General features: G+C 64.7%; 104 protein-coding genes (2 of these 104 cut by a window edge). 43 read left to right on the top strand and 61 right to left on the bottom strand.

What is annotated here, in order from left to right:
• The 5 genes from N826_RS15755 to N826_RS15735 form a co-directional block, all read right to left on the bottom strand.
• On the bottom strand, positions 1-600 hold the beginning of the coding sequence (locus tag N826_RS15755; RefSeq protein WP_052831363.1) for an HlyD family type I secretion periplasmic adaptor subunit. Its footprint begins 753 nt before the window's first position; only the first 600 of its 1,353 coding nucleotides appear in the window; its start codon is at positions 598-600; the stop codon falls past the left edge of the window.
• A 4-nt stretch (positions 601-604) separates the two neighbouring features.
• Positions 605-2,365 (bottom strand): type I secretion system permease/ATPase, encoded by a 1,761-nt coding sequence (locus tag N826_RS15750; RefSeq protein WP_244619583.1) that lies wholly within the window; start codon positions 2,363-2,365, stop codon positions 605-607.
• Positions 2,366-2,427: 62 nt separating this feature from the next.
• A complete protein-coding gene (locus N826_RS15745) occupies positions 2,428-3,810 on the bottom strand; it encodes a calcium-binding protein (protein WP_044430374.1) in 1,383 nt (460 codons plus the stop codon).
• A gap of 241 nt (positions 3,811-4,051) precedes the next feature.
• On the bottom strand, positions 4,052-4,762 hold the full coding sequence (locus N826_RS15740) for an anti-sigma factor (protein ID WP_044430463.1): 711 nt from the start codon (positions 4,760-4,762) through the stop codon (positions 4,052-4,054).
• An 8-nt stretch (positions 4,763-4,770) separates the two neighbouring features.
• Entirely contained in the window at positions 4,771-5,256 is a 486-nt protein-coding gene (locus N826_RS15735) for a sigma-70 family RNA polymerase sigma factor (RefSeq protein WP_211099298.1), read from the bottom strand.
• A gap of 259 nt (positions 5,257-5,515) precedes the next feature.
• Between N826_RS15735 and N826_RS15730 the strand changes: the two genes are divergently transcribed.
• A complete protein-coding gene (locus tag N826_RS15730; RefSeq protein ID WP_044430369.1) occupies positions 5,516-6,310 on the top strand; it encodes a DUF4394 domain-containing protein in 795 nt (264 codons plus the stop codon).
• 55 nt (positions 6,311-6,365) lie between these two features.
• Here the strand turns inward: N826_RS15730 and N826_RS40060 are convergent, their stop codons facing one another.
• The 16 genes from N826_RS40060 to N826_RS15650 all read right to left on the bottom strand — a co-directional run bounded on the left by N826_RS40060 (position 6,366) and on the right by N826_RS15650 (position 22,264).
• Entirely contained in the window at positions 6,366-6,863 is a 498-nt protein-coding gene (locus N826_RS40060; protein WP_169789358.1) for a PAS domain-containing protein, read from the bottom strand.
• Positions 6,864-7,191: 328 nt separating this feature from the next.
• Positions 7,192-8,502, bottom strand: a complete 1,311-nt coding sequence (locus tag N826_RS15720; RefSeq protein WP_044430366.1) for an aspartate aminotransferase family protein — start codon at positions 8,500-8,502, stop codon at positions 7,192-7,194.
• A 28-nt stretch (positions 8,503-8,530) separates the two neighbouring features.
• Positions 8,531-9,199, bottom strand: coding sequence for a cysteine hydrolase family protein (locus tag N826_RS15715; protein ID WP_044430363.1), 669 nt, complete (start codon positions 9,197-9,199; stop codon positions 8,531-8,533).
• Complete coding sequence (locus N826_RS15710) at positions 9,196-10,224, bottom strand: branched-chain amino acid ABC transporter permease (RefSeq protein WP_044430360.1); 1,029 nt, start codon at positions 10,222-10,224, stop codon at positions 9,196-9,198. The genes N826_RS15715 and N826_RS15710 overlap by 4 nt, the downstream gene beginning before the upstream one ends.
• Before the next feature lie 8 nt (positions 10,225-10,232).
• Positions 10,233-11,123, bottom strand: coding sequence for a branched-chain amino acid ABC transporter permease (locus N826_RS15705; RefSeq protein ID WP_044430358.1), 891 nt, complete (start codon positions 11,121-11,123; stop codon positions 10,233-10,235).
• Positions 11,124-11,127: 4 nt separating this feature from the next.
• A complete protein-coding gene (locus N826_RS15700) occupies positions 11,128-11,835 on the bottom strand; it encodes an ABC transporter ATP-binding protein (RefSeq protein WP_044430357.1) in 708 nt (235 codons plus the stop codon).
• On the bottom strand, positions 11,828-12,589 hold the full coding sequence (locus tag N826_RS15695) for an ABC transporter ATP-binding protein (protein WP_044430356.1): 762 nt from the start codon (positions 12,587-12,589) through the stop codon (positions 11,828-11,830). Before N826_RS15695 ends, N826_RS15700 begins: the two co-directional genes overlap by 8 nt.
• Entirely contained in the window at positions 12,589-13,752 is a 1,164-nt protein-coding gene (locus tag N826_RS15690; protein ID WP_211099297.1) for an ABC transporter substrate-binding protein, read from the bottom strand. Before N826_RS15690 ends, N826_RS15695 begins: the two co-directional genes overlap by 1 nt.
• A gap of 151 nt (positions 13,753-13,903) precedes the next feature.
• The gene (locus N826_RS15685) at positions 13,904-14,665 is read right to left on the bottom strand and encodes an N-formylglutamate amidohydrolase (RefSeq protein WP_044430352.1); all 762 of its coding nucleotides are present in this window, start codon (positions 14,663-14,665) and stop codon (positions 13,904-13,906) included.
• Complete coding sequence (locus N826_RS15680) at positions 14,665-15,978, bottom strand: type I glutamate--ammonia ligase (RefSeq protein WP_044430351.1); 1,314 nt, start codon at positions 15,976-15,978, stop codon at positions 14,665-14,667. The genes N826_RS15685 and N826_RS15680 overlap by 1 nt, the downstream gene beginning before the upstream one ends.
• Positions 15,975-16,631: a cysteine hydrolase family protein gene (locus tag N826_RS15675; protein ID WP_044430349.1), complete on the bottom strand. Its 657-nt coding sequence runs from the start codon at positions 16,629-16,631 to the stop codon at positions 15,975-15,977. Before N826_RS15675 ends, N826_RS15680 begins: the two co-directional genes overlap by 4 nt.
• Positions 16,632-16,691: 60 nt before the next feature.
• Entirely contained in the window at positions 16,692-17,582 is an 891-nt protein-coding gene (locus N826_RS15670; protein ID WP_211099296.1) for a MurR/RpiR family transcriptional regulator, read from the bottom strand.
• Positions 17,583-17,708: 126 nt separating this feature from the next.
• Complete coding sequence (locus tag N826_RS15665) at positions 17,709-19,520, bottom strand: histidine kinase famiy protein (RefSeq protein WP_084720783.1); 1,812 nt, start codon at positions 19,518-19,520, stop codon at positions 17,709-17,711.
• Between the two features lie 121 nt (positions 19,521-19,641).
• Positions 19,642-20,289, bottom strand: coding sequence for a sensor histidine kinase (locus N826_RS15660; RefSeq protein WP_044430347.1), 648 nt, complete (start codon positions 20,287-20,289; stop codon positions 19,642-19,644).
• A gap of 115 nt (positions 20,290-20,404) precedes the next feature.
• Positions 20,405-20,584 carry a CsbD family protein gene (locus tag N826_RS15655; RefSeq protein WP_044430345.1) on the bottom strand — a complete coding sequence of 60 codons (180 nt, stop codon included), beginning with the start codon at positions 20,582-20,584 and terminating at the stop codon, positions 20,405-20,407.
• A 177-nt stretch (positions 20,585-20,761) separates the two neighbouring features.
• Entirely contained in the window at positions 20,762-22,264 is a 1,503-nt protein-coding gene (locus tag N826_RS15650; protein WP_044430344.1) for a helix-turn-helix transcriptional regulator, read from the bottom strand.
• A 436-nt stretch (positions 22,265-22,700) separates the two neighbouring features.
• On the opposite strand from N826_RS15650, the gene N826_RS15640 reads away from it, so the two are divergent.
• Positions 22,701-23,039, top strand: a complete 339-nt coding sequence (locus N826_RS15640) for a hypothetical protein (protein WP_147040646.1) — start codon at positions 22,701-22,703, stop codon at positions 23,037-23,039.
• A 59-nt stretch (positions 23,040-23,098) separates the two neighbouring features.
• Entirely contained in the window at positions 23,099-24,172 is a 1,074-nt protein-coding gene (locus tag N826_RS15635) for a hypothetical protein (RefSeq protein ID WP_044430339.1), read from the top strand.
• Between the two features lie 234 nt (positions 24,173-24,406).
• Here N826_RS15635 and N826_RS45715 read toward each other — a convergent pair whose 3' ends face one another.
• Positions 24,407-24,541, bottom strand: coding sequence for a hypothetical protein (locus N826_RS45715; protein ID WP_280178464.1), 135 nt, complete (start codon positions 24,539-24,541; stop codon positions 24,407-24,409).
• 344 nt (positions 24,542-24,885) lie between these two features.
• Here N826_RS45715 and N826_RS15630 point away from each other — a divergent pair, with 344 nt between their 5' ends.
• The 5 genes from N826_RS15630 to N826_RS15610 all read left to right on the top strand — a co-directional run bounded on the left by N826_RS15630 (position 24,886) and on the right by N826_RS15610 (position 31,388).
• Entirely contained in the window at positions 24,886-25,437 is a 552-nt protein-coding gene (locus tag N826_RS15630) for an RNA polymerase sigma factor (protein WP_044430336.1), read from the top strand.
• 443 nt (positions 25,438-25,880) lie between these two features.
• The gene (locus tag N826_RS15625; RefSeq protein WP_052831357.1) at positions 25,881-27,062 is read left to right on the top strand and encodes a multicopper oxidase domain-containing protein; all 1,182 of its coding nucleotides are present in this window, start codon (positions 25,881-25,883) and stop codon (positions 27,060-27,062) included.
• Positions 27,063-27,184: 122 nt separating this feature from the next.
• A complete protein-coding gene (locus N826_RS40055; RefSeq protein ID WP_169789357.1) occupies positions 27,185-28,255 on the top strand; it encodes a multicopper oxidase domain-containing protein in 1,071 nt (356 codons plus the stop codon).
• A 15-nt stretch (positions 28,256-28,270) separates the two neighbouring features.
• Positions 28,271-29,164 (top strand): SCO family protein, encoded by an 894-nt coding sequence (locus tag N826_RS40050; RefSeq protein ID WP_052831352.1) that lies wholly within the window; start codon positions 28,271-28,273, stop codon positions 29,162-29,164.
• A gap of 58 nt (positions 29,165-29,222) precedes the next feature.
• Positions 29,223-31,388, top strand: a complete 2,166-nt coding sequence (locus N826_RS15610; RefSeq protein WP_052831350.1) for a cytochrome-c peroxidase — start codon at positions 29,223-29,225, stop codon at positions 31,386-31,388.
• Between the two features lie 70 nt (positions 31,389-31,458).
• Here the strand turns inward: N826_RS15610 and N826_RS15605 are convergent, their stop codons facing one another.
• Together N826_RS15605 and N826_RS15600 are read right to left on the bottom strand one after the other, a co-directional pair.
• A complete protein-coding gene (locus tag N826_RS15605; RefSeq protein ID WP_044430334.1) occupies positions 31,459-32,250 on the bottom strand; it encodes a 2-keto-4-pentenoate hydratase in 792 nt (263 codons plus the stop codon).
• 84 nt (positions 32,251-32,334) lie between these two features.
• A complete protein-coding gene (locus N826_RS15600) occupies positions 32,335-32,889 on the bottom strand; it encodes a TetR/AcrR family transcriptional regulator (protein ID WP_044430332.1) in 555 nt (184 codons plus the stop codon).
• Between the two features lie 338 nt (positions 32,890-33,227).
• Here N826_RS15600 and N826_RS15595 point away from each other — a divergent pair, with 338 nt between their 5' ends.
• The 3 genes from N826_RS15595 to N826_RS40045 are packed head-to-tail and all read left to right on the top strand — an operon-like array spanning position 33,228 to position 36,757.
• Positions 33,228-34,478 (top strand): paraquat-inducible protein A, encoded by a 1,251-nt coding sequence (locus N826_RS15595; RefSeq protein ID WP_044430329.1) that lies wholly within the window; start codon positions 33,228-33,230, stop codon positions 34,476-34,478.
• Positions 34,479-34,481: 3 nt separating this feature from the next.
• Complete coding sequence (locus N826_RS15590; protein WP_044430326.1) at positions 34,482-36,173, top strand: PqiB family protein; 1,692 nt, start codon at positions 34,482-34,484, stop codon at positions 36,171-36,173.
• A gap of 20 nt (positions 36,174-36,193) precedes the next feature.
• On the top strand, positions 36,194-36,757 hold the full coding sequence (locus N826_RS40045; RefSeq protein WP_052831346.1) for a PqiC family protein: 564 nt from the start codon (positions 36,194-36,196) through the stop codon (positions 36,755-36,757).
• A 24-nt stretch (positions 36,758-36,781) separates the two neighbouring features.
• Here the strand turns inward: N826_RS40045 and mnhG are convergent, their stop codons facing one another.
• From mnhG to N826_RS15550, 7 genes are all read right to left on the bottom strand, one after another.
• A complete protein-coding gene (gene mnhG, locus N826_RS15580; protein WP_044430324.1) occupies positions 36,782-37,159 on the bottom strand; it encodes a monovalent cation/H(+) antiporter subunit G in 378 nt (125 codons plus the stop codon).
• Positions 37,156-37,437, bottom strand: coding sequence for a K+/H+ antiporter subunit F (locus N826_RS15575; RefSeq protein ID WP_044430322.1), 282 nt, complete (start codon positions 37,435-37,437; stop codon positions 37,156-37,158). The genes mnhG and N826_RS15575 overlap by 4 nt, the downstream gene beginning before the upstream one ends.
• A 13-nt stretch (positions 37,438-37,450) precedes the next feature.
• Positions 37,451-37,939 (bottom strand): Na+/H+ antiporter subunit E, encoded by a 489-nt coding sequence (locus N826_RS15570; protein WP_044430321.1) that lies wholly within the window; start codon positions 37,937-37,939, stop codon positions 37,451-37,453.
• A complete protein-coding gene (locus tag N826_RS15565) occupies positions 37,936-39,570 on the bottom strand; it encodes a monovalent cation/H+ antiporter subunit D (protein WP_244619582.1) in 1,635 nt (544 codons plus the stop codon). Before N826_RS15565 ends, N826_RS15570 begins: the two co-directional genes overlap by 4 nt.
• Positions 39,567-39,911, bottom strand: coding sequence for a Na+/H+ antiporter subunit C (locus N826_RS15560; protein ID WP_044430319.1), 345 nt, complete (start codon positions 39,909-39,911; stop codon positions 39,567-39,569). The genes N826_RS15565 and N826_RS15560 overlap by 4 nt, the downstream gene beginning before the upstream one ends.
• Positions 39,911-42,871 carry a monovalent cation/H+ antiporter subunit A gene (locus N826_RS15555; RefSeq protein WP_044430316.1) on the bottom strand — a complete coding sequence of 987 codons (2,961 nt, stop codon included), beginning with the start codon at positions 42,869-42,871 and terminating at the stop codon, positions 39,911-39,913. The genes N826_RS15560 and N826_RS15555 overlap by 1 nt, the downstream gene beginning before the upstream one ends.
• Positions 42,872-42,987: 116 nt before the next feature.
• Positions 42,988-43,488 carry a PTS sugar transporter subunit IIA gene (locus tag N826_RS15550; RefSeq protein WP_044430314.1) on the bottom strand — a complete coding sequence of 167 codons (501 nt, stop codon included), beginning with the start codon at positions 43,486-43,488 and terminating at the stop codon, positions 42,988-42,990.
• Positions 43,489-43,704: 216 nt separating this feature from the next.
• Between N826_RS15550 and N826_RS15545 the strand changes: the two genes are divergently transcribed.
• From N826_RS15545 to N826_RS15530, 4 genes are all read left to right on the top strand, one after another.
• A complete protein-coding gene (locus tag N826_RS15545) occupies positions 43,705-43,944 on the top strand; it encodes a helix-turn-helix domain-containing protein (RefSeq protein WP_052831344.1) in 240 nt (79 codons plus the stop codon).
• A gap of 202 nt (positions 43,945-44,146) precedes the next feature.
• Complete coding sequence (locus tag N826_RS15540; protein WP_044430308.1) at positions 44,147-45,634, top strand: SulP family inorganic anion transporter; 1,488 nt, start codon at positions 44,147-44,149, stop codon at positions 45,632-45,634.
• A 148-nt stretch (positions 45,635-45,782) separates the two neighbouring features.
• A complete protein-coding gene (locus N826_RS15535) occupies positions 45,783-46,448 on the top strand; it encodes a MarC family protein (protein ID WP_044430305.1) in 666 nt (221 codons plus the stop codon).
• 82 nt (positions 46,449-46,530) lie between these two features.
• Positions 46,531-47,511 (top strand): MBL fold metallo-hydrolase, encoded by a 981-nt coding sequence (locus N826_RS15530; RefSeq protein ID WP_244619581.1) that lies wholly within the window; start codon positions 46,531-46,533, stop codon positions 47,509-47,511.
• A 173-nt stretch (positions 47,512-47,684) separates the two neighbouring features.
• On the opposite strand, the gene N826_RS15525 is transcribed toward N826_RS15530, so the two are convergent.
• Together N826_RS15525 and N826_RS15520 are read right to left on the bottom strand one after the other, a co-directional pair.
• Positions 47,685-48,395 carry a haloacid dehalogenase type II gene (locus tag N826_RS15525; RefSeq protein ID WP_084720779.1) on the bottom strand — a complete coding sequence of 237 codons (711 nt, stop codon included), beginning with the start codon at positions 48,393-48,395 and terminating at the stop codon, positions 47,685-47,687.
• A 233-nt stretch (positions 48,396-48,628) separates the two neighbouring features.
• On the bottom strand, positions 48,629-49,282 hold the full coding sequence (locus tag N826_RS15520; RefSeq protein ID WP_044430301.1) for a hydrolase: 654 nt from the start codon (positions 49,280-49,282) through the stop codon (positions 48,629-48,631).
• 154 nt (positions 49,283-49,436) lie between these two features.
• On the opposite strand from N826_RS15520, the gene N826_RS15515 reads away from it, so the two are divergent.
• The 3 genes from N826_RS15515 (at position 49,437) to N826_RS15505 (ending at position 52,826) form a co-directional block, all read left to right on the top strand.
• Entirely contained in the window at positions 49,437-50,333 is an 897-nt protein-coding gene (locus tag N826_RS15515; RefSeq protein ID WP_044430300.1) for a LysR family transcriptional regulator, read from the top strand.
• A 366-nt stretch (positions 50,334-50,699) separates the two neighbouring features.
• Complete coding sequence (locus tag N826_RS15510) at positions 50,700-51,035, top strand: hypothetical protein (RefSeq protein WP_044430297.1); 336 nt, start codon at positions 50,700-50,702, stop codon at positions 51,033-51,035.
• Positions 51,036-51,104: 69 nt separating this feature from the next.
• Positions 51,105-52,826 (top strand): dihydroxy-acid dehydratase, encoded by a 1,722-nt coding sequence (locus tag N826_RS15505; protein ID WP_044430294.1) that lies wholly within the window; start codon positions 51,105-51,107, stop codon positions 52,824-52,826.
• A 57-nt stretch (positions 52,827-52,883) separates the two neighbouring features.
• On the opposite strand, the gene N826_RS15500 is transcribed toward N826_RS15505, so the two are convergent.
• Positions 52,884-54,176, bottom strand: coding sequence for a serine hydrolase domain-containing protein (locus N826_RS15500; protein WP_211099295.1), 1,293 nt, complete (start codon positions 54,174-54,176; stop codon positions 52,884-52,886).
• A 261-nt stretch (positions 54,177-54,437) separates the two neighbouring features.
• Between N826_RS15500 and N826_RS15495 the strand changes: the two genes are divergently transcribed.
• From N826_RS15495 to N826_RS15475, 5 genes are read left to right on the top strand one after another with little or no spacing between them, the layout of a single operon-like run.
• Positions 54,438-55,277: a cytochrome c oxidase subunit II gene (locus N826_RS15495; protein ID WP_044430291.1), complete on the top strand. Its 840-nt coding sequence runs from the start codon at positions 54,438-54,440 to the stop codon at positions 55,275-55,277.
• 30 nt (positions 55,278-55,307) lie between these two features.
• On the top strand, positions 55,308-57,116 hold the full coding sequence (locus tag N826_RS15490; protein ID WP_044430288.1) for a cytochrome c oxidase subunit I: 1,809 nt from the start codon (positions 55,308-55,310) through the stop codon (positions 57,114-57,116).
• Complete coding sequence (locus N826_RS15485) at positions 57,113-57,772, top strand: cytochrome c oxidase subunit 3 (protein ID WP_044430285.1); 660 nt, start codon at positions 57,113-57,115, stop codon at positions 57,770-57,772. Before N826_RS15490 ends, N826_RS15485 begins: the two co-directional genes overlap by 4 nt.
• Positions 57,773-57,802: 30 nt before the next feature.
• Positions 57,803-58,501 (top strand): heme-copper oxidase subunit III family protein, encoded by a 699-nt coding sequence (locus N826_RS15480; RefSeq protein WP_044430282.1) that lies wholly within the window; start codon positions 57,803-57,805, stop codon positions 58,499-58,501.
• A gap of 9 nt (positions 58,502-58,510) precedes the next feature.
• Complete coding sequence (locus N826_RS15475; RefSeq protein ID WP_044430281.1) at positions 58,511-58,828, top strand: cytochrome C oxidase subunit IV family protein; 318 nt, start codon at positions 58,511-58,513, stop codon at positions 58,826-58,828.
• A 34-nt stretch (positions 58,829-58,862) separates the two neighbouring features.
• Here the strand turns inward: N826_RS15475 and N826_RS15470 are convergent, their stop codons facing one another.
• A complete protein-coding gene (locus N826_RS15470; RefSeq protein ID WP_147040643.1) occupies positions 58,863-59,993 on the bottom strand; it encodes a hypothetical protein in 1,131 nt (376 codons plus the stop codon).
• Between the two features lie 939 nt (positions 59,994-60,932).
• Between N826_RS15470 and N826_RS15465 the strand changes: the two genes are divergently transcribed.
• The 4 genes from N826_RS15465 to N826_RS15450 are packed head-to-tail and all read left to right on the top strand — an operon-like array spanning position 60,933 to position 63,311.
• On the top strand, positions 60,933-61,808 hold the full coding sequence (locus tag N826_RS15465; protein WP_169789356.1) for a helix-turn-helix domain-containing protein: 876 nt from the start codon (positions 60,933-60,935) through the stop codon (positions 61,806-61,808).
• On the top strand, positions 61,750-62,217 hold the full coding sequence (locus tag N826_RS15460; protein WP_044430277.1) for a hypothetical protein: 468 nt from the start codon (positions 61,750-61,752) through the stop codon (positions 62,215-62,217). The genes N826_RS15465 and N826_RS15460 overlap by 59 nt, the downstream gene beginning before the upstream one ends.
• Positions 62,218-62,230: 13 nt before the next feature.
• Complete coding sequence (locus N826_RS15455; protein WP_044430275.1) at positions 62,231-62,566, top strand: hypothetical protein; 336 nt, start codon at positions 62,231-62,233, stop codon at positions 62,564-62,566.
• Between the two features lie 46 nt (positions 62,567-62,612).
• Positions 62,613-63,311 (top strand): Crp/Fnr family transcriptional regulator, encoded by a 699-nt coding sequence (locus N826_RS15450; protein ID WP_052831374.1) that lies wholly within the window; start codon positions 62,613-62,615, stop codon positions 63,309-63,311.
• A 27-nt stretch (positions 63,312-63,338) separates the two neighbouring features.
• On the opposite strand, the gene N826_RS15445 is transcribed toward N826_RS15450, so the two are convergent.
• Positions 63,339-63,974: an NnrU family protein gene (locus tag N826_RS15445; RefSeq protein ID WP_044430273.1), complete on the bottom strand. Its 636-nt coding sequence runs from the start codon at positions 63,972-63,974 to the stop codon at positions 63,339-63,341.
• 167 nt (positions 63,975-64,141) lie between these two features.
• On the opposite strand from N826_RS15445, the gene N826_RS15440 reads away from it, so the two are divergent.
• Positions 64,142-65,560, top strand: coding sequence for an Nramp family divalent metal transporter (locus tag N826_RS15440; RefSeq protein ID WP_044430271.1), 1,419 nt, complete (start codon positions 64,142-64,144; stop codon positions 65,558-65,560).
• Positions 65,561-65,585: 25 nt separating this feature from the next.
• Here the strand turns inward: N826_RS15440 and N826_RS15435 are convergent, their stop codons facing one another.
• Genes N826_RS15435 through hutI form a run of 4 tightly spaced genes read right to left on the bottom strand, consistent with a single transcriptional unit; the run spans position 65,586 to position 70,172 of the window.
• Positions 65,586-66,446 (bottom strand): urea carboxylase-associated family protein, encoded by an 861-nt coding sequence (locus tag N826_RS15435; RefSeq protein ID WP_044430268.1) that lies wholly within the window; start codon positions 66,444-66,446, stop codon positions 65,586-65,588.
• Positions 66,447-66,460: 14 nt separating this feature from the next.
• Positions 66,461-68,155, bottom strand: coding sequence for a urocanate hydratase (gene hutU / locus N826_RS15430; RefSeq protein ID WP_044430266.1), 1,695 nt, complete (start codon positions 68,153-68,155; stop codon positions 66,461-66,463).
• Between the two features lie 53 nt (positions 68,156-68,208).
• Positions 68,209-69,012, bottom strand: coding sequence for an N-formylglutamate deformylase (gene hutG, locus N826_RS15425; RefSeq protein ID WP_044430265.1), 804 nt, complete (start codon positions 69,010-69,012; stop codon positions 68,209-68,211).
• Positions 69,012-70,172 (bottom strand): imidazolonepropionase, encoded by a 1,161-nt coding sequence (hutI, locus tag N826_RS15420; RefSeq protein WP_044430439.1) that lies wholly within the window; start codon positions 70,170-70,172, stop codon positions 69,012-69,014. Before hutI ends, hutG begins: the two co-directional genes overlap by 1 nt.
• A gap of 156 nt (positions 70,173-70,328) precedes the next feature.
• Here hutI and N826_RS15415 point away from each other — a divergent pair, with 156 nt between their 5' ends.
• Positions 70,329-71,684 (top strand): formimidoylglutamate deiminase, encoded by a 1,356-nt coding sequence (locus N826_RS15415; RefSeq protein ID WP_044430264.1) that lies wholly within the window; start codon positions 70,329-70,331, stop codon positions 71,682-71,684.
• A complete protein-coding gene (gene hutC / locus N826_RS15410; protein ID WP_044430262.1) occupies positions 71,681-72,424 on the top strand; it encodes a histidine utilization transcriptional repressor HutC in 744 nt (247 codons plus the stop codon). Before N826_RS15415 ends, hutC begins: the two co-directional genes overlap by 4 nt.
• 6 nt (positions 72,425-72,430) lie before the next feature.
• Here the strand turns inward: hutC and N826_RS15405 are convergent, their stop codons facing one another.
• From N826_RS15405 to N826_RS15390, 4 genes are all read right to left on the bottom strand, one after another.
• Positions 72,431-73,423 (bottom strand): alpha/beta fold hydrolase, encoded by a 993-nt coding sequence (locus N826_RS15405; protein WP_044430260.1) that lies wholly within the window; start codon positions 73,421-73,423, stop codon positions 72,431-72,433.
• Positions 73,424-73,549: 126 nt separating this feature from the next.
• Positions 73,550-74,359, bottom strand: a complete 810-nt coding sequence (locus N826_RS40040; RefSeq protein WP_052831340.1) for a YsnF/AvaK domain-containing protein — start codon at positions 74,357-74,359, stop codon at positions 73,550-73,552.
• 227 nt (positions 74,360-74,586) lie between these two features.
• Positions 74,587-75,063, bottom strand: coding sequence for an MbcA/ParS/Xre antitoxin family protein (locus N826_RS15395; RefSeq protein ID WP_044430436.1), 477 nt, complete (start codon positions 75,061-75,063; stop codon positions 74,587-74,589).
• A gap of 13 nt (positions 75,064-75,076) precedes the next feature.
• On the bottom strand, positions 75,077-75,733 hold the full coding sequence (locus N826_RS15390; protein ID WP_052831336.1) for a hypothetical protein: 657 nt from the start codon (positions 75,731-75,733) through the stop codon (positions 75,077-75,079).
• Between the two features lie 160 nt (positions 75,734-75,893).
• Here N826_RS15390 and N826_RS15385 point away from each other — a divergent pair, with 160 nt between their 5' ends.
• Both N826_RS15385 and N826_RS43060 read left to right on the top strand, forming a co-directional pair.
• Positions 75,894-76,721: an alpha/beta hydrolase gene (locus N826_RS15385; protein ID WP_044430259.1), complete on the top strand. Its 828-nt coding sequence runs from the start codon at positions 75,894-75,896 to the stop codon at positions 76,719-76,721.
• Positions 76,722-76,788: 67 nt separating this feature from the next.
• A complete protein-coding gene (locus tag N826_RS43060) occupies positions 76,789-76,977 on the top strand; it encodes a hypothetical protein (RefSeq protein ID WP_147040641.1) in 189 nt (62 codons plus the stop codon).
• A 51-nt stretch (positions 76,978-77,028) separates the two neighbouring features.
• Here the strand turns inward: N826_RS43060 and N826_RS15375 are convergent, their stop codons facing one another.
• The 9 genes from N826_RS15375 to N826_RS15335 all read right to left on the bottom strand — a co-directional run bounded on the left by N826_RS15375 (position 77,029) and on the right by N826_RS15335 (position 93,168).
• Positions 77,029-78,987, bottom strand: a complete 1,959-nt coding sequence (locus N826_RS15375) for a PHA/PHB synthase family protein (protein ID WP_211099294.1) — start codon at positions 78,985-78,987, stop codon at positions 77,029-77,031.
• Between the two features lie 107 nt (positions 78,988-79,094).
• Positions 79,095-79,817, bottom strand: a complete 723-nt coding sequence (gene phbB, locus N826_RS15370) for an acetoacetyl-CoA reductase (protein ID WP_044430255.1) — start codon at positions 79,815-79,817, stop codon at positions 79,095-79,097.
• A gap of 71 nt (positions 79,818-79,888) precedes the next feature.
• Complete coding sequence (locus N826_RS15365) at positions 79,889-81,289, bottom strand: NAD(P)/FAD-dependent oxidoreductase (RefSeq protein ID WP_084720775.1); 1,401 nt, start codon at positions 81,287-81,289, stop codon at positions 79,889-79,891.
• A gap of 19 nt (positions 81,290-81,308) precedes the next feature.
• The gene (locus N826_RS15360; protein ID WP_044430254.1) at positions 81,309-82,688 is read right to left on the bottom strand and encodes a dicarboxylate/amino acid:cation symporter; all 1,380 of its coding nucleotides are present in this window, start codon (positions 82,686-82,688) and stop codon (positions 81,309-81,311) included.
• A gap of 46 nt (positions 82,689-82,734) precedes the next feature.
• A complete protein-coding gene (locus N826_RS15355) occupies positions 82,735-85,035 on the bottom strand; it encodes an NADP-dependent malic enzyme (RefSeq protein ID WP_044430253.1) in 2,301 nt (766 codons plus the stop codon).
• Between the two features lie 160 nt (positions 85,036-85,195).
• A complete protein-coding gene (gene lpdA, locus N826_RS15350) occupies positions 85,196-87,277 on the bottom strand; it encodes a dihydrolipoyl dehydrogenase (protein WP_084720774.1) in 2,082 nt (693 codons plus the stop codon).
• Between the two features lie 37 nt (positions 87,278-87,314).
• Complete coding sequence (gene aceF, locus N826_RS15345) at positions 87,315-88,643, bottom strand: dihydrolipoyllysine-residue acetyltransferase (protein ID WP_211099293.1); 1,329 nt, start codon at positions 88,641-88,643, stop codon at positions 87,315-87,317.
• Between the two features lie 51 nt (positions 88,644-88,694).
• Entirely contained in the window at positions 88,695-91,358 is a 2,664-nt protein-coding gene (gene aceE / locus N826_RS15340) for a pyruvate dehydrogenase (acetyl-transferring), homodimeric type (RefSeq protein WP_044430251.1), read from the bottom strand.
• Positions 91,359-91,761: 403 nt separating this feature from the next.
• Entirely contained in the window at positions 91,762-93,168 is a 1,407-nt protein-coding gene (locus tag N826_RS15335; RefSeq protein ID WP_044430250.1) for an aminotransferase-like domain-containing protein, read from the bottom strand.
• Between the two features lie 492 nt (positions 93,169-93,660).
• Between N826_RS15335 and N826_RS15330 the strand changes: the two genes are divergently transcribed.
• The 10 genes from N826_RS15330 (at position 93,661) to N826_RS15285 (ending at position 102,037) form a co-directional block, all read left to right on the top strand.
• The gene (locus N826_RS15330; protein ID WP_044430248.1) at positions 93,661-94,143 is read left to right on the top strand and encodes an MSMEG_0572/Sll0783 family nitrogen starvation response protein; all 483 of its coding nucleotides are present in this window, start codon (positions 93,661-93,663) and stop codon (positions 94,141-94,143) included.
• Between the two features lie 86 nt (positions 94,144-94,229).
• Positions 94,230-95,246: a Nit6803 family nitrilase gene (locus N826_RS15325; protein WP_044430245.1), complete on the top strand. Its 1,017-nt coding sequence runs from the start codon at positions 94,230-94,232 to the stop codon at positions 95,244-95,246.
• Positions 95,212-96,351 (top strand): MSMEG_0568 family radical SAM protein, encoded by a 1,140-nt coding sequence (locus N826_RS15320; RefSeq protein WP_044430242.1) that lies wholly within the window; start codon positions 95,212-95,214, stop codon positions 96,349-96,351. Before N826_RS15325 ends, N826_RS15320 begins: the two co-directional genes overlap by 35 nt.
• On the top strand, positions 96,348-96,890 hold the full coding sequence (locus tag N826_RS15315; protein WP_044430240.1) for an MSMEG_0567/Sll0786 family nitrogen starvation N-acetyltransferase: 543 nt from the start codon (positions 96,348-96,350) through the stop codon (positions 96,888-96,890). Before N826_RS15320 ends, N826_RS15315 begins: the two co-directional genes overlap by 4 nt.
• A gap of 2 nt (positions 96,891-96,892) precedes the next feature.
• Positions 96,893-97,858 (top strand): sll0787 family AIR synthase-like protein, encoded by a 966-nt coding sequence (locus tag N826_RS15310; RefSeq protein WP_044430238.1) that lies wholly within the window; start codon positions 96,893-96,895, stop codon positions 97,856-97,858.
• On the top strand, positions 97,855-99,003 hold the full coding sequence (locus N826_RS15305; protein ID WP_084720773.1) for an MSMEG_0565 family glycosyltransferase: 1,149 nt from the start codon (positions 97,855-97,857) through the stop codon (positions 99,001-99,003). The genes N826_RS15310 and N826_RS15305 overlap by 4 nt, the downstream gene beginning before the upstream one ends.
• A complete protein-coding gene (locus N826_RS15300; RefSeq protein WP_044430236.1) occupies positions 98,996-99,283 on the top strand; it encodes an MSMEG_0570 family nitrogen starvation response protein in 288 nt (95 codons plus the stop codon). Before N826_RS15305 ends, N826_RS15300 begins: the two co-directional genes overlap by 8 nt.
• Positions 99,284-99,317: 34 nt before the next feature.
• Positions 99,318-100,631, top strand: a complete 1,314-nt coding sequence (locus tag N826_RS15295) for an MSMEG_0569 family flavin-dependent oxidoreductase (protein WP_044430234.1) — start codon at positions 99,318-99,320, stop codon at positions 100,629-100,631.
• A 10-nt stretch (positions 100,632-100,641) separates the two neighbouring features.
• Positions 100,642-101,526, top strand: coding sequence for a Pnap_2097 family protein (locus tag N826_RS15290; RefSeq protein ID WP_052831334.1), 885 nt, complete (start codon positions 100,642-100,644; stop codon positions 101,524-101,526).
• Positions 101,504-102,037, top strand: a complete 534-nt coding sequence (locus tag N826_RS15285) for a TRAFs-binding domain-containing protein (RefSeq protein ID WP_084720789.1) — start codon at positions 101,504-101,506, stop codon at positions 102,035-102,037. Before N826_RS15290 ends, N826_RS15285 begins: the two co-directional genes overlap by 23 nt.
• A 444-nt stretch (positions 102,038-102,481) precedes the next feature.
• Here N826_RS15285 and N826_RS15280 read toward each other — a convergent pair whose 3' ends face one another.
• The 8 genes from N826_RS15280 to N826_RS15245 all read right to left on the bottom strand — a co-directional run bounded on the left by N826_RS15280 (position 102,482) and on the right by N826_RS15245 (position 111,547).
• Entirely contained in the window at positions 102,482-102,670 is a 189-nt protein-coding gene (locus tag N826_RS15280; RefSeq protein ID WP_044430229.1) for a hypothetical protein, read from the bottom strand.
• Between the two features lie 84 nt (positions 102,671-102,754).
• Positions 102,755-103,408: a sugar transferase gene (locus N826_RS15275; RefSeq protein ID WP_044430226.1), complete on the bottom strand. Its 654-nt coding sequence runs from the start codon at positions 103,406-103,408 to the stop codon at positions 102,755-102,757.
• A gap of 107 nt (positions 103,409-103,515) precedes the next feature.
• Positions 103,516-105,054, bottom strand: coding sequence for an amidohydrolase family protein (locus tag N826_RS15270; protein WP_044430224.1), 1,539 nt, complete (start codon positions 105,052-105,054; stop codon positions 103,516-103,518).
• A 17-nt stretch (positions 105,055-105,071) separates the two neighbouring features.
• Positions 105,072-105,890, bottom strand: a complete 819-nt coding sequence (locus N826_RS15265; protein ID WP_044430221.1) for a carbon-nitrogen hydrolase family protein — start codon at positions 105,888-105,890, stop codon at positions 105,072-105,074.
• Positions 105,891-105,905: 15 nt separating this feature from the next.
• The gene (locus tag N826_RS15260; RefSeq protein ID WP_044430219.1) at positions 105,906-106,694 is read right to left on the bottom strand and encodes an ABC transporter ATP-binding protein; all 789 of its coding nucleotides are present in this window, start codon (positions 106,692-106,694) and stop codon (positions 105,906-105,908) included.
• Entirely contained in the window at positions 106,691-107,593 is a 903-nt protein-coding gene (locus tag N826_RS15255; RefSeq protein ID WP_211099292.1) for an ABC transporter permease, read from the bottom strand. Before N826_RS15255 ends, N826_RS15260 begins: the two co-directional genes overlap by 4 nt.
• A 52-nt stretch (positions 107,594-107,645) precedes the next feature.
• Positions 107,646-108,704, bottom strand: coding sequence for an ABC transporter substrate-binding protein (locus N826_RS15250; protein WP_044430215.1), 1,059 nt, complete (start codon positions 108,702-108,704; stop codon positions 107,646-107,648).
• A gap of 359 nt (positions 108,705-109,063) precedes the next feature.
• The gene (locus N826_RS15245) at positions 109,064-111,547 is read right to left on the bottom strand and encodes a PAS domain S-box protein (protein ID WP_052831330.1); all 2,484 of its coding nucleotides are present in this window, start codon (positions 111,545-111,547) and stop codon (positions 109,064-109,066) included.
• 1,216 nt (positions 111,548-112,763) lie between these two features.
• On the opposite strand from N826_RS15245, the gene N826_RS15240 reads away from it, so the two are divergent.
• Positions 112,764-115,343, top strand: partial view of a cadherin-like domain-containing protein gene (locus tag N826_RS15240; protein WP_044430213.1) — the 5' portion only. 2,433 nt of this gene lie beyond the right edge of the window; 2,580 of the gene's 5,013 nt are visible here — the first part of the coding sequence; it begins with the start codon at positions 112,764-112,766; its stop codon lies beyond the right edge, outside the window.

The following is a 115,343-nucleotide window of genomic DNA, read 5'->3' as shown; positions in this document are numbered from 1 at the left end:
ATCGACGCCCGCTTTCACCTGGGCGTTGAAGGCCTCGATCTGGGCGTTCAACTGGGCTATGCGCTGGTGCAGGACATCGGTTTCGCCTTGCAGGGCTTCACGCCCGCTGGCGAAGATACGTTGCTGCCCACGGACGATCTCACCGACCTTGCCGCTGGACATCCCTTCGCGCAGGAACTCCGGAAACGGTATGTCGTCATGGCCGTCGCGTTCGGCGATCAGCCTCGCCTGCTGTGCCGCGAGGGCGCTTTGCTGCGCCTTCAGCAGGTCGTACAGCGCCTTCGCTTCGAGATCGTCCAGCCTGAGCAGGACCTGACCCGCCGCGACATGGTCGCCTTCGCGGACCAGCAACTCGGCGATGATGCCGCCTTCCAGGTGCTGCACGGTCTTCCGCTCGGTCTCGACCCGAACGATGCCGGGAGCCATGGCGGCGCTCGACAGCGGAGCCAGCCCGGCCCAGGCGCCGAACCCGCCGAGGCACAGCACGATCGCCGTGGCTCCGGTCCGGAACAGGGACCCGACGGCGGGCCGGTCGGGGAGGCCGAAGGGATCGGACGGCCGGCCCGGCCGAGGATCGACGCTTTGCGAAAGGACGTTCATGTTCTTACTCCGCCGGCGTTGGCGTTGCGGCTTGGGGAATGGCGGAACGCGAACCGGCCGCCGCCTGCGCCCGTGCCGGCGATCCGGCCGCCACCGGCTGGACGTTGCGCCGGGTCAGCCGGTCCATGACTTCGGCGCGCGGGCCGAACATCTCGACCTGTCCCGCCACCAGCACGAGGACCTTGGTGACTTCCTGCAGCAGGCTGGGGCGGTGTCCGATCACGATGACGGTCGAGCCGCTGGCCTTCAGGGCCGCGATGGCCCGGTTCAGGGCTTCCTCGCCTTCGCCGTCGAGGCTGGCGTTCGGCTCGTCCAGGATGACCAGCCGGGGACGGCCGAACACCGCCCGGGCGAGTGCGATGCGCTGGCGCTGGCCGCCGGACAGCCGGACCCCGGCCTCGCCGATCTCCGTTTCGTAACCCTTTTCCAGCTTCAGGATCATGTCGTGGCAATTAGCCATGCGCGCCGCCGCGACGACATTCGCCGGGTCCGCTTCCTCCAGACGGGCGATGTTCTCCCGGATCGTGCCTGAGAACAGTTCGACGTCCTGGGGCAGATATCCGACATGCCGTCCGAGATCGGACTTCGGCCAGGAGAAGATATCGGCGCCGTCGAGCCTGACGATGCCGGTCTGCGGGCTCCTGACGCCGACCAGCAGCCGGGCCAGGGAGGATTTGCCGGCGGCGGAAGGACCGATGATGCAGACCGCCTCGCCCGGATCGGCCTTGAAGGAGACCGACTTCAGGATCAGGGGTTTCCCCTGAAGCCCGAAACAGACGCCCTCCACCGAAAGCCGCCCTTCCGGCGCCGGCAGGGGCATGGCCTCCGCCCTCAGCGGCGGGAGCGCCAGGAACGCGGCCAGACGCTTATAAGCCTCGCGGGCCTGGATCATCTGCTTCCAGGTTCCGATCGCCTGCTCGACCGGAGCCAGGGCGCGTCCCATGATGATCGAGCCGGCGATCATGGCGCCGCCGCTGACTTCCTGCCGGATCACCAGCCAGGCGCCGACGCCGAGGATTGCCGTCTGCACGAAGAGCCGGACGAACTTGGCGGCGCCTTGGATGGCGGCGGCCCGGTCGCTCGCGAGGGACTGCATGGAAAGCGCCCCGTGGCTCAATCCGGCCCAGCGCCGCAGGACAGCGTCCGTCAGGCCCATGGCGTCGATCGCCTCGGCATTGCGCAGGGCGCCGTCTACCGTGCGCATGCTCCGGGTCGCCGACCGGTTCGCTTCCCGCAGCGGCCGTCTGGCCGCGAGGTCGCTGGCCAGAGCGAGCAGGAACAGGATCACGGCGCCGGCCAGCGCCACGTGCCCCATCAAGGGGTGCAGCAGATAGACGACGGCGAGATAGACCGGAACCCAGGGAACGTCGAACAGCGTTGCGATGCCGGAGCCGAGGAACGTGCGGACGGCACCGAGATCCCGAAGGCTTTCGCCCTGGTAGTCGCGCTGGCTGAGACTGGCGTCGAGCGCCCGGCGGAAGGCGAACGGGCCGACACGCCTTTCCAGCCAGGTGGAGACCCGATCGAGCATGCGGCTGCGCAGGGTGTCGAGCAGACTGAGAAGCAGCAGTGCCAGGGCGGCGATGATCGTCAGGTACAACAGGGTTTCGATGCTTCCCGAGGACAGGACGCGGTCGTAGACCTGAAGCATGTAGACGGACGAGGTCAGCATCAGGACGTTCAGCACGGCGCTGAACAGCATCACTCCCGTCAAGGCGCGCCGGCACCGACTGAGAGCATCGGACAGAACATTATCTTGCGACACGGCGTTCCTCTTCCCAAAAAAGGAAGGTCCGTCCGCCGGCATGCAGCGGACGGACCAAGGCCTTAACCGAAGAAGTAGTCGGTCTGGACCGGTGCCCCGGCGTTCACCAGGGTGACCTGGAAGTCCTGGGCGCTGTCGCTGTTCGAATCCACGCCGATCACGGTGTCGGCGCCCATCGAGGTGCTTTGGACATCGTCGAAACCGATCCCGTAAGCGCTGAGATCGATCTTGTCGGTGCCCGAGACAAAATCGAGAATGGTGTCGTTGCCGGCGTCGCCGCTGAACACGAACACATCCTTGCCGGCGCCGCCGATGAACGAGTCGTTGCCCTCGCGGCCGTTCAGCCGGTCGTTGCCGGCGCCGCCGACCAGGAAGTCGTCGCCGAGGCCGCCGGTCAGGTGGTCGTCGCCCATGCCGGCGTTGATGTAGTAGGACTGCTCCTTACCGCTGTTGTCGAACTTGTCGTTCCCCTTGGTACCCAAGGTTACGACTTCGAACTGGTCTCCGCGCTGCACGCCGCTGACCAGATCGCGCACGTCGAAGGTAGCACCCGGCGTCATGCCGACGAAGCTGATGCCTTCGTCGTCGAAACGGCTGACTCCGCCGGTGAGGTTGCCCGCAGCGTCTTCGGCCTGCAACCGTACCGCAAGCCCGCCGTCCTGATTGGCCATCGTGCCGCTGTCACGGGCGCTGCCGTTGCCGACTTCGCTGCTCGTGAAGGTCAACCGGACCTGGGGAGCGGCAGGGGACATGACGTTGACGGTATCGGAACCCTTGCCGAGGTCGACCGTGTCGATGCCATCGGTGGCGACGTTGAAGATGGCAAGGTCGTCGCCCTTGCCGCCGACGATGGTGTCGTTGCCGGCACCGCCGATGAACGAGTCGTCGCCCTCACGCCCGTCCAGGCGGTCGTTGCCGGCGCCCCCGACCAGGAAGTCGTCGGCGCGGCCGCCGGTCACGTGATCGTGCCCCATGCCGGCATTGATGTAATAGGCCTTGTGGGAACCGCTCTCGTTGAACTTGTCGTTGCCCTTGGTTCCGAGCTTGACCACGTCGAACTCGTTGCCGCGCTCCACGCCGCTTACCAGGTCGCGGACGTCGAACGTGAACTTACCCTTGCTGACGAAGCTGATGCCTTCGTCGTCGAAACGGCTGACCGGTCCGACAAGCTCTCCCGACTTGTTTTCAGCCTGTGCCCGGACCGCGAGGCCGCCGTCCTGATTGGGCATCGTATTGCTGTCGCGCGGACTGCCGTTGCCGACTTCGCTGCTCGTAAAGGTCAGCCGGACTTCCGGGACGCCGCGTCCCGCACCGATCGAAACCGTGTCGTTACCGTCGCCCAGATCGCGCTGGACCGCTTTGTCGCGGGAGATGTCGAAGCGAAAATGGTCGTCTTTATCGTGACCCCGCCCCGGGCGGCTGACCTGATGACCGTAATTCGTCATGTTGAAATCTCCTGTTCGATGCGAGCGGCCGAGAGGGCCGCCGCGGATGATCGAAGGTGCGATCCCAAAGGACCCACATCTTGACTACCCAGCGGACGCACGAACGGATGCAGTGGCGGGCCGACTTTTTTTAACCAATCTTTTCGTCGTTGGAATCGGCACTGGGCAGGGGTGTCCAATCAGGAAATTAGCGCCTGACGCCTGCAAAAAGCCGATAAAGCCGTCACCGTGAAGGGACGGATCAGAATGTTTCCGCCGCATTTCCCTTATACAGGATCGGCCCCGTGGGACGTCCCGTGGGCGAACCGCCCGCCGGCTCCAGCGTGATCTCGAAGAACTGGTTGCTGGCGGGCGACGGCAGGTCGGACAGGTTCAACCGCACCGATCGGGCTTGGGAGAGCAGACCGATGGAGACGGGAGCGCTTTGCGGGGTCGGCAAGGTCCAGACCTGGAATACCTGTTCCGGCGGTATCGCGAACTCCTGCAACGGGACCAGCTTGACTTCCTGATCCTCGTAAATCTGGATAAGAGCGCCGGGACGCCTGTCGTCGGCCAGCAGCACGGCGACGAACAAGGGCTCTGCCGGCCGCGTCGCTACGGCGGTGACCAGCCCGGCGGTGAGCAGCATGGACGCCGCCAGTCCGCCCATCGCGCAACGTTTCCAGAAGTTCTGGTTCGCCGCCGCTTGGGGGGCATGACTGGGTAAGGCCGCCTCGGTGCGGGTATCGTCCGCTCCATCCAGCGATCGCTCGATGCGCTTCCAAAGCGCGTCGTCCGCCGTTTCCGGGTCAGCCGTCCGATCCAGGGCGCCCAACCGCCGGCGCCATGCCTCGACATCGCGCGCGAACGCCGGATCTTCCGCCACGAGGCGCTCGGCACGCTCGAGCACGTCGCCTTCCAGGGTGCCCATGGCGAACTCGGCCGCCAACAGATCCTGCTCTTCGGACTCCATGCGGCCGCTCATCCCAGACACTCTCTCAGGGCAAGCAGGCTGCGCCGGACCCAAGCCTTGGCGGTGCCGATCGGAACCCCCAGCCGGCCCGCCAGTTCGGCATGGGTGAAGCCATGGACATAGGCCAGCACAACAGATTGCCGGCGCGTCGGGCTGAGCGTCTCCAGGCAGCGGCGCAGGGACGTGCTGTGGGAAAGTTGCGAGATCACGGAATCCGGATCGACGGGATCGGCGCCGGCCAGCAGTGTCTCCATGTCGCCTTCGGTGTCGGAACGCGCCTCAAGGCGCGCCGCCGTGATCGCCCGGTTGCGGACGATCATATACATCCAGGCGCGACCCGACCCGGCTGCCGGGTTGAACGATCCGGCATGCCGCCAGATCCTGACGAAGGCGTCATGCACGATATCTTCGGGAAGGGCCGAATTGCGAAGGATGCGGCGCGCAACTCCCAGCATGGCGGGAGCTTCCGCTTCGTACAGTTCCCGCAACGCCAATCGATCTCCACCAGCACAGCGGACAAGAGCGGCCTCCACGTCGATGCCGCCGCTTGCAGAAACCTTGATTCCCCCCGGGACCAACTGATTGCCTTCCTGACACGTCTCGTTCGACCAGCCTCAATCTAGATGCCGCTCCGCGTTTCGCCAGACAAAAATTTCTTCAATCGGGCACGGGACGCTGCATCCGCCTAAGCAGGTGCTGGGTATAGCAGGTGTGACAACCCGTACTGACCGACATTCCTGCCGGAGACGAACGATGAAGATTTTCTCCCTTTTGACCGCCGTGTCGCTGATCGCCCTGCCCGGCGTTGCCAAAGCCGACACCGTCGCCGTCCTGATGGGCGGCGATACCCTGGCTCTCGTCGATACGGCCGCCTCGGCGGTCACCCGCACGATGACGATCCCGAATGCGGCCGGCCCGCTGGTCGGGATCGATGTCCGTCCGGCCGACGGTCAACTCTATGCGCTTTCGGCGAATGGCACCGTCCACGTGATCGATCTCGCGAGCGGTACCAGCACCGTGAAGTCGAAGCTGGACACGGCGCTTCCAAGCGCCGCCGGACTGGCCGTCGATTTCAATCCGGTCGCCGACCGGCTGCGCGTGATCGGGTCCGACGGAACGAACCTTCGGATCAATGTCGACGACGGCAAGGCGGTGACCGACGGCCGTCTGCGCTTCGCCGACGGAGACGCCCATTCCGGCAAGACGCCCCAGGTCGTCGCAGGCGCCTACACCAACTCCCACCGGCAGTCCAAGGAAACGGTGCTGTACGACATCGACGCCGCGAACGGCGCCCTGCTGAAGCAGTCGCCGCCCAACGACGGCGTCCTCAATACCGTCGGCGGAACCGGGCTGAAGGCTGTCGGAGGCTTCGACATCCAGTCGGACGGCGCCGGCGGCAATGTCGGCTGGCTGATGTCCGGCACCTCGCTTTACCGCATCGACCTGCTTACCGGCAAAACGACCGAGGCCAGCACCATCAAGGGTCTTACCGGCGAGATCCGTGACTTGGCGGTATTGATGCCGGCGCAGATGCCGGGACAGATGTAGGCACGGGACATCAGGGTGCCGGGCCGGCGTGAACCCGTCGGCCCGGCGGGTCGTTCTACTGGAAATCCTTGATGAGCCTTTGCGCTGCGGTGTGATAGCAGACGAAGGTAAAGATCTGATCGACCGTTTCGCCGTCGCCGGAAACCGGAAGATGAATTCCGGAAATGGCCTGGATCGTTTTGTCTCCGCCTATATAGGAAGGCGCGGTCAGCTTCGGCGCGCGGGTCTCCACGACGGTCCGGCGGTCATTCCAGACGACGCTGTCCGGACCCGTCCGGTTCAGCTCCGACAGGCGCAAGCCGGTATGATCGCGGCTGGATCGGGCGGTGATGCCGGTTCCTATCACCCTGTACCGGAAATCGAGCGGGTCCCTCAGGACGTCGACCAAGATGACCCAGGGCAACAGGCGGGGAATTTCCAGTACCGGGTCGAAGTCACGCCGCGCCGGCATCCGCCTTCCGCAAAGTTTGCCCTCCCAGTAGGCGAGAGCATCCTGCACGATTAGCGGCGCATCGCACGTCAGTCCCCAGTGGGAGGAAATGTCCTTGGACATCTTGATCTGTTCATTTTCCATATGCCGCCGGCGACGCAGACAACCGGATGCCGAAATGGTAAGCCACAATGCGGTTTCAGGATATACTGTTGCAGTAACGACGGTTGATTTTCTCAGAGTGTAAAAGTTTTTAAAGTATTTCGCATAAAAATGTTGGCATTAAACATTGACCGGTCCGGAGCGTTAAATGTCGGGCTGAAGAGGCCCGACCTACGTCAGCGTGCTTCTGCCAACATTTGGATTTGTAGGTCGGGCCTCTTCAGCCCGACATCTTTGCTGGAACCCACCGATCAATCTTAAAGGCCGCTGGTACCCTATCAAACAAGCATCACCAGCCGGCGAAGCCAGCTACCACATTGTCGGCGACCCGCCCGGCCTCGACGTCGGCAAGCGCCCGATCCAGTATCTCGATTGCAGTCGCGGCCTCTTCGGCACTGAGCAACAGCGACGGCGTCATTTCGAGAACGTTGGAGTTGATGCCGACATAGTAGAGCACGAGACCCAGTTCGAAGGCACGGTACACGACCTTGGCGGTTTCTCGTCGCGCCGGAGCCTTGGCGTCGCCAACCAGTTCGACGCCGACCGCCAGCCCACGGCCCCTGATGTCGCCGACCAGGGGATGCGATGACTTCAGCTCTTCCAGCAGAGTTGTCAGATGATGCCCGACGCGCGCCGCATGGGTGGCAAGGTCCTGGCGCTCGATCGTATCCAGCACGGCCAGCGCGGCGGAGGCGCAGACCGGATTGCCGTGAACTGTCTGGAACGAGAAGGCCGCCCTGTGATTCATGATCGCGGCAGGTCCAACGGCGGCCGAGATCGGCAGCCCGCCGCCCAATCCCTTGCCGAACACGATGATATCGGGCTCGATGCCGAGATGCTCGAAGGCGTGCAGACGACCGCTGCGCCCAAGCCCGACCTTCACCTCGTCCGAGACGACCAGGATGCCGTAACGATGGCACAGCGTCTCGACGCTCCGGAAGAAGTCCAGCGGCGGCACGATCATGCCACCGTCGGACTGAATCGGCTCCAGGAAGAAGGCCGCGACCTCCTCCGGCGGCACGGGACCGGCGAAAAGCTCATCGAGATGGGCCAGCGCCCTGGCGGATGCCTGTTCCGGACCGCCGTCCCGATAGGCATTCGGATAGGGCACCAGCGTCAGGCCGCCGGCCTTGGGCACTCCCTCCTGCGCCGGATGGCCGGAGATCGCCATCGAGCCGACCGTGCCGCCATGATAAGCGCCCTTGAACGCGATGATCCGGGGCCGGCCCGTCGCGGCGATCACTGCCCGCGCCACCGTTTCGTTGGCGTCCGAGCCGGAATGGCCCAGCCAGACGCGGCCCGCGGCCCGCTCTGGCACGATCGACAGCAGCCGCTCGGCGAGTTCCACCGCCGGCAGGTTGGCGCCGGAGAGATGGCTGGCGCCCGCCTGGTTGGACAGCGCCCGATCGACCGCCAACCGCACCGCCGGATGCGAGTGGCCGAGGCTTGCCGCTCCCCAGGAAGCGGAAAGGTCGAGCAGCCGGCGCCCCCCTTCGTCGAACAGGTACGATCCTTCTCCGCCCGTCACGGCCTGCGGAAAGAAGCGCAGGAACGACATGCTGGAGAGGGTGCGGGCATCGCGCTCGTAGAGACCGGTCATTGCGGCATCTCCCCTTCCCGTGATCCAGCTACTCGAAGAAGCCGAGCGCCTCGTCGAGCTGGACGACATGGCAGTAGATCATGTTGATGATCTCAAGCTCCCGCTTGTGCAGCTCCAGGGTCGCCGCGGCGCAGCAGTCGTCTACCACGACGACGCCGTAGCTCTCGTCGGCGAGGCTCCGCACGGTCGAGGAGATGCACTGGTCGGTGAAGATGCCGGACACGATGACGTCCTTGATGCCCATGTTGTGGAGCAGCAGGCGCAGGTTGGTCCCGGTCAGCGCGCTGTCGGTCGTCTTCATGACGACGATTTCGTCGCCCTGCGGCGCCAATTCCGGCACGATCTGGCCGTCCGGGCGGTCCTTGGGCAGCAGGAGATAGTTGAAGCCCGGCTTCTTCTGGCTGAGCGAACGGTCGCGGCCGTCGTTCTTCTGGCAGGCGATGCGGGCGAAGATCACCTCGACGCCGCGCTCCCGGCATTCCGCGATCAGTCGCTGGTTGTTGGGGATCACGGTGCCGCGCATGTGATCGAAGAACGGACGCCAGCGCTCGGTTTCCTCCGGCGTTTCCTTGTCTTCCAGGTAGGTGGTCTGGATATCCACGACCAGGAGCGCCGTCGTGTCCGGATCGAGCCGGATGTCGTCGGGCTCCTCGGCGGTGGCGTAATAGAAGGAGCGGTAGGCGGTCTTCCAGCTCATGTCGATCGTTCCCGTTTCGATAAGGCCCTGACGATGATGGCGCCGATCTCGCGCGACGGGAAAAGCCCGCCCGGACGTAGGATCAGGACCGCGATCATCGCCAGCGCAAGCACGACCTCGGTAAGGCCGATCACCTGCTCGCTGAAGATCTTGGCGCTGTTCAGGGAGCCCTCCAGCGACCGCAGCCCCTCGAAGGCTCCCGTCACGATGAAGGTGCCGACGACCGCGCCGGTCACCGTATTGGCGCCGCCGATCACCAGCATGCCCAGGATCACGAAGGTTTCGCGCAGGTAGAAGGCGTTGGGCGAGAAGGAGGTGATGAAGTGCCCCCAGAGCGCGCCGCCGATCCCGGCGAACAAGGCGGCCAGGACGAAGGCGCGCCAGCGCAGGTGCGGGATGTGGAGCCCTAGCGCGCCCGCCGCGACCTCGTCGTCGCGGCTCGCCCTCAGCAGGCGGCCCGTCCGCGATTCCTTGAACGCCAGCGCGCCGAGCAGGGCCGCTATCGCGACGCCGGCGGCCAGCGTCAGGTCGGTGGCGCGGGGCACGCCGAACAGCGTGCGCGGACCGTTGGTGACGTTGCTCCAGTTGGTCATGACGGTGTGCAGCACGACCAGCAGCGCGAAGGACGTGATGACGGCGGCGGCATCGGACAGCCGCATCAGCGGATAGGACAGCGCCGCCGCGACCGCCGCCGCGACCAGCCCGGCGATCGGAATCGCGAGATAGGGCGAGAGCTGCACGCCTTTGAACACGAGGTAGAGTTCCGGCAGGGCCATGCCCTTCATCTGGAGCGGGATCGTCAGGACGGCCGACGTATAGGCGCCAACCCCCATGAAGCCGATATGGGCGAAGGACAGGATGCCGGAGTTGCCCATGAAGACCTGAAGGCCCAGCACCAGGATCAGCGAGATGCACAGGTTGGTCGCGATGCGGTCGAACACACGGATGCCAAGCATCTCGGCGCAGGCGACCAGCAGGATGACGAAGCCGCCCAGGATGGCGGCGGTAAGGAGATGACGCGTCATGGGAGCCCTCACGTCCTCTGCCCGGTGGCGGGTCCCTTGAGAAGACCTTCCGGCCGCCACAGCAGGATCAGGATGACGAGGCCGAAGGTGAAGGCGTCGCGGAACTTCAGAAGCTCCTGGCTGAGCAGGTAGTTGAGCGAGGTATCGATCAGCGCCAGCAGGAAACCGCCGAGCACCGCCCCTTCCAGGCTGCGCATGCCGCCGATGACGGTGGCGATGAAGGCGACCAGCAGCGGTTCCGACCCGATGCCGGGCACGACCGACCCGATCCTGCCGATCCACAGGATGCCGACGACGCCGGCCAGCAGCCCGCTGATCGCGAAGGCGGACGAGATGATCAGGTTGGCGGGGATCCCGAGCATCCGGGCCATCGTGAAGTTGGTGGCCGCCGCCCGCATCGCGATGCCCAGCACGGTGCGCCGCATCGCCCAGGCGAACACCGCGAGAAGCACGACGGCTGCCGCTATCGTCACGAGATTGCGGACCGGCGTGATGACTCCGGCGATCTCCACCGTCTGTGAGAAGAGTGCGGGCAGCGGCACGTTGCGCGGCCGGGGCGAGATGAACAGGAGGGCCGCGTTCTGGAGCAGGGTCGAGAAGGCGAAGGAGGTGATCAGGACGGCGGTGATCGACTTGGCCCGGACTGGGCGGAACGCGATGTAGTCGGTCAGGACGCCGGTGACGACAGCCATCGCCACCGCGACGGCCGCCATGACCAGCCAGGGCAGGCCCGAGCCGCCCATCAGGAACAGCGTGTACCCGGTCACCATGATCAGTTCGCCATAGGCGAAGTTCACCAGCTTGAGGATGCCGTAGACGATGACCAGGCCCAGCGCCATCAGGGCATAGGCGCCCCCGAGGCTGAGCACGTCGATCGTGAACTGTAGAGCGAAGGTCAAGTCCTCATCCCCCGAGGTAGAGTGCGCCGAGGTCGGTCGTGGCGCCGATCTCGGCAGCGGAACCGGAGGCGGCGATCCGGCCGAGCCGCATGACATAGGCGCGGTCGGCGACAGCCAGCGCCTTGGCGGCGTTCTGTTCGACCAGCACGATGGTCAGGCCGGAGCGTTTCAGAACACCGATCATCTCGAAGATCTGATCGACGATGACGGGCGCCAGTCCCAGCGACGGCTCGTCGAGCAGCAGGATCCTGGGCCGAGACAGGATCGCCCGCGCGATGACCAGCATCTGCTGCTCGCCGCCGGACAGCGTCCCGGCCGGCTGGCCGTAGCGTTCGGCCAACCGGGGGAACAGGGCGAACATCTTCTCCCGGTCCTCCGCGACGCCGGCCCGGTCGGAGCGGCGGATATAGCTGCCCAGCGTCAGGTTCTCGGCGACGGTGAGGTCCGGGAAGACATCGCGCGTCTCGGTCACCGTCGCGACGCCGTTGCGGACCATCGCTTCCGGCGTCGCCGAGGTGACGTCCCTGCCGTCGAGCCGGATCGTCCCGGCTGCCGCCTTCAGGGCGCCGGCGATGCACATCAGGGTCGATGTCTTGCCGGCGCCGTTGGCGCCGAGCAGCGCCACCAGCTCGCCCTTCTCAGCCTTTAGAGAGATGCCGCGCACGGCGCGGATGGCGCCGTAGCGGACCTCTACGTCGGTCAGCTCAAGCATGGGCCGCCCCGATACCGGCTTCGGAGCCGAGATAGGCCTGGATCACGGCAGGATCTTTCCGGATGTCGGCGGCCTTGCCCTCCGCAATGGTCCGGCCGAAGGCCAGCACATGCAGCCGGTCGCATAGGCGCATGATCAGGCCCATGTCGTGGTCGATGATCAGGAGCCCCAGTCCCCGGCTGGCGGGCAGCGCCGACAGCTTGTGAAGCAGCGTTTCGGTTTCCGCCTCGTTCATGCCGGCGGCGGGCTCGTCCAGCATCAGGAAGGCCGGATCGGATGCCAGTGCCCGCGCGATCTCGACCCGCCGCTTGTCGCCGTAGCTGAGATTGCCGCCGAGATCGTCGGCGCGGGCACTCAGGCCGAACTCGTCCAGCAACGCTTCCGCCTTGGCCCTCGCCTTGCGGAGACCGTGGCCATGCGCCAGGGCGCCGGCCTCGACGTTCTCGATCACAGTCATGTTGTTGAACAGCCGGACGATCTGGAAGGAGCGCGACAAACCCAGCAGGGCGATATCGCGCGGCGCCAGACCGGAGAGCGGCCGGTCGCCCAGGACGACTTGGCCGCCGGCGAGCGGGACCTGACCGGTGATCGCGTTGATCAGCGTCGTCTTGCCCGATCCGTTGGGACCGATCAGCCCGACGATCTCTCCGGGGGACAACGTCAGGGAAACGCCGTCCAGAGCCCGGAGCCCGGAGAATTCGACCGCGACATCGACGACCCGAAGAGAAGCGCCCTTATCGGAAGGTCCCGTCATCAAGGAGCCGGAACGCTTTCGGGACGGCGCCAGCCGAGGAACTGCGGCTTGCCGCCCTTGAGTTCGAGCAGCACGGCCGCCTTGTCCGGCGCATGGCCTTCCTCGGCGGTGCCGTAGTCGAGGTCACCCGTGAGAAGCTTGAACTCGCCCTCCTCCAGCGCCTCGGCCACATCGGCACCGTCGGTCGAACCGGCCGCCTTGACCGCCTGGGCCAGCATCATGACGCTGTCCCAGCCCGTCGCGACGAAGGAGGTATCGGGGTCCTCGCCGAACATCTGCTTGTAGAGCCCGATGAACTTGGGCATGTCGGGATGCGCTTCCGGACCCATCCAGGTATGGGTGACGAAATAGACGTCGTTGCCCATCTGCTCGCCGAGGGCGGCATGCAGCGCCGGATCGTCGTAGGCGTCGCCGCCGAGCACCGGCGCGTCGTAGCCGACTTCCCGAAGCGCCCGGATGATGACGCCGATATCGGTGCCGTAGGACGACACGAAGATCACGTCGGGCTTCTTGCCGAGTGCCTTGAGCCGGGCGAGCTGGGCCGAAAAGTTGTTGTCGCCGTTGGTGTAGGTGTCCTCGAGCAGGACCTCGCCGCCATCGGCCTTGAACTGCGCCACGAAATACTTGGACAGCGACTTGGTATAGGCGATGAACTGGTCGGTGACGACATAGGCCGTCTTCCAGCCCTTTTCCTTGGCGAAATCGGCCGCGACCGCGCCCATCGTGGTGTTCCACATCGACAGCGTGAACTGCTTGTCGCCCAGCGTCCACGAACTGTAGAGCGGGTCGGAGGCGCAGGTCGAAAGACCGACGATGTCGGCAGCCTGCGCTTCGCGGCTGGCGGGGCTGCCGAAATCGAAGTCGCAGGGCGCCAGGATCATCTGGGCGCCCTGATCGACCAGTTCGACCGCGACGTTGCCGACGGTCACCGGGTCCGACTTGCCGTCGATGTTGATGAACTCGACCTGCTTGCCGAGCAGCCCGCCGTTGTCGTTCAGGTACTTGACCGCGACCTGCGCACCCTTGAAGCCGGGCGTGTCGAGCGGCGCCTGAAGGCCGGTCAGCGACAGCGCGCCGCCGATAACGATCTTGTCGTCGGCGGCCCTCGCCGACACTCCGGTCAGGAGAGCGGCTGCCGCAGCAGCTCCGATTAAGCTTTTCACGATCCCGGTCATCTGTGTCCCTCTTCGGTCTTCCGTGGTGTCGCCAAGGCACATAGTTGACTTATGAAATATTTTTTTCAGGATCTCCGCAATCCGGGTATTTTGTTGATTCACATACTTTTGCATCGCAGTGGTGATACCACTTTCGCTGCTAACCCTGACCGGCATGGAACGACCGGAGCACCGGGCCAAGCCGGCCGACCCATTCGGCGATGCCGTTGGCGTCCGTGATCAGGTCGTTGCGGATTTCCACCAGGATCGCCGGCAGGTCCCGGTCGGTACCGTGGACCGGGATGGCGTAGTCGCTTTCGCGATCGACGGTATAGGGCTGGTTCGCCGCGACGTTGAGGCCGGAGCTGCGCGCCAGCCCCTCGATCACGGCTTCGGCGAAGTCGTGCGACCGGTCGAACAGGATGCCCGCGTGCCAGGGCCGCGCCACGCCGAGGAAGACCGGCGTGAAGCTGTGGATCGTGACGATCCGGGTCGGGCGTCCGGCGGCACGGCGGCGGTCCAGATACGATGCCACCTTGTCGTGGAAGGGCGTGAACATGGTCCGTCTGCGCCGCTCGATCTCGGCCTCGCTGAGCCCGAGATTGCCGGGAATGTCGGTCGCCTCCGACCGCGCGGGAATGCTGGCGGGACTGCGGAACGGCCGGTTGAGGTCGATCAGCAGCCGCGAATAGGTGCCCAGGAAAGCCGGCGCGTCGAGGACTTCGGCGAGTCCCCGCGCCACCTCGGCGGCGCCGACGTCCCAGGCGATATGCGTCCGCAGGTCGGCTGGCGAGACCCCGAGCCCCCGGTACTCCGCCGGCATATGGTTGGAGGCGTGCTCGCAGATCAGCACGATCTCCGACGAGCCGGACGGATTGACCGTTTCGACCGCTTCGGGCCAGTCCTCCGCAAGGCTTGCCATCAATAGAGCGTCCGATAGGTTTCGCAGATCTCGGCGGCCGTCTTGCCCTCGAACAAGGCGATCTCAGCTCTTTTCACGCCGACATAGCTGTCCAGGAACGGCTTGGTGAACCAGCTCAGCACGATCGCGTCGGCCTCCAGGGCCGCCACCGCCGCATCGAGCGTTTCCGGCAAGCGGACCAGCCCGTTCCGCGCACGCTCGGCATCGTCCATCACGGACGGATCGCCCGTGACCAGAGGAGGTGCGGGCAGCTTGTCGGTGATCCCGGCAAGCCCGGCGAAGACGATCGCCGCCAGCGCAAGATAGGGGTTCGCCGTCGCGTCGGCTGCCCGGAACTCGATGTTGAACTGCTTGGCGGGGTCCCGTCCGCCGATCGACACCGTTGGGCAGATCCGCAAGGTCGCCTCGCGGTCGCGCTCCGCCAGCCAAGTGTAGGACGAGCTCCAATTATGGGGCTTGAGACGCAGGTATGACGGCACGCTGGCGGCGGTCAGCGCCGTGATGGCGGGAAGATGGCGCAGGATGCCGGCGCAGAAGGCGGCCGCCGCGTCCGACAGGCCGCCGGGACCGCCGGCATCGTAGGTAGCCGGCATGCCGTCCGGGCCGGTCAGGCTGAAATGGATGTGGACGCCGTTGCCGACGCCGTCGGGATCGGGCTTGGGGGCGAAGCTGGCGCGCGTCCCCAGCTCCCGCGCGACCTCGCGGGTGATTTCCCGGATCGCGACGGCACGGTCGGCGGCGGTCAGCGCGTCGGCGGGCGCGTGGGTGATCTCGAACTGGTGCGCGCCGTATTCTGCCAGGACCATCTCGGGTTCGACGCCGGCTTCCTCCAGGCAGGCATGAAGACGCGGCGCGAAGGGGTCGGCGCGGCGCAGCGCCTCGAACGAGAAGGCATGCGCCGCCGGCCCCTCGCCGGCAAGCTGGAACTCCTGCTCGAACGCCGTGAGCACGCTGAGGCCGGTCGCCTGCTTCAGGGCGGCAAGCGCTTCCTTGAGCCGGGTGCGCGGGCAGCCCTCCCAGCCCGTGCCGTCCAACTCGACGATGTCGCCCATGACCATGTCGAACGGCGTCGCGGACCCGGTCTTCGCCGTGGTGTAGCGGGCGGCAGTATCCGGAACGATCCGCAGGTCGCCGGTCGATCCCCAGGGGTTCGGGTCGCAGATCGAGTTGAAGGCGGTCAGGCAGAGGTTGGCCGGGACCCAGCCGACGCCCGCTTCGGCGAACCGGTCCAGCCGGTCGGCCGGAACCGGCCGTCCGCGCGTTATGGCGGCAAGGTCGGTGGTGACGATGCTGACCAGGGGAGTGCCCATCATGCCGCTCCCCGATCCAGGGCCAAGGCGTCGAAACGGGCGGCAACGGTCGCGGTGTCGGTTACCCAGCAGTAGCCGCCAAACGCCTTCAGCGCGTTCGCATGCCGCTCCGGCGTCGGCGAGGCGCAAGCATCGGACACGCAGGTCACCAGATAGCCACGGTCGGCGCCGTCGCGTACCGTCATGTCGACGCACTGGTCGGTCAGGATGCCGGCCACCACCAGATACCGGATGCCGAGGTTCTTCAGCAGGTAGTCGATGTTGGTCGAGTTGAAGACGCCCGACGAGGTTTTGGGCAGCAGGATCTCGTCGCCGACCGGGGCCAGTTCCGGCGGCGGCAGGCCCTCCTTCAGGCTGGGCGGGATGTGGATCGGCGTCAGCTTGTGGTCGAGCGAGCGGTCACGGCCATCCTCGGTCAGGCTCTGGATGATGGTATGCAGCACCTCGACCCCGGCGGCGCGGGCGCTTTCCAGAAGCCGGCGCTGGTTCGGGATCACGCGCTCCGCCGTTTCCCGGTAGAAGTAATGGTCGGCAGTCCAATCGGCGTGCCCCGGATCGAGACCCGGTTCCAGCCAGATCCGCTGCATGTCGACCAGCAGGAGCGCCGTCCTGCCGGGTTCGAAGGGTGCGTCGCGGCGCGGTAGGGTTTTTGCCATGTCGGTGCTCCGGGGGTCTCGGTATTCAAAAAATGGGGGGTGAAGGGTCCGGCCGATCCGTCAGGACCGTTCGCCGTCGGCGGACGGAGTTGCGGGTTCGGTCAGCGTGATGGCGTTGGCTTTGCGGATATGCTCGATCGCCTCGATCCTGCCGCGGCCGGCATCGCCGTAGCGGCTGATGGCGTGGGCCACGACGGCCTCCATCTGGGCGACGGCGGGCGCCAGCGTGTCGTAGGGCGACTCCGCCTCGGTCGGGACCACCAGGCTGACGGCGGCGAAGCTTGCGACCGGCGACAGCCAGATGTCGGTGAACAGCAGGATGCGGACGCCGCGCGCGGCGGCCTGCGTCGCGAAGCTGACGACGTCGGACTGGTAGCGCCGGTAGTCGAAGACGACGAGCAGGTCCTTCTTCCCCAGGTCGACCAGGGCGTCGAACTTCTCCGGCGCCAGCGCGCCCAGATCGCGGACGCCGACGCGGAACTGGATCAAGTATCCGGCCAGCATCGCAGCCAAGCTGCGGCTGAACCGCCCGCCGAGCAGGACCACCTGCCCCTTGGTTTCCCACAGCAGGCTTGCCGCTCGGTCGTAATTCTGGATCGGAACGGCGCTTTGGGTCTGTTCGAGATTGCGCGTCACGGAAACCAGATAGCCCTGTGCCGCACTCTCGGGCACGCCGGCGCGCTTGGCTTCCATCATCAGCAGGGGGGAGTGGAGATGCGCCTCGACCTCTGCAAGGAGCTTCGCCTGGAAATCCTGGAAGCCGTCGAAGCCGAGCTTCGCCACCAGCCGGGTCACCGTCGGGTCGCTCACCCCGGCCTTGCGGGCAAGGCTGGTCGCCGTTCCGAAGCCGGAAAACGGATAGTCGGACAGCAGCACCTGGACGATCCTGGCTTCCGACGGCGTCAGCGCCAATCCCGCTTTCGTCAGCACGTCGCGAAGCCGCAAACCCATGATCGTGCTCCATCCTGATCTGAAATATTTCTTTCAGAATGGTAAATATCTGTCAACTATGAAGAGATTTCGACGGTGCGGGCCTCGTGCCGGTCCGGGTCAGCGGGCCTGACGGTGTTGACGGTGTCAGCCTTCCTTGTGTCCCCCGCCCTGCGAGCGGTCTCCCCGGAGCTTCGGGCGGTTCAGGGCGGCATTGATGCGGTCGGCAAGTTCGGTCCGGCGGTAAGGCTTGCCGATCAAGTCCATTCCGGCCGCCCGCTGGCCGTCGGTTACCAGATCCTCGTTGTATCCCGTGGTAAACAGGACCGGCAGACCGGGCCTTATCCGCTGGGCTTCCCCGGCAAGAGCCATCCCGTTCATGCTTCCCGGCATGATGAGGTCGGTGAAGAGGAGATCGATGTCGATGCCGTCGTCCGACAGCAGCTTCAAGGCGTCGTCGGCGTTGCCGGCGGTCAGCACGGAATAACCCAGCGTCGTGAGGTATTCTCGCGCCAGCATCAGGATGTCCTCGGAATCCTCCACCGCCAGAACGGTCTTCGTCGCGGGCAGCGGCCCATCGCCTTTCGGTACGTCGCGCGCGTCCGGCAGCACTTGTCGTTCCAACGTCTTTTCCTTCGCCAGCCTGCCGGCCGGAAACAGCATGCGGACCGTGGTGCCGCTGCCAAGTTCGCTGTCGATCTCCAGCTTGCCCATGGACTGCTGGACGAAGCCGTGGACCATCGCGAGGCCCAGCCCCGTCCCCTTGCCGACCTCCTTCGTCGTGAAGAAGGGTTCGGTCGCCCGTGCGGCGACATGGGCCGGCATGCCGTTGCCCTGGTCGGTGACGGACAGCGACGCATAGTCGCCGGGAGGCAGATGATGTGCCGGGGCGTCGGCGTCGCCGCCGATCTGCAACGGCTCGGTCGTGATCGTGACCGTCCCGCCCTCGGGCATGGCGTCGCGCGCGTTTATGACGACGTTCAGCAGAGCCATCTCCAGATGGACCGGATCGATGAAGCAGAGCGGCGTCCTCGGCTTGAGGTTGAAGCGGAGATCGACGCTCCCTCCGACCGTGCTGTTCAGCATGTCGCCGAATTCGATGATCAGGCTGTTGAGGTTGATGGCTTTCGGCTCGAGCCGCGTCTTGCGGGCAAACGCCAGGAGCTGCCGGGTCAGCCTGGACCCCCGTTCGGCGGCAAGGCTGGCCGTCTCGACGAGACGCCGGGACTTCTCGTCGCGGACCTGCGGCTCCAGCAATTCCAGATTGCCGGTGATCACCTGCAACAGATTGTTGAAGTCATGCGCCAGACCGGCGGTCAACTGACCGATCGCCTCCATCTTCTGAGCCTGACGGAAGGCCGCCTCCGACGTGCGGCGCTTGGTTATGTCGAGCTGGCTGGCGAAGAAGTAGAGAAGTTTCCCCTCGCGGTCGAACACCGGCCCCAGGTAAAGGGCGTTCCAGAAAGGCGTTCCGTCACGCTTGTAGTTCAGGATCTCGGTCTGGAGGGCGCTCCTGGCCGCAACGGTCGCGCGTATTTCACCGACCGTCTCGCGGTCCGTGTTGGCGCCTTGCAGGAACCGGCAATTGCGCCCGACGATTTCGGCTTCCTCATATCCCGTCAGGTCCTGGAAGGCCCGGTTGGCGAAGACGATCGGGTTGTCGGGCAGGTTGGGGTCGGTCAGGATCATCGGCATGCGGGTCATCTCGATCGCGGCGAAGAAGACGTTGCCCCGCTGGTCCAGCCCCGCCTGGCTGATGGTCCCCTCTTTCCAGTGATGGATGCCGGGCGATCCCGTCGGGCTGAAGGAGCTGTTATCCGGCATGCCGGCGGCCGGTACGCCCCGGCTCTGCTGGTCTCCCTCGCCTTGCACATCCTCCGCCGGCGGGCGCGCGCCAGCGCCCCGTTCAGCTTCGGACGAACGGTCGCTTGCCTCCTCATGGTCGTCATGTTCAGCCATCCGTCCGCTCCATACCCTGTCTCCCGGACGCGACATGCTTGGCAGATCCCGGCTTTATGAAATTTGTGCGTTCATGAATCATGAGTAAGTTCTGCTTTGGCAATTTCTATCTCGGATTGCTTCATACCAGAAGCGGCTCCGCCATCCCCGGCCAGCCAATCGTGCATCTCGTCCCGCCGGGCTCGCTCCGCTCCGTTGCAATCCAGCCGCCGATCTGGGCGACGAGCGCATCGATCATGAACCGGCCCAAGCCGGACCCGCGAGGCGGCTGACCGGGGTCGAAACCTATGCCGTCATCCTCGACGATCAGGAGAGCCTCGCGGTCCGTGCTGCCGAAGACGATGGAGATCGTTCCGGCGGCACCGTCCGGAAAGGCGTACTTCACGGCATTCACGACCAGCTCGTTGATGACGAGGCCGAGCGGCCGGGCATGCTCCAGCGGAATCGGGTGCCGCTCAACCCGGAGTTGGATCGTGATCGGCCTTTGATCGAAGTAGGTCGCCTGTATGTCCGCGGACAAACCTTCCAGGAACTGCCTGCTGTCGATGACGGTTTCAGTACCGCCTGCCCATTGATCCAAGCGTGAATTCAAGCTGGCAAGGGCCTGGACACGGTTCTCGGCGACAATCAGTGCCGACTTCACGGCCGGATCGGTGGACACGGTCGCCTGAAGCCTCAGCATGGCGGAAACCGCCTGAAGATCGTTCCTCGCGCGATGGGTCGCTTCCGCAAGGGCGACTTCAAGTTCGGTCCTGGATTTCTCGGACATATCTTGCTTGTCAATATCCTGCTATCGGGATCCTGCTATCGGGTTCGGCGCGTCATCGGGATCGCCCAGCGTCCGGCGAGGACCTGACGTCCTCGCCGGCACCCTGTCGGTGTTCTTACTTAAGCGCGTCCCGAGCCTTGTCCTTGACGTTGCCGACCGTGCTCTGGGTCTTGCCGGCGGCTTTTTCCGCCGCTCCCTCCGCCTGCGTCGCCGTATCGCCGGTCAGCTTGCCGACCGCTTCCTTGACCGAACCCTTTACCTGCTTGGCGGCGCCGCCGATGCGATCCTTATCCATCGTTCTCTCCCGATCGGTGATTGATTATGTATCGGGCATCGTTGATACCCGAACGTGTAAGCGGCCCCGCCGAACCGAAGGAAATCGGCACCGGCTCTGGGCCAAACAGGACATGGGAACCGGGATTCCTCATTGTAACGGTGCAGATGTACCGCTCGAGACGGTACTTTTGTACCTTCAGCTCCGCCGGTCGGGCTGTTCAGGAAGCGCACCGTCGGCCGTGAAGCCGTGCTCATGGGCCCAGATCACCGCGGCGCTGCGGCGCTTGACATCGATCTTCCGGTAGATCGAGGAAACGCAGTTTCTGACCGTGCTGTTGGACAGATCGAGACGCCCGGCGATTTCCTTGTCGGCGAGCCCCTTGCAGATCAGCGCCAGCACGTCTCGTTCACGTGCCGTCAAATCGGCGATATGGGACGAGGTGTGGGAACGGTTCGGGTTGCGCAGGTTGGCCAGCTTGTCGATGACCGTCCGGCTGAACCAGGAAGTGTCCTGCATGACGGCCTCGATCGCCTCGATCAGCTCCGTCTCCGACCGTTTCCGCGCCGTGATGTCCTGCATGGCGCTGAGTATGCAGGCCCTGCCCTGGATGGTGACGGTGTCGGCGGAGACGATGCAGTCGAGCGTGGCCCCCTCCCGGGTGCACAGCTGGCTCTCGAAGCTTCGCACCGTACCGGTCTGCCGAAGTTCATGCTCGAACTTCGCCCGGAGATCGGCCGATGCCCATAACCCGATCTCCGGCGCGGTGCGGGCAACCACCTGCTCGGCCGTATAGCCCGTGGCGGCGACGAAGGCGTCGTTGACGTCCAGGATCTGGAAACTGTCGAGCGCGCTGATCATGGTCGGCACCGGCGCCAGCCGGAACGCCTTGGAAAACCGCTCCTCGCTCTGGCGCAGGGCGTCCTCCGCCTTCTTGCGCGGTTCCAGATCCATGAACGTGAACAGCATGCACCGCTCGTCGCCGATCTCGATCGGCTGCCCGGCGACGACGACCGGTTTGGCGGCACCGTCCGGTCCCTTGAGGACCGCTTCCATCTGCGGGATCGTTCGCCATTCGTTGAGGCGTTCGATGGCCTGTTCCTTCTTTTCGGCACGGTCGAGGATATCGATCTCGTAGACGGAACGGCCGATCACGTCTTCGCGGGTATAGCCGGTCATCTCCAGGAAGCCGGTGTTCACCTTGACGTACCGAAGATCCGAAATGCGGGTGATGATCGCCGGCGCCGGGTTGGCGCGGAAGGTCGTCTCGAACCGCTCTTCCGCCTCGAACCGTTCCGTCGCATCGTGTAGTACCAGGACCAGGAACTCGGGCTGGTCCGACGCATCCGACAGGATCAGGCTGCGGATGCGGTGGATCCACTGGGGTTCGACCATGCCCTTGGGAATGACCTCCACCACGACATCGGCGAGGGTTTCACCCGACAAGGTGCGGTTCATGGGGTGGTCTTCTCCGGTCACCTTGTGATTGTTACGGTAGCGCAATTCGAAGCGCCGCTGGTAGTCGTCAACCGTGGAGCCGAGATCCTCGATCCGTTCAACTCCATGCATGGCCAGAGCGGCGTCGTTGGCCCAGACGATCGAACGGTCGGGCGATACGAGGATGACGCCTTCAGTCAGCCCGGCAATGATTTCACGAAGATGGCGCTGCTCGGCCGTCCGTTGCGGGATCAAGGTTGTCATGGGTTCCGACCGGCGCCTTCTCTGATCTGTAAGTGCCTAGAATGTCGGGTTTACCAGAATTGTTGCGCCGGAAAGCTTGCCTGGAGCCCGCACTGCCACCAAGGGCGCTGTCGTTCATGCACAAACGTCCAGTTTCTCGTCAGAATCACGATATCGGACCGATGCCATGCCTACGGACTTTATCACCTCCCAATACCTGACCTTTTGCACCTCTTCATTCAGCTCAATCGTCTCGACCTTGAACTGCCACTGGCTGCCATAGTAGAGCAGCGATTTGCTACCGACTGTGGAGATTAGCCAGACCGCTCCATGACTAAAGTAATTCATTTTTTTACCAAAGAGGTAGCCTTTAAATTTTTTTCATGTTCTAGGAATAAGCTTCGCTAACGGCCGTCAGGTCTCCAGAAATGCTGTAACGGGGTTGGGAGGCTACGTGATGCTACGAATTTTCGGACCGGCTCTCGCTGTTCTTGCCTTATGGACGACGATCCCGGCACACGCTGCACAGGATGTCAGTCAGCGCAAGATGATAGACAAGACCTGCACCACCTACCAGGGCGAAGTTCATCGCCCGAAGTTGGGCTACATGACAAAAGGCGACCAGCACCGGCTGAAGTCGGAACAGCGCCTTCTGACGGTCGCCCGCATGGTGCACAGCGACCTGAACACGTATTACAATGCCATGAGCGGCGGCGCGGTCGAGGCTCCTGTGCTCAATATAGTCCGCAGCAGCAAGCGTCTCGGCAACAAGGGCTGCATGCCCATTCCGCGCTGAACCACCGCCGTCTCGATCCCGGTCTAATTGTACCGACTGATTGCCAGGAGTTTTTTGGTATGAAACTGCGCGCCTTGATGCTCGCCACCGTGGCGGCTGCCTCCCTCTCGTCCCCCGCTCTCGCCCAGATCGTCTCCGAAGTCGAAGGCAAGGTGTCGGAACTGGTTCCCGCCGGTATCGCAGGCACCGTGCCCGGCGATCCGACCCATCACCTGAAGGTGTTCAACACCAAGGTCGTCATGAGCGACAACACCTCGATCTCGACCCCGACCAGGGAAGATATCTCGCTCCCCACCCTGACCACCTGCAACAACGCCAAAATCCCCGGCTTCGCCAAGCGCCCGGCCGGAGGATCGATGTTCGGCGGCACGGCAATCGTCACCGGCACCTCGCTCGGCGGCGGTTACGTCAACGCCGAGACCGCGTTCTTCGAACCGGCCGAAAACGTCCTGCTCGGTCAGGTCACCAGTGTTCCGGTCGTTAACGGGGAAACAGTGAACGGTAAGCTGGAGATCGACGGTACCGAGATCATCGTAATCGGCAAGAAGCGCGGCGAGCAGTTCCCGCCCCCGATGGATGGCGCTACGGAGATTTGGAACCCCTGTTTCCCCGGTAAGGGTGTCAAGAACGCCTCCTTCATCGACATTCCTCCGGACAAGCTGATGAAGGACACCGAAGCCGCCGCCGAAGGCTGGTTCGGTGATGACGGCAAGTTCTACGCCTTCCTGATCGAGGGCAATGGGTCGGCCGGGTATCAGCCGCTCGCTGTCGGCGCGTTCCGCGCCCAGTGCCGCAACCGGGGTGCCGGGCGGGGCCTGGAGTGGGAAATTCGGGGCGGCGTCGGCCACCCCGTCAACATTGCCGGGTCGCTCTCTATCGGTCAGACCGTGGCCGGACGGGGCTATGTTCCGTACGGCATTCCCACGGTCAATCCCCTGGTCGATCCCGGCGATGCCCGCTACGGCACCTTCCAAATCCGCGCCGATCTGATCGATAACACGGTCACCGCCTGCCCGGCCACCGTGCTCATCCGCTACCAGCCGACCGCTGCGGTGCAGCCACCCCCGGTCGATAACGAGGCGCAACCGCTTCAACGATTCGTGCAGGTCCGGATGGCCGTGGATGCCCGGTAAGCGATCCGCTCGGGAAAGGAGAAGGGGGCTTGCGAGCCCCCTTTTCTTATGTCCCCTTGGCTTCCCACAGGTCCACGTCGCGCACATCCATCGATAAGTTGACTCCGAGCCCGACCAGCTTCTTCATGCCGCCACGATACGCGCGGACGGAAAGGCTCGTTCGGAATCGAAAACAACGTCAGGCCTCTTCAGCCCAATATCCGACGTTACTGACCAATCAAGCTTACAATATTTCTAGCATCGTCCGCCGCCGGGACCGACATTGATCCCGAGAGTCACATCATCCTGCGCTTGGCGGCGCAGGCTGCGCACGTCGCCAAGGATCAGACGGTTCCACTGGGGGTTGAACAGATTTTCACGCCTCCGCATTCGATACGGTTCCAATTCGCCGACTATCCGAGTCCTTGACGAAGATCCCTTCACGAACAAGTCCATCGTCTATGAACACGTCGAAGCAGGTTACTAATAGTCGTCATTGTTCAACCCATCCTCACAAAGAACCAATCCAAGATCTTCAAGACCATTTTTCATGATTTGCTGGGCAATTCAGCCTATAGCTATATACGTTCGACATTAGTTTCATTTAAAACAAAACCAAAAAGTTATACGCATTTTTTTCAAGTTGATCTGAAGGCCGATACTCGATGATAGTTTGGGTGTTTGAAACATCCAGCGGCAGCAAAATTTTATGTCGCATATCAACGGGACCTCAGATGAGCGCGCTGGCCTTGCAGGATGACTTACATACCCTCACCAAGCTGATACCCGAGCTTCACAGGTTCGCGCGGTCGCTCACCAGATCGGTCGATGCCGCGGACGATCTCGTACAACGGGCCTTCGAACGCGCACTCATGCACCAGGACTCCATTGCCGCCATCGAAGAGCCGGCGGGATGGATGCGCAGCATCATCAGAAACCTCTGGATAGATGAAAAGCGCAGCGCGCGGGGACGCTTGTCGTCGCCTTTGGAAAATGACCAGCACGTTGCGGCCGAGGACACCGAGCGAACGGTGATCGCCCGGACCACATTGGCGAAGGTCCGTTTGGAAATCGCCAATCTTTCGGAAGATCAGAGGACCGCTCTCATGCTGGTCTGCGTCGAGGGGCAGAGCTACCAGGAAGCCGCGGGACATCTTCGCATACCGATCGGCACGCTGATGAGCCGCCTCTACCGTGCCCGCGCGGAACTCGCCCGCCGTGTCGGACATACCACAACTCATCTATGCAGCCTGCATTTCCTGTGGAACTTTACCGCTTTGATCTGAACGGAAACGCTATACAGCGCAGGCACGCCTGCGCCCGGTTGCCTCCAATGGCGCCAAATCGCAGCAAAAAACATCGACTCCCTTCTGCCACTCCTATCTCTTAGTATTAATACCGACAAATTTGGGAATTTTTCATTTTCCGCTACGTCCCTGTCATGAAATTACCAAGGAGACCAAACACAGCAAGCCCGCCAAACATAACCCCCCAAATTCTGTAGATATTAACATGCTGTTACTTTCAGTGATCGTCTTTTATTGATCACTCGAATTGTATTAGCGAACTTTCAGCATGCATTTTCTTTTCTATATACCGCCTACCTCGACAAGCACTTCCCGTAAATAAAGCAATCACTGCCAACTCGATCGGCTGACGCATGGGTGTCCACCGGAAGGATTCCCTGATTGCTCACGCTTGACGTTATGAACAATAGGAGTTCCGTACCATGCGAAGGCGTGAATTCTTGCGATATGGAGGCGCATTTGCAGCCTTCACCGCGGTATCGACCTCCTTTCCCTCTTTCTCCGCGGCACAGACGACCGATCCCGCCGACGCCCCCACCGGCGAAGAAGCCGATTTCGACTTGGAGATCGTCGATGTCGACGTGGAACTGATCGACGGCAGCGTCGTCCCGATGTACGCCTTCGCCCATGCCGGCAAGACACCCACGATACCTGGTCCCATCTTGCGGGTGAAGCAGGGCGACACGGTCCGGATCGACATACGGAACTCCAGCTCCAGGAGCCATGGGTTTCAGATCCTCGGCCAGGACAATGCCTCCGCCTCCGGCCTCGACCCAAGCGACGGCGATGGAGAAGACAAGGCCAGGATCGAATTCGTCGCGACGAAGCCCGGAACCTACTTCTACGTCGACGGCGACAACATGCCGATCAACCGCGTGCTGGGATTGCACGGGGCGCTCATCGTCGAGCCGAAGAACGGATTTGCGGACGGCGCCGCCAAGAAGAAGCCGATGCCTTACGCTCCCGCATCGTCCGCCTCGATCAAGTCGCTATTCGGCGCCTTGGGAGAAGCGGCGATCGGCGGCAAGCCGGCCCGGTTTCCCGGCAAGGCTTGGCAGGCCGGCCGGGAATACATCTGGATATTCAACCAGATCGATCCCGTGCTGTGCCGCCGGGTCGCCGCCGGTGAAAACTTCTCGGCGTCGGATTTCCAGGAACAGTTCCATCCCCGTTACTTCACGATCAACGGCCTGTGCGGCCTGGACTCCGCGCACGACAAGGCGACCTGCCCCACCGGCAACACGGGTGAGCCGGCGCTGCTGCGTACCATGAACGCCGGCTTGGCGACCCACTCGCCGCATATCCACGGCAACCATGTCTTCGTGCTGACCCAGAGCAACGCCAACGGCGTGCCCGTCTATCAGCAGGACCTGTTCGAGCACGACGTCTGGCTGATGCCGCCGATGATGGTCAAGGATGTCCTGCTGCCGTTCACCGCACCGCCGGACATACCGCCTGCCCCCTGGAGAATGTCCCAGGAGAAGTATCCGCTGCGCTACCCCATGCACTGCCACAACGAGATTTCCCAGACCTCCGCCGGCGGTTCGTACCCGATGGGGCTGGTGACCGACTGGCACATAGACGGGCCGCTGGCGACCAGCTGAAGCCTTGCCGCGGGGAGGCTGGCGCCGGAATGGGGGCCTCCCGGCATTTCACCGAGACGACGACGCAATGGGCCACGCCGGCAACGAGACGCTGAGCCCTGCGTGCCCTGGAGATGCTGACCATGACGACGATTTACAGGCCGATCTCAGATCCGCTGGAATACGACACCTTCGGCTGCCATCCCTTCGAGAACGACCCCGCCACTCCCGACCGGACGACGCGGCAGGTCTTCTTCCAGCGGCAGGTGGCCGACTGGAACGTCGACATGAAGGACGGGTCGCAGCTGCAGTTCTGGGGCTTCAAGGATCCCAACGTTTCCGGCAGCGATTCCCCCTGGCCGTCGAAGATCATCAGGGTCAAGCAGGGCCAGATATTCCATTGTGAGTTCAAGCCGACCAAGGGCGCCCACACGATCCACTGGCACGGCATCGAACCCACCCCAATGAACGACGGGGTCGGTCACACCTCCTTCGAAGTCAAGAGCAGCTATACCTACCAATGGTGCGCCCATCAGGCCGGCACCTACCTTTACCACTGCCACAAGAACACCGTCCTTCACTTCGAGATGGGCATGTACGGGGTGCTGATCGTCGATCCCGTCACGGCCAGCCCGGACAGCGGCAATCCCAAGTACCTGTACGACCCCTACGACCGCGCCTCGACCACCGAAGCGCCGGGCATAACCGTCGGCGCTCCCTATGCGGCGGAATCCATACTGGTCTTCGACGACGTCGATCCGGTGTGGCACAAGCTGGATCACAATGCCGGCATGTGCGGCGACGACGTCGGGCTCGACAAGTTCGATCCGCGCTACTTCCTGATCAACGGCGTCCATAACGGCCTTACCCAGATCGACCGGCGAACGACGACGACGACCACGGCCGGCAAGAACGTCCTGGTGCGCCTCGCCAACGCGTCCTACAGCCGGCTTCACGTCACGCTGGACGTCGACGCCTGGATCGTTGAGGTCGATGGCCGTCCCTTGAGGACGAACGTCGCGAAGGGCGCCTTCGCGAAGCCGAAGCTGCTCCCGAAGGGCACGAGGCTGGAAGTCGCCGTAGCGCAGCGTTACGCGCTCTGGATCCCGAAGATCCCGCGCGGGGACTACAGGATCACCGGCAACTTCCACCACTGGATCACGAACAAGAAGCATTTCGACGGCCAGGCCGTCGCCAAGATCATCGCCACCTGACGAAGGCTGCCGGTCATGCACAAGAAAACTCACCTGCATTCCATCGCGCGGGCCGCTGCCTTGTCCGGCCTTCTGCTCTGCGGATCGGCCATGCCGTCGATCGCGGCATCGGGACACGAAGGACACGGCGAAGGCGTTCCCGCTGAAAAGCCGGAAGGCGGTCACGGATCCGGATACGGCGCCCACGGAGGATGGCCCGAGCCGGGCACGCTGGGCGGCGACTTCAGCCTGACCGACCACACCGGACGGAAGGTCACGCTGGAGGATTTCAAGGGCAAGGCGACCGCCTTCTATTTCGGCTATACGCAGTGCGGCGATATCTGCCCGATCATCGGCACAAAACTAGGCATGGCGGCCGACCTGCTGGGCGATAAAGCCGATCAGGTCAACATCGCCATGGTCAGCGTCGACGACCGTAACGACGGTCCGGAGCAGCTTGCGGCCTTCGTCGCCAAACAGCATCCGCGCCTGATCGGATTGTCCGGAACCCGCAAAGAGATCTACGACGTCGCCGCCCGGTACCGGGTGCGCCGTGATTACGTAGCTCAGAACCAGGTGGCCAAGGAAGGCCACCAGCAGGAAAGCGCGGGTGCCTCGGCATCCGAGGAATCGCACGGCGGCCACGGCGGTCACGGTGGCCATGCAACCCCAGCCGCCCCGCCGGAGCACGAGCAAGCGCCGGTCCCACGGACGCAGGCCGCCGTTGCCGGCACCGACGCGGCGCCCGGCAAGCGGATCCTGATCCGGTCGGCCTCCGACGATGCGACGCGGCTGCACAACATGGCGATGGCGCACACGACCCACATCTACCTGCTGAACAGGAATGGCCAGGTGGTCCGCTACATCTATCCGAGCCTGACGCCCGAGCAACTTGCCAAGCGCCTGTCCGACCTGATCCAGGACGGCTGACCTCCGGGGACGCAGCGACGCCGCGCGCCCGATGACTGTTCAACAAGGAATTCTTCTCATGGGTAATGCACTGGTTCACCGGGCGTTTTCAAGTTCGGCCAAGCTCCTCGCAGCTACCGCCATGATCGCCCTGTGGTCGATCCCTTCGGCAGCACAAACGGCGCCCACCGATTTGGGAGCCGGCGAGATCGAGATCATCGACGACATCGAAGAGACCGAACCCGAAGACGAGGTCATCGACGCCGCCGAGCCCGACGAGCGTCCGCTGGAATCCCTCAAGGGCAAGGCGCCGCCCCTGCCCGACCTTACCGGGATCATCAAGAACAAGTCCTGGGCGCAGGCCGCCGGCAAGGCGCTGTTCTGGGATCAGCAGCTCGGCAGCGACACGGTCGCCTGTGCAAGCTGTCATTTCCGCGCCGGCGCCGATCCGCGCGTCACCAACCAGCTGAACCCCGGCCTGAATGCTGGCGACAAGACGTTCGGTTCCAGCGCCGGCACCGGCCTGATGGCGTCGGGTCAGCCCGCCGGCCCGAACATCACGCTCAAGCCGGAAGACTTCCCGTTCCGCAAGCTGCTGAACCCGAACAACGCCAAGAGCCAGGTTCTCTTCGATACCAACGACGTTTCGGCATCGCCGGGGACCTATGCCGGCGACTATATCGGCACCATCGAGCGTCCGAAGCAGCGGCCGAGGGCGACCAACACCGACCGCTGCAAGATGACCACCGACGAGGTGTTCAACATCGCCGGCCATGGAACCCGCAAGGTCGAGCCGCGCAATACGCCCAGCGTCATCAACTCCGTGTTCTATCACCGCAACTTCTGGGACGGCCGGGCCAACAACCTGTTCAGCGGCGTCGGCGTCTTCGGCCGCCGCGACATCCGCAACGATCCGGCGGCGCGGCTCCTGGTCCTGAAGCCCGACGGCAGCGTGGCCTTGCAGAACGTCCGTCTCGACAACGCCAGCACGGCATCGCAGGCCGTGGGGCCGCTGCTCAGCGACTTCGAGATGTCCTGTACCAGCCGCGCCTTCGCCGATATCGGCCGCAAGATGATGGCACAGCAGGCGCTCAAGCTTCAGGCCGTGCATGTGGAAGACAGCCTCTTCGGGGTCGGCAGCCCGATCGGCGACATCGTCAGCGCATCCCGGATCGGCTTGAAGTACACCTATGCGGACATGATCCGGCAAAGCTTCGCCAAGCGCTTCTGGGCGGCGCCCGGCCGCTACAAGTTCGTCACCGACGCGGATGGATCGGTCGGCCTAGCGAACGACCCGGCCGGCTATACCCAGATGGAACTGAATTTCCCGCTGTTCTTCGGCCTCTCGGTCATGCTGTACGAGGCAACCCTGATTTCCGACGACAGCCCGTTCGACCGTGGACAGCTGACCGCGCTTCAGAAACGCGGCAAGGAGCTGTTCGAGGGCAAGGGCAAGTGCATCGCCTGCCACGACGGCCCGCTGTTCTCCAAGGCGGCCCATGTCTCCCATGACGGCAAGCAGCCCAAGCTGGTCGAGCGCATGGCCATGGGCGACGGCAAGACGTCGCTCTACGACAACGGGTTCTACAACATCGGCGTCCGGCCGGTTCAGGAGGACCTGGGCGTCGGCGGTACCGATCCGTGGGGCGCACCGCTGTCCTTCTCGAAGCAGTGGGTCCTGGGCCGGAAGGCCGACTCCTTCCTGGTCGATCCCTGCTCCTTCGACGTGCCGTTCCCGGGTCAGGAAACGGTCGGATGCAGCGGCGGCGCCGTTCCGTCCGGGATCAACCTGCGCGACGAGCGGCTGGCCGTGAACGGAGCCTTCAAGACCCCGACACTGCGCAACATCGCGCTGACGCCGCCCTACTTCCACAACGGCGGGCAGGCCACCCTTCAGCAGGTCATGTCGTTCTATAACCGAGGCGGCGACTTCAGCAGCCCGACCAAATCCCCCGACATCACGCAGCTCGGCCTGACGGCGGGCGAGCAGGATGCCCTGGTGGCCTTCATGCAGTCGCTGACCGACGAGCGGGTCCGCTGCTCGCGGGCACCCTTCGACCATCCGGAACTGCTGATCCCGGACGGTCACAAGGCCGATACGGTCAAGAAGGACGGCCGGCTGGCCGACCGCCTGCGGGTGCTGAACGCAACCGGAGCCGCGGGCTATCCGGCCAACCGCTGCCCCGCCAACACCGGCAACCTCTTCGACATGGCCCGCAACATCAACGGCTTCCCGATCAAGTAGCCGGTACGGAACGAACCCGCTGCCGGACGGCGATCGCGTCCGGCAGCGGGTTCGGCCATGGGACAGGACCTTACTCGGTGAACCGGACCGTTACCCGCCCGAGAGGCCCGAAATCAGCCTCGACCTCGTCACCGGGAACCAGAGGGATCGGCGTCATGCAGGTCCCGGTGGTCACGACCTGTCCGGCCTTCAGCACGATGCCCAGCACCGACAGTTCGTTGGCAAGCCATGCCAGTGCGACCCTGGGATCTCCGAGCACGTTTTCGCCGCTGCCGGTCAGGGGAGTTCCGCCGTTGACCGTGGCCTCCACCGGATAATGGGCAAGATCCAGCGAGCGCCAGGGCACCCCGGCGGCATGCCCGAGCACGAAGAGATGGGCACAGGCATTGTCGGCAAGAAGCTGCGCCTCGCCGGCGTGGACGAAATCGTCGAAACGGGAGTCCGGCACTTCGATCGCGGGATGCAGGCTTTCGACCGCATCCAGTACCTCGTCCACGCCGTAAGCGGTCGAGCGGGGCACGAGATCGCGCGCCATGCGGAAGGCAAATTCCGGCTCCGCCACCCGCATCGCGTTGCCCGCCAGCGAAAGATGGGCACCGTCGCCGAACGCCTTCTCCCTCAGCAGCCGGCCCGCCATCGGACCGTCCACGCCGATATGGGCCTGCCCCGCCAGACTGGTAGCGGCGATCTTCCAGCCGTATAGGGGCTCGTCGGTCCTGTGTTCCAGAAGGGCCTGTATCGCATAGCCTTCGGCACGCGTGGACGGCCGCATCCGTTGCGGCAGCGCCGTCATGCGGCGGCCATCCTGCCAATGGTGAAACAGCAGGTCCGACGCTCCATGGGCATGATTTTCACTGAGCATTGCTTTTTCCCCCCAACCTTTTGCCGGTTCTTTTCTTGCGACGGAATATGCCAGAAAGCACAGGCCGGGTCACTGTTCCCGACCTCACCGCTTCCTGATCCCTTCGGTGAGCAGGCTGATGACGCGGGCGACCAGGATCTCGCGCTCTTCCGCCGTCCGGCCCCGCAAGGCGCCGCTGAGCATGGGGGCGGCAAGAACGATATCGCGCGGCGTCAGGTCGGGCCGGCACAAGCCGGCCTGAACGGCGCGCCGGATGGGGCTTTCCAGGATGGAACAGGCCCGGGCCAGCGCCCGGTTCAGGAAGGCGCCGGCCTTTTCGTCGCGCTGCGAGCTGTCCCAACAGTAATTGACGAAAGCCAGCTCGGTGCTGGCTCCCTCGCACAACAGGGCCAGCAGGTCGAACAGGGCGGTATCGGACTGCTCCATGCCTGTCACGGCGGCTTCCAGCTTATCGATCGAACGTTCCAGCATCGCTTCGAGCATGGAGCCGCGATCCGGAAAATGCCGGAAGAAGGTCGTACGCGAAATGCCCGCATGCTCGGCGACCTCGTCGAGAAGGGGTATCGATCCGGTCGCCCTGAGGAGAGAGCTTGCCGTCTCGATGATTGCGATGCGATTGTTGAGGGCGTCCGAGCGCAAGAACCTTCTCTCCTGATGCCATACTTGGCGGCAAGCCCACTTCACTTGAAACTTTCCCGCGCCGTACGGCCGACAAACGACGAACACGGATTGGCCTTTAGCCTGCCGCTTCGTTCTGTGCCATATTCCCCGGCAAGCCTCCTTGACTGCAACCGCGCCGATGTGGAATCCACCCTGCCCCAACGATCTCGATTGGCCGACCCCATGGTCTCGGATGCCGAGCATGCCTCGGAAACCGCGAATGACACACGGCATATACGGAACCCTAAGTCCCACTTAGGAGTTATGCGGGAGCTTTCATTCCAGCATGATCGCGCACCGAAGACGGGACGATCCTGATGCCGACACACTCACACGCAGTCCTGCCGGGACGGCCGCTCATGGCCTGCCCCGACTGCGGCTTGCTTCACGCGCTGCCCGACATGTCGGTCGGTGAGAAAGTGGCGTGTTCGCGGTGCGGCGCGTCGCTTTACACCAAGCATGCCTATGGCCTGCATGCCACCGCCGCCCTGTCCTCGGCGGCGCTGATCCTGCTGGCGGTTGCGACGATGTTCCCGCTCTTGATCTTCGAGCTGGAAGGGCGGGAGCAGCCCGGCGGCATCCTGAGCAGTGCCGAAGCCCTATGGAACGTGGGATATCCGATCCTGGCGGTGCTGGTCTTCTTCACCGTCCTGGCGGCGCCGCTGCTGAAGATCCTGGCGACGCTCTATGTCGTGCTGCCCCTGCTGGCGGGCCGCCCGGCGCCGGCGACCGCGCGCGTTTTCCGGTTGCTCGACCATCTCAGGCCCTGGGCGATGGTAGAGGTCTTCCTGCTGGGCCTGATCGTCGCCTATGTGAAGCTGTCGGACATCGCCACGGTCGAGATCGGCCCGTCGCTGTTCGCCCTTGTCGGCTTGATGGTGACGATGACCTGGGCGGAGGCGGTGCTGGACCCGCTCGACGTCTGGGACCGCCTCTCGCCGCAGATCAGGGCCGGCGGCATGACGGGTGCGGCACCCGAGCGGCTGGTCCGCTGCCACGCCTGCGCCCAGCTGACGGAGAGCGGGCACGGGCCATGCCCGAGATGCGGTGCCGCACTGCACCGGCGGAAACCCGACAGCTTCCACCGCACCGCCTCCCTGGCGGTGGCAGCGGCGATCCTGTACGTTCCGGCCAATCTGCTGCCGATCATGACGGTCGTGTATTTCGGCTCGGGCGAGCCGGACACGATCCTCTCCGGGGTCGAGACCCTGATCGCGGCGGGCATGCTCCCGATCGCGCTGCTGGTCTTCTTCGCAAGCATCGCGGTGCCGGTGCTGAAACTGGCCGGGCTTGGTTACCTGCTGCTGTCGGTCCGGCGCCGCTCGACCGTGCGCCTGAAGGAGAGGACGCGCCTGTACCGCCTGATCGAGGGGATCGGCCGCTGGTCGATGGTCGATATCTTCATGATCTCCCTGCTGACGGCGCTGGTCCAGCTGGGTGCCATCGCCACGGTCCAGGCGGAGCTCGGCGCGGTCGCCTTCGCCATGGTGGTCGTCGTGACCATGCAGGCGTCGCATGCCTTCGACCCCCGCCTGATGTGGGACGCCGCCATCCGAAGGGAGAGTTGAACCGTGGATAACAAGAACCGGGATGATACCAAGGTCACCCCGGCTGCGGAGCCCGTGCGCCGACGGCGCACCCTGCCCACCATCTGGATCGTGCCCATCGTGGCGGCCCTGGTCGGCGGCTGGCTGATCTGGCGCACGGCAAGCGACCGGGGACCGCTCGTGACGATCACGTTCGAAACGGCGGAAGGGATCGAAGCCGGCAAGACGAAGGTCAAGTACAAGGCCGTCGATGTCGGAACCGTCGAGAACGTCACCGTTTCCGAAGACCTTACGCATGTCCTGGTGACCGCCCGCATGGTCAAGCAGGCCTCGCCCTACCTGACCCAGGGCAGCCGCTTCTGGGTCGTCAAGCCGAGGCTGGGCACCGGCGGGATATCCGGCCTGACCACGATCGTTTCCGGCTCCTATATCGGGATCGATCCGGGAGCCGGCGATGCGGAAACCAGCTTCAAGGGCCTTGAGGACCCGCCGCTCGTCCAGACCAATACGCCCGGCCGGCGCTTCCTGCTGACCTCCAGCCGCCTGGGCGGCCTGGCGCCCGGCGTGCCGATCTACTATGCCGGCATCCAGGTCGGCGAGGTTCTCGGCTACGAGTTCACCCAGGACTGGGGAGAGCTCCACATTCCGGTCTTCGTGCATGCGCCCTATGACAGGCTGGTCCGGCCCAACAGCCGCTTCTGGAACACAAGCGGCATCGAGTTTTCCTACGGCCCGGACGGGCCGGCCCTGTCGATCGAATCGTTGCAGACCCTGGCAACCGGCGGTGTCGCCTTCGACACGCCCGGAATCGAGAACCCCAACGATCCCGCCGCCGAGGGATCGACATACCCCCTGTTCGAAAACCAGCGCAGCGTCGAGGCGGCGCGCTATACCCGCAAGCTGCCGTTCCTCGTCCATTTCGACGGCTCGGTGCGGGGATTGCGGCCGGGATCGCCGGTCGAGTTCAAGGGCATCCGCATCGGTCAGGTGACCGACGTGAAGCTGGCGTGGGATCAGGCGAGCAACAGCGTGCGCATCCCCGTTACGCTGGAGATCGAGCCGGAACGGATCGATTCCGCTCCGACCCCGTCCGATCCGTCGGCGGCGTCCGCCGACTATGACAGAGTGGACGCGTTGGTGAGGCGTGGACTGCGCGCCCAGGTCCAGACCGGTAACATCCTGACCGGCGAACTGGTGGTGGCGCTGGACCTTTTCCCGGCATCGCCGCCCGCCACCCTCGACACCTCCGGCCCGCTGCCCGAGCTTCCGGCGGAACCCAACGTGCTGGATACCGCCACCCGGTCGCTGACCGGGCTGATGGACTCGCTGTCCAAGGCCCCCATCGGCGAAACGGTCGAGGAACTGCGCGCGGCGGTCCATTCCGCCGGAGTCCTGCTCGGGGGTCCCGCCACCACCCAGGCCGTCGCATCGCTCAGCAGCACCCTGGTCGAACTCGACCGGACCATGCGGACGGTCAGCGGCGAGGCGGGTCCGATGATCCGCGCCCTGCGCGAGGCATCGGAGAGCGTCGCCGCGATCGGCACCGAAGCCGAAGCCACCCTGAAGTCGACCAACAGGGTCGTCGGTTCGGCGCAGCCGGTGGTCCAGGACATGACCGGCCTGATAAGGGAGCTGGCGACGGCCGCCCGGTCGATCCGGGTCTTCGCCGACTATCTGGAACGCCATCCCGAGGCCCTGATCCAAGGCAAACGATGATGAGATACCGTAATCGACTGATGAGTTCGCTTGCCGTCCTGCTGCTGGTCTCCGGCTGTGCCGGATCGGAGCCGAGCCGGCTCTACACCCTGACCGCCGCTCCCCCCAGGCCGCCAGCCGTGGCCGCCAAGCCCGGCCGGGTGATCGGGCTGGAGGGCGTGGCGGTCCCCGACCACCTGCGCCGGCCCGAGATCGTCGTGCGGACGACGGGCAACCGCCTGACCGCCCTGGAATACGACCGCTGGGGCGGCACGCTCGAACTGATGATCAACCAGACCCTGCTGCGGAACCTGAATGCCACGGTGGAAGGCGCCGAAGTGCTCCAGATGCCGATCCGCATGGAGCTGACGCCGAGCAACACGGTTGAGGTCGACATCGACCGGTTCGACGCGGAAGAGGCCGGGCAAGCCGTTCTCGAAGCCCGGTGGCGGATACTCGACTCGGACAGCCGGCCCCTGCGCTTCGGACGGACCGTCGTCCGCAACCCGATGGCGACGCCGCTCGACCCCGACCAGATCGCGGCGGCGCTAAGCCTGGCGCTCCGCGACCTGGCCGGCGACATCGGCGCCAGCTTGGCCAAATGACGGCTTAGCTTCGGACCGCTTCGGTCAGTCGCGCACATCCCGGTCCTTGACGGGAGGCAGAGGCGGCGGCGGCACGTCGTCGCTGCCTTCGGTGCGGTCGCGGTACAGGGCGGCGCGGGCCAGCAGCATCAGCGTGACGGGCGTGGTGACCACCATCAGCACGCCGATCAGCAGTTCGTGCAGCACCAGACGCGTTTCCAGCACGGAGAAGAACAGCATGGAGGCGGCCAGGACGCAGCCGATCCCCATGGTCGTGCCCAGGGTCGGGGCGTGGATGCGGTCGTAAAAGCTGCCGAGCCGCAGCAGCCCGAACGAGCCGATCAGCGCCAGCGCCGCCCCGAGAAGGAGCAGGAAGGCCGTCGGCACGGCTGCCCAGACCGGAAGGTCGGCGGCGTAAGTCATTCGATCACCTCTCCACGCATCAGGAACTTCGCCATCGCCGCCGTCGCGACGAACCCCAGCAGCGCGATGATCAGCGCCGCTTCGAAATACAGCGTGCTGCCGCTCCGCATGCCGAAGGTCAGCAGCAGCATCGTGGCGTTGACGTAAAGGGTATCGAGGCCGAGCACCCTGTCCTGGGCGCGCGGTCCGCGCAGCAGCCGGTAGGTGGCGCAGGCCATGGCCAGACCAAGAAGGATCTGGGCCAGGAACACCGACCAGCCCAGCAGCACGACGCTCATTCCAATGTCTCCATCAGCCGAATATCTCCATCAGCCGCCGTTCGTAACGGTCCTTGATGATCCTGACCCACTCTTCCTCGTCGATCAGGTCGAGGACGTGGAGCAGCATGGTATTGTCCGACGTGTCGTATTCGACCCAGAGCGTGCCGGGAGTCGCCGTGATGATGCAGGCCAGCGCGGTCAACCCATAGGGTGCCCGCATGTCCAGCGGGATGCGGACGAAACCCGAGACCCGCTCGGTCCCCCCGGGACGCAGCACGATCCAGGCGACCGCCCAGTTGGAACGGACGACTTCCCGCAGAACCACCGCCGCGAGGTCGAAAGCCACGCGCAGATGCCTGAACCGGACCCTCGGCGGCGCCAGCGCCATCAGCGCCCGCTGGGCGCCGAAGGCCACGGCCAAGCCCAGGATGACGGCGCCGGGAGTCAGGCTCTCGGTCAGCAAGAGCCAGATCGACAGCAGGGACGCCGTCATCAGGGAGAAGGGCAGCCACTTCCTCATGGCGCCCCTCCCCCGGTCATGCCCGACGCCTTGGACGGCGGCACGACGCTGCGGACGTATTCCTGCGCGCCGTGCAGCGACTGTGCGGTCGCTTCCATGAAGCGCATGACCGTGCCGGCCTCGATCGTCATGACGACGCAGAGCCCGAGCAGCAATCCGATCGGGACGATCTCGGTCACCTGGACCCGCGGAACCTCGCTTCCCGGCGACGCCCAGAAGACGTCGATGCCGGCGCGGGTCATCGCAACGACCGTCGCCAGCCCCGACAGGATCAGCGCCGCGAACAAGGCCCAGCTGGTGGCCGGCATGGCGCCGCTGGCGTTCAGCAGGGGCGCCAGCATGGCGAACTTTGCAAGGAAGCCGGGAAGCGGCGGCAGTCCCGCCAGCAGCAGGGCACAGGCGAGAAAGCTGATCCCCAGGATGGCCATGGTCGCCGGAATGGGCGTTCCGATCTCGCCGTCGTCGGTTGGTTCCTCGGCCTCGCCGAAGGCTTCCCGCGTCACCGCCAGCACGTCGGCGCCGACCTCGCGGCCGCGCTCCACCAGCTCGATCAGCAGGAAGAACGCGGAAACCGCGAGGACCGAACCGGTCAGGTAGAACAGCGCGCCGCCCGTCACCTCGACCTGCCCGACGCCGATCGCCGCCAGGAGGGTGCCGGAGGAGACGAGGATGCTGGCGCCGGCCAGCCGCGCCATGTTCTGCGTAGCGAGCACCGCCATCGAGCCGAAGGCGATGGTCAGCAGACCGCCGATCAGCAGCCACGTGCCGCCGAACCCGGCGGAGTCCCCGGCGCCCTCGCCGAACAGGAGCAGCCACAGCCGGAGCACGGCATAGATGCCGACCTTGCTCAGGATCGAGATGATGGCGGCTGAAGCGGTTCCCGCCGCGGCATAGGTGGTCGGCAGCCAGAACCCCAGTGGCCACATGCCCGCCTTGACCAGGAAGGCGACGCCCAGGATCGCAGCGCCGGCCTCCACCAGGGCCCGGTCCTCGGGCCGCAGCCCGGCGATGCGGGTCGCCAGATCGGCCATGTTGAGCGTGCCGGCAAGGCCATAGATCATGCTGACGCCGATCAGGAAGAGCAGCGAGGCGACGAGGTTGATCGCGACGTAGTGCAGGCCGGCTCGGACGCGGGCGATGCCGGAGCCGTACAGCGCCAGCCCGTAGGACGCCGCCAGCATGACTTCGAAGAACACGAAGAGATTGAAGAGGTCGCCGGTCAGGAAAGCGCCGTTCAGCCCCATGAGCTGGAACTGGAAGAGCGAATGGAAGAACGGCCCGACCCGTTGCCAGTGCGCCAGCGAGAACACCAGCGCCGCCAGCCCGAGCACGCTGGTCAGCAGCACCATCAGCGCCGCAAGCCGGTCCAGGACCAGGACGATGCCGAACAGCGACGGCCAGTCGCCCAGCCGGTAGATGCGGACGACGCCGGCATTCCCGGCCTCTCCTCCCACCGTGCCGTCCGCCATCAGCAGCAGCAGGACCGCGAGCGCCACCATCGCGAGCGCCGAGCCGACGGCAAGCGTCGCCTTGAGCGTGCGGCGGCGGTCGTCGATCAGCAGCAGCAGAGTCCCGGCCAGCAGCGGGACGACGATCGGAGCGATCGTCAGGTGATCCATCCAGTCGCTCACCGCTGCTGCTCCTTGCCGTCGACATGGTCGGTACCCGTCAGCCCGCGCGCGGCGAGGAGCAGGACGAGGAACAGGGCCGTTGTGGCGAAGCCGATGACGATGGCGGTCAGTACAAGCGCCTGGGGCACCGGGTCGGCCTGCACCGCGAGGTCGCCCGGAACGCCGCGCTCCAGCACGGGAGCCGCCGCCGTCCGGAGTCCGCCGGTCGAGAAGATGAACAGGTTGACCGCGTAGGACAGCAGCGACAGGCCGATGATGACCTGGAAGGTTCGGGGCCGCAGCAGCAGCCAGACGCCGGAGCCGGTCAGCACGCCGATGCCGAGTGCAACGATGATTTCCATCAATCTTCTCCCGCCGGGATTTGCTGAGCGACTTGCACCGGCGCCGGTGTTGTCGCCGCCTGGGCGGCGGCCGGGCGCGGGACGGCCCGATGGCCGCGCACCGACTGGTGGGCGAGCGCGATCAGCATCAGCACGGTGGCGCCGACCACGAGCGCGAACACCCCGATGTCGAAGATCAGGGCGCTCGCGACCGGGACGTCGCCGATGAAGGGGATCTCCGCATAGGCAAAGTAGGAGGTCAGGAACGGCCGGCCGGCCGCCCAGGCCGCCATCCCCGTGCCGGTCGCGAGCAGCAGGCCGACGGCGATCCAGGTCATCGGGCGTATCCTCAGGCTGGCCTCGGCCCACTGGGTTCCCCCGACCATGTACTGGAGAATGATCGCGATCGACGCCGTCAGCCCGGCCGCGAAGCCGCCGCCCGGCAGGTCGTGCCCGCGCAGCAGCAGGAACAGCGCCACGACGCCGATCACCGGGAACAGCAACCGCGTGATGACGGACGGGATCAGCAGCCAGTCGGCGACGGTGTCGCCCTCCGTCCGGTCCGGCCGGGCCTTGTCGTAGGCGCTCTGGTCGCGCTGCTGCTCCGGCACGTCGACGCTGTCGGATGCCGGACGGAACCGTCGGAGGAGCGCATAGGCGGTCAGCGCCACCACGCCCAGCACCGTCATCTCACCCAGCGTGTCGAACCCGCGAAAGTCCACCAGGATTACGTTCACGACATTGGTGCCGCCGCCCTCCGCATAGGCCCGTTCCAAGAAGTGCTGCGCCAGAATTTCCGGCGGGACCCTCGTCATCACGCTGTAGGCCAGGGCCGCCATGCCGCCGCCCGCGGCGATGGCGATGCTGAGATCCCGCACGCGGCGGGCCATCGTGAGCACTTCCCGCGAGCCAGGTATGTCGAGCCTCTTGGGCAGCCAGCGCAGGCCGAGCAGCAGCAGGATCGTCGTGACGACCTCGACCAGGAGCTGGGTCAGCGCCAGATCAGGCGCGGAGAACCAGACGAAGGTGATGCAGACCACCAGCCCGGTGCCGCCGAGCAGGATCAGCGCGGCCAGCCGGTGGAACTTAGCCTGACGCGCGGCGCCTAGCGCACAGACGGCGCCGATCGCCCAGATCAGGGCAAGCACCGGATCGATGTCGGCGGGCATCAGGTTGCCCGGTCCGGGCACACGCATGTAGACGGCCAGGGCGGCTGCCAGGATGGCCGCGCAAACGACCAGCCGCAACTGGGGTTGCAGGCGGCGGGTGCCGAAAACGCCTTCGAGCGACCGGGCGAGACGCCAGGACAGGAACACCATGGTCCGCTCGAACATGCGCCGTCCTTCCAGCCGGCGGATCAGCGGCGGCCCTTCCGTGCCCTTCCGCAGATGCCGCTGAAGCGCCAGGTAGAGCACGATCCCGGCCGCCAGCGCCGTGAAGCTCATCAGCAGGGGAAGGTTGAAGCCGTGCCAGACGGCCAGGCTGTAGTCCGGCGTCGCGGACCCCAAGGCGGAATGCGCGGCCATGTCCAGGTAGGGTCCGACCGAAGCCGACGGAAGCACGCCGATGATGATGCAGCCCAGCACCAGGATCTCGACCGGGAACCTCATCCAGGCGGGCGGCTCGTGCGGGGTGCGCGGCAGATCGACCGGGTCCGGGCCGAAGAAGGCGCCGTGGATGAACCGCAGGGAATAGGCGACGCTGAAGGCGCTCGCCACCGTGGCGGCGAACGGCAGGATGTCGAGCAGCAGCGTCAGCGACGCCTGGGCCGACAGCGCCTCCGCGAAGAACATCTCCTTCGAGAGGAAACCGTTGAGCAGCGGGACACCCGCCATGGCCGCCGCAGCCACCAGGGCCAGACGCGCCGTGAAGGGCATGAAGCGGTTCAGCCCGGACAGCCGGCGGATGTCGCGGGTGCCGGTCTCGTGATCGATGATGCCGACCGCCATGAACAGCGATGCCTTGAACGCCGCATGGTTGATGATGTGGAAGATCGCCGCCACCATCGCCAGCGCGCTGTTGAGGCCGAGCAGCAGGGTGATCAGCCCGAGATGGCTGATGGTCGAATAGGCGAGAAGCCCCTTCAGGTCATGCTGGAAGATCGCGACATAGGCGCCCAGCAGCAGCGTGGCGAGGCCGGCGGAACCGACGATCCAGAACCATTCCTCCGTCCCGGACATGACAGGCCACAGGCGCGCCATCAGGAAGACGCCCGCCTTGACCAGGGTCGCGGAGTGCAGGTAGGCCGACACAGGCGTCGGGGCCGCCATGGCGTGCGGCAGCCAGAAGTGGAAGGGGAACTGCGCGCTCTTGGTCAGCGCTCCAAGCAGGATCAGGACGAGGGCCGGCAGGTACAGCTGATGCGACCGGATCAGGTCGCCCGACGCCAGCACGCGGTCGAGGTCGTAGCTGCCGACGATGTGGCCCAGGATCAGGACGCCGGCGAACAGGCACAGCCCGCCGGTGGCGGTCACGGTCAGCGCCATGCGGGCACCGTCCCGGGCGGCCGCCGTGTGATGCCAGTACCCGATCAGCAGGAACGAGAAGAGGCTGGTCAGTTCCCAGAAGAAGGCGAGCTGGACCAGGTTGCCCGAGAGCACGACCCCCATCATCGAGCCCATGAAGGCGAGCAGGAAGGCGAAGAAGCGCGGGACCGGATCGTCCGCCGACATGTAGTATCGCGCGTAAAGCACCACGAGCGCGCCGACGCCCGACACCAGCCCCGCGAAGAGCCAGGCGAAGCCGTCCATCCGGAGCGAGAAGTCCAATCCTAGCGACGGCATCCACTCGGCGGCGTGCCGGAGGATGCCGCCCGCCGCCACCGTCGGATAGGCGGCCCAGACGAGTGCCAGTTCGGCCAGGGCGGTCGCCCCGGCCAGTACGGCCGCCGCCGTGCGGGCATGGGTCGGCAGGATCGCCGCGGCGATCGCACCGATGAACGGAAGTCCGACGGCGGCTATCAGGAGCAAGGCGTCTGGCATAATCCCCTACGGTCAGGCCTTCGAGCGGGAGCCGCGTCGCGGCGTCATGGTCGTCTTCGAATTTTGGAAACACCCTCCCGTCCGCGATACCGGCGGACGCGTCGGGTCTGGAGCGTTCAGGTATCGTCCGGCGGAGGAATGGTCGCCGGAATGGCGCCGTCGCGGGCGGCGGCCAGCTGGCGGACGAGATCGATGACGGCTTCCGGCGTCTCCGCCGAACGGATCCGCCGCAGCGACTGCGGGTCGCGCAGCGTCCGGCAGATCTCGGACATCGCGGTCAGCAGCCCCTTGCCTCCCGACGACGGCCACAGCACAAGGAAGACGATGTCGACCGGCTCGTCGTCGCGGGAGTCGAAATCGATGCCGCGGCCAAGCCGCGCCAGGAGGACGATCGGCAGCCCGTCGCCGTCGAGCTCCGCATGGGGAAGCGCCACTCCTTTGCCGAGGGCGGTGGAGCCGATCTGCTCGCGCGCCAGCAGAGCGTCGAGAATTTCCTGATCGGGCCGGCCGAGCCGGCTTGCCGCCTCGGTCGACATGAACTCCAGCAGGGCTCGCTTGGTATTCGCACTGACGTCGAGAAGAACGTTCGAGGACGAAAAAAGGTCGGTTATCCCCATCCGTGTCTCCTTTCCTGCGGGGGCCTCGTCCCGCGTGTCGGATGCAGCCCGCGGGCTTGGCAAGTCGGCTGCCATTCAGTGAACGCTTGCCGGACGATAATGGGCAATCGCGCGGCGGGAGCCGCGGCAGCAGGACCATAGCTAAACCTGCAACCGGCCGTTTCAACCAAAATGAGCTATATTGATCTTTGGATTTCGCGACCCATCTGGTGCGGCATGTCCTTGACACCGGAACAATGCCGCGCGGCTCGGGCGCTCCTGACCTGGACCCAGGACGACCTGGCTACCCGCGCGGAAGTGAGCCGCAGCACCGTGCGCGGTTTCGAGAACGGCCAGCACGAGCTTCACCGTGCTTCGGCCGCAGCGATCCGCCGCGCGCTCGAAGATGGCGGCGTCCTCTTCATCAATGCCGATGCCGACCATGGTCCCGGCGTGCGCATGGCCGAACACGGATAGTTCCCGTTGTTGCGCCGGGCATGGAACGGTGATAGACACCGACCATGCTGCATCGCAACAGTCCGCCCTGATCTTCCCGATCGTCCAGCGATTTTGCCCCGGCGCCTGATCAAGCAGGCAGCCGCAGCTTTTTTCACGCCTTCCGCCTCCATGCCGTCCGGCTCGCATCCGGGAAACGGCTCCCCATTCTGTTCAGGTCCCAATGACATTCGATAGTGCAAGACTCCGTTCGGAGTGGTTCGGCAACATGCGGGGCGACGTGCTTGCCGGCATTGTCGTCGCACTTGCCCTCATCCCGGAAGCGATCGCCTTTTCGATAATCGCCGGTGTCGATCCCAAGGTCGGCCTCTACGCTTCGTTCATCATCGCGGTCACCATCTCGATCGTCGGCGGACGTCCGGGCATGATCTCGGCCGCGACCGGCGCCATGGCCCTCCTGATGATCGATCTGGTCAAGGATCACGGCCTGGACTACCTGTTTGCCGCCACCCTTCTGACCGGTGCGCTCCAGATCGCAGTCGGCCTGCTGAAACTCGGACGCAGCATGCGGTTCGTTTCACGGTCGGTCATGACCGGTTTCGTCAACGCGCTGGCGATCCTGATCTTCATGGCCCAGTTGCCGGAATTCGCCGGGGCCAACTGGCAGATGTACGCCATCGTCGCGGCCGGCCTCGGCATCATCTATCTGCTGCCGCTGGTCACCACAGCGATCCCGTCGCCCCTGGTGGCGATCGTGGCGCTGACGGCGGTCGCCATCCTGACCGGTGCCGACGTGCGGACGGTCGGCGACATGGGGGAACTGCCGAGCGACTTGCCGACCTTCCTGATCCCGGCCGTACCGCTGAACCTGGAAACCCTCGGCATCATCCTGCCCGTCGCGGTCACGCTGACCCTGGTCGGGCTGCTGGAATCGCTCCTGACGGCCTCGATCGTCGACGACATGACCGGAACGCAGAGCGACAAGGACACGGAGATCCGCGGCCAGGGCATCGCCAACATCGTCTCCGGCCTGTTCGGCGGGATGGCCGGATGCGCGATGATCGGCCAGTCCGTCATCAACACGAAGTCCGGCGGACGCGGAAGGCTTTCGACGCTTACCGCCGGTCTGGTCCTGCTGTTCCTGATCCTGGTGCTTCAGGACTGGGTCGTTCGGATCCCCATGGCGGCCTTGGTCGCCGTCATGATCATGGTATCGATCGGCACCTTCGACTGGGGCTCCCTTCGCCAGCTTCGGACCATGCCGGCCAGTTCCTCCATCGTGATGGTCGCGACCACGCTCACCGTCGTCGTCACGCACGACCTGTCCAAGGGCGTCCTGGTCGGCGTGCTGCTGAGCGCCCTGTTCTTCGCGCGCAAGGTCGCACACATCGTCACGGTCGGAAGCACGCTGAGCGACGACGGCCGCCGCCGGACCTACACGGTCCACGGCCAGCTCTTCTTCGCCTCCGCCGAAGACTTCATCGCCGGGTTCGATTTCCAGGAACGCGTCGATCGCGTCGAGATCGACCTGACCGGCGCCCACCTGTGGGACTACACGGCAGTCGGAGCCGTCGACAAGGTCGTGCTGCGGTTTCGCCGGCAGGGCGCCGTCGTCGGTCTGACCGGCCTCAACCAAGCCAGTACCACGCTGCTCGACAGCCTCGGCATCCACGACAAGCCCGAAGCGAGCCGGCAACTTGGCGGCCATTGAAGGAGGGTCATTGAGCGGGCTGCCGCGAAGAGGGTCTTTGAGCGGGCTGCCGCGAAGAGGGTCTTTGAGCGGGCTGCCGCTGCGTCGATTGCCATAAGCCGGCGGGCTGATAGTATGGCTTCGACGCTGCAAGCAAGGCCGGGACGGAATGGATAGCATACCTGTTGCACAGAGTTTCCTGCTGGCCCTTTCCGCCCTGTTCTCGATCGTCAACCCGCTCGGCTCGGCCCTGATCTTCAGTCAGGTCACCGCCGACCGCAGTCATGGCGAGCGGCTGAACATCGCGCGCCGGATCGGCTTCTACTCGGCGCTGGTCATGCTCGGGGCGCTGTGGGGCGGTGCCTATATCCTGGCGTTTTTCGGGGTGAGCCTTTCGGCGTTGCGCATCGCGGGCGGCGTCTTCGTGGCGGCGCGGGCCTGGAGCCTGCTCCAGGCTCCCGAAACGACGGAGGAGCGCAAGCAGGAACAGGCCTCCCACGCCGAAGGCGCCGATGACGTCGCCTTCTTCCCCCTCACCATTCCCTTCACGACCGGACCCGGCACGATCGCGGTCGCGATCGCCCTTGGCTCCAACCTGCCGGCCGACGACAAGGCCCTCGCTTCGTTCTTCCTCGGAGCATCGGCGGCGGCGATCGTGGTGGCGCTGATCGTCTGGCTGGCTTATGCGTCGGCCGACCGTCTTGTAGCCCTGCTGGGCCAGGCCCGCTCCCGGGTGCTGACGCGCCTCACCGCCTTCCTGCTCCTGTGCGTCGGCACCGAGATCGCGCTGAACGGAGTGACCGACGCACTGCGCCCGCTGCTCGCAGCGAGATAACGGCAGCCCGTTGCCGCAGCGGCCGGCATCCCTATGTGAGTGGGGGCCGGCTTGGCCGAGCCGGATGTCCAGGAGAAGCCGAGTGGCCAAGCGCAATCCCTATCACCAAGGCCCGCCGGCCCACAATTACGACGGTGTGCGCTTCTTCAATCCGGGAGAACCGGAAACCGACCGCACGCTGCGCCAACTTCTGCGCTGGAAACTGGCGGGCGCTGCGGCGGCATGGCCGAAGCAGGTCGCGGTCCAGCGGACGGTGCCGGATGCCCAGGTAAACGGACTCCGGGTCACGATGGTAGGGCACTCGACCCTGCTGATTCAGGCGGCCCGCCTCAACATCCTCACCGATCCGGTTTGGTCGGCACGCGCCAGTCCCCTAAGCTTCGCCGGTCCGCGTCGGGTCACCGCTCCCGGAGTCGCCTTCGACGATCTTCCCCGGATCGACGCGGTCCTCCTGTCGCACAACCACTACGACCATCTCGACGTCGACACGCTCAAGCGGCTGCACGAGCGCGACGCGCCCCTGATCGTGACACCGCTCGGCAACGACGTGATCGTCCGCCGCCATATCCGCACGGCCCAGGTCGTCAGCGGCGACTGGGGAGACCGGATTGGGATCGGAGAAGGCGCCGAGGCTCACATCGTACCCGCCAACCACTGGTCGTCGCGCCGGCCAAGCGATCGCCGGATGGCGCTGTGGTGCGGCTTCATGATTCGGACGCCCGTCGGGCTGATCTACTTCGCAGGCGACAGCGGCTATGGCAGCGGCCGCATCTTCCGGAACATGCGAGAACGCTACGGACGGCCTGACCTGGCCCTGCTTCCGATCGGCGCCTACGCGCCCGAGTGGTTCATGTCCGCCCAGCATTGCGACCCTGACGGAGCCGTGCAAATTCTGCTCGATCTCGAGGCGCGGCATGCCCTGGGAATACACTGGGGCACGTTCCAGCTCACCGACGAGGGACGCGATGAGCCGGCCCGGCGGCTGAGCGCCGCTTTGGCCGACCATGGGATCGAGCCCGCACGGTTCAGGGCTGCCGTTCCGGCGATGGTCTGGGAGGGATGACTGGCCGAAGAATTTGACCTGCGTTCCGGAAGTGTTGGGCCATGGCCCAACCCACGAGACAGGAGCCTGTAGGTTGGGCCGTGGCCCAACAAACATTGTCCCGGCAGGTCAATGTCTTCGGCCCTTGGTATAAGATAGCGCCAGAGCGGAACAGGCGCCGCGCCAAGTCGGCGTCAGGGCGGCAAGAGCAATGCGGCCGCTCCATCCAAGTCCGACACCTCCGCATAGGGCAGCCAGTCCGGATTGCCGGCCTCACCCCGCCTGTTCACCCAGATGCCGCGTAGACCCAGTTCATGACGGGCCTTCATGTCCCAGTACATGCCCATCGCCACATGCACCGTCTCGTCCGGCGTCACGCCCATCGTGCGGTAGGCGTACTCGAAGAGTTGTCGCGATGGCTTGTAGGCCTGCGCCTGTTCGGCGGTAATGACGTAGTCGAAAGGCACGCCGATGCGCGCCACGGTCGGCGCGATAAGATCGTCGTCGGAGTTCGTGAAGATCGCCAGCTTGTAGCGCTCGCGCAGTCGCCGCAGGACATCCGGGACCTCGGGGTGCGGACCCATCGTCATGGGTGACGACGCGATGCGCTCGATCTCGTCCGCGCTCGGGTTCAGGCCATGTTCGCCGAACGCAGCGGCAAAGCCGATGCGCAGGATGTCTTTGTAGAGGCGGTGCGGTCTCTCCGCCGTCAGGCGTCGCCCCTGCGCGGAGAAGCTGTCGAGGATCGCGGATGCATTTGCGCCGCTCGCGTCGTGCTTCGCCAGCGTCGCGCCGATCTCGCGCAGAAGCACCTCGTACCACTCCACAAGAGTGCCATAGCAATCGAAGGTGATGACCTTCGGCGCGGGATCGAGCTTGAACATCGAGGTATCGGGTTCGGGCATCAAGAAAGCCTGCGTTTAGTGGATGGCGGGAAATATTTCGCCAAATGACGCCGGCATGCGTTCTGACGGGCTGCTTGCAGCCCTTATGCCGTCAAACAGCTTAGCGCTGTCAGCACCGGAAGACCATGGCGGTGGCGAGCACGACTGCCGAGGCGTGGTGGGGATGCCGAGGCTCGATCAAGCGATCCACTTTTCGCATTCCATGCTCGAAGATCTCGGCATCCCCGCTCAGGTCATCCTGCGTTGCGGGGTACAGGCGTGTTGAGCAGCTGTTGTTCCCACAGGAACGCGATGCCGCTGCCGCCGGCATGTTGCGTGATGACTTCCGTCAGTGCTACGGCCTGATCGGCCCGAGCCCAGTCGCGTTGCCATTCGGCCGCCAGCGCAAGCCAGGTCATCATGTTCGCTCCGGCGGCGATCATGCGCTGGACGGCGACTTGATGGGCTTCGACCGAAACTCCGCCGGATGCATCGGTGATCACGGTCACGTCCCAGCCTTCGCCGAGGGCCTGGATTGCCGGCATCGCGACGCAGACTTCGGTCCACAGGCCCGCGATGACCAGCTGCTTGCGGCCCGTCGCCTTGACTGCGTCCACCACCTTCCGATCTTCCCAAGTGTTGATGAACGTACGGTCGATCACTTCCTGGCCAGGAAACACATCGGTGATCTGAGGAAAGAGGAGACCACCCCGTTCAGCGATCACGGTGGTGAGGATCGTGGGGACGCCGAAGGCCTTGGCGGCTTTCGCCAGACCTGTAGTATTGTTGATCACCATCTGCGGTTCGTGGCTGTTCACGTTCGCGAGCTGGTAAGGTTGGTGGTCGATCAATATGAGTACCGAGTCTTCTGGACGAAGAAGCGAAGCAAGCCCGTTACGAAACGTCATTGTTACATCCTTTACTGCCGTCGTGAGCGGCATTGGTATTTTCAGGAGACATGCGCCAGCAGTGGCGTTGCCTGAGAGTGACATTGCCGTTACTAGGCACGATGCGGTAGCGTCCTTTCATGCCAAGCTGTGTCGCGAAATGGGGAACGCTGGATTGGATATCGAAGAGCTGCGGACGTTCGTGGAAGTTGCCGATGCTGGCGGGGTTTCGCCCGCGGCACTCCGCCTCGGCGTATCCAAGTCGATCGTCAGTCGCCGGCTCTCCCGGCTTGAAGCGGAACTTGGCGTTCAGCTTCTGGCACGAACGACCCGCGGGGCTGCTCTCACGGAAGCCGGGGCCACTTTCCGAGACTATGCAGCCAGGGTCTGCGCCGAGATCGATATAGCCAAGGAAACGATCCTGCCCGCCGGTGACCTTCGCGGCCGCCTGCGAGTTGCCGCGCCGCTTACTTTCGGCCCGACCCACTTCGCTCCCGTGCTCGCCGAATTGGCGCGACGCCATCCCCGGCTCCAAATCCACACCTGCTACAGCGATCGCTTCGTCGATCTGATCGGGGAGGGCTACGATTGCGCGATACGGGTAGGCTATCTTCAGGACTCCAATCTGGTCGCAAGACGTGTCGGCCCGATCTTCGGGAAGCTCGTCGCCAGTCCCGACTATATCGAGGCGCATGGGTCGCCTGAGACACCGGAGGAACTCGTCGCCCATGAAGCCTTGATGCAGGGGACCGAAGCCTGGCACTTCATGGATGGCGACAAGACCGTGACGGTACGTCCGCAGGGACGCTTCAAGGCTGACAACGGCACGGCCCTGGTGGCGGCCGTAGCGGCAGGGCTAGGGATCGCGTACCTGCCCGACTGCCTCACCCATGAACATTTGGCCTCCGGAGCGCTCGTGCCGGTCATGACACGCCATCCACCACCGCCGGCAGGTGCATATATCGTCCGCCCGCCTGGTCAGCATCCCGCACGCAAGATACGGGTCCTCACTGAACTCCTGATCGAGCATTTCAGCCAGCCCCCGCACTTTGCTAGAGGCGCTCCTGTCTGATTCCAACGGCCCTGAAGCTTACCCTGTGAGTTTCGGCAGGGGTATCGGGCCTCTTCAGCCCGACGTCCAGCGTTCCGGACATGTCGAGCTTGAAGGCCGCTGGTACGATACCAGGAGCCGAAGAGTTTGACCTGCGGTCGGCAAGTGTTGGGCCACGGCCCAACCTACGAAGCAGCAGCCTGTAGGTTGGGCCGTGGCCCAACAAACGCTGTCCACACCGGTCAATGTCTTCGGCCCTCGGTATGAGCGGGCAACCAAGCCCCGGATCCGCAATGCCGCTCAATTCTCAAACGGGCTCTGAACTGATCGTTTCTCAGCCGCTCCAAAATCGGGTTACCATGCTCGAAGCCGCAACAGGAGCGACGCATGACCGACATGGAAGTCGAAAGTCCGGATACCCAGGACCCGGAGGGACTGGCGGAGAAGATAACCGAAGATCGCGGGCGGGGCCCCTCGGAGGTCCGTATACTCGGCCTGCTGGCAGCCCATGCCGACCAGTTCCTGGGGGTCCGGGAAGACCCGGAAGAGCCGGCGGGATTCGTCTACGCCTGGGCCAACGTGGTGCTGACGGACCACGGCAAGCGGCTGATGAACCATCTGCCGGAAAGCGTCGGCAGCCTGATGATCAACTACGAGAGCGGCCGCTGGCAAGTCCAGGAAGCCGGGGAAATCGTGGCCGAAGGGTTTGTTCCGTTCACCTGATCCGCCCCAAAGGCTATGCTGCCGCCCTGCGACGGCATAACGGCACGGCCGCACGGGAGGACCAGGGCGATGAACGAAGAAGAAGAAAAGAACAAGGGGCTCGGCTTCAGCCGGGGCCTCACCAATTATGGCGACCGGGGTTTCAGCCTTTATCTGCGGCGCTCTTTTGCGAGTTCCATGGGTTACAGCCGCGAGATGCTGGACCGGCCCATCGTGGGCATCGCCCATTCGGCCAGCGGCTTCAACAACTGTCACCGCCATTTCCCGGAACTGATCGAGGCGGTGAAACGCGGCGTCCTGGCCGCCGGCGCCTTGCCGGTCGAGTTCCCGACGATCTCGCTGGGCGAAGTCTTCCTCAGCCCGACCAGCCTCAAGTTCCGCAATCTCATGTCGATGGACGTCGAGGAGATGATCCGAGCCCAGCCGATGGACTCGGTCGTGCTGCTTGGCGGATGCGACAAGACGGTGCCGGCCCAGCTGATGGGGGCGGCCTCGGCCGACATCCCGGCGATCCAGCTCGTCGGCGGACCGATGTCGACCAGCCGCCACCGGGGCGAGCGCCTGGGCGCCTGCACCGACTGCCGCCGGTTCTGGGCGCGATACCGCGCCGGCGGCGTGAGCGATGAGGAAATCGATTCGGTCGAGCGCCGGCTGGCGAGCACCGCCGGTTCCTGTGCCGTGATGGGTACGGCGAGCACGATGGCGTCCCTGGCCGAAGCGCTCGGCATGATGCCGGCGGGATCGGCCGCGATCCCGGCGGTGGATGCCGACCGGCTGCGCATGGCGGAGGAAACCGGGCGGATCGCCGTGTCGCTGATCGGCTCCGACCGCCGCCCCAGCCGGATCATGACGGCGGAAGCGGTCGAGAACGCGGTCCGCGTGCTTCTGGCTCTGGGCGGCTCGACCAATGCCATCATCCACCTTGCGGCGATAGCGGGACGGCTGGGTCTTTCGGTCGATCTTGACCGGATGAACGAGTTGAGCGAGACGACGCCTGTTCTGGTCGATCTGAAGCCGACAGGCGTCGGCTATATGGAGGATCTCCACGCGGCCGGCGGCATCCCGGCGGTCCTGCGGGAGCTGCGCCCGCTCCTCCACCTGGACTGCGTCACGGTGACGGGAGAGACCATCGGCGAGCGCATCGACGCCGCCCATCCCTGGGTGGATCGGGAGATCATCCATCCGGTCGAGACCCCCGTCCGCGAAAACGGCGGGCTGGTGGCGCTTTTCGGCAATCTGGCTCCCAAGGGGTCGATCCTGAAGCGCGCCGCCGCCGATCCCGCCCTGTTCGAGCGCGAGGGACGCGCGGTCGTCTTCTCCTCCCTCGAGGATCTGGCTGCCCGGATCGACGATCCGGACCTTGACGTCGATGCCGACGACTTCCTCGTCCTCCAGAACGCCGGCCCGGTCAGCGAGGCGGCCATGCCGGAGGCCGGCTACCTGCCGATCCCGTCCAAACTGGCCCGGACCGGCGTCAAGGACATGGTGCGGATCTCGGACGCCCGGATGAGCGGCACCGCCTACGGCACCATCGTCCTGCACGTGACACCGGACGCCGCGTCGGGCGGTCCGCTGGCCCTCGTCCGCAACGGCGACCGCATCCGCCTCAGCGTCGCCGGACGTCGGCTGGAGCTGCTGGTGGACGACGCCGAACTCGATCGCCGCCGCACCGCTCTCGTCCCGGCCAAGCGTCCTCCGTCACGCGGCTACCAGCGCCTCTACGACGAGCAGATCCTGCAAGCCGACGAAGGCTGCGACTTCGCTTTCCTGCGCTCCCTCGAACGAAGCTGAGAGGGATCAGCCCGACATTCAACCTTCCAGGCCGGTCAATGTTTAAGGCCGCCGGTGTTAAATCTCCCGATAGGTCTGGGTCTCGAACTTGGTGAAGGTGTCGAGCGCCCGGGGCTCCACGAAGGGCAGTATCTGCATCAGGATGACGCCGGTGACCTTGCGCGTCGGGTCGATCCAGAAGAACGTGTTGGCGAGCCCGGCCCAGGCCATGCTGCCGGCGCTCCGTCCCGTCGGCGCCTGCTCGGTGTTGAGCATGAAGGCGGTGCTCCATTTCTTGACGATGCCGGGAAAGAACTCGGCATCGGCGGAAAGATCAGGGGTGTTGGTCGGCAGCAGCCTGACGTTCAGGGCGCCCATCTGGTTGGTGCCCATGACAGCGACGGTTTCCGGGCGCAGCACCTGCTGGCCGGTCGCGGAGCGGCCGCCGTTCAGGAACATCCGGCAGAACTTGAGATAGTCGCCGGCGGTCGAGTAGAGACCGCCGCCGCCCGCCTCGAACTCAGGGTCCTGCTTGATCTCGAAGTCGATCGGCTTCAGGGAGCCGTCGGACTGGCGGGCATGGACCTTCACCAGCCTCGCCCGCTGCGACGGGGTCAGCTTGAAGCCCGTGCTGGTCATTCCCAGCGGCGAAAAGATGTATTCGTCGAAATAGGCGCCGAGCTTTCGCCCACTGACCCGCTCGACCGCCAATCCGGCCCAGTCGATGTTGATGCCGTATTCCCAGCGGTCGCCCGGATCGAACATCAGCGGCAGTTCCAGCGACCGCTTAAGGCCGGTGGCGGTGGACGGATGGCCGGTCGCCTTCATGTAGCGGTCAAGCTCGGCATTCCAGATCGGGTAACAGAAGCCCGCGGTATGGGTCAGGAGATGGCGTAGCGTGATGGGCCGGCGGGCGGCGCGGTATCGCGGCCGGCCCGCCCTGTCGAAGCCGGTCAGGACGCGCGGCGATCCTAACTCGGGAAGTACCCCGCCGATCGGATCGTCCAGCGTCAGCCTGCCCTGCTCCACCATCTGCATCGCCGCGGTACAAGTCACCGCCTTGGTCATCGAGGCGATCCAGAAGACCGAGTCCGCCGACATGTCGACTTCCCCGTCAAGGCTGCGCTTGCCGTAGGCCGCCTCGAAGAGCGTTTCCTTGTCGGTGCCGACGGTCGCGACCAGACCGGCCACCTTGTCGGGGCCGATGGCTTGGCGGAGAACTTCATCGACACCCGCCATCCCCATCCCGGACCCGCCGGCCGCGCTTCGGGTGGCTGCCGGAGCGACCAGACCCGACGTTCCCTGCGCCGCACATCCGGCCGTGATCGCCGCGGCGCCCAGGATGACCGAGCGCCTGCTGATGTCCTTCATGATGCGTTTCCCCATAATCTTGTCGTTGCCCGCTCCGATTGTTCGGCGCAGTTGAAGGATGGCTTCCCAATACCATCAGTTGCAGATTAAACCAAGGACTGGAAGATGCAAGGTGCGATCCGGGAGTGGGAGCTTTCCTGATCCTTGCAGGAGCGAGTAAAATCCGTTATTATGGAAACTGAAGATCGCAGAGTCCAAGAGGCCCATCGGGCCGACGCCTAAATCCGTCTTTTCGAAAAAGAAGAAGCGGGGCGACGGGCTATGACTGTGGCTATCGTATTTGCCTTACTTGTCGTCGGGTCGGTCGTTTTCAGTCTGGTCAGTCCGTGGTGGTTTACGCCGCTGGCGTCCAACTGGGGGACGATCGACACGACCCTGATCATTACCTTCATGATCACCGGCGTCGTTTTCTGCGCCCTGGTCCTTTTCATGGCCTACTCCATGTTCCGGTTCCGGCACCGGGAAGGGATACGCGCCGGCTACGAACCGGAGAGCGGCAAGCTCGAACTGTGGCTGACCGGCCTGACGTCGGTCGGGATCGCGGCCATGCTGGCCCCGGGTCTGGTCGTCTGGAAGGACTACGTCACCGTTCCGCCCGATGCGGCCACGGTCGAGGTGATGGGCCAGCAATGGGGCTGGGCATTCCGCTTCCCCGGCGCCGACGGCGTCCTGGGCGCGGTGGACCCGATGCGGATCGACGCCGACAATCCTTTCGGGCTCAACCCAGACGATCCCCATGGCGGCGACGATGTCCTGGTGGAGGGCGGCGAGGTCCGGCTGCCGGTCGGCAAGCCGGTCAAGCTGCTGCTCCGGTCCGTGGACGTGCTGCACGACTTCTACGTCCCGCAGTTCCGGGCCAAGATGGACCTCGTCCCCGGCATGGTGACCTATTTCTGGTTCACGCCGACCGTGACCGGAAACTTCGAAATCCTCTGCGCGGAACTTTGTGGCGTCGGTCATTCGGCGATGCGCGGCACCGTCGTCGTCGTGGAACCGGACGCGCATCAGCCCTGGCTGGACGAATATCCGACCTTCGCCCAGGCAGTGCGGGACACCGCGCTGGCCGAGGCAGTCAGACAAGGAAACTCGATGAACCAATAAATCAGGAAACGAAAGCGGAGGAAGGGCGACATGGCTCAAACCGCGATACCGACCGGAACATATGACGATACCGACCACGACGAAGATCTGGGCGACGGCCATCACGAGCCGCGCAGCTTCATAACGAAATACATCTGGAGCCAGGATCACAAGGTCATCGCGATCCAGTATTCGATAACCGCGATGGCGGTCGGGCTGATCGCCCTGGTGCTGTCGTGGCTGATGCGGATGCAGATCGGCTTTCCCGGCAGCCTGCCCTTCATCGACCCGGAACGATACCTCCAGTTCGTCACCATGCATGGGATGATCATGGTGGTCTACCTGCTCACGGCGCTGTTCCTGGGCGGTTTCGGCAATTACCTGATCCCGCTGATGATCGGCGCCCGGGACATGGTGTTTCCCTATGTCAACATGCTGAGCTACTGGGTCTACCTACTGGCGGTCCTGGTGCTGGTCGCCAGTTTCTTCGTGCCCGGGGGTCCGACCGGGGCGGGATGGACGCTCTACCCTCCGCAGGCGATCTTGCCGGGAACGGCGGGCCGGGACTGGGGCATCATCCTGATGCTGGTTTCCCTGATCATCTTCGTCGTGGCCTTCACGATGGGCGGCCTGAACTATGTGACCACCATCCTCCAGGCGCGCACGCGCGGGATGACCATGATGCGGCTGCCGCTGACGGTCTGGGGCATCTTCGTCGCGACGATCCTGGGCCTGCTGGCCTTTCCGGCGCTGTTCGTCAGCGGCCTGATGATGCTTCTGGACCGGGTGCTGCTGACCAGCTTCTTCATGCCGACCATCACGTCGCTGGGCGAGCGGCTGAGCTATGGCGGCGGCAGTCCGCTGCTGTTCCAGCACCTGTTCTGGTTCTTCGGACACCCGGAAGTCTACATCGTGGCCCTGCCGGGCTTCGGCATCGTCTCCGACCTGATCAGCACGCATGCCCGCAAGAACATCTTCGGCTACCGGATGATGGTCTGGGCGCTGCTGGCGATCGGCGTCCTCAGCTTCGTGGTCTGGGCGCACCACATGTATGTCAGCGGCATGAACCCGTATTTCGGCTTCTTCTTCGCGACCACGACGCTGATCATCGCCGTTCCGACCGCTCTCAAGGTCTACAACTGGGTGCTGACGCTGTGGCAGGCCGACATCCACTTCACGGTCCCGATGCTGTTCTCGCTGGCCTTCATCCTGACCTTCGTGTCGGGCGGCATGTCGGGGCTCTTCCTCGGCAACGTGGTCGTGGACGTGCCGCTCTCGGATACGTATTTCGTGGTCGCGCATTTCCACATGGTCATGGGCGTGGCCCCCGTGCTGGTCATCTTCGGCGCGATCTACCACTGGTTCCCCAAGGTGACCGGGCGCATGCTGAACGACGCCTTGGGCAAGTTCCACTTCTGGGTCACCTTCCTGGGCACCTATGCGATCTTCTTCCCGATGCACTACCTGGGTTTCGTCGGCATTCCCCGGCGCTACCACGACTTCGAGGGGATCGCCTTCATCCCGGACTCGGCGCGCGAACTGAACGCCTTCATCACGGTCGCGGCCTTGGTCGTCGGAGCCGCCCAACTGGTCTTCCTGTTCAACATGGCGTGGAGCGGTTTCCGCGGCAGGCCCGCCGGCTCCAATCCCTGGAACGCGACGACGCTGGAATGGCAGACGCCGGAAACGCCACCAGGGCACGGCAACTGGGGGCCGAGGCAGCCCGTGGTCTACCGCTGGGCCTACGACTACAGCGTCCCCGACGCTGAACAGGATTTCCTGCCGCAGAATTATCCGCGCCCGGCCGGCGACGGCCTGAACCCCGAAGCGCCCCCGGAACAGGGGGGCCTCCTGAGATGACCATCTTCGGAACGCTGGCGGCCAAGCCCTGGCTCGAAAGCGGCAGCGGAGAGTTCCCGCCATCCGGCAGGTTGCGGATACCGACGGGGAGGCTGGGCCTCATCTTCTTTCTCATCGTGATCTCGGTGCTGTTCGTCCTGCTGGGCACCGCCTATGTCATGCGCATGGGGTTCGGCGACTGGGTGCCGCTGGACGAACCACCTGTCCTCTGGCTGAACACGCTGGCCCTGGTGCTGAGCAGCGCCGCCTTCCAGGGCGCCTGGATCGGCGTGCGGCGGAACCGTCCCGCCGGCGCCACGGCCGGACTATACGCCGGAGGGCTGTTCGCGGCCCTCTTCCTGGCCGGACAGCTCGTGGCCTGGAGACAGCTCGACGGCCTCGGATACTACGTCGCCTCCAATCCGGCCAACACCTTCTTCTACCTGCTGTCGGCCCTGCACGGACTGCACCTGCTCGGCGGGATGGCCGCCTGGGGGCGTGCCGCCGCCAGACTGCGCCATGCAGGCAGCGCCGCCGAGCTACGGCCGGCGGTCGAGCTTTGCGCCCTCTACTGGCACTTTCTGCTGGTCGTCTGGCTGGCGCTGTTCGGCCTGCTGCTGGCGGACAACGGTGGAGCGGATGCGGTGTTGCAGCCCCTTCCGCACGGGATGCATTAGCGGCGGAAGCCAGAACCGGGGAGTTGAGGCATGGCTCATCAAGGGACTGCCGGATATACCGCCGGCCCCTCGGCCCAGGCCGAAGGCTGGCAGGAGATCGTCACGGACCTTTCCGCGGACCGGAAGGCGTTCAGGAACGTCCCCTGGGGAAAAGCCATGATGTGGCTTTTCCTTCTCAGCGACACCTTCGTCTTCGGGTGTTTCCTGACGTCCTACATGTCGGTCCGGATGTCGAACACCGTGGCATGGCCGAACCCGAGCGAGGTCTTCGCCCTGACCATCGGCGGTGCGCATATCCCGCTCATCCTGATCGCCATCATGACCTTCGTCCTGATCAGCAGCAGCGGCACCATGGCGATGGCGGTCAACTTCGCATACCGGCGCGACCGCGCCCGAACGGCAGCGCTCATGCTGGCAACGGCGGCGCTGGGGGCCACCTTCGTCGGCATGCAGGCCTTCGAGTGGACCAAGCTGATCTCCGAAGGCGTCCGGCCATGGGCCAACCCGTTCGGTGCGGCGCAGTTCGGCTCGACCTTCTTCATGATCACCGGCTTCCACGGCCTCCATGTCTCGGCCGGCGTGATCTACCTCTCGGTCGTGGCTTTGAAGGTCGCCCGCGGCGACTACGAGCGGAAGGGCAATTATCAGATCGTCGAGATCGCCGGACTGTACTGGCATTTCGTCGATCTGGTCTGGGTCTTCATCTTCGCCTTCTTTTACCTGTGGTGAGAGGACGCCATGGATCACGCCGAGAATCAGAGCCATCCGATCGGGGTTTACCTGAAGGTATGGGGATTACTGTTCGTCCTCAGCACGCTGTCCTATCTGGTGGATTATTTTCACGTTCAGGGATACCTGCGCTGGTTCCTGATAATCATCTTCATGCTGCTGAAGGCGGGACTGATCGTCGCCGTATTCATGCATCTGCAATGGGAACGGCTGGTGCTTCGCTACGTCATCCTGCTGCCGCCTCTGCTGCTGCTGGTCCTGGTGGCGCTGATGGTCTTCGAATCCGACTACGTCCTGCTGACGCGCGTCCTATCGCTCGGATCGTGACGGGCGAGGCGTGACGGGGAGGAGCCGGGTCCCCTCAGCCCACCTTGGCGGCTGCGGCGATCCGTGGCGCACTCTCGACCACGCCGAACCGCCGACGCCGCCGGTCGTTGCGCAGTTCGTTGAGGTCTTCCCGCTCGACCGGGCGGAACTCGTCGGTGCCCGAATCTCCCGACAGCCGGGCGTATTCCGACGCGTCGTCCTCGACCTGACGGTTGGCGCGCTGGACCTCCCGCATCATCTCGGCGGAAGGCTTCATCACGAACAGGATATCGTCCTTGCGGCGGGCGACCATCTGGTCCTCGCACTCGACCTCCGCCAACAGCCCTCGTTCCTGAAGCACTTCGACCGCCCGGCGCACGCGCGCCAGCATGCTGCGGGTCTTCTTCCAGACGGCCATGCCCGAATCGCGCCGGATCTCGGTGGCGAGCATCTGCTGGACGTCGCGGCCGTTGCTGGCGATCTCCTGGTGAAGCCGCTTGTAGAGCCAGCGGGCGATCGGGTCGCGGATCTCCATCAGCAACTCGTAGCTGACTTGGCGGAAGGCGAGGCGCCGGATCGCGTCGGCCACCATCGGGTTGAATTCCACGAAGGTCTCGGCATCGTCGCTGTCGTTCCGCGTCCGCATGCCGATCACGGGGAACGCCGACGCGGACAGCAGGCGCTTGCTGTCTTCCAGCGCGTGGATGCCGACGGGGCACTCGTTCAGGATCAGGATGGCCTGCTTGATCTCGGACGTGTTGTAGCTGTGCTTGACGCGGGCCAGTTCCTCCCGAACCTCGTAGAGCGAGAACGGGAAACGCACCTTGCTGTCCTGAAGGCTCAGCCTGCCCTTCTCGGCGGCCAGGCGGCGGATCACTTCCTCGACGATCTGCTCCCGCTCGCCCGGATAGCGGGTGCGGAGCGTGCCGTCCTCGTCCTTCATGACGGTCGGCTTGATCGTGATGCGGTAGCGCTTGCCGGCGAAGGAGAATTCCCGCTCGATCAGCTTCCTCTGGCCGTCCTCGTCGCCGTTGGTGTCGAAGACGAACCGGGGCGCCAGATCGTAGAGCGCCACCATCTTCGTGTGCCGAGGATCCTCCTCCTCGAAGATAACGAACTGGAGAACGTGCTGTTTGCCTTCCGTCGTCACCGCCGCCGCTCCCTGATCCACTAAACGCGCCTTCACCACTTCCGCCTGTCATAAATGACCCAAACGCCAATGTGGTGATAGCCCAAATCCGACCACCGCCCCTGAAACCCACCGGGCAGTTCTGTGGGTTTCAGGGGCGGTGGTCGGATCGGCCGGGATCGAACCGGGATTGAGGGTCCTCGGACTCATCCGCCCCACCAACCCACAGGACCTGACGCCTTCGAGGAGATGCCCGAGTGCCCGATCGAGGGCCAAGCTGGCTTTCCAGGGAGTTTCAGGCGACTCGCCGGGCCTGGCGCGCGCGGAGTCGGTAGGTTCCAAGGGCGGATACGCGCCCTGGGCTCGGGGCTTTCACAGCCTCCGAACACGGTCCTGCCTGTCGGCGCCGACTCAGGACAGGGTTTGCAGCCTCCGCTCCATCGATTCGCAGAATCGGGAAGGCCGCGGGTCGGCGTCGAAGGACGGCAGCAGGAGTCACTCGCCCCGCAAACCCACACAAATGCCCCTGAAACCTACCGGACGCGCCCCGCAGACCGACACATCCGCCCCGTAAACCCACCGATCCGCCCTTCAAACCCACATAGCCGACTCTCAAACCTACAGGGCTGGCGTTTGACTCGGGATGGCGAAGGGCGTTGGAGTGTAGCCGACGAAGGTCCAGCCATCCGGCGCGGCCCTTCGGACGATCTATCCGGAAACTTGGCCCGAAACCAAGCCGGAAGCCAGGAAGCGAAAGGCGAAATTAGCGAAAGCTGACAATGGATTAGGGCAGTGCCCTGTGAAAACGGAAAGAGCCCGCCTGCCAGGGCGAGCTCTTCCGTGAACCGAAACGACGGGACGGACCCGGCATACGGCTACAGTTGACGCTTTGACCGTACCGCCAATCCGGACTCCAGAACAAGTGGGAAATGCCAGTTTCCCACAACGATGGAGTTTTGCCCGTCGTCGTCGAAGCATCGAACGACGGAGAGACCCATGGAGTCACCGGAAGGGATTTCAGGTCGTTGGGGAGTCGTGCGCGCCGAATGGCTGTTCAATCCCGATGTCGGGGTGGACGAGTTCGCGCTGCTGGCTTGCCTCTCGACATACCAAGACAAGGCCGGGCTGTGCTGGCCCAGCCAATCGACCCTTGCCGCACGGCTGAAGCGGTCGCGGCCCTGGATCATCAAGGTCCTGAACCGGCTCGAACAACTGGGCCTGATCGAACGCACCCGCCGCCTGCGCGGCGACGGCGGGCTGCGGTCATGCCTGTACCGGATCGTCCCGTCCGAAGCTTGCGCGATCGGCATCGCGGCGGACGCGGTGCCAGAACATGCTTCGTCAGGTCCTAGGCATGACAGGGGCTGTCACGGCGATGACATGAATCAGACTCATCCGATTCAAGAAAGAATCTCTCTTCCGCGTGAGGCGGAGCGAGTTTCTAGCGGTGTCGCAAAGCCGGTCCCGGACGACTGGACACCCAGCGCCCAGGATCTTGCCTGGGCCGCCGAAACGCATCCCGGTATCGACGCGGAAGCCTTGACCAAGGCCTTCGTCACCGGCTGCCGGGCCAAGGGCTATCGCTACATCGACGTCGGCTGCGCGTGGCGCGGCTGGTTCGCCAATCAGGAAAGATGGAGGCGGGAACGTGAGGGAAACAGCCATGACGGTGCAGGCGAGAGAGCAAAACCCTCACGCGGCAAGGGAACCGGCCGGAGCGGGAATCCGTCCGGCGCGCCCGGTAAGGCTGGTGCCGAACACCGGACGGGCGCTGACCTCGCCGGTCGCAACGCCGCCGAAGCGGATGCTTGCCTTGAGCGAATCCTGGCACGAAGAACCGGGCATCCACCTGCCGGAAACGGTCCGGGCTGATCTTGCCGACGGTCTGCCGGCAGCCCTCGACATGGCCCGGCGCGACCTGGAACCCGGCAGTCCCGCGGAAGTCCTGGCGTCGCTGGCGGTCTTGGCGAACCGGCGTGGCTTCGAAATGCCGACGGGGCTGTCTCTCGACCTCGACGTCGAACTGATGGCCGAATGGCCGCGCGATCTGTTCGTGAAGGCGTTTCGCGGCGTCTGGGAAACCTTCGCCTACAGGAGGATGCCGGAAGTCGCGGATTTCCGTAGGCATATCGAAGGCGACCTTGCCGAACGGCGCTCGCGCCTCGCCAAGCTGGAGGAAATCCGCCTCAGGCTGGAGACGATCCGCCTCCGCGAGCACTGGGACGCCGAATCCCGGAAACGGCGGACCGTGCCGAGGGTTGATAGGGTCAGTTCGGACTGAAAGATGACGATGGATGTATCCGCAGACACCTGACGGACGGTATTTCGTGGTGCGCGGCCGACTGTGGCGCCTGAGCGATCCCCGGCTGGAACCGGCCGAGCGTGAACGGCTGGTCCGCGACCTGATGGCGGCCCGGCGGTCCGTCCGCGACGCCAAGGGCGACGCAGAAGCGATGAAGCAGGCGAGAAGCCGCGTCGACGAGGCGAAACGGGCGCTGGGCGAGCGCGGTCCCGTGTGGTGGACCGACGGTGCCCCCGACTACAACAGGCACATGGCGGTCAATACGCCGTATGAAGGCTGGTTTCGCTCACTTGATTCCGAACCCGGCGATTCCAAGCCGGGTCGTTGACTGCTATGAAGGGCCTTCGGCAACCCGTATGGAGCGCGGATTCGATATGGCTACGAACCTTGCCGACATGGCTCCGCGCGACGTGGCGATCCTGCGGAACCTCCCTCTGTTCCAGCAGGTGCCGGAGCCGGTGCTGGCCTCGCTCATGGCGACGGCGACGATCCGCTCGGTCGAGCGCGGCACCGACCTGTTCGTCCAGGGAGATCCCGCGGACCGATTCTTCGTCGTGCTGGAAGGCTGGGTGAAGCTGTACCGGATCAACCGAGAAGGATCGGAAGCGGTGGTTGCCATGGTCAATTCCGGCGAAACCTTCGCCGAGGCGGCCATGTTCGCCCAGGGCAATTTCCCCGTCTGTGCGCAGGCGGTCACGGACCTTCGCGTGGTATCGATCACCGCCCACGCCTTCGCCCGCTGCGTCCAGGCCGATGTCGGGACCGCCTTCGCGATGCTCGGATCGATGTCGATGCGCCTGCGCACCCTGGTCCAGCAGATCGAGCAGCTTCAGATCCAGTCCGCTCCCCAGCGGGTCGCCAGCTTCCTGCTCAAGCTGTGTCCGGCAGACGAGGGGAACGCGACGTTCACGCTGCCGGTCGAAAAATCCCTGGTGGCGCGCAGGTTGGGCATCCAGCCGGAAACCTTCTCGCGAGCCCTCGCCAAGCTGAAGCCGGTCGGCGTCGAGGTGCAGGGCGCCGTGGTGTCCATCGCGGACATCGACGCGCTCCGCGACTATTGCCAGGACGATTGACGGCGCTGCGGTACGGGATTGACCGGCTCAATGAAGATAGGCGAGCGGGTCCGGGCCGATCACGAGCGGGTGGAGCAACAGCAGCACCGCCCATAGAACAGCCGTTAGAAGCAGGCGGCTCCAGCCGATCTCGCTCCAGACGAAGCTCTGGCGTCCCCGGAGGATGCCGGAAAACGGCAGGATTCCGGAACGGCGCCGAGCCGGGCTGGCGATGCTCCAGTTCTTTATGAGCGAGAACAGGGCTATCGCGGCCATGCCGGCGAAGAGGACGACTTGCCGCGCTCCCCCCAGCGACGCGAGATGCAGCGATGTCCAGAGCAGGACCGCGAAGCTGCCGGGCACTGCGGTGAGCCGGTAGATGCCGGTCGGTTCGGCCGTTTTCGCAGGTGTCGTTAGCCGGCCGACCAGCAGGAACAGGGGGACCGGCATGCCCAAGACGGCGAAGGCCTTGGCCTCGGCAGTTGGAAAATAGAACCACAGGCCAGGATCGGCCGTCCGGTAGCTCCAGACCACCAGCACCAGCGCCGCGATCGACACGGCGGAGTAGGTGGACAGGAACAGCCGGCGTCCCAATGCGTCGATCAGGCTCGACCGGATTGCCGGAACGCCCGGAACGACATGGCTGGCGATCATGAAGAGCGTTGCGGGGATCAGGGTTTCCATGGCAGCCGCTTCGGAGTGAAAAATCGGCCGGAGTGTCGGGCGTCACGCCGTCGATTTCCTTGACCGGAGTCAATCATACCCCTCGACCGGATCGATTCTATGGTTTCCGCGTTTCCCTTGCTGCGGCCGCATTTTCCAAGAAGCCGTAAGGGAGGGCACAAAAACCGATGAGCACCAATGCGATAGCAGCCGAGAACTACGCGGCTGACGACGACGATCCCTATCACCTTACCCCGGAAGGCATCAAGGAGCCGCCCGTCGGGTGGAAGCACAGCCTGAAGCACCTCGGGCCGGGCTTGATCCTCAGCGCGTCCATCGTCGGATCGGGCGAACTCATCGCGACCACTACCCTGGGAGCACAGGCGGGCTTCGCCCTGCTCTGGATGGTCATCTTCAGCACCCTGGTCAAGGTGGCGGTGCAGGTCGAACTGGCGCGCTGGACCATCTCGACCGGCCAGCCGGCGCTGACCGGCTACAACAAGGTGCCGCCGAAGATCGGGCCGGTCGGCTGGATCAACCTGCTCTGGGTCCTGATGGCGTTGTCCAAGATCCTTCAGATCGGCGGCATCGTCGGGGGAACCGCCGCGGCGTTCAGTATTCTGATGCCGATCGGCGGCGATCCGTTCAGCGGCATGTCGCTCACGGTCTGGACGATCATCGTGGCGGGATCGAGCATCGCGCTTCTGTACTCCAACAGCTACAGCCTGATCGAGCGGGGCGCCGTCCTGCTGGTCGTGGTCTTCAGCATCGCCACCATCGTGATCGCCCTGGGGCTTCCCTTCACGCCCTATGGCTACGATGCGAACGATATCGTCAGCGGACTCACCTTCGCCATTCCGGCCGGAGCCATCGGGGCCGCCATCGCGATGTTCGGAATCACCGGCGTCGGCGCCGACGAGCTGACCTTCTACACCTACTGGTGCGTCGAGAAAGGCTATGCCCGGTATGTCGGTCCGGCCGACGGCAGCGAGGAATGGGTGCGGCGCGCCAACGGCTGGATCAGCGTCATGTATAAGGACGCCTTGGTGTCCTGGCTGATCTACACCTTCGGCACGCTGGCATTCTTCCTGATGGGAGCGTCGGTCCTTCACCCGCAGGGGCTGGTGCCGAAGGGCAACGATATGATCGTCACCCTGTCGCGGATGTATACCGATACGCTTGGCGAGTGGGCGGGCGTGATCTTCCTGGTCGGCGCCATCGCCGTGCTGGGTTCGACCTTGTGGGCGGCGGTTCCGAGCTGGGCGCGCATGTACGCCAACTTCCTGTCAGTGATCGGCGTGATCGACTGGCAGAACACGAAGTCGCGCCTGCGCACGATCCGCGCCTTTACCGTGGCGCTCCCGATCATCTGGGGTGCGGCGTATCTGTTCATCCAGTCGCCGGTCCTGATGGTCCAGGCAGGCGGCGTGATGACCGGCGTCTTCCTGCTCGGCGTCGTCGTGGCGGTCTGGTATCTGCGCAAGACCGAAACGGACCCTCGCATCTACGGCGGCGGCCTGTTCAACGCCGTCCTGGTCGTCAGCAGCGTCGCCATCGTTCTGCTCGGCATCTACACCGCGCTCAACGTATTCGGTTTCTTCAGGTAAACGAAGAAGGCGGAGAGTCACGGCCTCAGGGGCCGTGACTCCGATCGTATCCGCTGCGCGGGGGCGATGTCCATCCGCGCGGCGGTTCGGCTGGTTTGTAGACTTCCACCAGCAGCGGGTGGCAAGAGGCCGCGTCGCTCGAATGCTCGGAGCTGCAATCGCCGCCCGGACAGGCCGACAGGGCGCCGAGAAGATCGATTTCCGCAAAGAACTCAAGGAAATCCCCCGGCCTCACCGGGCTGGCCTTCATGAAATACTGCCCGGTATCGCGGGTGAACCCGGTACACATGAAGACGTTCAGCACATCGTGGACCGCCGCTTCCACGCTCTCGCGCGGCTTGTCCAGCCGGTCGGCCAGGGCGCGCGTCAGGTTCGAGTGGCAGCAGTGATGATAATCGTCGCCGGCTAAAAGCCGGTGCGTATAGGGATCGCACCGCGTCCCGATCACGTCATGCACCGATCCGCCCCATTCGTCGAAGCCGTACCAGTCCAGGGTATCTTCCGTGATCGTCGCCATCGGCCGCAGATACGGCAAGGACGACCACAGGCGGTCCCCGGTCGAAAGATGGGTCCCATGGAGCGCCCGCGTCTTGCCCGAATAGAAGCGCTCATGAAGATCGTGCAGTGCCCACAGATTGAGATCGCCGACCTGCGGGCCTTCGATGCTGGCGATGCGGAAGAAGCACCCTGCTGGCACGTCGAAGCAACTCGCCTCGCGCGGCGGCACGATGGTTTCCGACAGCTTTTCCCAGCCGGTTCGGGCGGCGCGGTAGGACGGCAGATCAGGCTGTACCAGGCTGTCGACCGGATAGCAGATCACGGGCCTGACCTTCCGGCGCTCATCCGCGTCGGGGGGTTTCGGATGCTCGTACTGTTCAAGCTTCATCGGGGAGCCCCAAGTCAAAGTGCCGTATTGCAGCTCGGCAGAACAAGCCCATTCGCCCGCGCAGACTCGATCGCGTCCTCGTATCCGGCATCGGCGTGGCGCATGACACCGGTCGCCGGGTCGTTCCACAGCACCCGCTCCAGCCGCCGCGCCGCATCGGCCGTTCCATCGGCGACGATGACCATGCCGGCATGCTGTGAAAACCCCATGCCGACGCCGCCGCCGTGGTGCAGCGACACCCAGGTCGCTCCCGAGGCCGTGTTCAGCAGCGCATTCAGCAGCGGCCAGTCGGACACGGCATCGGACCCGTCGCGCATCGCTTCGGTCTCGCGGTTGGGCGACGCCACCGACCCGCTGTCCAGGTGGTCGCGGCCGATCACGATGGGGGCCTTCAGCTCGCCGCTGGCGACCATCTCGTTGAAGGCCAGCCCCAGCCGGTGGCGGTCGCCCAATCCTACCCAGCAGATACGGGCCGGCAGGCCCTGGAAGCGGATACGCTCCCGCGCCATGTCCAGCCAGTTGTGCAGGTGCGGGTTGTCGGGCATCAGCTCCTTCACCTTGGCGTCGGTCCGGTAGATATCCTCTGGATCGCCCGACAGCGCCGCCCAGCGGAACGGGCCGATGCCCCGGCAGAACAGCGGCCGGATATAGGCCGGGACGAAGCCCGGAAAGTCGAAGGCGTTGGCGACGCCCATCTCCTTCGCCATCTGGCGGATGTTGTTGCCGTAGTCGAGCACCGGCACCCCTTGTGCGTGGAAATCCAGCATGGCCTGGACCTGGACCGCCATCGACTGCTTGGCGGCCGTTTCCACCGCCTTGGGGTCGCGCTCGCGCTTCGATTCCCATTCGTTCAGCGTCCATCCCGCCGGCAGGTATCCGTTGAGCGGATCGTGGGCGGAGGTCTGATCAGTCACCGCGTCGGGACGGATGCCGCGCCGGACCAGTTCCGGGAAGATTTCTGCGGCGTTGCCCAGCAGGCCTACCGACACCGGCTTTCCCTGCCCTTTCGACTGTTCGATGATATCGAGCGCTTCCTCGATGGTGTCGGCCTTGCGGTCGAGATAGCCGGTCTGAAGCCGCATCTCGATCCGGGATGGCTGGCACTCGACCGCCAGCATGGAAGCTCCCGCCATGGTCGCGGCCAGCGGCTGCGCTCCGCCCATGCCGCCGAGGCCGCCGGTCAGGATCCAGCGTCCGGCCAAGTCGCCGCCATAGTGCCGGCGGCCGACTTCGACGAAGGTCTCGTAGGTGCCCTGAACGATCCCCTGGCTGCCGATATAGATCCACGACCCGGCCGTCATCTGGCCGTACATCATCAGCCCGACCTTATCGAGCGCGTTGAAGTGGTCCCAGTCGGCCCAGCGCGGCACGAGGTTGGAATTGGCGATCAGCACGCGGGGAGCATCCTTGTGGGTGCGGAACACCCCCACCGGTTTGCCGGACTGGACCAGCAGCGTCTCGTCATCGTTCAGGGTCTTCAGGCAGTCCACGATGCGGTCGAACGACTGCCAGTCGCGGGCGGCCCTGCCGATCCCGCCATAGACCACCAGCGCCTCCGGCTTCTCCGCCACCTCCGGGTCGAGGTTGTTCATCAGCATCCGCAACGGGGCTTCGGTCAGCCAGCTTTTCGCGTTCAGCTCCGTCCCGCGCGGGCTGCGGATCTTGCGGGCATTGTCGAGGCGGGAGGCGGGAGGAGGCGTCGCGGTCATTTCGGCGGTTCCTTATTCAAGCCCTGGTTCAAGCCCTGGTTCAATCCCTGGATTCAGGCCCTGGTAGCCCAGACGCTCAGGCGGTGGAGCATCGGCTTCAACACGGCGCGGAGCTGTTCCGCCTTGGCCGGGTCGAAGTTCCAGGGCGGCGCTTCCTCGGTCAGGTAGGCGCGCTGCGCCAGTTCCATCTGAACGGCATGAACGCCGTTTTCCGGATCGCCGTAGTGCCGGGTGATCCAGCCGCCGCGAAAGCGTCCGTTGACGACATGGTCGTAGCCGTCGGGTTCGGCATCGGCGCAGGCACTGGTGACGATGGCTTCCACCTCCGGCGCGCAGGAAGCGCCGCCATTGGTGCCGATGTTGAAGACCGGCAATTCGCCGTCGAATAATCGCGGCACATGGGACCGGATCGAGTGGCAATCGTACAGCACGACGCGCGGGTAGAGGCTCCGCAGCCGGGCGATCTCGGCGGCCAGCGCTTCGTGATACGCGGCATGCCACGGCCGACGGTGCCGGTCGATCTCCTCGTCGTCTGGGCCTGAGCCGTTCCGGTATAGCGATACGCCATCGAAATCGGTGGTAGGGCACAGCCCGGTCGTCGCCTGTCCCGGATACAGCGACGCGCCGCTCGGGTCGCGGTTGACGTCGATCACATAGCGCGACGCGGTCGCCCGGACCACCGTCGCCCCCAGTTCCTCGCCGAAGTCGTAGAGCCGGTCGATCCACCAGTCGGTGTCTCCCAACTCCAGCGCCTTGCCGGTCAACTGGCTCGCGACATGGTCCGGAACTTCGCGTCCGACATGGGGCATCGACAGGATCAGCGGCGCGTCGCGCTTTTCTACGATGGGTTTGGTCATCACTGGCCTCGCCAGACGCGGGAATGGAGGGGATTGAAGCCGATGCGGTACGCCAGCTCGGCCGGACGCTCGATGTCCCAGACGGCAAGGTCGCACCACTTGCCAAGCTCGATCGTCCCGATGTCGCTGTCCCGGCCCAGCGCCCTGGCGGCGTTCCGGGTGACGCCGGCCAAGGCCTCCTCCGGCGTCAGGCGGAACAGGGTGCAGGCCATGTTGATGGTCAGCAGGATCGAGGTCAGCGGCGAGGTGCCGGGATTGGCGTCGGTCGCGATCGCCATCGGCACGCCCGCCTTGCGGAACAGGTCGACCGGCGGCGCCTTGGTCTCCCGCAACGTATAGAACGCGCCGGGCAGCAGCGTCGCGACGGTTCCGGACTTGGCCATCGCCGCGACGTCGGAGGCGTCGGCGTACTCGACATGATCGGCCGACAGCGCCCCGAACTTTGCCGCCAACGTGGCGCCGTGGAGCCCGGAGAGCTGCTCGGCGTGCAGCTTGACCGGCAGGCCCAGGCTATGCGCCGCCTCGAACAGCCGTTCGACCTCGGCCGGGGAGAAGGCGATGCCTTCGCAGAAGGCATCGACCGCGTCGGCAAGACCCTCGGCGTGGACGGCGGGCAGCATCTCCCCGATCACATGGTCGATATAGCTGCCGGTGTCTTCGAACTCCGGCGGTTTCGCGTGGGCGCCGAGGAAGGTCGTCTCGATCCCGACCTGCCGTTCGTATCCCAGGCGGCGGGCGGCGCGGAGCTGGCGGATCTCGGCGGATGTTTCCAGCCCGTAGCCGGACTTGATCTCGACCGTCGTGACACCCTCGGCCAGCAGTGCGTCCAGGCGCGGCAGCGAGGCCCGCACCAGCGCCTCCTCGTCGGCGTTGCGGGTGGCAGTGACGGTGGACAGGATGCCGCCGCCTGCCCTAGCGATCTTCTCGTAGCTGGCGCCTTCCAGCCGCAGTTCGAACTCGGCGGCGCGGTCGCCGCCGTAGACCAGATGGGTGTGGCAGTCGATCAGCCCCGGCGTGATCCAGCGGCCCTCGCAGTCGATGGTCTCGACCGCGTCATGGCCGGTTGCCTCGGCGCTTTCGCCAATGAAAGCGATCCGTCCACCCCTGCAGCCGACGGCGCCGGTGACAATAGCACTGTATGGTTCTCCATCGGGCTCCATCGTCGCGACCCGCGCATTGATCCAAAGCCGATCCAGCTTCAAGCCCCGTCTCCCTGTGTATCCGGTGAGTTCTATCCGGTAGTTTTTGGTGAACCGTTATTGTATATACAATTAACGCCGCTTAACCGCTCGTGTCCAGAACTCGTGGGAAGCCCCATGGAATTTTTCGCCGGAAACGCTCTGCTCGCCAATGGTTGGGCTCGCGACGTGGTGTTCAAGGTCGATGCGTCGGGGGTGATCTCCGGCATCACCGCCGATGCGTCGCCGGGTGAGGCGCAGAGGCTTGGCCATGTCGTGGTGCCCGGCATGGCGAACTTGCACAGCCACGCCTTTCAGCGCGCGATGGCCGGTCTGGCCGAACAGCGCGGCGACAACGCGGACAGCTTCTGGACATGGCGCCAGACCATGTACGGCTTCCTCGACCGGTTGACGCCCGACGATGTCGAGGCCATTGCGGCGCTGGTCTGCTCGGAAATGCTGGAAGCCGGGTTCACGACGCTGGGCGAGTTCCACTACCTCCACCACGATCCCCACGGTCGTCCCTACGACGATTCCGCCGAGATGGCCGGACGCATCGTGGCGGCGGCGGCGGCTACCAGCATCAGCCTGACGCTGCTGCCGGTCTTCTACGCCCATGGCGGTTTCGGCGGACTTCCGCCCGCCCCAGGCCAGCGCCGGTTCATCAACGATATCAACGGCTTCGCCCGCCTGATGGAGAGCGCCGGCCGGCACCTGACCCATCACCCGAATGCCCGGATCGGCATCGCACCCCACTCCCTGCGCGCCGTGACGGTGGAGGAGATAGGCGAGATCCTGCCGCTCGCAGCCGACGGTCCGGTCCACATCCATGTCGCCGAACAAACCGCCGAAGTGGACGACTGCGTCGCCTGGAGTGGCCGGCGGCCGGTCGAATACCTGCTGGACAGTCTACCGGTCGATGACCGCTGGTGCGCCATCCATGCCACCCACATGACGCCGTCGGAAACTGAAGCGCTCGCCCGTTCCGGCGCCGTCGCCGGGCTTTGCCCGGAGACCGAAGCCAACTTAGGCGACGGCATCTTCGACGCCCCCCGTTATCTGGCTGCCAGCGGACGTTTCGGAATCGGTTCCGACAGTCACATCCACATAGGACTTGCCGAGGAACTGCGCCTGCTGGAGTACGGCCAGCGCCTGACCTCGCGTAGCCGCAACATCCTGTGCGCCCCCGGCGCCGCAACGGGAGATAGCCTGTTCCGCGCGGCTGTTTCGGGTGGCGCCCAGGCGCTTGGCCAGCCGGTTGACGGTCTCAAGCCCGGACAGCGCGCCGACTTCGTCGTGCTGGACGAAACTCACCCGTCCCTTGCGGGCCGCCCGCCCGAACGGATGATCGACGGCTGGATCTTCGCCGGCGACAAGTCCTGCGTTCGCGACGTCCATGTCGCCGGCCGCCGCGTCGTAGCCGAGGGCCGCCACATCGCCCGCGGCCGCATCAGGACCGCTTATGCGAAAGCGCTGGGAGCAGCAGCCGGATGAACTGGCAGGCGACCCTGCAACTCGACGGCTCCGGTCCGCTCTACGAGCAGATCAAGCGGGCGATCGTCCGCCCGATCCGCGAGTCCCTCTGGAAGCCCGGCGACCGGATACCGCCGGAACACGACCTGCTGCGCCACTTCCAGGCATCGCGGATGACGATCAACCGGGCGCTTCGCGAACTGGCGGAGGAAGGCTACGTTACCCGGCACCGCCGCGTGGGCAGCTTCGTGGCCTCTCCCCCAGCGCCTACCGCCATTCTCGATATCGTCGACATGGCGACAATCATTCCCAGCCGTGGCCAGCATTACCGGTATGAGCGGATCTCCCGCGACATCGTCAAGCCCGGACACGAACTCGCCACCAGACTGGGGATCGGTCCCGACGAAGAAGTTTGCCGCGTCGTCGGCCGCCACTTCGCCGACGGCGAGATCGTGGAACTGGAGGAGCGCTGGATCAACCTGACCGCCGTCCCGGAAGCGGCCACCCTGCCCTTCGACGACGTTAGCCCCAACCACTGGCTGGTTTCCCATGTGCCGTGGACGGAGGCCGAACACACGATCTCGGCGATCAGCGCCGACGCCGGTCTGGCGTCGGCACTCGGGTGTCCGGCCGGCGCCGCCTGCCTGCTGCTGGAACGGCGGACGTTCCTGGACGATCAGGTCGTGACCTTCGCCCGTCTGACCCATCCGGGTTCCCGCCACCGCCTGACCGAGCGGTTCAAGCCCGGCTCCAGCCGCTGAAGCGCGTTAGACGCCGGCGAGCGCCGGCGCTTCGGCCATCGACTTCCGTTCCGACACCGCTTCGACCGCCTCCACGACTTCGTCGGGAACGGCGTAATGGACCATGTGCCCGGCACCCGGAACCAGCCGCAGGACGCTGCCGGGAAGTTGCTGATGGAACCAGCGGGCATGGTCCTCGTGGTCCACGATCATGTCCTTGGTGCCGGCCATGATCACGATCGGGATGTTCAGCTCACGCATGCGATCCGCCATCCCGAACACCGCCGGAACCATCGTGACGGCATCCTGCGATTCGGCGCGGATCTGCGACGGACGGACGGGGAAGCCGTACGGGAACTCCCGCTTGAAGTGTTCCGGCACGTCGAGCGGTCCGAACATAGCCTTGACGTTCAACGGCATCAACGCGGCGCCCATCAGCGGCGAGACGGTGTAACGCAGCACGTCGCCGATGACGGGGATTGCCGGCGGCGCCACCAGCGGCACGTCCATCCTGACAGTCGGCTTGTAATAGCCGGCCAGCAGGACAAGGCCGCTGACGTCGTCGGGCTGGCCGAGCGCCAGTTCCAACGCCACCAGCGAACCCCAGGAGTGGCCGACGACGACCGGCCGTTCGATGCCGAGACGGAAGAAAGCCTCCGCCAGCAGATCGGCCTGCTCGATCGCGGTCCAGATCGATCCCTGCGGACGCTCGCTGTAGCCGTAGCCCGGCCGGTCGAACGCGATGACCCTGTGGTTCCGCGCAAGCCGGTCGAACACGCCGCTCAGCACGAAGTCCTCGGCGGTCACGACGTTGCCGTGGATAAGCACGACGGGCGGCCCCTCGCCCTTTTCCAGATAGTGCAGCTTGACGCCGTCCACGGTAATGAACCGGCCGCTAGGCGGATGGTCGTGTTCGACCTTGCGTGTCCGCAGGACATTGTAGACGGCGGTAGCCGCCAGGGCGGCGGCCGAAGCCGCGAGGATCTTCTGGGTCCGCGATACCGGCGAGCCTTTTTTCATAAGGCCTGCCGCTTGCGAAACGCTTGATCGGAAGCCGTTCACTTAAACTCTCCGGTATGTCAGGTGTTCTGGATGCGGGAACGGGCTCCGCATCGGTTCCGTTCAATACTGCTCGTCGAATCCCGCTTACTTGGACTTCCTGGAGCCGTTCGACTTGCCGTCGATATCCTCGACGGTGACGTCCTGGCGCCGGACCGTGCCGCTGACGACGACTTCGCGCTCGCCCGACTTCTTGTTCAGGGAAACTTCCTCGATCACGTGGGCCTGCTTGGAAACGACCGGCTTCTCGGAGATCTCGACCATCTCGATCGTACGCTCCTGGAACGCCTTGTCCGCTTCCTCCGGGCTCAGCGTCCGACGGGCCTTGGTCCGCTCGACCTCAACCGTCTCGGAATGCAGCGTCACGATTTCCTGGACTTCCCGCTCGCTGACAGAGACCTCCAGGCGCTTGCCCCCCGTTGTGCGGGCCACGCCGACTTCCAGTTCCTCCTCGATCACCTGCGCCGACTGGGTCTCGGCTTCTTCGGCCTGCTTGGACTTGCCCCGCTCGGGTGCGGCCGGCTCGGCCTCGACCGCCCTGGCTTTGGCCTTCGGCTTGGCCTTGGCGGCTTCTTCGGAACTCCGCTTTTCCAGCAGTTCCGTCAGAGCCTCGGGCGTCAGGGCATGGAAGCTCCGCATGGTGTCCAGTGCGCCGTCCGCCTCGTCGTCCGGGGCTTCCGCCACGATCAGGGCGCCGCCGTCGTGCATCGCCTTGGCGTAGCGCTCCGCCTGTTCTTCCTTGTAGCCGGCCTCGATCAGGCTGCTGGAAATCTCGGAGGCGGCGACACCCTCCAGGATGGCGATCACATCTTCTTCAATACCGTTTTCGATCAGCGCATCGGCGACCTTGCGGGCAATATCGCCATTTTCGAAAAGTCCAATGATGGAGGTGGTCATGTGTAATTCCATGTGACGGTTTGAGAAAAAGGCAGTGAGCGCCGGAGATCAGCTCCAGTGCGTTGTCGCATATGCACAAACATGTTGCGCTGCACAACGTTCCGAATATTTCTTGGTCTCGGAAGACATACAGTTGATAGACTCAATAATAGGGTATGAAAAGAGTCCCTTATTCGGGTCTGGCAGAGCTTTTTATTTCGTTCCGGCTAGCCGATTGGAAAATTGGATCAAGCAATCACGATGTCATCATCGGAATATGAGGTAAAATCCTGATCATTGAGATCGGATGGACCGCATAGAAAATTGTCCAAGTAGCGGCGGACAAGCACGGCTCCGTCCTGGTTCTTGCTAACGATCAAATCCATCGGCGCCTTTCCGCCAAAGGTCGGTGCATGGTGTGGGCTACGTAGCCACTCCGAGGCATCATGACCGATACCGAATAGAATTCCGAGGGACTTATAGATACCAAAGATGGCTGAAAGCCGGAGCAAGGCGTTGGTCGGCAAAATCAAAATTTGACCTGTTCGTGCCGTGCATATCCAGCTGAGATAGACCTGTCGCCCAGGCAGGCCGAGGACCATCAACCACTCGTCCTCACTCAGCTGCCATTGATCGGCGATATTAAGAAATGTCCGCATGGCCGGACTGCTCAGGCGCTGGCAAAGCGGGATCGACGCCAGTGCCGCCGTCGGTCCCGGCGCCATCTCCGGTCCTGCCCTACTCACCACCATGCTCCGCCGCCAGCCCGATCACCTCATCAAGGGCACCCGACTTCAGCGCGGCCAAAGGGCTAGCTCCTTCCAGGGCGTCGTCCTCCGTCAGGAGCCATTCCAGCCGCATCCAGGGGTCCTGGATCGGCATCGCTCCAAGCGCCCTGTCCAAACCGGCGACTATCCCCTGTTCCGTGAACTGGCACGCCGGATAGACGTAATCCTCGCCGGCCGGGACCACGATCAGCTTGCCGGCTCTCCGCCGCTTGTCCACGGCTTGGCGAGATATCCGCAGCAGGGATGCCACCTGCCCTACCCCAAGCGTTCCCCCTGCCCGCTCCAGCAGGTCGGATTTCAGCTTGGCCCCTGCCGCCAGCAGGGCCGCTTCCGGATCGAGCTGGGCAACCGCCGGAGCGGATGCTGCCGCCGATACCGCATAGGCCAGCGTGCCGACATCGGTCGGAGCTTCGAGTGCCCGCATCGCTGCCTCTTCGCCCATCCCGGCCATACGTGTGAGCGCTCCGACCGACCGCGTCAGGAACGCCCGCTGAGCTTGCCCCAGGGCCGCGATGTTCCAGGTGCGCGTCCGCCCGGAGGCATCCCTGAATTCGATCACGGCGGCTTCCGGCTTGCCTTCATGATGGTTCGGAGGTGCCGAAGCCATTGCATTCTCTCGATGGGTTGACGAATTATATAATGCGCCATTGTTCAAATTACGTCAACCAATGGCAAAGAATTCACTTTGATCTCGCCTTTCCTCCCGCTAAGTCGCTCTCCAACCAGATCTTTGCCCTCCCAAAACTTTACCCTCAGTGAAAAGCTCGATGCATAACCTGGAAATCATCTCCCATTCGCCCTCCGGTCCCGCCAGACCCACACCCCTCCTGTTCGTCCACGGCGCTTTCTGCGGCGCCTGGATCTGGGCCGAGAAGTTCCTGCCGTGGTTCGCCGCGCGTGGCTACGAAGCTCATGCGGTCTCGCTTCGCGGACATGGCCGGAGTGAAGGGCGCGACAGCCTGCACAATTTCGGCATCGCCGATTATGTGGACGATGTCCTCAAGGCCGCCGAAGGATGCTCCGCCCCGCCGGTGCTGATCGGTCACTCGATGGGTGGCATCGTCGTGCAGCGGGCGCTGGCGCAAAGCCATGACCTGCCCGGCGGCGTTCTGATGGCGTCCGCTCCGCCGCACGGTCTCATGGCCTCCACCCTGGGGTTGGCGTGGCGTGATCCCTTCGTGTTCCACAAGATGTCACAGATGATGATGTTCGGGATGGAGTCGATGGGTTTCGAGGCGCTGTACCGCGCCATGTTCTCGGATTCCATGCCACGGGACGAAGCCGCCCGCCTTGAGGGGCGTGTCCAGGAGGAGTCCCGTCGCGTGCTGATGGATATCGGCGGCTGGATCCCGTTTCCTTCCCTGCCTAAGCGGAAACTACCTGTCCTGGTGCTCGGCGCCGAAAAGGACCTGCTGTTCCCGCCGGATCAGGTGCACGCCACCGCCTGGGCGTTTCGCACCGACGCCACGTTCTTTCCGGACATGGGCCACTCGATGATGCTTCAGCCGGGCTGGGAGTCGGTCGCTCGCCATATCGGCGGCTGGGTCGATGACAATTTTGCGGCCCAGCCGAAAACCGCCCAGGCGGCGGATTGAACGGTTGACTTGCGCCGTCGCCGCCTCAGCTAGTTGAGGGTAACTTTACAGCGATGGAGTGCCCAAGATGCGTACAGTAATTGCTGCGACGGCCCTCGCTTTTGCCGTTTCCGCCGCTGCCCCGGCCTTTGCCGGCGAAGGCGGTTGCTCGTGGTCCCAGAGCGCCAGCGCGTCCAGTTCCTCCGGCTCCACGACTACCCAGACGGCGCAGACCAACACCACGTCGTCGACCACCGCCGGCAGCGGCGGCTCGTAACGCCGAAAACGACCCCGGTCTCCCTGTTACGGGAGACCGGGCTTCACAGGATCATTTCTCCAGCACGTAGCTGCCCGGTGCGTCCTCGACGATCGGGTAAGTCCCGCTGCCCATGCCCGGCAGCTTGCCCTTGCGGCCGGAATGCTTGCCCAGCCACGCGGTCCAGTCCTTCCACCAGCTCCCGTCATGGGCAGTGGAGCCTTCGCGCCATTCCTGCGGCGTCGCGGCGGACTTGCCGGACTCGTTGATCCAGTAGGTTCCCCGTCCGCCCGGCGGATTGATGATGCCCGCGATGTGCCCGCTCGACGCCAGCACGTAGCGCACGTCGCCCTTGACGAGCTGGTTGATCCGCCACGCGGCTTCCCACGGCACGATGTGGTCCTTTTCCGCCCCCACGGCGTAGACGTCCTGGGTGACGTCGCCGAGATCGATCGGAGCGCCCTTCAGCATCACCTTGCCCGGCACCATCAGGTTGTTTTCGACATAGGTGTTGCGCAGGTACCAGCTATGGGCCGCCCTGCACATGCGGGTGCCGTCGCTGTTCCAGTACAGCAGGTCGAAGGCGGGCGGCTTCTCGCCCATCAGGTAGTTGTTGACGACGTTGGCCCAGATCAGGTCGTTGGAACGCAGCAGGTTGAACATGTTGGACATCTCGCGGCTGTCCAGGTAGCCGCGTTCGAGCATCTGCTGCTCGATGAAGTCGATCTTGTCCTCACCCATGAAGATGCTGGTGTCGCCGACTTTCGAGAAGTCCTGCATCGACACCATGAATGTGGCCGAGTTGAACCGCTTGTCCCCCTGCGTCGCCAGCCAGGCCAGGGTCGAGATCAGCAGCGTGCCGCCGATGCAGTAGCCCATCGGATTGACGGTGGCACTGCCCGTGATGTCCCGGATCGCGTCGCTCGCCGCCAGCGGGCCCAAGTCCATGTAGTCTTCGAACGTGATCTCGTCCATCGAGGCGTCGGGATTCTTCCACGACACCATGAAGACCGTGAAGCCCTGGTCGACCAGATATTTCACCAAGCTGTTCTTGGGCTGAAGGTCCATGATGTAGTACTTGTTGATCCACGGCGGCATGATCATGATCGGTACGGCGTGGACCGTCTTCGTCGTCGGCTCGTACTGGATCAGCTCGATCAGGCGGTTGCGCAGGACCACCTTGCCGGGGGTCGTCGCTATGTTGCGGCCTGGTGCGAAGGTCGTGGTATCGACCATCGACAGTCGGCCTTCCTTCAGGTCGCTCAGCAGGTTCTGCGCCCCGGCGGCAAGGCTGGCGCCGCCCGTCTCCAGGGCCTTCCGCAGGGCAGCAGGGTTGGACACCAGCAGCAGCGTCGGGCTCATGGCGTCGACGAACTGCTGAAGGTGGAAGTTCAGGCGCTGGCGCTCGGCATCGTCGAGGCCCTCGACATCCTTGCCGTGCTTGATCAGCCAGTCGGACGCCAGCAGGTACATTTCCTTCAGGGTCCGGTAGACCGGGTTGGAGTGCCATTCCGGTGCGGCGAACCGCTTGTCGCCGCCTTTCGTCTTGGCGCCATCGGCGGGCTGCTGCCCTGCGAAGCTCAGCCAGCGCTGCCCAGCCTCGTTCCAGTTGTCGATCGCCGACTGCCACATCTTGGTGTTCAGCTCGGCCGCCGACTGCATGCTCTCGCCCGGCTTGGCCAGCGACAGCATCCAGACGGTGCGCAGCGCGCGGGCGATCTCCGCCCAGTCGACCGGCACGATCTCGCGGAACGGGTTGGCGTTCCACATTTGGTCGATCGAGCGCAACAGCGGGTCGCGGGCGAGCATTTCGTTGAGTTGCCTGCTCCCCGCCGACATCATGTTGCCGGCCATCTGGTCCGGCGTCACCTTCCACCAGGGCTCGGCGCTGCTCATCCAGTTCTGGGCGTGGCCGAAGCTGGATTCCATCCAGGACATCCAGACGGCCAGGGCCGTATCCGGCCTGGGCGGCTCGACGGCGGGCTCCCGATCTTCCCGGACGCGCTGTTCCGCCATCTTTTCGATGCCCATGAAATACCCTCCATTATCAGCCCCGTTTGAATTCGACGGGACGTTGTTATTGTATCGGCCCGAAGCGCCACGCGGGACGCCTCGGGCCGTGGTTCACAGGAAACCGGTCAATACATGTGCTGGCCGCCGTTGATCGACAGGGTCGAACCGGTGACAAACCCGCCGTCGTCGGACACTAGGAATAACACACCGCGCGCAATTTCGGACGCCTTGCCGAGACGGCCGACCGGCACCTTGGCGATTATCTTCTCCAGAACCGGAGCCGGAACGGCGCGGACCATGTCGGTGTCGATATAGCCGGGCGCTATCGCGTTGACGGTGATCCCCTTGGCGGCACCTTCCTGGGCCAGCGCCTTGGTGAAGCCGTGGATGCCGGACTTGGCCGCCGCGTAGTTGACCTGACCGTACTGACCGGCCTGACCGTTGACCGAGCCGATGTTGACGATCCGGCCGAAGCCGCGCTCCCGCATGCCGTCGATCACGTTGCGGGACATGTTGAAGCAGGATGTCAGGTTGGTCGCGATGACGTCGTTCCACTGCTCGAAGGTCATCCGGTGCAGCACGCCGTCGCGGGTGATGCCGGCGTTGTTGACGACGATCTCGACCGGACCCAGTTCCGCCGCGACTTTCGCCAAGCCTTCCTTGCAGGCGTCGAAGCTGCTGACGTCCCACTTGAAGACGGCGATGCCGGTCCGTTCGGAAAACTCCTTGGCCTTTTCATCGTTGCCGGCATAGACGGCGGCGACCTTGTAGCCGGCCTCTTTCAGGCCAATTGAGATCGCCTCGCCGATACCGCGGGTTCCTCCGGTGACGACTGCTACGCGTGCCATTTCTTATTCCTTCCTTTTCGAGTTTTCGTCCAGTGGTCCTCGGCCAATGAGGACCGCTTATTGGGACCGGTTCAGTGGAGTTTCACCGCTGGCTCGGTCCGGTGGGCGATGGTCCGCGCGACCGTCTCAAGGGCAACCTTGGATGATCCATGCAGGGCCATAAGGTGCATCTTATAGAGGGATACGTACATCATGCGGGCGAAGTAACCCTCGATCATCATGTTGCCGCCGACCAGCTTGCCCATCAGGTTGCCGACGGTCGAATATTTCCCCAGCGACACCAGGGAGCCGAAGTCGCGGTAGACGAACGGCTTCAGCGGTTTGCCCTCCAGCCGGTTGCGCAACTGCTTCCGCAGGTGGGTCGCCTGCTGATGGGCCGCCTGGGCGCGCGGCGGGACCGGGGCGGTGCTGCCCTCGCGAGGGCAGGACGCGCAGTCGCCCATCGCGAAGATATCCGGGTCGCGGGTAGTCTGGAGCGTCGGCGCCACGACGAGCTGGTTGCTCCTCGTGACCTCCAGCCCGTCCAGGTCGCGGAGGAAATCCGGACCCTTCACTCCTGCCGCCCAGACGACCAGCTCCGCCGGGATGAAGCCGCCGTCGGCCAGGGCGACGCCGTCCTTCCGGACCTCCGTCACCTTGGCTCCCGCCCGGATATCGACGCCCAGCTTCCCCAGCAGGCCGGCGGTCGCTTCCGATATCCGCTCCGGCAGGGCAGGCAGGATGCGGGGCGCCCCCTCGATCAGGGTGATGCGGAAGTCCCGGTCCGGGTCGATCCGGTCCAGCCCGAAGGCCGCCACCTGCCGCGTGGTCCGGTGAAGCTGGGCCGCCAGTTCCGTCCCCGTGGCGCCCGCCCCGATGATCGCGACATGGAGCTGGCCGGGACGGACCGGTTCCGCCTGTGCGTGCGCCCGGATGCAGGCGTTTACCAGACGGCGGTTGAACCGCTCCGCCTGCGCCAGGGTATCCAGCGGGATCGCGAACTGCTTGACCCCCGGCGTGCCGAAATCGTTGGCGGTGCTGCCGACCGCCATCACCAGCGTATCGTAGCGGAACGACCGCGCCGGCGTGATTTCGTTGCCCTCGTCGTCGTGGGTGGCGGCAAGGCAGACCTCGCGCTTGGCCCGATCCAGCCCGATCATTTCGCCGTAGCGGTAGCGGAAATGATGCCAATGGGCCTGCGCCAGATAGTCGAGCGCGTGGTTGTCGACGTTCATGCTCCCAGCCGCGACCTCGTGCAGCAGCGGCTTCCACAGATGGGTACGCGACCGCTCGATCAGCGTGATGTCGGCCTTCTTGCGCTTGCCAAGCTTGTCGCCCAGTCCTGTCGCCAATTCCAGTCCGGCGGCACCCCCTCCGACGATGACGATGTGATGTAGTGTGTCGCGCGCCGATGTTCGATTGTCGCTTTTCCCTGTTTCGTCGGCGACCGCTTCCGCGGTCACCGCTCTTTCAGCCACTGTTTCGTTCGACATGGCCTGCCTTTCCGGCGGTTCAGGTTCTTGCCTGCGAAGCCGTTCCGATCCCGATGGCTTCCTCTTCCTCGATCAGCACCGATTCCGGATCGTCGGCTTCGGCGTCCGTCTCGTTGTTGAGGTGGCTGTGCATCCGGGCGGTATCGAGTGCTCCTTCCCACTTGGCGACGACGACGGTTGCGACGCCGTTGCCGATCAGGTTGGTCAGCGCCCTCGCTTCCGACATGAAGCGGTCGACGCCCAGGATCAGCGCGATGCTGGCGACCGGGATGGTGCCGACGGACGCCAGCGTCGCCGCCAGCACGATGAAGCCGCTGCCGGTGACGCCGGCGGCGCCCTTGGAGGTCAGCAGCAGCACGCCGATGATGCCGAGTTCCTGACTGAGGGTAAGGTCGGTATTGGTCGCCTGCGCCAGGAAGATGGCGGCCATCGTCAGATAGATGCAGGTACCGTCGAGATTGAAAGAATAGCCGGTCGGGATCACCAGCCCGACGACCGACTTGTCGCAGCCCAGGTTCTCCATCTTGGCGATCATGCGCGGCAGGACCGATTCCGACGACGAGGTGCCCAGGACGATCAGCAGCTCTTCCTTGATGTACTTGGTGAACTTGACGATGCTGAACCCGGCCAGCCGGGCGACGGTGCCCAGCACCAGGAAGATGAAGATCAGGCAGGTTGTGTAGAACGCCAGCATCAACTGGCCGAGCGACAGCAGCGAGCCGACGCCGTATTTGCCGATGGTGAAGGCCATCGCGCCGAAGGCGCCGATCGGAGCGACCTTCATCACGATGCCGACGATCTTGAAGAAGACATGAGCGGTCTGGTCGATGATGCCCAGCAGCGGCTTGCCGCGCTCACCCAGGCTGAACAGCGCGAAGCCGAACAGCAGGGCGAAGAACAGCACCTGAAGGATCTCGCCCTCGGCGAAGGCGCCGACCACCGTGCTCGGCACGATATGCATGATGTATTCGATGGTGCTTTGTTCGGCGGCCTTCGACGTGTAGGCGGCGATCGCCTTGGTGTCGAGCGAGGCGACATCGACGTTCATGCCGGCGCCGGGCTGCCACAGGTTCACGACGACCAATCCTACGATCAGCGCCAGGGTCGTCATGACCTCGAAATAGATCAGCGCCTTGACGCCGACCCGGCCGACCTTCTTCATGTCCTCCATGCTGGCGATGCCGTGGACGACGGTGCAGAAGATGATCGGGGCGATCAGCATCTTGATCAGCTTGATGAACAGGTCGCCCAGCCACTTCATGCTTTCGCCGAGCTGCGGGTAGAAATACCCCAGCAGCACGCCAAGGACGATGGCGCACAGGACCTGGAAATAGAGGTGCTGATAGAGCTTCTTGTGGTGGGTCGGTGCGGCCGAAGCCGCACCTCCTGAGACTTGCATGGTCGTCTCCTTTCCCGCCGCGCAAGCGGCTGTGAAAGCCGCTCCGCTATTCGGCCGCCTTGGCCAACTGCATGTCGCCCGTTTGCACCACCGCATCCACGGCGGTCAGCGCCGTCATGTTGACGATCCGGCGCACCGTGCTGGTGGGCGTCAGGATGTGGACCGGCTGGGCGGCGCCCAGCAGGATCGGACCGACCGTGATGCCCTGCCCCGCCACCGCCTTCAGCGCGTTGAAGGTGATGTTGGCGGCGTCCAGGTTCGGCATGACCAGCAGGTTGGCCTCTTCGGTCAGGTTGCTGTCCGGCATGACCCGGTCCAGCGTCGGCTTCGACAGGGCGGCATCCGCGTGCATCTCGCCATCGACCTCGAGGTCCGGCGCCATCCCCTGGATGAAGCCCAGCGCGTGCCGCATCTTGATCGCCGACGGCGTGTCGGCGCTGCCGAAGTTGGAATGCGACAGCAGGGCTACCCGTGGCGTCAGGCCGAACCGCCGGACCTCCTTCGCCGCCAGCAGCGTGATCTCCGCGATCTGCTCCGCCGTCGGATCGGCATTGATCGAGGTATCGCAGATGAACAGCGTGTGCCCCGGCAGCATCAGCAGGTTCATCGCCGCGAAGTTCCGCGTACCCTCCTGCAAGCCGATGACATCGGCGACATATTGCAGATGCGCGGAATACGGCCCCGAAGTCCCGCACAGCAGCCCGTCCGCCTTGCCCTGCCGCACCAGCGCCGCCCCGATCAGGGTCGAATTCCGCCGCATCTCCGCGACGGCGTAGTTGCGCGCCAAGCCCCGGCGGCGGCGAAGCTGGTAGTACATCTCGGCCGCGTCGTCGATCATCGCGTCGTCGTCGAAATCGGCGACGTCGAAGTCCTTGCCGGCCTGGATGTGCAGGCCCAGCTCATGGATCTTCTGTGCTATCACGTGGCTGCGGCCGACCAAGATCGGTCGCGCCAGGTTCTCGTCGACCACCACCTGCGCCGCGCGCAGTACGCGGTCGTCCTCGCCCTCGGCGTAGCAGACCCGCTTGTTGACTTCGGCCGCCGCCGCGAAGACCGGCTGCATGACCGTGCCCGACCGGTAGACGAAGCTGGCGAGCTGGTGCCGGTAGGCCCTCATGTCGGTGATCGGCCGAGTGGCGACGCCCGTCTTCATCGCGGCTTCGGCGACCGCCGGAGCGACCGTCGTGATCAGGCGGGGGTCGAACGGGCGCGGGATCAGGTATTCCGGTCCGAACGGCTCCTGCGTCCCATAGGCGGATGTCACCACGTCGGACGGTTCGGCTTCGGCGATGGCGGCAATCGCCAGCGTGGCCGCCATCTTCATCTCTTCGTTGATCGTGGTGGCGCCCACGTCCAGCGCACCCCGGAAGATGAAGGGGAAGCACAGGACGTTGTTGACCTGATTGGGATAGTCAGACCGCCCGGTCGCGATCACGCAGTCCGGCCTGATTTCCTTCGCCAGTTCGGGGCGGATTTCCGGTTCCGGGTTGGCCATCGCCAGGATCAGCGGCTTGGCCGCCATGCCCTTGACCATCTCGGGCTTCAGCACGCCACCCATCGACAAGCCGAGGAAGATGTCGCAGCCGGGCATGATGTCGGCCAGGGTCCGCGCCTCGGTCGCCTGGGCGTAGCGGGCCTTGTTGTCGTCCATCGACGCAGTGCGTCCCTGGTATACGACACCCTTGCTGTCGGTGACGAAGGCGTTCTCTTTCCTCAAGCCCAGGTTCACCAGCAGGTCGAGGCAGGCGAGCGCCGCCGCACCCGCGCCGGAGCACACCAGCTTGACGTCCTCGATCCGCTTGCCGACGACCTTCAGCCCGTTGATGACGGCCGCCGCCGTGACGATGGCGGTGCCGTGCTGGTCGTCGTGGAAGACCGGGATCTTCATCCGCTCGCGGAGCTTCGTCTCGATGTAGAAGCATTCCGGCGACTTGATGTCTTCCAGGTTGATGCCGCCGAAGGTCGGCTCCAGGCTGGCGATGATCTCGACCAGCTTCTCGGGGTCGGTCTCGTCGATCTCGATGTCGAACACGTCGATCCCGGCGAACTTCTTGAACAGGCAGCCCTTGCCTTCCATAACAGGCTTACTCGCCAGGGCGCCGATATTGCCAAGACCCAGCACGGCGGTGCCGTTGCTGATGACCGCCACCAGATTGCCGCGCGACGTCAGGTTCAGCGCTTCCAGCGGGTCCTTGTTGATCGACATGCAGGGGATCGCGACGCCGGGCGAGTAGGCCAGCGCCAGATCCCGCTGATTGACCATGCTCTTGGTCGGCGTGATCGAAATCTTTCCCGGACTGGGGAAGCGATGATAGTTGAGGGCTGCTTGGACCAGATGCTCGTCCATTTTAACTGTATCTCCCTTTTCTTTGTTCTTATGTCGGGGTCGATCAGACCAGCCTGCGCTCGGGAAGTGTTGGGCCACGGCCCAACCTACAAGCGTCGGGACTCGTAGGTTGGGCCGTGGCCCACCATCGGCGCTCCTGACCGGTTGACGTCCTTTGCCGTTATTTACGTTTCGGCATGTAAAGGTCGGTGATGGTGCCTTCGAAGACTTCCGCCGCCATACCCATCGTTTCCGATAGGGTCGGGTGCGGGTGGATCGTCAGGCCGATGTCCTCGGCGTCGGCGCCCATCTCGATCGCGAGCGCCGCTTCCGCGATCAGGTCGCCGGCGCTGGGACCGACGATGCCGCAGCCGATGATACGGTCCGTCGTCTCGTCGAACAGGATCTTGGTGATGCCCTCGTCGCGGCCCAGCGACAGCGACCGCCCGCTGGCGGCCCAGGGGAAGACGCCCTTGCCGTACTTGACGCCCTTCGCCTTCAGCTCGTTCTCGGTCGGTCCGACCCAGGCCACTTCCGGATCGGTATAGGCGACCGACGGGATCACCTTGGCGTCGAAGAAGCTGTTCTTGCCGGCGGCGGCTTCCGCCGCGACCCGGCCCTCGTGGACCGCCTTGTGCGCCAGCATCGGCTGGCCTACCACGTCGCCGATCGCGTAGATATGGGCCACGTTGGTCCGCATCTGCTTGTCCACCGCGATGTAGCCGCGTTCGTCCACCGCGACGCCCGCGTTCTCCGCCCCGATGGTCCGGCCGTTCGGCCGCCGGCCTACCGCTACCAGGACACGGTCGAAGGTGTCGGTTTCCGGGGCGCTGCCGCCCTCGAAATGGGCTACCAGCCCTGCTTCGGTGGCTTCTACTTTAGTCACCTTGGTCTTCAGGTGGATGTTCTCGTATTTCTTCTTAATCCGCTTCATCAGCGGCGTCACGATGTCCTTGTCGGCGCCGGGGATGATCTGGTCCATCAGCTCGACTATGGTCACCTTCGAACCCAGCGCGTGGTAGACCGTCGCCATTTCCAGGCCGATGATGCCGCCGCCCAGCACCAGCAGGCGCTTCGGGATGCCGCCAAGCTCCAGCGCCCCGGTGCTGTCGATCACGCGCGGATCGTCGTGCGGGATGAACGGCAGCGTCACCGGCTCCGATCCGGCGGCGATGATCGCTTGATCGAAGGTCACCACCTTCTTAGATCCGTCCGCCTGCTCGACCTCGACCTGATTGAGCGAGATGAACCGGCCGAAGCCGGACACGACGTTGACCTTCCGCTGCTTCGCCAGCCCGGTCAGGCCGCCGGTCAGCTTCTTGACGACACCGTCCTTCCAACTCCGCAGCGCATCGAGATCGATGGTCGGATCGGTGAAGCGGATGCCATGGTTACCCATGTCCTGCGTCTCGTCGATCACCTTGGCCGCGTGCAGCAGGGCCTTCGACGGGATGCAGCCGACGTTCAGGCAGACGCCGCCCAGCGTCGGCCAGCGCTCGATCAGCACCACCTGCTTGCCCAGATCCGCCGCCCGGAACGCGGCGGTATAGCCGCCCGGACCGGCCCCCAGCACCAGCACCTCGGCGTGGATATCGCCGGCCACTGAACTGGCGGGTTTCCCCGCCGGCGCGCTGGCCGGCGTACCGGCGGCGGTCGGCATCGCCGCGGCGGCGCCGTTGGGCTTGGCGGTACCTTGCGTCTGGAGCGCCATGATGGTGTCGCCCTGGGACACCCTGTCGCCGACCTTTATCCGGATGGCGCCGACGGTACCCGCCGCCGGTGACGGGATCTCCATCGTCGCCTTGTCGGATTCCAGCGTCATCAGCGGGTCTTCGGCGCTTATGGTGTCGCCTTCCTTGACCAGGATCTCGATGACGGGAACGTCCTTGAAGTCGCCGATATCTGGGACCTTGACCTCGATCGATTCATAGGCTCCTGCCGGCGAGCCGTAGCCCGCCTGGGCATCGCCGGCCGACGGTGCGGCGTCTTCCCGCAGTCGCTCCTTGGGGGATGTAGCGGCCCCGCCTTCGGCTTCCAGCATGACTATCAGGTCGCCTTCCGAGACCTTGTCGCCGGACTTCACCTTGACCTCGCCGATGGTGCCGGCCTGCGGGCACGGCACCTCCAGCGTCGCCTTGTCGGATTCCAGCGTCAGCAGCGGGTCTTCCACCGCCACCGTATCGCCGGGCTTCACGTGGACCTCGATGATCGGCACGTCCTTGAAGTCGCCGATATCGGGGATGCGGATCTCGATCATGCTCATGGGCAGCTCTCCAGGGTTCGGGGGATGGTACCGGCGGTCACAGGACCAGCCGGCGGACATCCTCCAGCACGTGGCAGAGATGCCGCGAGAAGCGCGCCGCAAGCGCTCCGTCGATCACCCGGTGGTCGTAGGACAGCGACACCGGCAGCATCAGCCGGGGCACGAACTCCGTGCCGTTCCAGACCGGGGCCATCTTGGAGCGCACGACGCCCAGGATCGCCACTTCAGGCGCATTGACGATCGGCGTGAAGCTGGTGCCGCCGATGCCGCCCAGGCTGGAGATCGTGAAGCACGCCCCCTGCATGTCGGCCGACGACAGCTTCCCCTCGCGCGCCCGCTTGGACGCACTGCCCAGCTCCTTGCTCAGCTCGTGGACGCCCTTGCGGTCGACGTCCCGGATGACGGGCACCACCAGCCCCTCCGGCGTGTCGGCGGCGATGCCGATATGGTAGTATTTCTTGTAGATCAGGCTGTCCTTTTCGGGAGACAGCGAGGCGTTGAACTCGGGGAATTCCCGCAGCGCCGATACCGCCGCCTTCATCAGGAAAGCCAGCAGCGTTACCCGATAGCCTTTGTCCTTGGCGGCGGTGTCCAGCTCCTTCCGATAGGCGTCGATCTCGGTGATGTCGCTCTCGTCGTTGTGGGTGACGTGCGGCACGTTGAGCCAAGCCCGGTGCAGGTGCGGCCCCGACAGCTTCTTGATGCGCGGCAGCGGCTTGGTCTCGATCGGCCCGAACTTGGAGAAGTCGACCGCCGGGATATCCGGAATGCCGGACCCACCGGAGGATGCGGCCACGGCCGGCGCTGCGCTCGGCCCCTTCAGGAAGCTCAGCACGTCGTCCTTGGTGATCCGGCCCTTCTCGCCGGTGCCCTTCATCTTGGTCAGGTCGACACCCAGCTCGCGCGCCACCCGGCGCACGCTGGGGCTGGCGTGGACGTTGCTGAAATCGGCGGCGCCCGACGTCGTGGCGCCGGTCCCCCGGTCGGCGGAGGCCGCCGCCTGCGATGGCGGCGGGTTCCTGTTGGCTACCGCGGCCGGCTGCGCCTGCGGCGCCGGCTCCTGCTGGCTGACCAGGGAGGGCGGCTGGGTCATTGCGCCGTCACCCCCCTTGAACATCAGGATCGGCGTGCCCTCGCTGACCTTGTCGCCGACCTTGACCAGGATCTTTTCCACCGTTCCGCCGGCCGGGGCCGGCACCTCCATAGTCGCCTTATCGGACTCCAGCGTCAGGAGCGGGTCTTCCGCGTTGATCGCGTCCCCCTCCTTGACCAGGATCTCGATGATCGGAACGTCCTTGAAGTCCCCGATATCGGGCACGGTCACTTGCGTCGTGCCTGCGGCACGGGCTTCGGTCATGGCAGTCATCGTCGTTTCCTTACCCTTTTCTTGCTTGCCCGTTTTTCCCAGACGCCCGTCTCAGACCGTCATCGGGTTGGGCTTCTCGCAGTCGATCCCGTATTTCAGGATCGCGTCCGCCACCACCTTGGGCTCGACCGCGCCCTCCTCGGCCAGCGACTTCAGCGCGGCGACCGTCACCCAATGCCGGTCGACCTCGAAGAAGTGGCGCAGCTTGCGGCGGTAGTCGGACCGGCCGAAGCCGTCCGTCCCCAGCACCCGGTAGCGTCCCGGCACCCAGGTCCGGATCTGGTCGGCGAACAGCCGCATGTAGTCGGTGGCGGCCACGACAGGGCCTCCCCGGCCGCTCAGGCACTTCTCGACATGGCTCTGGCGGGGCGCCTCGGTCGGGTGAAGCAGGTTCCAGCGTTCGGCGTCGATCGCGTCGCGGCGAAGCTCCGTGAAGCTGGGGACGCTCCAGATATCGGACGCGATGCCCCAGTCATCGGCCAGCAGGTCGGCCGCCGCGATGACTTCCCGCAGGATCGTGCCGCTGCCCAGCAACTGGACCCGGCGCGCTTCGCTCTTCGCCCCCTGCCCTTCCCTGAACAGGTACATGCCCTTGATGATATCGGCTTCGGCTCCCGCCGGCATGGCCGGGTGCTCGTAGTTCTCGTTCATCACGGTGATGTAGTAGAACACGTCTTCCTGCTCGGCATACATCCGGCGCAGGCCGTCCCGGACGATCACGGCGACCTCGTACGAGAAGGTCGGGTCGTAGGAGACGCAGTTCGGGATCGTGCCCGAGATCAGGTGGCTGTGGCCGTCTTCGTGCTGTAAGCCTTCGCCGTTCAGCGTGGTGCGTCCGGCGGTACCGCCGATCAGGAAGCCGCGCGCCCGCATGTCGCCGGCGGCCCAGGCCAGATCGCCGATCCGCTGGAACCCGAACATCGAGTAGTAGACGTAGAACGGGATCATCGGCGTGTTGCTGGTGCTGTACGAGGTCGCAGCGGCGATCCACGACGACATCGCACCCGGCTCGTTGATGCCTTCCTGGAGGATCTGGCCGTTCTTGTCCTCGCGGTAGTACATCAGCTGCTTGGCGTCTTCCGGCTGGTAGAGCTGGCCGACCTGGCTGAAGATGCCGAACTGGCGGAACATGCCCTCCATACCGAAGGTGCGGCTTTCGTCCGGCACGATCGGCACGATCCGCTTGCCGATCTGCTTGTCGCGCAGCAGCGTGTTGAGCACCCGGACGAACGCCATGGTGGTGGAGATCTCGCGCCCGTCGGTCGCCTTCAGCTGGGCATCGAAGGTCGAGAGCGGTGGGATCTCAAGCGAATCCGACTTGCGCCGCCGTGCCGGCAGGCTGCCGCCCAATGCCGCCCTGCGCTCGCGCAGATAGGCCATCTCCGGGCTGTCCTCGGCCAGCTTGACGAACGGCACGTCCTTGATCTGCTCGTCGGTGACTGGCAGGCTGAAGCGGTCGCGGAACTCCTTCAGCACCGCCTCACCCATCTTCTTCTGCTGATGGGTGATGTTCTGGCCTTCGCCGGCCTCGCCCATGCCGTAGCCCTTGACGGTCTTGGCCAGGATCACGGTCGGCTGGCCCTTGTGCGCCACGGCGGCGGCATAGGCGGCGTAGACCTTGCTGGGATCGTGGCCGCCGCGCGTCAGGCTCCAGATCTGCTCGTCGGACATATGGGCGACGCGCTTCTTCAGCTCCGGGTCCTTGCCGAAGAAATGCTCGCGGACATAGGCGCCGTTCTTGGACTTGAAGTCCTGGTACTCGCCGTCGACGCATTCCTCCATCCGGCGCAGCAGCCTGCCGTCGGTGTCGGCCGCGATCAGCGGGTCCCACGAACTGCCCCAGATCACCTTGATGACGTTCCAGCCCGCGCCCCGGAAATCGCCTTCCAGTTCCTGGATGATCTTGCCGTTGCCGCGCACCGGTCCGTCCAGGCGCTGGAGGTTGCAGTTGATCACGAAGACGAGGTTGTCCAGCTTCTCGCGCCCGCCGAGCGAGATGGCGCCCAGGCTCTCCGGCTCGTCCATCTCGCCGTCGCCCATGAAGGCCCAGACCTTGCGGTTGGCGGTATCGGCAAGGCCGCGATGATGGATGTATTTGAGGAACCGGGCCTGATAGATCGCCATCAGCGGCCCCAGCCCCATCGACACGGTCGGGAACTGCCAGAAGTCCGGCATCAGCCAGGGATGCGGGTACGACGACAGCCCGTTGCCGTCCACTTCCTCGCGGAAGTTCAGGAGTTGCTCTTCGGTCAGGCGGCCTTCCAGGAAGGCGCGGGCATAGACCCCGGGGGAGGAGTGGCCCTGGATATAGACCAGATCGCCGCCGTGCTTCTCGCTGGGTGCGTTCCAGAAGTGCTGGAAGCCGGTGTCGTACAGGGTCGCCGCCGACTGGAAGCTGGCGATGTGGCCGCCCAGTTCCGACGACTCCTTGTTGGCGCGCAGCACGATGGCCAGCGCGTTCCAGCGGATCAGCGAGCGGATCTTGTGCTCGATCGCGCGGTTGCCCGGATGCCGAGGCTCCCGGTCCGGAGCGATCGTGTTGAGGTAGGGCGTCGTACCCGAATAGGGCACCGGCGTCCCCTTGCGCCGGGCTTCGGTGAACAGCTCGTCCAGGAGGAAGTGCGCCCGGTCCGGGCCTTCGAACTCCAGTACGGAAGCAAGAGCTTCACGCCATTCCTGGGTTTCCAGCGGATCATTGTCGCTGATCTTGTTCATTGATATCCCCCCTCTTTATTTCGGCCTCGTTTGGAGGAGGCCTGAAGCTCTTACCGATTGAGCACCCACATACCTGCGAGTTGTTGCAGATACATCAGCACGAACCATGCCATTACCCGCCGGACCGCGGGCCGACAGCTAACCCGTTCTCGGACAAGTAACTTTCTAATCCTGTTGCGCAAAAAACAGAAGGAACATTCTGATGATTCGGACAAAGGGTTGCGTTTATGTCCGGGTTTCCGGACGCACGGCCAATCCCAACCCGGCTGGCGGGCGGAACATCGGTCCGAAAGCAACAACCGAAACCGCGCGTTTGTCTCACAGGGTAGTCGTAAGGGGAAAGCTACCCCTATAACCCGGTCTGTTTAGGACAGGTATGGGGCAGTCCCGAAGCGTCACGGCCTCAGAGCACGATGGACGCCACCGTCGGCGACTCCGTCAGTGCATGCGCGACGTATTCCAGGGCGTGCCGGATTCCGGCGCGGGGCGTCGGCCCGCCAAGGCACAGGCGCACCGCCTCGGGCGGATTGCCGTTCACCGTGAAGGCGTCGCTGGCGACGACGCCGATGCCGGTCATGCGCAGGTGGCCGATAAAGGCCGAGCGGGTCCACCCGTCCGGCATCGGGATCCAGAGGTTGAAGCTCAGCGGGTCGGCCTTGAAGCTGGCCGCCGGCAGGATCTCCGCCGCGAGGACTTGGCGCGCCGCCGCCTCCGTCCTGATGAAGCGCAGCAGGGCGTCGGCGGTGCCGTCCTCGATCCAGCGGGTGACGAGCGCCAAGGTAAGCGGCGAGGCCATGACGCTGGAAGCCCGGAGCGCCGCCGCGAACGGCCAGCCGGAACGGACGTCGGGCGCCACCACATAGGCGGCGCGGATGCCGGCGCCGATGCATTTCGCCAGCCCCGCGACATGCCACGTGATGTCAGGTGCGATGGCGGCGAAGGGAGCGGGGCCGTGGACCGGGATGAAGCCGTAGGCGTCGTCCTCGACGATAGGGACGCGGCAGCGCCGGGCGATCGCCGCGATCTCGGCGCGCCTGCTCTCGGGCACGGTCAGGGTCGTGGGGTTCTGAAGCGTCGGGTTGAGGTACAGCCCCTTCGGCGCCAGCCGCGCGCAGGCATCCGCGAAGGCGTCCGGGTCGATGCCGTCATCGTCCATCGGCAGCCCGACCAGCCGGAGCCCCAACTGCGCCGCGATCGAGCGGGCGCCCGGATAGGTTATCTCCTCGCACAGTACGACGTCGCCGGGCTTCGCCAGGATGCCGAAGATGCCCAGCAGCGCCGCATGGGCGCCGGGCGATACGAAGATGCGTTCCTGCGCCGGGACCAGCGCCCGCCGTCCCAGCCACAGGGACGCCGCATCCTTGTCGGCGGGCGCTCCACCGAAGCCCTGGTAGCGCAGCAGCGAGACGAGGTCTCGCCCGACTTCCTCCAGACCGGCGCGCATGCGCTCGATCAGGGCGGGGTCGTCCGGTTCGGGCGGCAGGTTCATCGACAGGTCGACGACCTGCGCGCGGGGAAAGGCCGAAGCCACGGACGGTCTTTGGGGGGCGGATCTCTCCGGTTCTGGCAGGCCGACGACGTATGTCCCCTGCCCTACCCGTGATTCGATCAATCCGCGTTTTTGCGCCTCGGCATAGCCGCGGGCGACGGTCGTGAAGTCGACGCCGACCCGACGCGCCAGGACCCGCTGCGGCGGCAGGCGGTCGCCGGGAACCAGCAACCCGTTCTTGAGATCGGACGCGATGATGTCGGCGATGGCCAGATAGCGGGGCTTGTCGCTGGCGGAAAGGTCGGGTGTCCAGGAACTCATCTGACTCGGTCGCGGCTGCTGTCCGTCGCTACCCGACGACGGTGACTGAATCGACTGTATAGCCCCCGCGGCGGGATTGTCACGCGATGGTGCGACGGCATGCGTTCCGTGTCGCACCCGGGCTACCGTTCCATCCTCTCGCAAGGCTGCTTCAATGAGTGGAGCCGAACTCGCTGAAAAATTGACTGCACATTGAATGGATCATCTGGAAACCGATCGACACCAGTGTCCTTTAACGGGGTATAGGTCAAAAAAACCGCAGAACCACGGTTATTTGGTTAGCATTATGGAAACAAATTAATCATCGCAGCACCACTGCATTTCGGTGCCAATTCAAAATTGAATGGATAATTGATGGTATATTGACTGAGTCTGCACATTGAATATGCAGGTATGCAACTGGCACATTGATTGCTGATTGGTATTCGCGATCCGCTTACTGCGGCATCGCCAATCGATGATCCCCGCGATCCCAGTCAGGAGAGATGCCCGATGCCCGCCGTCACAAAGCCAGCCACTCAGAAGGGTGATTTTTTCGTCGATTACGAAGAGAAGATCTTCGAGGACGTCAAGGCGGAGCCGGGCGAGAAGGCGCTCGTCACCTTCCACACCGTCGCGTTCGAAGGTTCGATCGGTTTCGTCAACCTGCTTCAGGCGACGCGCCTCCAGCGCAAGGGTTTCGAGACCTCTATCCTGCTCTACGGCCCGGGTGTCACCCTGGGCGTCCAGCGCGGGTTCCCCAAGATCGGCGACGAGGCGTTCCCCGGCCACCTCAACTTCAACAACCAGATCTCCAAGTTCATCGCCGAGGGCGGCAAGGTCTATGCCTGCCGCTTCGCCCTACAGGCCCTCTACGGCCATGGCGAGCCGTCGCTGATCGAGGGCATCCGGCCGATCAGCCCGCTCGACGTGCTGGATCTCGTCCTGCTCCACCGTCGCGACAAGGCCTTCATCCTCGACACCTGGACGCTCTGAGAGTTCGGTCCCGCAACGCGTGCCGGCACCCTGGTCAGTACTCTGGTCGATAACCGTGGCCGGCACCCTTGACATGGATGAAAGCGATGAGCGACGGAGCAACGGTCCGCGTCGCGGCGGTCCAGATAGCGCCCGACCTGGAAACACCAACCGGGACGGTCGGCCGTGTTCTGGCCGCCATCGCGGAGGCTGCCGAAAAGGGCGCCGGGCTCGTGGTGTTTCCCGAAACCTTCGTGCCCTGGTACCCGTACTTCTCCTTCGTGCACCCGCCGGTCATGACCGGCGGGGAGCATGTCAGGCTCTATCAGAACGCCGTGACGGTGCCGGGACCCGTCACCGACGCCGTTGCCGCCGCCGCACGGCGTCACGGCATCGTCGTGGCGCTTGGCGTCAACGAGCGCGATCACGGCACCTTGTACAATGCGCAACTGATCTTCGACTCCACGGGCGACCTCGTGCTCAAGCGCCGCAAGATCACCCCGACCTTCCATGAACGGATGATCTGGGGCCAGGGCGACGGCTCCGGCCTGAAGGTGGTCGATACCGCCGTCGGCCGCGTCGGAGCGCTGGCCTGCTGGGAGCACTACAACCCCCTCGCCCGCTATGCCCTGATGGCCCAGCACGAGGAAATCCACGTGGCGCAGTTTCCGGGTTCGCTGGTCGGCCCGATCTTCGCCGACCAGATCGAAGTGACGATCCGCCATCACGCGCTGGAAAGCGGCTGCTTCGTTGTCAACGCCACCGGCTGGCTGACCGAAGATCAGATCGCGCGAATTTCTCCGGACGAGAAACTGCGGAAAGGCCTGACTGGCGGCTGCATGACCGCGATCGTCTCGCCAGAGGGCAAGCATGTCGTGCCGCCGCTGACCCAAGGCGAAGGCATCCTGATCGCCGACCTCGACATGGGCCTGATCGTCAAGCGCAAGCGGATGATGGATTCGGTCGGGCACTACGCCCGTCCGGAACTCCTCAGTCTCAACCTCGACGACCGCGCGACGTCTGTCATGCGCACCGTCGCTTCGCAGGACGGACAGTCCTTCCGCCAATTCGAACCGGGGAGCCAGACCGATGAAGCCGATGACGCGAACCGACTTGCCGGCTGAGATCCTGATAAACGAGCTGCAAAGTTTCGGCGTGCGCCTGGTCGACCCCGGGGCCGGGGCAGCAAGCCGCCGCGGCGGCGCCGGGCCGTCCGATCACAAGGCCGTCACGATCGACGGCATGACGGTGATGGTGCCGGTCCACAACGCGCCGGCGTTCGAAAGCCCCTATTTGGCCGAGAGGCCGGACGCCTCGGGGCGAAGCCGGATCATCCGTGACGGCCGCGAGGTCGGCGAGATCAGCTTTCCGCTCCAGCCGCGCTTCTATGGGCTGAAGACGGCGGACGGCATCCCGTATTCCAAGATCGCCGTGCTGCACGGCCGCGACGTGCTCGCCACCACCGTCCTGCAAACCTGCGTCCGCTTCCAGAGCCGGGCCAAGACCTGCCAGTTCTGCGCCATCGGACAGTCGCTGGCGGCGGGCCGCACGATCGAGCGCAAGACCCCCGCCCAACTGGCGGAGGTCGCCAAGGCCGCCGTCGAGCTGGACGGGGTCAAGCACATGGTCATGACCACCGGCACGCCGCCTGGCAAGGACCGGGGGGCCGCCATCCTGTCCGAGAGCGCCGCCGCGGTGAAGGCGGCCGTGGACCTGCCGATCCAGGTCCAGTGCGAACCGCCGGACGACGACGCCTGGTTCCGCCGGCTAAGGGACTCCGGCGCCGACGCTCTCGGCATGCATCTGGAAGCCGTCAGCGACCGGGTCCGCCGGCGCATCATGCCCGGCAAAGCCCAGGTCCCGGTCGAGCGTTATTTCTCCGCCTTCAAGACCGCCGTACCGGTGTTCGGCCGGGGGCAGGTTTCGACCTACATCCTGGCCGGGCTGGGCGACACGGCGGAGGAAATCCTGGCCGTCTGCCGAAGGCTGGTCGCACTCGGCGTCTATCCCTTCGTGGTTCCCTTCGTCCCCATCTCCGGCACGCCTCTGGAAAGCCATCCCTCTCCCACCCCGGCCTTCATGCACTCCATCCTTGAGCCTCTGGCGCGGATGCTGGTGGACGGCGGCCTGAAGTCGGCCGAGGTCAAGGCGGGCTGCGCCAAGTGCGGCGCCTGCTCGTCGCTCTCGACCTATGAACGGGGTCTTGCGCCTGCGGGAGGCGTCGCTTGATCTTCGAACCCTTCTCCCCCTTCGTGCCGTCAGGCTTCCAGATCAAGTTCGCCGTCGATCCATGGGAGAAGGCGGCGGCATGCGCGCTCCGCCGTCAGGTCTTCTGCGAGGAACAGGGTGTGTTCTCCGGCGACGACCGCGACGAGACCGACGAGGTCGCGATACCGATCGTCGCCGTGTCGCTGGTCGGCGTCGCCGCCGATACCGTCGTCGGCACCGTCCGCATCCACGAGGCCGAACCGGGACTGTGGTGGGGCTCGCGGCTGGCGGTCGGGGCCGAATACCGCCGGATCGGGGCGCTAGGCTCCGGCCTGATCCGGCTGGCCGTTTCCTCGGCGCATGCGCGCGGCTGCACCCGTTTCCTCGCCAACGTGCAAAGCCGGAACGCCCTGCTGTTTCGCCGGCTTCACTGGACCACGGTCGAGACCTTCGACCTGTACGGCAGGCCGCATCACCGGATGGAAGCCGACCTGTCCTATTATCCGCCCTTCGCGACGCCGGAAGAAGGTTTCCTCTCCCTTGCCCGGAAGGCGGCGTGACGATGTCGGACCTCGCTGCCCTCGGCGAAACCTTGCGGTCCGCGCGCGGCCTGAAGGCCAAGCGGGATATCGCCGATGCGGCATCCCGGCTGGGCCTGTCGGCTGCCCCTGGTATTCCCGTCGGCGACGATTGCGCCGCGATCGCGGACGGTGACGGCTGGCTGCTGCTGGCGATCGAAGGCTTCATGAACGAGTTCGTGGCCGCCGATCCGTGGTTCGCCGGCTGGTGCGGCATGATGGTCAACCTGTCCGACATCGCGGCCATGGGCGGACGTCCGGTCGCTGTCGTCGATGCCGTCTGGGCCGATGGCGCGGCCGGGGCCGATCCCGTCCTGGCGGGGCTGAGGGCGGCGTCGGAAGCCTTCGGCGTCCCAATCGTCGGCGGGCACACCAATCTCGGCACCGACAGGGGCCAGTTGGCGGTCGCCGTGCTCGGCCGCGCCAAAAGGCTGCTGACCAGCTTCGACGCCAGACCCGGCGACCGGCTGATAGCATCGATCGACCTGCGCGGCCGGTACCGCGAGCCTTTCTCCAACTGGGAAGCAGCGACCGACGCACCTCTGGCCCGCCTGCGCGGCGATCTGGAGATCCTGCCGGAAATCGCCGAAGCCGGTCTAGCGCTGGCGGCCAAGGACATCAGCCAGGCCGGCGTGGTCGGCACGGCGGCCATGCTGGCGGAGTGCTCGGGCGTCGGCATCGCGATAGACGTCGCCGCCGTGCCCAGGCCTTCGGGCGTACCGCTCGGCCGCTGGCTAACGAGCTTCCCCAGCTTCGGCTACCTGCTGTCGGTGAACCATCGCCATGTGCCCGAAGTCCTCGCCCGGTTCCACCGGCGCGATATCGCGGCGGCCGACATCGGGACCGTCACCGCCGATCGGATCGTCTCTATCACCGACGGGTCGAGCAGCGAGACGATCTGGGACTTCGGCGACTCTCCCCTGATGGCCTTCGCCGGGGGGCCGTCGTGAGGATCGCCATCCTGGCCCACTCGACCAATCCGCGCGGTGGCGTCGTCCATGCCCTGGCCCTCGGCGAAGCGCTGACCGCACTCGGACACGAGGCGGTGGTGCACGCGCCGGACCCTGTGGGAGCCGGATTTTTCCGGACTGCAACGTGCGGCACGGTCTCGGTGCCCGCCGGTGCTTCGCACCGGATGCCCCTGCACCGGATGGTCGAAACGCGGGTCGCCGATTACGTCAGGCATTTCGAACAACCCGTCAACCGTGCCTTCGACGTTTTCCATGCCCATGACGGCTTGTCGGGCAATGCGCTGGCGGCCTTGAAGGCCCACGGCCTGATCCGTGGCTTCGTGCGCACCGTCCACCACATCGACGGCTTTGCCGACGCGCGGGTCGCCGCTCTCCAGAACCGCTCGATCGTTGCCGCCGACCGTCACTTCACCGTCAGCCGGATGTGGCGCGATACGCTGATGCGGGATTTCGGCCTGTCCGCCACCGTCGTCGGCAACGGCGTCGACCTGAAAGTCTTCACCCCCCGGGCGGATGGCCGGGAAGCGGCGCTGCGTGCCCGGCTCTGTCCGGGCGACGGTCCGGCGTTCCTCGCCGTCGGCGGGGTGGAGGAGCGCAAGAACACGCTCCGCATCCTCCAGGCCTTCGCACAGGTGCTGGCAATCCGCCCCGACGCCCGGCTGGTCGTCGCCGGCGGTGCTTCGCTGCTCGATCATGGCGGCTATCAGGCCGAGTTCCGGAAAGCGCTGGGCGCCGACCGGCGCACCGCCGACCGTGTCGTCCTGGCCGGCCCGATGGAGCAGGCCGACATGCCGGCGCTCTACCGCATCGCCGACGCCCTGGTCTTTCCGTCCGTCAAGGAAGGCTTCGGGCTGGTGGCGCTGGAAGCGATGGCCTGCGGGACGCCCGTGCTGACCTCGCGCATTCCGCCCTTCACCGAGCATTTCGGCGATGACGACGTGATCTGGTGCAACCCGCATGCAGCCGGCTCCATCGCCGACGCGATGGTCACCGCCCTTGCGCCCGCCATCCGCCGCCGCCTGTCGGCCCGGGCCGATGCCGCGGTTGCCGCTCACCGGTGGGACCGCGTCGCCGCGGCTCACCTGCCCGTCTATCAAGAGATATGGGAAAACGCCCATGCCTGAGATGAGATTCAACATCCGCTGGCCCGATGGCGCTCTGGAAAGCTGCTATTCGCCGTCGCTCGTGATCAAGGACTATCTCACCCCCGGCGAGAGCTATCCGCTGAACGAGTTTCTGGAGCGCAGCCGGACTGCGCTCTCCATCGCCAGCGACAGAGTAAAGGCGAAATACGGCATGCCCTGTTCGCTGGCATTAGGTCAGCTCGCCCGGATCGAAGCCCGCTGCGGGCGCTTCGCCGACAGCGCCGACGCCCGCGTGAGCGTCGACACATTCGAAGAATGAAGCAAGCGAAGAATGAAGCAAGGAGGACCGCGCCATGCCTGCCTCTACGATAACACCATCTCCATCCTCATCCCCGCCCGCTCACCGGCACATTCCGGTCGCGGTCATCGGCGGTGGACAGGCCGGCCTGTCGATCAGCTATTATCTGAAGCAGCGCGGCATCGACCATCTCGTCTTCGAGAAGCACACGGCGATGCATGTCTGGGAAACCCGCCGATGGGATGCCTTCTGCCTCGTGACGCCCAATTGGCAGTGCCAGCTTCCCGGCCATCCCTATGAAGGTCCGGATCCCCACGGCTTCATGAGGAAGCCCGAGATCCTGGATTACCTGGCAGGCTTCCGGAAGGCCGTCGACGCTCCCCTGCTTGAAGGCGTCGCGGTTACCCGCGTTTCCCGGCGGGACGAGGGCGGCTACGACGTGGTCACGTCGGCGGGCACCTATGGCGCCGATCAGGTCGTCGTCGCCTCCGGCGGGTATCATACGCCGATCATCCCCCGGCTTGCCGAACGGCTGCCCGAAACGATCATGCAGATCCACTCCGAACAGTACCGCGATCCCGGTTCGCTGCCCGACGGAGCGGTCCTGGTGGTAGGCTCCGGCCAATCGGGAGCACAGATCGCCGAAGACCTCCATCTGGCGGGCCGCAAGGTTCACCTCGCCATTGGGAACGCGCCGCGCTGCGCCCGCTTCTATCGCGGCCGCGATGTCGTGACATGGCTCGCCGACATGAAGTACTACGAGATGCCGGTGGAGCGCCACCCGCTGCGCGAAGGCGTGCGCGACAATACCAACCACTACGTCACCGGCCGGGACGGCGGCCGCGACATCGACCTGCGCAAGTTCGCCCTGGAAGGCATGCAGCTTTACGGCGTCCTCGAAGGATACGACGGCACGGCGCTGACCTTCCGGAAGTCACTGAGGAAGTCTCTGGACGAGGCGGACCGCGTCTACAACGGCATCAATGCCGCGATCGACAAGTATATCGCCGACAACGGCATCGATGCCCCGCCGCCCTCCGTCTACGCGCCGGTCTGGGAACCGGAAGAAGATCCGTCCTCCCTCGACCTCGCCGCCGCCGGCATCACGTCGATCATTTGGTGCATCGGCTTCCAGCCGGATTTCCGCTGGCTCGACGCGCCCGTCTTCAACGGCGCCGGGCACCCGAAGCACCATCGCGGCGTCACCGCGATAGAAGGCATTTATTTCCTCGGTCTCCCCTGGCTCCACACCTGGGGTTCCGGTCGCTTCTCGGGTGTCGCGCGTGACGCGCTCTATCTGGCCGACCGGATCGAGGAGAGCCTGAAGGCGGGCGGAGACCGGCGGCACGAACTCGCCGCTGCCGGCTGATGGGGAAGACATGAACAAGATCGTCCGCCTGGAAGACATCTTCGGCTGCTCCGCCGCCAAGCCGAAGCTCTCGGCCCCGAAGCTGCCGGACCGCATTGCCCTCGGCATGCCGCACCTGTCCGCCAATGGCTTGTCCGAAGGCTGGCTCCTCAAGGAACTCGGGCATCGCCACTGGTTTCTGCTGGCCGAAGCTGCCGGCATGGCGGTCCCGGATTTCCGCACTGCATCTGGAGAACCGGTCTATGCCGCCTTCCGGGCGGTATCGTTGTCGGGGTGCGATCTGGCGTCGGCCTGCGAAAACGACGTGCTGACGCTGAGTTCCTCCCTGGAACCCCTGTCCCGCACTCAGGTCTCCAGCCGCCACCGCCTCACCATCGCCGGGCGGCCTATCGGCACGATCGAGCTGCTTTCGACCTTCGTCAAGCGGGACGTCGGCGGTGGCAACCACACCGTCGCCCGCATCGCCGTCGATGGGCTGTCGCCGAAGCGCACCCAAGCCCCCGCCAACGGCATCGCCGCCCGAGCCGCTGCCTTCCGCTCCGCCCCAGCGGCCGAACTCGCCCGCTTCACTTTCGACCCCTGCCCGAGCCAGGACTTCAACGGCGCCGGCTTCCTGTATTTCACCAGCTTCCTTGCTTTGGTGGATCGGGCCGAATGGCAGTTCGACCGAGCCTGCGCACTGACCGCCACGACGGCGAGCCGCGATATCTTCTACCGGGGCAACATCGATCCCGGCGAAACGGTGGCCGTCGCCCTGCTTGCGCACCGAACCACGACCGACGGCGTCGCCCATCACTGCCGGCTGCTGCGCGTCACCGACGGCGCGATCATCGCGGACGTCTTCTCGGTACGGGCAAGGACTAGTGATCGCCATGACAGGCACCCCATCCAGTGAGACCAACGGCATCCTGGAGCGGATCCACAAGGACCGCTGGGAGGAGGCGCGCAGCAACGGGGAGCCTGCCGTCATCGACCATCTGCACGATGCGATCGCCGACTATCTGGCCGGTTTCGAAGCCGACTGGCGTGACGCGTATCCCGGTGTCGACGCCGCTACCCTGATGGAAATGGTGGATCCCGTCGATCCGCGGCAGGCGGAGTTGCTGCCGGTCGTGCGCTATGCGGTCAAGCGCAGGCTTGCCGGGCGAAGCCCCGATTACTGGGATCATGCCACGCTGCTGGAACTGGCGGTGCTGGCCAACGATGCGGCAGCGGCGGGGGACGCGCTGACCAGCGCCCTGGCAGCGATACGCGAACCGTGGGAACCGGAAACTTCCGCCCGCAATCTCCGGCTAATCCGGGATGTCCGCGTGCAACGAGGCATCTCCGCCGACTGGATCCGGACGATCGAGGAGCAGTTGGCGGCAGCCGCCGGCCAAGTGGCTGCCGGCCGGTTGCCGGATTGAATTCCTGCAACCGATCTTCTATAACGCTTCCGGCCAACACCCGGGGTCCCTGCAAAAAATTATGATGAGCGATCGAAACGCGTATCCGTGACGGCCGATAGTGACGTCATGATCGGAATCAGTGACCTTCCGCTCGATTTAGTGACCTTTGATGACCATCCCATCGAAATTTTATCTCGGGATCGGGCGGCGAAGCCAGTCCAGGAGTAAAAATTTACCGACAGTCCATATCAGTGCCGCAAACAAGATCATGATCGCCCAGGCGAACAAGGAAAGAACCATGATGATCAGCATTCGCAACCAGAACGGGCCCTTTTTTGTCATATAAGGTTACACCTGAAAGCTGCCGTCTATAGATTGCGATAATCATGCTCCCGCATGATTATTTTGTAAGATACAAAAAAAGGTATAAGGAAAAAGAGCTGGGCAATCCGTGACTTCCCATTACGGTTTGGCGTCTGCCGGCTCAAGGATCAGAGCATCCTCGTCGATCTTCAAGAAAGCGCCGACCTCGACCTTGCCCTCGGCGATATCGTTGCTCAGCATCATCTGGGCATCGGCGAGGGAAATGGGCTCTCCCTGGTAATAAGTACCGCCGGAGGCATGAAGGATGGTCCGGTACAAAGGAGTCATCGCTCCCCTCTCAGGTTATTTCGACTGCAACGACAACAGCTGTGCCGGCCGATTGTCTCCAATCCCGCGGATGTCCCGGCACTTTCAGACACCGTCGGCCGTGAGGACGACCTTCACCGTCCGCAGCAGAATGACCATGTCCTGCCGGAGCGAGTAGCGCTCGACATAGGCGATATCGTAGCCGAGGCGATCCTCGAACGTGGTCCGATGGCGGCCTGAAACCTGCCACAGGCCCGTAATGCCAGGCTTGACGCAGGCTATCGCCGACCGGGCCGAAGGATGCGGCGTCAGCTCGTGCGGCATGTAGGGACGCGGACCGATCAGGCTCATGTCGCCGGTCACTACGTTCCAGAGTTGCGGCAACTCGTCCAGGCTGGTGCGCCGCAGAAAGCGGCCGAGCCGGGTGATCCTGGGATCGTTGCGCAGCTTGTGGTGGCGCTGGTACTCCAGCAGCAAGCCGGCGTCGGCGGCCAGCATCTCCGCGAGGCGGGCTTCGGCGTCGACATGCATGGTGCGGAACTTAAGCGCCGGGAAGGTCTTCGAGCCGGCGCCGCAGCGCGCCTGACGGAACAGCGCCGGTCCTCGCGTTTCCAGCCTCACCGCCGCCGCGATCAGGAGCAGCAGCGGCAGCAGCGGGATCAGCAGCGAAACGGCGGCGGCGATGTCGAACAGGCGCTTGACGGGAGCATAACCGGAGAGGCTGGCCGCATGCCGGGATTGGACTTCGATCAGTGACATTTGTGGCCTCTCCGGTGGGGTGGCGTGTTGCTTCGTTGCCAAGACATTAACGACCGCCGGCCGCCGGCGCTGTGAAGCCCGTTACAGGCTTCACGGCGATGGTCAACTCAGAAGGCTGAGGACTGGGTGTAGAACGGCTTCCCCTCTCCTTCCCGGATGTAGCCGTCGTAGAAGGCCTTGACGTGCGGGAACACGGCGCGGCCCAACTCGCGGCGGGCAAGTTCGTCCGGGGTGCGCGGCTTGGACAAGGTTTCGGCGATCTCGGCCAGGATCTGGTCGCGGTCGATCCGGGTGAAGCGCCCATCGGCGTAGACCAGGTCGCCGTCGATGTAGACAGCGTCGACGGCGTTGGTCTTGGCGCGCTGGATCACCGCGTCCAGCATCGGCACGTCGTCGTCCTGGTACGGGTATGTCGCCTTGTTCCAGTCGATCAGCACGGCATCGAAGTAGCGGCCCGGATCGAGCCGGCCGATCTCTTCGCCGAACGAGGTCGTCTTCGCCCCCGACTCGGTCGCCATCCGCAGCACCTGCGGGCAAGTCGGCACGTCGTCGTCCATGCCCGGCGTCCGGTGAGCACGCAGCGCCAGCCGCATCTCCTGCAACATGTCGCGGTCGTCGTTGATGCCGGCCTCGTCCAGGCCCATGCCGACGGTGACGCCCTTCTTCTCGTAGTGGTTCAGCGGCGCGATGCCGGACCGCAGGCGGAAGTTGGAGGAGCAGTTGTGGCAGATGCAGGTCCCTGTATCCGCCGTGATGTCGATGTCCTCCTCGGTCAGCCAGACGCCGTGGCCCAGGGTCATGCGCGGGCCGAGCAGGCCCAGGTCGTGGAGATGCCGGACGGCGGTCTTGCCGGTGCGGCGCATCGCGTATTCCTTCTGATACGCCGTCTCCAGCAGGTGCATGTGCATCGGCACGTTGGCGGCCTTGGACTTCTCGTTGAGCGCCAGCAGGCCATCGTCGGTACACCAGTGCAGGTTGGCCGGGGCCAACTGGATGCGGGTTAGGCGCTGGCCTCTGTTCTCCTCCGTCAACTGGTCGAACAGGGTCAGGAAGTCGGCGAAGGGCATCGCCTGCGACTTCAGGTAGGCCAGGAGGTCGGGGCCGAGCGGCTTCGGCAGCTTCTCGCAGAACTCCTCGTCGGCCTCGTAGACCAGCCGGTTCTGCTCCCGGACGGCATAGCAGTAGGACGCCCGCATGCCGAGGTCGCGGTAGGCGTTCAGCACCTTGCTCGCCGCGCCATGGATGGCGCCATAGCCGCCGGCCATCCAGCCGTGGATATGCTGGACCGTGGTGACGCCCGACGCGATCATCTCGAAGGCGGAATAGAGCGTGTCGAGGTATAGGTCGATCTTGCGCGCCGGCATCCGGCCCGCGAACCAAAGCTCCAGTGCATAGTCGGGCGAGCCGAGCTGTAACGGGGTCAACCCGACATGGTGGTGGCTGTTGACGAAGCCCGGCAGCATGACGTGGTTCGGGTAGCTCTTGACGGTGGCGGCGGGCGCCAGCTTCTTCATCTCGTCGAGTGTGCCGGTGGCCTTCACCACGCCGTCCTTGGACAGGACGGCGCCCTGGTCGATCACGACGGGGGTATGGCGGTCCGCCGTGCCGGTGACGACCCAGCGGGCCTGGACGATGAGGTCTCCCATGATGGACTCCTTGTTCTTCAGATTCGCAGATGACGTGCGGTGGGGTTGCTGTTCCGCGCGGCCTGGAGCCGCGCTGGATCGATGTCGATGGTGATCGTCGGTCCGGTGGCGGCGATGCCGCCGTCCGGGGTGACCGCCGCCGTCTCGCCGTCGTGGCGGACGGAGCTGCCGGTGATGGTTTCGATGCCGTAGCGGGCCGCCGCCACCGCATAGACCGCGTTGGCGCGGGCATGGGTGCGCAGTTCCGCCAGGAAGATGCCGTCTGGATCGCTGGGTGCTGGACCGGCGACAAGGACGGCGACCACGTCGGCCCCGGCCGATGCCGCCGCTCGCCAGCACTCGGGGAAGCGGCGGTCGTAGCAGATCAGTACGGCCAGCCTGACCGGGCCGACCTCGACCGTTCCGACGCAGGGAGGGCCGGCGGCGAAGTGGTCGGCTTCACCGAAAGCTTCGCCGGGACCTGCCGGCGGCAGGTGGATCTTGTGCGCCACCGGTTCGACCGTCCCGCCGGGTCTCGCCAGCAGCGCCGCGTTGAACGGCTTGCCGCCATCGACGCCGGCCAGCGCCATGCCGAACAGGATGCTGATGTCCAGCCGGGAAGACAGATCGGCGGCCCAACTGGCGGTCGGGCCGTCTAGCGGTTCCGCCAGATGTTCCCAGCCGACAGGATCTTCGGCAGCCACGTAGGGCAGAGCGAACAGCTCCGGCAGGATCGCGAGCCCGGCCCCTGTGCCTGCCAGCGCTTCGACGGCGGCCTCCGCCGCTTGGCGGGCACAGGCGGTCCCGTTGCCGGCCGGCCCTGTCGAGGCCGCGCCGACGCGAAAGATGGTTGTCATGTCAGGGTCCGGAGCCTAGAGCGCTTCCTGTTCCGCGAAAGCCCGATCCACCTCGTCGGCCAGCAGCTCGGTGAAGAGGTCGCGGTACTGGTGATAGCGGGCGTCGCGACTTGGCCGGGGTCTCGGCAGATCGATCGGCACGATCGTCTTCACCTGCCCCGGCCTCGCCGTGAAGACGACGACCCGGTCGGCCAGTGCTATCGCCTCGTCGATCGAGTGCGTGACCAGGATGATCGAAGCACCGCTGTCGCGCCAGATCTGGAGCAGGAAGTCCTGCATCTTGGACCGGGTCTGGACGTCGAGTGCGGCGAACGGCTCGTCCATCATCAGCACCTTGGGCCGCATGGCGAGTGCGCGAGCACAAGCCGCCCGCTGGCGCATGCCGCCGGACAGCTCGTCCGGCTTCTTCTCCAGCATGTCGCCGAGACCGACCGAGCGCAGCATCTCGACCGCGATGGCACGCCGCTCGGTCACCGGGACGCCGCGCACGGACAGGCCGAAGGCGACGTTGTCGACGATGGTCAGCCACGGGAACAAGGATGCTTCCTGGAAGATCAGGCCGCGCTCCGCCGACGGCTGGGTGACGGCGATGCCGTCCTGCTCGATCGTGCCGGCGGAAACGCCCTCCAAGCCCGCGATCATGTAGAGCAGCGTGGACTTGCCGCAGCCCGACGGCCCCAGCAGGACCACGAACTCGCCGGGCAGGATGTCGAGGCTGAGGTTGCGGAGGGCATGGACGGCGGGGCGGCCTTCCGGTGTCCAGGTCTTGGCGACGTTGCGGATCGCGATGGCGGGTTCGGTCATCTCCTGCCTCCCTGGTTCGGTGCTACCCACCACAGCATGCGGCTCTGGACGTAGCGCAATGCCCAGTCGAAGGTGAAGCCGAGCACCCCGATGATGGCCATGGTGAAGAAGACGAGCTTGGCGTTGAAGGTCGCCCGCGCCATGCTGGTGATCTGGCCGAGTCCCGTGCCCACTCCCACCGCTTCGGCGATCAGGACGACCATCCAGGCGGCGAACAGGTTGAGCCGCAGGGTCATGAACAGGCTGGGCAGGATAGCGGGAAGGATCACGCGCCAGAACGTCTGCGCCTCGCTCGCCCCCATGATGCGGGCGACGTGCAGGTAGTTCTTCGGCACGCTCTCGAACTGGGAGACGGTGGACAGCACGATCGCGAAGAAGACGGTGATGAACACCAGGAAGATCGCCGGGACGTCGCCGATGCCGAACACGAAGATCGCGACCGGCAGCCACGCCACGGGGGAGATCGGGGCCAGCAGCAGGATGGTCGGCAGCAGCAGGTTGCGGACGATCCGCACGTAATGGACCACGGCTCCGACCGCGACGCCCAGCACGAAGCCCAGCGTCAGTCCAAGCACGACACGGGTCGTCGTCCACAGGATGGTCATCAGCAGCCCGGTCAGCCCATTGCCGGTGCCCCGGCTGCCGATCACGTTCTTCTGGGCGAAGTATCCCAGCGTGGTCGGGATGTCCTGGAGGAACAGGTGCGGCGGCGGCAGGAGCAGCGGGTTGGCCCAGCCGACCGCCCACAGGATTTCCCAGATGGCGGTGAATAGTCCGATGGACGCGATGCCCCACCCGATCGACGCTCCGTACCGGCGAAGCTTCGGCGGGATGGAAGGCCGCGCGGGTGCGCGGTCCCCCTGTTCAGCCACGGTCCCGATTCCGGTCTTCGTGGTCATTGTCATTGTATTCTCTCTAACTCAGGAACTGGCTCAAGAACTGGCTTGTCGCTCAGGCAGCCGACTTCAGGTGCAGCGAGCTGTAGAGAGTGCCGTTCTCGGCGATCACCTGGTTGAGCAGGCTCCAGTCGAACGCGCCGGCATCCGGCAGCTTCTGGATGTAGCCCAGCTCCTTCATGGAGACGCCGCGGTCGATGATGAACTGCGTCTGGTCGCGCTGGTCGACCACGATTGGCTGCTTGGCCGAAGCATCCATCGCCGCTTCCATCGAAGTCTTGTAGTAGCTGCCGACCGTGTCGTTGAGGGCGGCCTGCTTGTCGGACTCGGCCTGGGACTGAGCCACCATCAGCGCCTTGATGACCGCCTTGACCGCCGCAGGGTTGCTTTCCAGCAGCGGGATGCGGGCGGCGAGCACGCAGTCCGAATAGCCCTTGCCGTAAAGGTCGGTGCCATCCGACAGGATGGTGGCGCCGGGGCGCCCCTGGACGCACTGGGTCGCATAGGGCTCGATGTGGCAGATGGCGTCCACCGCCCCGGCGATGAAGGCCTGCGCCAGTTCCGGCGAGGTGTTGAGGTAGCGGATATCGACGTCCTGGAAGGTCATGCCGGCCTTCTTCAGGTAATCGTAGGGAAGGACTTCGAGCGTGTCGGCCTGGAAGGTGCCGAAGGTCTTGCCCCTCAGGTCGGCTGCCGACTTGATGCCTTCCTTCGCCACGATGATGCAGCCCTGGACGCCGCCGCCGGCCACGATCCGGACGGGAGCCCCGGCGTCGTACAGCGTCATGAAGTTGGAATAAGGGATCATCGAGATATCGACCAGCCCGGCGCCGAACATGGTCGTGATCTCGGTATTGGACGGCGTTACGACGAACTCCAGGTCGACGCCGTCGGCCTTGGTCAGTTCCCGCTCCTTGGCGAGGAAGATGCCCATGTTGCAGAAGCCGGACCCGTGGGTCGCCTTGACCGTGGTAGCGGCCAGGGCAGCCGTCGGGCTGAGGAGCGCCGCCAGATATGATGGGATCGCCACCGTGGCCGCCGCTCCGGCAGCCGTCGTCTTCAGGAAGTTGCGCCGGGAGAATTGCTGGTAGAAGGTACCGTCACGATCGCACATGGTCCACTCCAGTCCATTGAAAGACCGCATGGATCACGTGAAAAACCCGGCACCGCAGCCCGCTGCTTGCACGGCTGCTGGTCAACCAATGTCAAATGGCCGCGCCGGGCATTGCACGATTTCCATACAATGGGCACGCCAACCCATGAGAGCTTTAGAGCGCTCTGCGCTTGATGAGTTTACTAAGCAATGGGTGTGCCAACAGGACATGGCGGTGAGCTGGCGGCTAAGCGGCGGGACATTCGTGCATGATCGAAAAATCATGCCCAGATCGCAGGCATTTGCTCAGCATTTTTGCATATGTCGGTATGTCTTAAGATACAGTCGCTTGTCCGGCGCTATCTGGTCCAAAATCTGGATCAGCGGCTCTCGATCAGGGCCTTCACCTTGGCCAGCAGCACGTCCATCGCTACCGGTTTGCCGATAAGGTCGCCGCCGTATCCGGGCGTTCCGTCCTTTGCCGGCTTGTCATGGACATAGCCGGTCAGGAAGAGGACCTTCAGCCCCGGGCGGAGCGTCCGCGCTATTTCCGCAAGCTGGTGCCCGTTGATTCCGGGAAGCCCGACATCCGTCACCAGCAGATCGACAGTGGTGGAGCTTTCGAGGATCCGGAGAGCCGCCTGCCCCTCCGCAGCTTCATGCACGGTATAGCCGTACTCCTCCAGTGTCTCGACCATGACCATGGAGACGAGCAGTTCGTCTTCGACGACCAGGATGCTTCCCAGCCCACCCGGCACCGGGTGGGCTTGCGGCTTGGCTTCCGGCTCTTGTCCGGGAACGAGATCGACACCGTTTTCGATCGCGCCGCGATGGCGCGGCAGGTAGAGCTTGACGCTGGTTCCCCTGCCCTGTTCGCTTTCGATGCGGGCGGTCCCGCCGGACTGACGCGCGAAGCCGTAGAGCTGGCTCAGTCCCAGCCCCGTTCCCTGCCCCAGCGGCTTGGTCGTGAAGAACGGTTCGAAGGCCCGCTCCAGCACATCGGTTAACATGCCGGTACCGGTATCGCTCACCGCCAGCATCGCATATTCGCCCGGCTCCACCCCAGCCTCCAAAGCGGGGCTCGTGTGGTCGAGGCGGACATTGCAGCTTTCGATGATCAGGCGTCCGCCACCGGGCATGGCGTCGCGGGCGTTGATCGCGAGGTTGAGCAGCGCGTTCTCCACCTGACTGGAGTCCGCCCAGGTCAGCCACAGCCGGTCCGCCAAGTTCGTTTGGACCTGGACCGTTTCTCCCACCGAGCGCTGAACCAGGTCGCGCATCCCCAGGACGAGTTCGTTGAGATCGAGAACGTTCGGTGCGAGTGGTTGGCGCCGCGAGAAGGCAAGCAGGCGCTGGGTCAGCATTGCCGCCTTCTCCACCGACACGCGGGCGGCACTGCTGAACTTGGCAACGTCGGTGCGTCCTGCCTCCAGCCGGCGCTCGACCACCTCCAGGCTGCCGCCGATCGCCTGAAGCAGGTTGTTGAAGTCGTGGGCCACCCCGCCGGTAAGCTGGCCTAGGGCCTCCATCTTCTGGGCCTGACGAAGCTGCTCTTCCGTTGCGCGCAACGCTTCGGCGGCTGTCCTTTCCGCCGTGACGTCACGTCCGACGCCGTGAAACCGCATGCCATCCGGATCGGGGGAAAGCACCCAGGCGACCCATCGCCATGAGCCGTCGGCGGCCAGTATCCGGTCCTCGAACCGGACGGACCGGCGATAGGTCCTCAATTCCTCAAGGCACGCCGTCACACTGCCGAGATCGTCGGGATGGATCACGTCGGTGTAGCGCATCGTGAGAAGCGCCGTCTCGTCATATCCCAGCAGCCGCGACCAGGATGGACTGACCCGGATCCTGTGGCCATCGTAATCCGAAACGACGAGCAGGTCGTCGCTGAGCTCCCACAGGCGGTCGCGCTCGCGTGTGCGCTCGGCCACGCGCTCCTCAAGGGTTTCGTTGAGGCGCCGAAGTTCGTCCTCCTGCCGCTTCCGCTCGCCGATATCGCGGAAATATACCGACAGGCCGCCGGTGGCGGTCGGGTGGATGTCTATATCGACCCAATGACCCAGGATGGGCGAGATGGTCTCGCAGTGGACATGTTGCCTTTCGCGCATCGCCATCTGGTGCGCTTCATAGGCGATGCTGCCGACCGCCTGCGGGAACTCCTCCCAATAGCTGGCCCCGATCAGATGGTCGCGGTCGCGTCCCCACCATTCCTCGGCCTTGCGGTTGACGTAGGTGAAACGCCAGTCGGCATCGACCGCGTAGAAGGCGTCGCCGATACTTTCCAATATCTCGAGATTTCTTTCGTGCGAGACCGTCAGGCTGGACTCCGCTTGGCTCCGCTCTATCGCGACGCCGAGCAGGTTGGCGAACCCTTGCATGAAGGCCAGATCCGCCTCTTCGAAGCTTCCCGGATCGGAACTGTCGACCTCGAGCACGCCGAACGGCTTCTCGTCCGTGCCGTCACGGATGACGACGTTAATGGCGCGGCGGACGCCATGGATGGCCAGGACGTGCGGCGTCCGGAAGCGCGCTTCGTGTTCCAGGTGGTTCGAGATCACCGGCGCGCCTGTCTTGAGGGCATAGCCGGCGGGTGATTCCAGGTCGGCGCCGACGGTGGCATGACCGACCAGCCCCTCGGCCCAGCCGACTCCTGCCCGCATCAGCAGCTGATCCCGGTCTGGAAGCCATTCCAGCACCTTGCACAGGTCGGTTCCCATCCCTTCGGCGCAAAGCTCGGTCGCACGCTGGAGCAGCGGATCCAGATCCCGGCAGCGCAAGGCGAAGAAACCGAAATCGGCGAGAAGTCGTTGCTGGCGCAGGCGATAGGCGAGTTCATCCTCGCGGGGGACTGACTGGGTCACTCGTACCGGTTCCGGAGGTTGCGGTGCCGCTTGCCGTTATCCAACCGGACACTGATTCGTTCATGGCTCGAGCGACCCATACCAGGAAACTGACTATGGCTTCTCAAGGGTCCATAGCGTGTCCATGCCCCGGCGGCCACTGTGCTTCGGAGGTAGAGAGGGAAACGTGCAGGAACGGCGGGGTGTGAACATCCGCTTCCGAATGCCTCGACCTCGTCGTGATCGTTGGGCAGGCAGAGGTTTCATCACGTAAAGGCATTTGTACCGGATCGCAGTGCTCGTAGTCTTCAGATCAGGAAGAAGTTCGAGTGCTCCGCCGCGAAACAGCGACTAGGCGTATCGGGATGCGGTTTTACCCGTAAATGAATTGCGCGACCTAAGCCCGGGGGGGGGTATCCAGAGCTGGCTCACCCGCTGCCGGCATGTTTCCTCCAGTAAGCATCTTACGGTCAGGATAAAAGCCCTCCGCATATCGAGTGATAATGATAAGTCACACTACTAAAAAGTGTTTTTAGGTGGCAAGCACAGCCAAATGACAGCGCAAGTAAGAGATTGCACGACTTAACAAGTTTTAAAATAAAAATTTATGTATTAACCTCTGTTGCTATCAGATGGTAACGAACGAGCAAGCGAAACGTCATAGATCCCCAGTAATACTCTACTTAAACACATTATTAAGGATTCCATGTCTTTATAACCAAACATAAGCAACTTGATGACGCCAAGTTTATTTGGTTCTTGATCGAGTTGACTGCACAAGAGAGTAGAAAAGGAGGGCAATACGAAGAAGTTTGCCATAAATATCTTAGGGTGCGAGATAGCCTCCTATTGACGTGCAGCGGCGCACCGCCGACTTGGAAAAATTGGATCGAGCTACATAGCCGTCAACGTCTTCCAAGCGTAGAAACAAGGAAACTACATTTGTGTAAGTGAAAACAAAGTATTTTGTAGTTTATTACAGACAATTAATCGGTGTTTACTCCTGTCATGGCAGGCTGATTAAACAAATCAGCTTTAATATCATAAAAATCGCGTGGATATCCAAGGCGGCTTTGTAAGTGCCGCTTTCGATATCCATACGGCGAAACTGACCGTCGCATGGATCCCTGCCTCCCCCGCATCGGAGTCGACCGCGGGTGCGGGGGAGTGGAGATGAGGACCCTTTCCTGGGTTCTTCCGGTAAGGCTTTACCAAACTGTCTCTAAGAGGCGCAATCGTGACGACTTTTGAAACAATCAAGTCCTACTACGAGAATATCCTGCAGCGCCCCGCCGCCGATGATGAGGCCAATGGCTGGGCATCGCGGGTGGAGTCGGGAGACTTCACCCTGCAGCAGGTCCGCGAGATTTTCATCAGCTCGGAAGAGGGGCAGCACGTCCAGGACGTCATCCGCCTCTACCAGGGTTCCTTCAACCGCGTTCCGGATCAGGGTGGTCTCAAGACCTGGGTCAATTCCGGCTATTCGATCGAAGACATTGCGGCCGGCTTCACGGGCTCCGAGGAGTTCCTGAACCTCTACAAGACCAACGAGCCGACCGAAGAGTTCATCACGTCTCTCTACAAGAACGTGCTGGGCCGCGAACCCGATGCCGAAGGCCTGAACAACTGGCTGAACTCGGGCATGAGCGCCAATACGATCCTGATGCGCTTTACCGAGTCCGAGGAATTCCGCGGTGAAGCGGGCGCCTGGGTCGGCAAGTTCCTGGACCGCGCCGGCGAAGGCAAGAGCGTTTACGACGGTACCCTTTACAACGATGCCCCGGTCGCCGGTGACGCAGTCGCACTGCCGTCGATGGAAGAAGACGGTGGCTCGGTTACCTTCTCCGCTGCCGATCTGCTGGTCAACGTCCGTGACTATGATGCCGACGACGTCAGCGTGAAGTCGGTAACGGTCGATTCGGCCTCCGGCGAACTGGTCGACAACGGCGACGGCACCTGGACCTTTACTCCCGCCGCTGATTACAACGGCATGGTGACCTTCGACGTCGTCGTAACAGATGGCGAACTCGACGCAACCACTTCCGCCACTCTGGAAGTGACCCCGGTCAACGACGCGCCGGTCGCCGGCGAGCCGGTCGTTCTGGACGCCATGGAGGAAGACGGCACCATCACCATCACGGCCGAGCAGCTGCTCAAGAACGTGGTGGACGTCGACGGTGACAGCCTTTCGCTGGTCGTCACGGCCGACAGCGGCGATCTGGTCGACAACAACGACGGTACCTGGACCTTCACCCCGGCCGCTGACTTCAACGGCACGGTCAACTTCTCCGTCACCGCCTCCGACGGTTCGGGTGAATGGACCGAGACGACCGCGTCGCTGGAAGTGACCCCGGTCAACGACGCCCCGGTCATCACCGGCGCGGAAGAGACCCGGATCGGCGAGGAGATGTTCGGGATCTCCGGCTTCGGGATCATGGCTATCGATCCGTTGGCGGTGACGAAGACGGCTCTCGTTACTGACGCTGAAGGCAACTTCGCCGGCGGTTCCGTTCGCATCGACGTCAGCGGTAAATTCGAGTTCGAAGACAAGGCAATCTTCTTTGCCGAAGCCGAAGGCGACGAGATCATCGGCAAGTTCTATCTCGTCGGCACGAACGTCGTCATGCGGGCTGGTGTTGCCGGTAACGACATCGATACTGTCGTTGGCACCTACAAGACCGGTTTCATCGATAAGAATGCAACATCCGCTGTCGACTACGTCGCTGTGCAGGATGTTGGCGAAACCACCTACGCGCTGGTGACGCTGAACGGCAATGCCACGGGTGAAGTCGTCACCGAGATGCTCAAGAACGTTCACCTCGGTTATGCGGCCGATGGCGAAACCGACATGAACGTCAAGGTCACCGTCACCGACGGCGACGGTTTGTCGGCCGACTTCACGCGCCTCCTCGACGTCGATGGGCGCGCGACGTTGACCAAGGACGACGACGACGAGTCTCCCTACGAGAGCGTTGAAGAAGTCGAGCTTTCGGATCGGGTCAACCATAGCTTGGCCATCGAAGAGATCAATTTCGACTTCAACGGTTCGGTCATGAACGGCGCCACGATCACGGTGACCGGTGACAACTGGACCGACAAACTGGGCCTGAATGCCGCCAACGCTTCGATCGAAAACGGTCAGGCCCGTTTCATCCTCAACGTCAACGGCACCTATGATGTCAGCGTCAAGACCGCTGATACGGAGACCGTTATCGGTACGACGGCATCGCTGCCCAAGGCCGGTGACCGGCTTATCGTCACGCTGAACGAGAACGCCACGGAAAGCAGGGTCGAGATTCTGCTGAACAGCTTGACGGTCGATCTGTCGACCGATCTGGGCGAGCGTCACTTCACCGTCGTCTACGAATCCGCTAAGGGCCCGAACGATCTGGTTTCCACCGACACTGTCGAGATCCAGATGACCCGCACGGTCGTTGGCGACTTCGAGGAAGTCTCCATGGCCGCCCTGATGGCGGCTACCGCGCTGAGCCCGGTCATCATCGACTCGAACACCCGCATCATCCTTTCCGGCACGCAGACGCTGGACATCGAGCAGGCGATCGAAGACGGCAAGATCATCGTCTCCGGCGAAGACCACCTGATCCGCCTGATTTCTGCCACGCCTCCCGTGACTGTCGACATTTCCGGCGTGACCGGCTTGGACAAGCTGGGCACCTACTCGTTCCACAATTTCGACGCCGACCTGACGATCTCGGCCGAACAGGCCAACAACACGAAGGGCACCATTACCACCGGTCATACGCTGACCGTCACGGGTATTGAAAACCTGCTGGGCCTCGACCTGTCCAAGTTGAAT

This window comes from Skermanella aerolata KACC 11604 (assembly GCF_000936425.1).
GTDB classification, from domain to species: domain Bacteria; phylum Pseudomonadota; class Alphaproteobacteria; order Azospirillales; family Azospirillaceae; genus Skermanella; species Skermanella aerolata.
Note: the sequence above shows the minus strand (reverse complement) of the source record. Positions and strands in the feature narration are given on the sequence as shown.

Bases quoted from the DNA above. Each gene is read 5' to 3' on its own strand.
- N826_RS15505 (WP_044430294.1), top strand. From the start codon at position 51,105: ATGAACGAAGAAGAAGAAAAGAACAAGGGGCTCGGCTTCAGCCGGGGC.
- mnhG (WP_044430324.1), bottom strand. From the start codon at position 37,159: ATGACTTACGCCGCCGACCTTCCGGTCTGGGCAGCCGTGCCGACGGCC.
- N826_RS15375 (WP_211099294.1), bottom strand. From the start codon at position 78,987: ATGGGCATCGAAAAGATGGCGGAACAGCGCGTCCGGGAAGATCGGGAG.
- aceF (WP_211099293.1), bottom strand. From the start codon at position 88,643: ATGACTGCCATGACCGAAGCCCGTGCCGCAGGCACGACGCAAGTGACC.
- N826_RS15365 (WP_084720775.1), bottom strand. From the start codon at position 81,289: ATGTCGAACGAAACAGTGGCTGAAAGAGCGGTGACCGCGGAAGCGGTC.
- hutU (WP_044430266.1), bottom strand. From the start codon at position 68,155: ATGACCGCGACGCCTCCTCCCGCCTCCCGCCTCGACAATGCCCGCAAG.
- N826_RS15255 (WP_211099292.1), bottom strand. From the start codon at position 107,593: ATGACCACGAAGACCGGAATCGGGACCGTGGCTGAACAGGGGGACCGC.
- N826_RS15490 (WP_044430288.1), top strand. From the start codon at position 55,308: ATGGCTCAAACCGCGATACCGACCGGAACATATGACGATACCGACCAC.
- N826_RS15465 (WP_169789356.1), top strand. From the start codon at position 60,933: ATGGAGTCACCGGAAGGGATTTCAGGTCGTTGGGGAGTCGTGCGCGCC.
- N826_RS15455 (WP_044430275.1), top strand. From the start codon at position 62,231: ATGTATCCGCAGACACCTGACGGACGGTATTTCGTGGTGCGCGGCCGA.
- N826_RS15440 (WP_044430271.1), top strand. From the start codon at position 64,142: ATGAGCACCAATGCGATAGCAGCCGAGAACTACGCGGCTGACGACGAC.
- N826_RS15665 (WP_084720783.1), bottom strand. From the start codon at position 19,520: ATGGCTGAACATGACGACCATGAGGAGGCAAGCGACCGTTCGTCCGAA.
- N826_RS15280 (WP_044430229.1), bottom strand. From the start codon at position 102,670: ATGACTCCTTTGTACCGGACCATCCTTCATGCCTCCGGCGGTACTTAT.
- N826_RS15480 (WP_044430282.1), top strand. From the start codon at position 57,803: ATGGCTCATCAAGGGACTGCCGGATATACCGCCGGCCCCTCGGCCCAG.
- N826_RS15435 (WP_044430268.1), bottom strand. From the start codon at position 66,446: ATGAAGCTTGAACAGTACGAGCATCCGAAACCCCCCGACGCGGATGAG.
- N826_RS15300 (WP_044430236.1), top strand. From the start codon at position 98,996: ATGCCTGAGATGAGATTCAACATCCGCTGGCCCGATGGCGCTCTGGAA.
- N826_RS15555 (WP_044430316.1), bottom strand. From the start codon at position 42,871: ATGCCAGACGCCTTGCTCCTGATAGCCGCCGTCGGACTTCCGTTCATC.
- N826_RS15405 (WP_044430260.1), bottom strand. From the start codon at position 73,423: ATGAAAAAAGGCTCGCCGGTATCGCGGACCCAGAAGATCCTCGCGGCT.
- N826_RS15715 (WP_044430363.1), bottom strand. From the start codon at position 9,199: ATGAGCTGGAAGACCGCCTACCGCTCCTTCTATTACGCCACCGCCGAG.
- N826_RS15545 (WP_052831344.1), top strand. From the start codon at position 43,705: ATGTCCTTGACACCGGAACAATGCCGCGCGGCTCGGGCGCTCCTGACC.
- N826_RS40040 (WP_052831340.1), bottom strand. From the start codon at position 74,359: ATGACCACCTCCATCATTGGACTTTTCGAAAATGGCGATATTGCCCGC.
- N826_RS15655 (WP_044430345.1), bottom strand. From the start codon at position 20,584: ATGGATAAGGATCGCATCGGCGGCGCCGCCAAGCAGGTAAAGGGTTCG.
- N826_RS15575 (WP_044430322.1), bottom strand. From the start codon at position 37,437: ATGAGCGTCGTGCTGCTGGGCTGGTCGGTGTTCCTGGCCCAGATCCTT.
- hutC (WP_044430262.1), top strand. From the start codon at position 71,681: ATGAACTGGCAGGCGACCCTGCAACTCGACGGCTCCGGTCCGCTCTAC.
- N826_RS15670 (WP_211099296.1), bottom strand. From the start codon at position 17,582: ATGGGTTTGCGGCTTCGCGACGTGCTGACGAAAGCGGGATTGGCGCTG.
- N826_RS15700 (WP_044430357.1), bottom strand. From the start codon at position 11,835: ATGCTTGAGCTGACCGACGTAGAGGTCCGCTACGGCGCCATCCGCGCC.
- N826_RS15415 (WP_044430264.1), top strand. From the start codon at position 70,329: ATGGAATTTTTCGCCGGAAACGCTCTGCTCGCCAATGGTTGGGCTCGC.
- hutG (WP_044430265.1), bottom strand. From the start codon at position 69,012: ATGACCAAACCCATCGTAGAAAAGCGCGACGCGCCGCTGATCCTGTCG.
- N826_RS15745 (WP_044430374.1), bottom strand. From the start codon at position 3,810: ATGACGAATTACGGTCATCAGGTCAGCCGCCCGGGGCGGGGTCACGAT.
- N826_RS15355 (WP_044430253.1), bottom strand. From the start codon at position 85,035: ATGGACGAGCATCTGGTCCAAGCAGCCCTCAACTATCATCGCTTCCCC.
- N826_RS40045 (WP_052831346.1), top strand. From the start codon at position 36,194: ATGAGTTCGCTTGCCGTCCTGCTGCTGGTCTCCGGCTGTGCCGGATCG.
- hutI (WP_044430439.1), bottom strand. From the start codon at position 70,172: ATGGAGCCCGATGGAGAACCATACAGTGCTATTGTCACCGGCGCCGTC.
- N826_RS15525 (WP_084720779.1), bottom strand. From the start codon at position 48,395: ATGCCCGAACCCGATACCTCGATGTTCAAGCTCGATCCCGCGCCGAAG.
- N826_RS15640 (WP_147040646.1), top strand. From the start codon at position 22,701: ATGCTACGAATTTTCGGACCGGCTCTCGCTGTTCTTGCCTTATGGACG.
- N826_RS15685 (WP_044430352.1), bottom strand. From the start codon at position 14,665: ATGGCAAGCCTTGCGGAGGACTGGCCCGAAGCGGTCGAAACGGTCAAT.
- N826_RS15295 (WP_044430234.1), top strand. From the start codon at position 99,318: ATGCCTGCCTCTACGATAACACCATCTCCATCCTCATCCCCGCCCGCT.
- N826_RS15310 (WP_044430238.1), top strand. From the start codon at position 96,893: ATGTCGGACCTCGCTGCCCTCGGCGAAACCTTGCGGTCCGCGCGCGGC.
- N826_RS15510 (WP_044430297.1), top strand. From the start codon at position 50,700: ATGACCGACATGGAAGTCGAAAGTCCGGATACCCAGGACCCGGAGGGA.
- N826_RS43060 (WP_147040641.1), top strand. From the start codon at position 76,789: ATGCGTACAGTAATTGCTGCGACGGCCCTCGCTTTTGCCGTTTCCGCC.
- N826_RS15445 (WP_044430273.1), bottom strand. From the start codon at position 63,974: ATGGAAACCCTGATCCCCGCAACGCTCTTCATGATCGCCAGCCATGTC.
- N826_RS15275 (WP_044430226.1), bottom strand. From the start codon at position 103,408: ATGTCACTGATCGAAGTCCAATCCCGGCATGCGGCCAGCCTCTCCGGT.
- N826_RS15495 (WP_044430291.1), top strand. From the start codon at position 54,438: ATGACTGTGGCTATCGTATTTGCCTTACTTGTCGTCGGGTCGGTCGTT.
- N826_RS15710 (WP_044430360.1), bottom strand. From the start codon at position 10,224: ATGACGCGTCATCTCCTTACCGCCGCCATCCTGGGCGGCTTCGTCATC.
- N826_RS15335 (WP_044430250.1), bottom strand. From the start codon at position 93,168: ATGAGTTCCTGGACACCCGACCTTTCCGCCAGCGACAAGCCCCGCTAT.
- N826_RS15250 (WP_044430215.1), bottom strand. From the start codon at position 108,704: ATGTGCGATCGTGACGGTACCTTCTACCAGCAATTCTCCCGGCGCAAC.
- N826_RS15740 (WP_044430463.1), bottom strand. From the start codon at position 4,762: ATGGAGTCCGAAGAGCAGGATCTGTTGGCGGCCGAGTTCGCCATGGGC.
- N826_RS15475 (WP_044430281.1), top strand. From the start codon at position 58,511: ATGGATCACGCCGAGAATCAGAGCCATCCGATCGGGGTTTACCTGAAG.
- N826_RS15635 (WP_044430339.1), top strand. From the start codon at position 23,099: ATGAAACTGCGCGCCTTGATGCTCGCCACCGTGGCGGCTGCCTCCCTC.
- N826_RS15395 (WP_044430436.1), bottom strand. From the start codon at position 75,063: ATGGCGCCGGGACCGACGGCGGCACTGGCGTCGATCCCGCTTTGCCAG.
- N826_RS15630 (WP_044430336.1), top strand. From the start codon at position 24,886: ATGAGCGCGCTGGCCTTGCAGGATGACTTACATACCCTCACCAAGCTG.
- N826_RS15285 (WP_084720789.1), top strand. From the start codon at position 101,504: ATGACAGGCACCCCATCCAGTGAGACCAACGGCATCCTGGAGCGGATC.
- N826_RS15660 (WP_044430347.1), bottom strand. From the start codon at position 20,289: ATGTCCGAGAAATCCAGGACCGAACTTGAAGTCGCCCTTGCGGAAGCG.
- N826_RS15610 (WP_052831350.1), top strand. From the start codon at position 29,223: ATGGGTAATGCACTGGTTCACCGGGCGTTTTCAAGTTCGGCCAAGCTC.
- N826_RS15485 (WP_044430285.1), top strand. From the start codon at position 57,113: ATGACCATCTTCGGAACGCTGGCGGCCAAGCCCTGGCTCGAAAGCGGC.
- N826_RS15500 (WP_211099295.1), bottom strand. From the start codon at position 54,176: ATGAAGGACATCAGCAGGCGCTCGGTCATCCTGGGCGCCGCGGCGATC.
- N826_RS15320 (WP_044430242.1), top strand. From the start codon at position 95,212: ATGAAGCCGATGACGCGAACCGACTTGCCGGCTGAGATCCTGATAAAC.
- N826_RS15595 (WP_044430329.1), top strand. From the start codon at position 33,228: ATGCCGACACACTCACACGCAGTCCTGCCGGGACGGCCGCTCATGGCC.
- N826_RS15560 (WP_044430319.1), bottom strand. From the start codon at position 39,911: ATGGAAATCATCGTTGCACTCGGCATCGGCGTGCTGACCGGCTCCGGC.
- N826_RS15540 (WP_044430308.1), top strand. From the start codon at position 44,147: ATGACATTCGATAGTGCAAGACTCCGTTCGGAGTGGTTCGGCAACATG.
- N826_RS15535 (WP_044430305.1), top strand. From the start codon at position 45,783: ATGGATAGCATACCTGTTGCACAGAGTTTCCTGCTGGCCCTTTCCGCC.
- N826_RS15675 (WP_044430349.1), bottom strand. From the start codon at position 16,631: ATGGCAAAAACCCTACCGCGCCGCGACGCACCCTTCGAACCCGGCAGG.
- N826_RS15330 (WP_044430248.1), top strand. From the start codon at position 93,661: ATGCCCGCCGTCACAAAGCCAGCCACTCAGAAGGGTGATTTTTTCGTC.
- N826_RS15325 (WP_044430245.1), top strand. From the start codon at position 94,230: ATGAGCGACGGAGCAACGGTCCGCGTCGCGGCGGTCCAGATAGCGCCC.
- N826_RS15290 (WP_052831334.1), top strand. From the start codon at position 100,642: ATGAACAAGATCGTCCGCCTGGAAGACATCTTCGGCTGCTCCGCCGCC.
- N826_RS45715 (WP_280178464.1), bottom strand. From the start codon at position 24,541: ATGCGGAGGCGTGAAAATCTGTTCAACCCCCAGTGGAACCGTCTGATC.
- N826_RS15730 (WP_044430369.1), top strand. From the start codon at position 5,516: ATGAAGATTTTCTCCCTTTTGACCGCCGTGTCGCTGATCGCCCTGCCC.
- N826_RS15680 (WP_044430351.1), bottom strand. From the start codon at position 15,978: ATGATGGGCACTCCCCTGGTCAGCATCGTCACCACCGACCTTGCCGCC.
- N826_RS40060 (WP_169789358.1), bottom strand. From the start codon at position 6,863: ATGTCCAAGGACATTTCCTCCCACTGGGGACTGACGTGCGATGCGCCG.
- N826_RS15695 (WP_044430356.1), bottom strand. From the start codon at position 12,589: ATGACGGGACCTTCCGATAAGGGCGCTTCTCTTCGGGTCGTCGATGTC.
- N826_RS15625 (WP_052831357.1), top strand. From the start codon at position 25,881: ATGCGAAGGCGTGAATTCTTGCGATATGGAGGCGCATTTGCAGCCTTC.
- N826_RS15650 (WP_044430344.1), bottom strand. From the start codon at position 22,264: ATGACAACCTTGATCCCGCAACGGACGGCCGAGCAGCGCCATCTTCGT.
- N826_RS15270 (WP_044430224.1), bottom strand. From the start codon at position 105,054: ATGGGAGACCTCATCGTCCAGGCCCGCTGGGTCGTCACCGGCACGGCG.
- N826_RS15720 (WP_044430366.1), bottom strand. From the start codon at position 8,502: ATGACCGGTCTCTACGAGCGCGATGCCCGCACCCTCTCCAGCATGTCG.
- N826_RS15550 (WP_044430314.1), bottom strand. From the start codon at position 43,488: ATGGGGATAACCGACCTTTTTTCGTCCTCGAACGTTCTTCTCGACGTC.
- N826_RS40050 (WP_052831352.1), top strand. From the start codon at position 28,271: ATGCACAAGAAAACTCACCTGCATTCCATCGCGCGGGCCGCTGCCTTG.
- N826_RS15390 (WP_052831336.1), bottom strand. From the start codon at position 75,733: ATGGCTTCGGCACCTCCGAACCATCATGAAGGCAAGCCGGAAGCCGCC.
- N826_RS15570 (WP_044430321.1), bottom strand. From the start codon at position 37,939: ATGAGGAAGTGGCTGCCCTTCTCCCTGATGACGGCGTCCCTGCTGTCG.
- N826_RS15450 (WP_052831374.1), top strand. From the start codon at position 62,613: ATGGCTACGAACCTTGCCGACATGGCTCCGCGCGACGTGGCGATCCTG.
- N826_RS15385 (WP_044430259.1), top strand. From the start codon at position 75,894: ATGCATAACCTGGAAATCATCTCCCATTCGCCCTCCGGTCCCGCCAGA.
- N826_RS15265 (WP_044430221.1), bottom strand. From the start codon at position 105,890: ATGACAACCATCTTTCGCGTCGGCGCGGCCTCGACAGGGCCGGCCGGC.
- N826_RS15605 (WP_044430334.1), bottom strand. From the start codon at position 32,250: ATGCTCAGTGAAAATCATGCCCATGGAGCGTCGGACCTGCTGTTTCAC.
- phbB (WP_044430255.1), bottom strand. From the start codon at position 79,817: ATGGCACGCGTAGCAGTCGTCACCGGAGGAACCCGCGGTATCGGCGAG.
- N826_RS40055 (WP_169789357.1), top strand. From the start codon at position 27,185: ATGACGACGATTTACAGGCCGATCTCAGATCCGCTGGAATACGACACC.
- aceE (WP_044430251.1), bottom strand. From the start codon at position 91,358: ATGAACAAGATCAGCGACAATGATCCGCTGGAAACCCAGGAATGGCGT.
- N826_RS15520 (WP_044430301.1), bottom strand. From the start codon at position 49,282: ATGACGTTTCGTAACGGGCTTGCTTCGCTTCTTCGTCCAGAAGACTCG.
- N826_RS15360 (WP_044430254.1), bottom strand. From the start codon at position 82,688: ATGCAAGTCTCAGGAGGTGCGGCTTCGGCCGCACCGACCCACCACAAG.
- N826_RS15260 (WP_044430219.1), bottom strand. From the start codon at position 106,694: ATGACCGAACCCGCCATCGCGATCCGCAACGTCGCCAAGACCTGGACA.
- lpdA (WP_084720774.1), bottom strand. From the start codon at position 87,277: ATGAGCATGATCGAGATCCGCATCCCCGATATCGGCGACTTCAAGGAC.